The sequence below is a fragment of the Niallia sp. FSL M8-0099 genome (assembly GCF_038006945.1).
GTDB lineage: Bacteria > Bacillota > Bacilli > Bacillales > Cytobacillaceae > Niallia > Niallia circulans.
In genome coordinates this window covers 2,823,619-2,938,359 of the sequence record NZ_JBBOWF010000001.1, presented here as the reverse complement: position 1 = coordinate 2,938,359, position 114,741 = coordinate 2,823,619, and the positions used below count along the sequence as shown (strand labels likewise).

The following is a 114,741-nucleotide window of genomic DNA, read 5'->3' as shown; positions in this document are numbered from 1 at the left end:
GGTTGTTCTTTAGATCCTAATGATTATAAAAACGATGAACCTTATCCGTTTATTCTTGCGGCGCCAACTGGCCGAGCGGCTAAACGAATGGCGGAATCGACAGGTTTACCAGCAGTTACTATTCATCGATTGCTGGGCTGGAATGGCACTGGAACATTTGAACGGGATGAGGATCATCCTTTGGAGGGGAAAATCCTCATCGTCGATGAAACATCGATGGTTGATATTTGGCTAGCCCATCAATTATTTAAGGCTTTACCAGAACATATTCAAGTAATTATTGTCGGAGATGAAGACCAGCTGCCATCAGTAGGGCCGGGCCAAGTATTAAAAGATCTGCTTGATTCAGCATGTATTCCTACGGTTAAGTTGAAAGATATTTATCGACAAGCCGAAGGATCATCGATAATCGAGCTGGCACATGAAATGAAAAAAGGCCAGCTGCCGGCTAATCTTCTTGTGCCCCAAGGGGATCGGTCTTTTATAAAGTGCTCTTCCAGTCAAATTCCGCAGGCAATTGAAAAAATTGTTTTGAATGCGAAAAACAAAGGCTTTGCGCCAATGGATATTCAAGTATTGGCCCCGATGTATAGAGGACCAGCAGGAATTGACCGCTTAAATGCTATCTTACAAGAAATATTAAATCCTAATCCCGATGGCACCAGAAAAGAGCTGAAATTTGGAGATGTTACATACCGGATCGGTGATAAAGTCCTTCAACTCGTCAATCAGCCAGAAAGCAATGTTTTTAATGGTGATATGGGTGAGATTGTATCGATTTTTTATGCGAAGGAAAATACGGAAAAGCAAGACATGGTTATTGTTTCGTTTGATGGAATAGAAGCAACCTATACGAGACAGGATTTAAATCAAATTACGCTGGCATATTGCTGTTCTGTCCATAAATCGCAAGGCAGTGAGTTTCCAATCGTCATCATGCCCGTTGTTAAAAGTTATTATCGCATGTTAAGAAGAAATTTAATTTACACCGGAATAACAAGAAGTAAACAATTTTTGATTCTATGTGGTGAACTGGAAGCAATGGAATTAGGTGTCAGCCGAAATGATGAACTAAACCGGCAAACAACCTTAAAAGAAAAGATCAAAGAGGCATTTGCTGATGTATATCAACCAGACGAGACGATGGAAATGACAAAAGAGAAGTCATTTGATTTATTGTATGAAGGTAAAATCAATCAAATCGATCCAATGATCGGAATGGAAAATATCACCCCATATGATTTTATGGAAGCATCCGAATCCTAAATTACTTAGGTACAAACTTTTTAAGAAAATCTCTATTTTTAAAAGAGAAATCCCCATATTAGGGGATTTCAGCTTGTCGACAAAAAGATATTGGAGAAGTAAAAATGCATTTTCATGCGTTGCTTGGAGTGGAGGGGGTGAGACTCCTGTGGGATTAGCGAGACAGTCTGAGACCCTGCAGGCTGTAAGCCGAAGCGGCTCAGCGCGAGCCCCACGGAAAGCGAACCCCCGGAGCGGAAAGTAACGTCTAAATTCAAAGAGATTAATAAATATACTTTACTCAAACTTCTATTTCCAAAATACAGGAGTTTGTCTACAGTCTGAAATCCCCATATTAGGGGATTTTTTTGCCAATGTTTGTACTACATGTTTTTAAGTTCTAGGTGAAAAATAGTAATGCTATCTTCTTCGAAAAAATCCAGTTGGATTCTAACTTGCCAATAAAAACAGCCAACTCCTAAAAACACTGGTATATTTGGACGGGATATAGAGCATAATGGGAATACTTACCTGGAAATTTCATGTTAAGTGGAATATTTCATGAAACGAATAAAGATGAGGTGTTTCCTATGCTCAAATGTCCAAATTGTCAGAGCAAAGATATTGGGAAAATTGGAATCAATCAATATTACTGCTGGAATTGCTTTATTGAATTATCGCTTACGAAAGGGATTATTCATACACATCAAGTAGAAGAAGATGGAAGCTTAAGTTCTTTAGACGACTTATTTGACGAAGATGAGCGTCGATTAAGCTAAGTTTGTCTTTGTGTAATCTTGGCGCTCACTTCCATATAAAAGGGGTGCAAAGTAATGGGTAAAGCGATAAATACAGCAATAGCTATTGGAGCTGGTGTAGTGGCACTTAGCTATATGCAAAAAAATAATATGATAAGTCAAAAACAACTGAAAAAAGTGCAGAGAAAAGTAATGAAGATGTTTTAATGGTGAGTCAGAAGATAAGGCTGGAAAAGAATTCCTGCCCTATTTTAACCCAAGCACTGATACGAAGAACTCAAAAAAATTTCGTATCAGCGCTTGGGCTTTTTCATTTTATTATTATGTTTTGAAATTATAGTCAAGCAGGCTTTCCATTGTGCAGCAGCCACTATGTGACGGAAACAAACATAAGTCGATTACACAGATAGTTTATTTGAAATGGAGAACTAGATAAAAAATGCATAAAAATTCCTATAATCTCTCACAATACATTAAGGAGGGAGGAAAGGAAATGGATATAAGAATAAAATGGTATTATCGATTAGGATTTACCTTATTACTTTTTATTGTTTTATTTATTTTTATAAAACTATCGCCGATATGGTTACCCATTTTAAGTCTTATAACAAAGGTTATAACTCCTTTTATTATTGGTGCGTTTTTTACGTACTTACTTCATCCAATAGTAGAATTATTACATAAAAAAGGTTTACATAGAGGATTGTCTGTTGCATTTATTTATATTTTATTTTTTGGCGGGATTGGATATGCAATCTATAAAGGTATCCCAATTCTTATTGATCAACTGGAAGAGCTGACAGTTAGTGCTCCAAAACTTGCAGAACGATATAAAGATTTAATTGATTCGATTCAAAATAAAATGGAGTCTTGGCCGCTCAATCTACAGGATAAAGTTGACCGTGGAATTGACATATTTGAAAGGAAAATGGAATCCCTTTTGAATAAAGTAATTAATGGGGCCATGGGGATTGTCAATTATTCGATTATAATTATGCTTATTCCCTTTATCTCTTTTTATATGTTAAAGGATATAAATGCGGTAAGAAAAGGCTTTAATGGATTAATTCCTAATAAATGGCACAATAGTGCTCGCTTATTTTTAGAGGATGTAAATGAATCATTAGGCAGCTATATAAGAGGACAATTATTAGTTTGTACAATTATTGGAGTTATTTCTATGATTCTTTTTTTGATATTTCATATGAAATTTGCCCTTGTATTAGGAATGATCATAGGAATAACTAATGTCATTCCATACTTTGGACCGGTAATCGGAGCTGTTCCAGCATTAATTGTAGCAAGTACTGTTTCTGTGAAAATGATTATTATTGTCGTGATTATCATTATTATTCTGCAATTTCTCGAAGGAAATATATTATCGCCATATATAGTAGGGAAAAGCACTCATATGCATCCTCTGTTTATTATGTTTGCGCTATTGCTAGGAGAAGAGATAGGCGGGATGATTGGAATGATTGTAGCAGTTCCTTTATTATCAATTGTAAAAGTGGCCATCATTCATATGAAAACCCATTTTGGAAAAAAAGAACGAGAAATGAAACGTATATAAATAGACCAATATTGACAATACTGCCTAATAATCAGTATAATTCGAATGAAGCATATATCGATAAAATGGTGAGAGAAATAAGTAGATTATAGACCACTCTAAAGAGAGGAATTCCCTTTGGCTGAAAGGAGTTCTAGGTGAAGGATAATTGAAAGCTAATTCTTGAATGCAGCTAATCACTGCCGTTTTCCGCGTTAAGGAATATTGAGAGATGGATATTATTTTTTATTATTTTTATATATTTTTATCCATAATCAGGGTGGTACCGCGAGCAATACTTTCGTCCCTGTCCAGGGATGGGAGTTTTTTTTATGCCTTAAAACGGTAAACTTTAGTGGTTGTAGCAAATACATAAGAAAAAATAGGAGGATATGTGATGAAAAACTTAACTGGTGCAGAAATAAGAAGCAAATTTTTAGAATTTTTTCAGGGCAAAGGGCATGCGATTGAGCCAAGTGCCTCTTTAGTCCCTCATGATGATCCGTCATTATTATGGATTAATAGTGGTGTAGCTACTTTAAAAAAATATTTTGATGGTCGTGTTATTCCTGAAAACCCTAGAATAACAAATGCACAAAAATCAATTCGCACTAACGATATTGAAAATGTAGGCAAAACAGCGCGTCACCATACTTTCTTTGAAATGCTTGGTAACTTTTCGATTGGGGATTATTTTAAAGAAGAAGCAATCGAATGGGCTTGGGAGTTCTTGACAGATGAAAAATGGATTGGCTTTGATAAAGAGAAGCTTTCTGTAACCATCCATCCTGAGGATGAAGAAGCATATGTTTTATGGAGAGATAAAATTGGCATACCGGAGAATCGCATCATTCGCTTAGAAGGTAATTTCTGGGACATAGGTGAAGGTCCAAGTGGCCCTAATACAGAAATATTCTATGACCGTGGTCCAGAATATGGAAATGATATCAACGATCCAGAATTATATCCAGGTGGAGAAAATGATCGTTACTTAGAAGTATGGAACCTTGTTTTCTCTGAATTTAACCATAATCCAGACGGCACTTATACACCACTGCCAAAGAAGAATATTGATACAGGTATGGGCTTGGAGCGTATGGCGTCTGTTGTTCAAAATGTTCCAACAAACTTTGATACAGATTTATTTATGCCGATTATTCGTGCGACTGAACAATTGGCAGATGCCGAGTATGGAAAGGATTCTTTAAGCGATGAAGCATTTAAAGTAATCGCAGACCATATACGTACAGTTGCTTTTGCGATAGGAGACGGAGCTCTGCCATCAAATGAAGGTAGAGGCTATGTATTACGACGTTTATTGCGCAGAGCAGTTCGTTATGCAAAGAAAATTAATATTAACAGACCATTTATGTTTGAATTAGTTCCAGTAGTTGCAGAAATTATGGTTGATTATTATCCAACTGTAAAAGAAAAGACAGAATTCATTCAAAAAGTAATGAAAAGTGAAGAAGAACGATTCCATGAAACATTAAATGAAGGTCTTGCAATTCTTTCAGAAGTAATGGAGAAAGCAAAAGACAATGGAGTTATTGCTGGAGAAGATATTTTCCGTTTGTACGATACATATGGATTCCCAGTTGAACTTACAGAGGAATATGCAGAGGAGCAAGGTCTGGCAATTGATCATGAAGGTTTTGAAAAAGAAATGGAAAGTCAGCGGGATCGGGCCCGCAAAGCACGTCATGAAGTTGACAGCATGCAAGTTCAAAGTGGAGTGTTAGGCAATATTAAAGTAGAAAGTGAATTTATTGGTTATGACCAGTGGTCGACTGAAGCGCAAATCGTGGCTTTATTAAAAAATGGTCTAGAAGTAGAGAGTGCAGAAGCAGGCGATGAAATCCAGTTTATATTAGATAAAACGCCATTCTATGCTGAAAGCGGTGGTCAAATTGCTGACAAAGGAATGTTAAAATCCGATCATGTAACAATTAGGGTGGAAGACGTTCAGAAAGCGCCAAATGGTCAAAATTTACACAAAGGAATAATTGAAACAGGAGCTGTTAGGTTAAATGATCGATTAGCAGCTAAAGTGGATAGTAAAAATCGTTCCAAAATAGTAAAGAACCATACAGCAACTCATTTATTGCATCAGGCATTAAAAGACGTTCTAGGAACACATGTTAATCAGGCAGGATCTCTTGTACAACCAGATCGTTTACGTTTTGATTTTTCTCATTTTGGGCAAATTACTGCAGAGGAATTAGATGAGATTGAACGCATCGTTAACGAAAAAATATGGGAAAGTATAGCAGTCCAAATTGATTACAAAGATATCGAAGAAGCGAAAGCAATGGGTGCAATGGCTTTATTTGGTGAGAAATATGGAAAAGTAGTACGTGTTGTTCAAGTTGGTGAGTATAGCTTAGAATTATGCGGCGGCTGTCATGTTGATAATACTTCAGCAATTGGTTTATTTAAAATTGTTTCGGAAGCTGGAATTGGTGCAGGAACAAGACGTATTGAAGCAGTAACTGGACAAGCAGCATACCAACAACTGACAGATCAAATCCACTTATTAAAAGAAGCGGCGAATAAATTAAAAACAAGTCCCAAAGATGTTGCTACTCGCGTTGACAGTCTTCTTACAGAAGTAAAGCAATTACAACGGGAAAATGAATCACTTGCTGCAAAACTAAGCAATATTGAAGCAGGAAATCTGGTTGATCAAGTAAAATTAGTCAATGAAGTCCCAGTATTAGCAGCTTCTATCCCAAATGTAGATATGAATAATCTTCGTACAATGGCAGATGAATTAAAACAAAAAATAGATTCTGTCGTATTAGTACTTGGAAGTGTCAATGAAGGAAAAGTAAATATTATTGCAGGTGTAACCAAAGATTTAATGGATAAAGGTTTCCACGCAGGGAAGATAGTAAAAGAAGTAGCTTCCATTTGTGGAGGCGGCGGAGGGGGCCGTCCAGATATGGCTCAAGCAGGCGGTAAAGATCCTTCTAAATTAAATGAAGCATTAGAATTTGTACAAGAATATGTAAAATCCGTTTGATATTAAGGACAAGTAGTGTAAAATGTAGATAACTCTTAACAGAAATTGTTCGAAAAGGAAATGGGGTGTTCAAAATGAGCTCATTTGATAAAACAATGAGATTCAATTTTCCAGAAGAACCATATGAACATGATGTAAAAGAAGTACTTTATCAAGTATACGATGCACTGCAAGAAAAAGGCTATAACCCAATTAATCAAATTGTTGGTTATTTACTTTCTGGGGATCCCGCTTATATTCCCCGTCACATGGATGCACGCAATATCATCCGAAAATTAGAACGTGATGAAATTATTGAGGAACTTGTAAAGTTTTATTTAAAACAGCAACGAGAGGAATAGACGTATGCGATTAATGGGCTTAGATGTTGGCTCAAAAACAGTAGGAGTTGCTGTTAGTGATGCTTTAGGATGGACAGCACAAGGAATTGAAACAATTAAAATTGATGAAGAGAAAGAACAATTTGGGCTTGAACGTATTGCGTCCTTGATTGTTGAGTATGATATAGGTAAAATAGTGGTTGGACTTCCTAAAAATATGAATGGCAGCATAGGCTTTCGTGGTGAAGCTAGTCAAATGTACGGGCAGCTTTTAGAAGAACGATTTGAACTGCCGGTTGTTTTTTGGGATGAACGACTAACAACGATGGCTGCCGAAAGAATTCTATTGGAAGCAGATGTTAGTAGAAAAAAACGTAAAAAAGTAATCGATAAAATGGCTGCATCTATCATTTTGCAAGGATATTTAGACAGTCAAAAATAATGAGGTGGAAATATGGAACACGGCGAGACTAATACAATTACAGTTGTAGATGAACAAGGAAATGAACAATTATGTGAGATTCTATTTACATTTGAATCAGATGAATTTGGAAAATCATATGTATTATATTATCCTCTTGGAGATGAAAGCGATGATGAAGAAATCGATATCCACGCATCTTCCTTCATTCCAAATGAAGAAACAGGCGATGGTGAACTTTCTCCAATTGAAACAGAAGAAGAATGGGATTTAGTCGAAGAAATGTTAAATACATTCCTTGCTGAACAAGAAGAAGAGTAATAACAGATAGATGAAAAAAGAGTCCTTTTGGGCTCTTTTTTATTTTTTTGTGCACTTCTAGTCTCCGCTTTGAGTAGCATGTAAATTTCACTTAAAGCTACAACTTCCTTAGCAAAATATAGTATAATAGGTCGAGATATGTAAAAAATGTTTGAGTGGTGAGTGTCAAGGAGGGAAAAGATTGACGAATAATAAAGACGAGAACAATACAATAAATAGTAAGAAGGAGTTATTTATAGCTAATTTAAATCAGAGACAACAAGAAGCCAAATTAGTCAGAAGAGTCGTGGTCATTGTTGCCTTAGTATTAATTATGATTGTAGCAGTGGTAGGGACGTCTGGTTATTTTTACATAAAATCAGCATTAAAACCAGTTAATCCAGATAGTGATAAAGATATTGTAGTGGAAGTTCCGATCGGTTCTGGCGTGAGCACTATTTCTCAATTACTGGAAGATAAGGGGCTCGTAAAAAATGCAAAGGTGTTTAAATATTATGTGAAATTTAAAAATGAGTCGAACTTCATGGCTGGAGAATATCATATGAATCCATCTATGTCGATTCAAGAGATTATTGACAGCTTGAAAACCGGAAAAATTATGCAAGAACCTGTCTTTACCATGACAATACCTGAAGGAAGACAATTAAAAGAAATTTCCGCTATTATCGCGAAGAAAACAAATCAAAAGGAAGAAGAGATTTGGAAACAATTAAACGATGAAGCGTTTATCAAAGGGTTAATGGCCAAATATCCAGATTTACTAACAACAGAAATTTGGGCGAAAAATATCAAATATCCGCTAGAAGGCTATTTATTTCCTGCTACTTATTCTTATTATGAAGAAAAGCCAACATTGGAAGCGATTATTTCCGTTATGCTTGATAAAACAGAAAGTGTAGTAAAAGCATATGAAACGGAAATTGAACGAGATAAATTAACCGTCCATCAATTTTTAACAATGTCTTCGTTAATTGAAGAAGAAGCAACCAAAAATGTGGATAGAAAGAAAATTGCCAGTGTGTTCTATAATCGTATCGAACAAGGGATGCCATTGCAAACAGACCCGACGGTACTTTATGCATTAGGAGAGCATAAGGATAGAGTTTATTATAAAGATCTAGAGGTAGATTCGCCTTATAATACCTATCAAAATGTAGGCTTACCACCTGGACCAATTGCCAATGCAGGAACTGTTTCTATGGAAGCAGCACTGCATCCGGATGATACAGATTATCTCTATTTCTTAGCTTCGAAAGATGGAAAAGTGTACTTTTCTAAATCGCTTAATGAACATAATGAATTGAAAGCAAAATATATTACGAATGACTAACATTCTTCACCAAAAAACTACAGTCAAACAAAAAGATGTTTGGACTGTAGTCTTTTTTTAAAATTACGTTATATTGTTCGAAAAATTGTCATCTTTTATGTAGATTGCTGTTGATATCTGAAGATTTATTAGCATTCTACTATATTTTATGATAAAATGGTACAAGTGTTTTTGAGTATACCTTTAATGAAATACCCAAATTATATACACTTTTTTGATGTGTTAGGTTCTTAATAAGAAGCTAACTATTTTTAGGTAGAAGACAAAAGGATAGGGCTTTATGGATTAATTAGGAGGGACTCATCCTTGCAAAATAAACAAATCCTGGAGTATATTGAAAATTTAATTCCAGAAAGAAATAACCAGATAAGTGAAATGGAACAATATGCGAAACAAAATGAAGTTCCCATTATGGAGTTAATAGGGATTGAAACATTATTACAATTACTACGAATTCAGCAGCCTAAAAAAATATTAGAAGTAGGCACGGCGATAGGATATTCGGCAATAAGAATGGCGGAAGCATTACCATCGTCTCAAATAGTTACGTTGGAAAGAGATGAACAAAGGTATTTAGTAGCGAAGGAAAATGTCGAAAAGTTTAAGCTTGAAGCACAAATTGTCCTATTACAAGGTGATGCCCTTGAATTAGGTTCTATAGTTCAGCAATATGGGCCGTTTGATGCTATCTTTATCGATGCTGCAAAGGGACAGTATCAAAAGTTTTTCGATCTTTACAGTCCGTTTTTATCGAATGACGGAATCGTGTATACAGATAATATATTGTTTCATGGTTTAGTGGCAGCAGAAGAGATAGATAGTAGAAACCTTCGTCAATTAGTACGTAAAATAAGAAATTATAATCAATGGCTTATGGGAAATCAGGATTATCACACAGCAATCTTGCCTGTGGGAGACGGTATTGCAATTAGTAAAAAGAGGGGATAAGAATGAAAAAACCGGAATTACTAGTAACGCCAACCAGTATAAACGATATAGAGCCGCTTATTGATAATGGGGCAGATGCTTTTGTTATTGGTGAACAAAAATTTGGTTTGAGATTAGCCGGTGAATTTAATCGGGACGATGTAAAAAAGGCGATTGAAATCGCACACCAAAGAGGGAAAAAAGTATATGTGGCTGTAAATGCAATTTTTCATAATGATAAAATTGAAGATGTAACAGAATATCTTCGGTTTTTAGTGTATGTAAATGCGGATGCAATATATTATGGGGATCCAGCTGTTTTAATGCTTGCCAGAGAAGTTGCACCAAATATGAAACTGCATTGGAATACAGAAACAACAGGGACAAACTGGTACACGTGTAATTATTGGGGACGAAAAGGTGCAAAAAGAGCGGTCCTTGCAAGAGAAATTAGCATGGATGCCATCATTGAGACGAAAGAAAATGCAGAAGTGGAGATTGAAATCCAAGTTCATGGAATGACAACGATGTTTCAATCAAAACGTACTTTACTAGAACATTACTTTCAATATCAAGGGAAAGAAGTGGAATTGGAAGCAAGCAAATCAGATAAGAACTTCTTCTTGCATGATAAAGAAAGAGAAAACAAATACCCGATTTTTCAGGATGAAAATGGGACACATATTATGAGTCCAAATGACATTTGTATCATTGATGAGCTTTCAGACCTATTGGATGCTGGCATTGATTCATTTAAAATCGACGGTCTTTTGAAAGAACCAAGCTATATTCTTGCTGTTACTGGACTATATCATCAAGCAATGACTTTGTATTTAAATGATCCAGATCGATATGAAGAAGAAAAAGATCATTTACTTGCTGAGATAGAAAAAATTCAACCACCTAATAGACCATTGGATACAGGATTTTTCTTTAAAGAAACGGTTTACTAAACAAGTGGAGGAGAAGGGAAAATGACATTAGTTAAGGATCCTATTTCTGAAATAAGAGATGGAAAAAGAGTAATTGTAAAGAAACCGGAACTGCTAGCGCCTGCTGGTAATTTAGAGAAATTAAAAATTGCTGTTACATACGGTGCAGATGCTGTCTTTATTGGTGGACAAGAATATGGACTTCGTTCGAATGCTGGAAACTTCACTTTTGAAGAAATGAAAGAGGGAGTGGAGTTTGCTAAGAAATATCAAGCCAAAATATATGTTACTACCAATATATTTGCACATAATGAAAATATTGACGGTTTAGAAGATTACTTAATGGGCTTAAAGTCAGCAGGTGTACATGGAATTATTGTGGCAGACCCATTAATTATCGAGACATGCCGTAGAGTAGCACCTGAAATAGAAGTACATTTAAGTACACAGCAATCTCTTTCTAACTGGAAGGCAGTTCAGTATTGGAAGGAAGAAGGATTAGAACGGGTTGTGCTTGCTCGTGAAACAAGTGCAGAAGAGATAAAAGAAATGAAAGAAAAAGTAGATATTGAAATCGAAACGTTCATTCATGGCGCAATGTGTATCGCATATTCTGGTCGTTGTACATTGAGTAATCATATGACTGCTCGAGATTCTAACCGCGGCGGTTGTTGTCAGTCATGTCGCTGGGATTATGATTTGTACAAGCTAGATGGTGCGGAGGAAAAGCCTTTATTCTCTGAAGGTGATGCTCCTTTTGCGATGAGTCCAAAAGATTTAAAGCTTATCGAATCTATTCCACGTATGATTGAACTAGGCATAGACAGTTTAAAAATTGAAGGTAGAATGAAATCCATTCATTATATTGCTACAGTTGTTAGTGTATACCGAAAAGTGATTGATGCCTATTGTGCAGATCCAGATCATTTTGTCATTCAAGAGGAATGGCTGAGAGAACTAGATAAATGTGCAAATCGAGATACAGCACCTGCCTTCTTTGAAGGTCAGCCAGGGTATAAAGAGCAAATGTTTGGAAATCATAGCAAAAAGACCACTTTTGACTTTGCTGGTTTAGTGCTCGATTATAATGAAGAGACAAAAATAGTAACATTACAACAAAGAAACTTCTTCAAACAGGGGCAGGAAGTGGAGTTTTTTGGTCCAGAAATTGATAATTTTACAATGGTTGTTGATAAAATTTGGGATGCAGACGGGAAGGAAATCGATGCTGCAAGACATCCCTTACAAATTGTTAAATTTAAAGTGGACCACCCTGTTTATCCAAATAATATGATGCGAAAGGAGCTTTAATCAGCATGCAGCCGAAACCAGTAGTTATTGGTGTCGCAGGTGGCTCCGGATCTGGAAAAACAAGTGTGACCAAAGCTATATTTGACCATTTTAAAGGACATTCGATTTTAATGATCGAACAGGATTATTACTATAAAGATCAATCTCATTTACCATTTGAGGAAAGATTAAAAACAAATTATGACCATCCATTAGCATTTGATACAGAATTATTAATTGATCATATTCAAAAATTATTAGATTATGAAGCGGTGGAAAAGCCAGTATATAATTATGCTATGCATACTCGCTCTGATGAAACGATCTTAGTTGAACCTAAGGATGTAATCATTGTGGAAGGTATCCTCATACTGGAGGATGAAGGTCTTCGTGATTTAATGGATATGAAGTTATTTGTTGATACAGATGCGGATTTACGCATTATCAGAAGATTAATGAGGGATATCAAAGAAAGAGGTAGAACGATTGACTCTGTAATTGAACAATATGTTAATGTAGTTCGTCCCATGCATAATCAATTTATTGAACCAACCAAAAGATATGCAGATATTATAATTCCAGAGGGCGGTCATAATCACGTCGCCATTGATCTTATGGTTACTAAAATTCAAACAATTCTTGAACAAAAATCACTTTTATGAAACAATAGATAGTATTCATGCAAAATTTCTGACAGATAGGCTGTTCCATTATAGACAGCCTATTTTTCCAAATATGGATTATGTAAGAAACCAATGGGGTAAAATAAAGGGATGAGTAAAAAGAAGCTTTCTGTAATGATATTTGATTATTTATAACCTATTGTTAATTTAACAAAAATCACTAATTAGTGAAAAAATGTTAAATCATTACAGACAATCTAATAGAAAATGCTTTCTTTTTTCTTCAATCCGTATTAAACTCATTCTATTAGAAAAAAAAGCGCGTCCATTTCTAAGTTGTCGTGCTATTATCTTTAAATACATATTTATTAGGGGTTTTACAAATAGCTTCATGGCTATTCATTAATCCCATACTTGAAGGAGTGAAGATTTTGGCAATCGAAAAAGAATTTCCAATGACATTAGCAGGTAAAGAAAAATTAGAACAGGAACTAGAACAGTTAAAAACAGTTAAACGTAAAGAAGTTGTAGAACGTATTAAAATTGCACGTAGTTTCGGTGACTTATCCGAAAACTCAGAGTATGATTCTGCAAAGGAAGAACAAGCCTTTGTGGAGGGACGTATCACTACGATTGAAAATATGATTCGAAATGCGAAAATTATCTCGGAAGATGAGCTGGATCGCGACACGGTTTCCCTCGGTAGTTCTGTTACATTCGTCGAGCTTCCAGACGGTGAAGAAGAAACATATACAATCGTTGGTAGTGCGGAAGCAGACCCATTCGAAGGGAAGATTTCAAATGATTCTCCAATTGCTAAAAGCTTAATTGGCAAAAAAGTTGGCGATAAAGTAATTGTACAAACTCCAGGTGGAGAAATGAATGTACAAATCGTTACAATTAAATAAGTAATTTAATGGAATGGATAACCGAATAAAAAGTTATCACTGACTTGTTTATAAATGAGACACCTCGTCAACACTCTTGATGAGGTGTTTTATTTATGTGGAGAAAAAGAATAGTTGGCATCGGTATCCTTTTTTTATTTGCTTTATGTATATTGCTAGGAAGGCTAATACAAGTGCAGTTAATAGAGACAAATCATTTTACCAAGCATAATATTAATTTGGTGGAAGCAAGTGTAAAACAAAGATCACAAGAAATGCTTTTGGATAATGGTCGTGGAACCTTTCTTGATAAACATGGAAATTCACTTACACATCAGACAAAAGCAGTTTTAATATTATTTCCTTTTTTAAATAAAATGGATTGGGATAGCAAAAAAGTAGCGGATATTATTGGGACAAGTGAATACAATGTAAAGAATAGCATAATCGATGCAAAAGATCCGGTAGTCTTTGGAGGAAAGGAACCATTGGAATTAACAAGCAGGCAGATGTCTGCTATCAATCAACTGAAGATTCCAGGTGTTTTTGCAGCAGAGAAAAAGTTTCATATCAATAATACTATCGCTGAACAACTGCTAGGAATCACTGGTCAAAATGAAGAGCAATTAGGAAAGCGATATCCTGATAGAAAGCTGGGGGGTTCAACATTAATTGGATTAACAGGCTTAGAAAGAAGCTTTGATGAATTTCTTTTGCCTGATGGCGAATCGAAGCTTGTCTATCATGTGGATGCAAAAGGAGGACCACTCTTTGGCTTAAATGTTAAATATGTGGAACCAGCAAATCCCTTTTATCCTGTAAATGTACGCACCACCATAGACACGGATTTACAGCAGATGGCAGAAGACTTGGTAGATGAGCAAGGCATAAAGAAGGGTGGACTAGTTCTGTTAGATCTAGAGGATAATTCGGTTGCTGCAATGGTTTCTAGGCCGAAGATAAATGCAGCAGATCCTTATCAGACAGACGGAGTTAATAACTATATGCTAAAACAGCAGATTGTCGGCTCTGTCTTTAAAACAGTCATTGCAGCAGCTGCAATCGATCATAAATTGGATGATAACAATAAGCAATATGATTGTAGCAAGAAGATCAATGGCGAAGAAGATTTAACATATCAGCATGGGATGTTAAACTTTACAGAAAGCTTTGCGGTTAGTTGTAACAATACTTTTGGGACAATAGCGAAGGAGTTAAGTGATATCGATGAGAATTTAATCGAGGAATATGCAGCTAAATTATCGTTGACTAGTCTAGTGGGGTGGCGAGGCAGTGTTTTTCATTCTACTGATTTTAAACAGTTTAGTGGCGAAGAAATGGGAAGAGTTTTTTTGAATGAGGAAGCGAAAAGGGATAAGAACTATGTTGCATTAACGGGAATCGGACAGCATGAGGTACGGGTTACACCATTAGAAGTGGCAAATATGATGGCGACTATTGCTAGAGGAGGAGAAAAGGAAAGTGTCAGAGTTGTTTCAGATATTCAATACAAAAATGGCACAACCTTTTACTCCTTTGATAAGCAAGAGTTAGATGGAGAAAAAATATCTCCTTATACCGCCTCAAGACTCCAAAAATTACTAAGAGAAGTTGTTACAAACAATAAAGGAACTGGCAGATGGTTTCAAGAGCTACCCTATAAAGTTGCTGGAAAATCTGGAACCGCAGAAACTGGCGTATATAAAGAGGAGAAGCAGTTACATAATAAATGGTTTGCAGGTTATTTTCCTTATGAGAAGCCTAAATATGCCTTAGTAACAGTGAATTTAGATGTTTATTCAGATGAAGGCGGGGTCAATCAACTATTTGCAGAGGTGGTTAAAGGAATCGATAAAAAGCAGAAAAATGCAGCCCCCTAATACTCCGATAGGGTTCCTGCTTTTCTAAAAGTGTACTGCCATGTTAAAATATGTACAGTGAAAGAAGAAAAGTAAGAGTTAAATCAACTTATATAAAGAGGAAATGGAAAGGAAATAGGAGGAGAAACACCTTGAGTAATGAAATAAATAATGAAGGTAAAACAAGATACGCACAACGTTCCAAAAGAAAGAAAACGAATCTTATTTTAAATGGATTAATCGTTGCTGTGATTATACTAATTGTATTCGTATCGTATTCTATTTTTCATACAAATGATGAAAAAAATACAGCTAAAAATAAAGCAAACGAACCGAAATCAGGACAAGAAGTATCGGATGAGCATGAAACAGCTGCTTCGACGACTGAATCAGATAATAAAGAGGAGAACACTACTTCAGAAGAGGAAAAGGAATCTGATGGGGAGGAAATTGTCACAGAAGGCGGCAGTGACTCGAATGTTATTAAAACGATTGAGAATACTTCCTGGCAGCCTGTTGGAACATCCCAAACAGGAGAGCATGTAGCTACTTATTCAGAAGGGGTAGACTGGAACGAACAAATTAAAGCATTATCTTATGCAACCGGCTTAGATAGCGGGAATATGACTGTTTGGTTCCTTGGTAATAACAATCATGATCCTCAGAAGTCTATTGGAACAGTATCATCTAAAGATAAATCTGAAAAATATAGAGTATATATAGAATGGGTAGATGGAAGTGGCTGGAAACCAACGAAGGTAGAAGAAATAAAAGACTTAAATATTCGTTAAACTCGAACTGGAGAATAAAGCTCCAGTTCTTTTTTTGTTTAAAACTGCTTTTTCATTTTAAAATGGACAACGGCTGTGTAATAAGGCCGACCATTCTCTAGTAAAGTAACTTGATGGGCGACAGAGTGTACTGATAGCAATATAGCTTTATTGACTTCTACTTGTTCATTGATTTTTTTCTCGATTGAATTTAGACTCTCTCCTTCAAAAAACTCTACCTTATCTTCTATCATTTCTAATTGGATATTCATGCTTAAAACTTCCTTTCTTCCTAACCGTAAAAATATCATAACATAAGGAGACAATGGAATAATAATAATACATAAAAACAGTCTGATAAAAGATTGAAAATAGGGAATAAACTTACTATTTTTAACATCTTGATTACAAAAAGAAAGATATGATAAATTAAGAACAAGAAATATTTAAAACCATAGTATACTTATAGGAATTATATATTTAAGATAACAGGGGTGCAATGCTATGGGAAAAGAGTTTCTTGAGATTTTTGAACAATGGGCGGATTCTTACGATGACAGTCTCACTAACAATAAAGAATACGAAGCTGTTTTTCATAAGTACGATTATATATTAAAAATGGTGGCAGAACGCGCCACAGGGCATGTTGTTGAATTTGGGCCAGGTACAGGAAATCTAACTGTTAAACTGATTGAGAAGGGTTTAACGGTTACTGCCATAGAACCATCGCCTGCGATGAGGAAGTTGGCGCAGGAGAAAATTAATACAAAAGCAACAATAATAGATGGGGATTTTCTTCACTTTAAGCTAGATCATCAACCAGATACCTTTGTAAGTACGTATGCTTTTCATCACTTAACCGATCAAGAAAAAGAAGAAGCGGTTAAACAGTATAGTAATCTCCTCCCTTTAGGTGGTAAAATAGTGTTTGCAGATACCATGTATGTCACTAAAGATGCGTACAATGAGGCAATTAAGAATGCCAAGGAGAAAGAGCAGCATCATTTAGCAGAAGACTTGCAAAGAGAGTATTATACAACAATTCCCATTCTAACTGAAATTTTAGAGAAGAACGGTTTTTCCACATATTTTGAGAAGATGAACGACTTTGTATGGATGATGGAAGGGGAAAAAATAAGCGAAAGAGGTAAGTGAATTGAAAATCGCAATAATCGGTGCAATGGAAGAAGAAGTAACTTTATTACGTGCAAAAATAGCAAATAAAAAAGAACAGTCAATTGTTGGATTTCAGTTTATTGAAGGTGAATTATTTGGGAAAGAGGTTGTTTTACTTCGTTCGGGCATAGGAAAAGTGAATGCAGCAATGAGTACAACCATTCTATTGCAAACATTTAAACCAGACTATTTAATCAATACGGGTTCAGCAGGAGGATTAAATCCAACACTTGAAGTTGGAGACGTTGTTATTTCGAATGAAGTACGTCATCATGACGTAGATGCCACTATTTTTGGTTATGAATACGGCCAAGTTCCACAAATGCCAGCAAGCTTTAAGGCGAATGAAAGGTTAATTGCCGCAGCAGAACAAAGTGCAAAGGAAATTGGCAATCATTCTGTAGTGACAGGTTTAATTACAACTGGTGACTCTTTTATCAATCAACCAGAAAAGGCAGCCTTTATTAAATCAAAATTTGAGAATCTTCAAGCTGTTGAAATGGAAGCAGCTGCAATCGCCCAGGTTGCTTATCAACATAATATTCCATTTGTTATTATTCGCTCTTTATCTGATATTGCTGGGAAGGAATCCCATTTATCTTTTGACCAATATTTAGAAAAGGCGGCTGTTCATTCAGCAAATCTCGTATTAGGAATAGTTGAAAGAATATAAAGAAGGACAGAAGGGGAAACCCTTCCTTTCTTTCTTTTTAAATGCGAGTAAACAACTGTGAATAATAAGTTTAAAGAATTTTTTGGTTAGGAAGAAACTTGTTATATAGGGGAAAAATAAGTGGGAGGTGTGGAGTTTGAATGTTTATCGAAATGTACATGAGTTAATAGGTCATACACCAATGCTTGAATTGACTCATTTTTCATTACCTAAAAATGTTCATTTATATGCGAAATTAGAATTTTGTAATCCGGGTGGAAGCATAAAAGATAGACTGGGTTATGAATTAATTCAAGAAGCGATAAAGAGTGGAAAGCTTACTAAAGGTGGAACCATTATCGAGCCTACTGCAGGTAATACAGGTATTGGGCTAGCTCTTGCCGCATTAAATACAGGAATAAAGGTAATAGTTTGTGTGCCTGAAAAATTTAGTATCGAAAAGCAGGAAATTATGAAGGCATTAGGGGCGGAGATAATTCATACGCCTACTTCCTTAGGCATGCAAGGGGCAATTGAAAAAGCGAGAGAGTTGCAGCGGAACATACCTAATGCTTATGTACCAGGACAATTTGAAAATGAAGCAAATCCAAATACTTATTATAAAACACTGGGGCCAGAAATATGGGAGCAATTAAATCATCAGGTTGACATATTTGTTGCTGGTGCTGGCACAGGCGGTACTTTTATGGGAACAGCCCGCTATTTAAAAGAACAAAATCCAGCTGTCAAAGCGGTAGTAGTAGAACCAGAAGGCTCTATTTTAAATGGTGGGAAAAGTGGACCACATAAAACGGAAGGAATTGGGATGGAATTCATACCAGCCTATATGGATACCCGCTATTTTGACCAAATTTATACCGTTTCTGATTTAGATGCATTTGAGTATGTGAAGCTTGCAGCTCAAAAAGAAGGTTTGCTTGTAGGAAGTTCCTCTGGAGCCGCTTTATATGCCGCTGTACAGGAAGCGCAGAGAGCAGAAAGTGGCAGTAATATCGTTGTAGTTTTTCCAGACTCAAGTGATCGTTATATGAGCAAAAAAATATTTGATGGAGGGATTTAAATGAAAAGAAAAACAAAATTAATACATGGTGGAATTCCTGGAGACCCGCACACAGGAGCAGTCAACGTTCCGATTTATCAAGTAAGCACTTATAAACAAGACGGAATTGGCAATCATAAAGGCTTTGAATACTCTAGAACTGGAAACCCTACTCGCCATGCATTAGAAGAGCTTATCAAGGATTTAGAAGAAGGTACAAGGGGCTTTGCATTTAGTTCTGGTATGGCGGCAATTACTGCGGTTATGATGCTATTTAAGAAGGGGGATCATATCCTCTTAACAGACGATGTATATGGAGGAACCTTCCGTGTGATGACAAAGGTTCTAAATAAGTTTGGAATAGAGGCAACCTTTATTGATACAAGTGATATTAACAATATTCAAGAGGCTATAAAAGAAAATACAGTAGCTTTGTATATTGAAACACCAACGAATCCCTTATTAAAAATCACAGATATTGAAGCCGTTTCACGAGTCGCAAAAGAAAATGGATTATTAACGATTGTTGATAATACTTTTTCTACTCCTTATTGGCAAACGCCATTAACATTGGGAGCGGATATTGTCCTTCATAGTGCCACAAAGTATCTTGGTGGTCATAGTGATGTGGTATCCGGCCTTGTTGTTGTAAAGGACGAAAAATTAGGAGAAGAGCTTCATTTTGTGCAAAATTCAACAGGAGGTGTGTTAGGACCACATGATTCTTGGCTATTAATAAGAGGGATGAAAACACTAGGAATTCGAATGGAAGAGCATGAAAGTAATACAAGACAAATCGTTGCATTTCTAGAAAAACATCCAGCCATTACAAAAGTATATTATCCAGGACTGCCTGCACATCCAAATCATGAAATTAGCAAGAAACAAGCACTTGGTTTTGGAGGAATGGTAAGTTTTGATGTGGGAAGTGCCGAAAATGCTGATAAGCTGTTAGATAAAGTGAAGTATTTTACACTTGCAGAAAGTTTAGGGGCTGTAGAAAGCTTAATCTCAGTTCCAGCAAGAATGACACATGCCTCCATTCCTGCTGAAAGAAGAGCAGAGCTAGGGATAACAGATGGTCTTGTGAGAATTTCCGTTGGATTAGAAGATGTAGAAGATTTAATGGAAGATCTAAAACAGGCATTACAATAATGATTGACAAGAGATTTATGGATAGTAAACCTATTTGTAAATCTCTTTTTTATGGATGAATCGTGATGGAGAACAATAATATTTCCATAATATCACAATTTAGCTATTGATTTCATAAAGCTTATTCTACTATTCCTATGTTATGGTAATTATATAGTTTAGTAGAAAGTAGGGGAAGAAATGGAGAAAAAGATAAAAATTTTAACAGATAAGATATCTGATTATCAGCAATTTGGCACCGTTTTGCTAGCTGTTGGAGCATTTTTTTATATAGGAGTAATTATTCCTAAAATGGATAAGGTAACAGGTTATAATGAGGGCATGCTTATTACTTCGATTGTCTTCTTAAGTGTTTCGATTTTATTCTTTGCCAAAGCGAAGAAATTAAAAAAACTTTTGGATAAATGGAAAGAATCGTGATGGAGAGGAAAAGGATGTTAGACAATGAGATACCAGCTAAAGCAACACCCGAACTTATAGGAAGTGGCTGTGGAAACTTCGTTGATATGCTCCCCTATAGGTAGACAGATTAAAAAATAAAAATCTGGTTACTTATAGGGGAGTATTTTTATGCCTAGAAAATCTTATTCTGTAGAAGAGAAATATCAAATAGTGAAAGCTTTAGGGGAAGTAAATTCGTCACTCCAAGTTTCATCGATTTATAAGGTGCACTTTTCTACCGTTTTGGAATGGAAATATAAATTTGATACATTCGGTTTAGAAGGACTAAAAGAGACTTCTTCCTGGAAAAAGTATTCTAAAGAACTAAAGTTATCCGCTATTCAAGATTATGCCTCTGGAAATTACTCGATTCGTGAAATTACGAGAATGTATGAAATATCAGATCCATCTGTCCTTAGAAGGTGGATTAAGAAGTATAATAGTCATAGTGAAATAAAAGATACGTCACAAGGAAGGACGAGCTCTATGACTAAGGGAAGAAAAACGACTTGGGAAGAACGAATACAAATTGTGCTAGATTGTTTAGGGAACAAAAAAGACTATCAAGAAGCAGCTAATACTCATCAGGTTTCTTATCAACAAATCTATCAATGGGTTAAGAAGTATGAAGATGGCGGAGTAGATGCATTGAAAGATAGGCGTGGTTCTACGAAAGAGGAATCCGAGCTAACTCCAGAGGAGAAAATGACTCTTCAAATGAAGAAGTTAGAAAGAGAAAATGAGCGATTACGTGCAGAAAACTTATTTTTAAAAAAGTTAGAGGAGATCGAAAGGAGGCAAAAATAAGTCAAATCCAATCGGAGGATAAGTATATCGCTATTCAAGAGATCCATCAGGAAGAGAATATAAGCATTCGTTTACTGAGTGAAATAGCGGGAATTGCACGATCCGCCTATTATAAGTGGCTTCATCGCGTTCCTTCTTCTCAAGAGATATTGAATGAGAAAATCATGAAAGAGATGAAAATTCTCCATGAAAAAGTGGAGGGCATCTTCGGTTATCGCCAAATGACCCTTCACATGAATAGACAGTTTAAAGAAAGATTGAATCATAAAAGAATTTATCGACTAATGAAAGTGGTTGGCTTACGCTCGATCATTCGTATCAAGAAAAAACGTTATAAACGCTCCGTTCCCCAACAAGTGGCAGAGAATATCTTAAATCGGGAATTTACCGCAATAAAACCAAATGAAAAGTGGGTGACGGATGTGACAGAATTTAAGTATGGTTCATCAAAGAAGGCATATTTAAGTGCCATTCGGGATCTTTATGATGGATCCATTGTTAGCTATGTTTTAGGACATTCGAATAATAATGAACTTGTATTCCAAACGCTTGATCAAGCAACCGTACTTTTATTGGAGGAAGAACATCCAATTATCCATAGTGATCGAGGGTATCAGTATACTTCAAAAGGTTTTAAGCTTAAAGTAGACAAGGCAGAGATAACACACAGTATGTCACGAGTTGGAAAGTGTATTGATAATGGTCCAATGGAGTCTTTTTGGGGGACACTGAAATGCGAAAAGTATTATTTACACAAATATAAGACCTTTGAGGAACTTTCTCTTGCGATAGATGACTATATCCAATTTTATAATAACAATAGATATCAAAAACGATTAAACGGCCTTAGCCCTATGGAATATAGAGTTAAAGCCGCTTAGATCTTTTTTATTATTTCCACTGTCTACTTGACAGGGGGCAGTTCACGTATAATTGTTTGGGTTTTTTATTTGTTTAAAGATTGCTTTATGATGTTTGTTGTTATCACGATCTGCGCTTGAAAGGAAGAGGAGAAGAGGGAGAAGGTAACAGAGAAACGGGCTCTGTGCCCGGAAGGAAGAGAGACCGAGAAAAAAGGTAAAAGAGTGTTTGCTGGTAACGAAAAGAGACTTGAGATAGCTCTTTTTCATTTATACACATCTATATTTTGCTTTCATTTAATTATGAACCCGCGCTCCCCTATTGTAATAAAGTTTTCATTCTCAATACATCGGGCAGCATAAGTAGCTAATTTTGTTCCTTTTCCTTCAGAAAAGCTTTCTATCCCTTTTATTAGTCCAATGGTTCCAATCGAAATTAGATCCTCAGAATCTTCACCTGTATTTTCGAATTTTTTTACAATATGAGCAACTAAGCGTAAATTATGCTCTATTAACATATTTCTTGCATGCGAATCTCCTTCAGCCATCAATCGTAAATATTTTTTTTCATCACTCGCTGATAATGGTTGGGGAAATGCATTATTCTTTACATAGGACACAAGAAAAACTAATTCTTTGAGAAAAGCTCCAATTGACAATAAGATTCCAGACATTTTTCCACCTCCACATTCAAGGACATTTGCCTATACTTCATTACTATGTGAAAAGAGAGTAGGTTTTGCACGTCCAAACGACAATAAACTTTGGAAAATATATTTTATTTTGGTTTATAGTCTGCATATAGTGGGTAGCAGCAGGAAATACCTTTCTACGATAAAAAGACAGGCTGTAAAGGTGCGATTTGCTGCTAGTAATTCACAGGCTGAACATAGAAGATTTCCTTATTCGATACGAAGCTATGCATTATTTTCCATTTATTATTAAAATCTTATTAAATTCTCTTTATTACCTTGTATAATACATATATTAATAACTTTTTTTCTATTACTCGGGGGTGGACCAAATGGATACGAAATATTTAGATTTGCTTACAGAAAAATATGATTCGGAAGAAAAAGTAGTAACAGAAATCATTAATCTGGACGCAATATTAAATCTTCCTAAGGGAACGGAGCATTTTGTCAGCGATTTGCATGGTGAGTTTCACGCTTTTCAACATGTGTTAAGAAATGGTTCAGGAAATGTGAAAGAAAAAATTCGCGATTTATTTAAAGAAGAGCTTTCCGGTGCTGAAATCGATGAATTCGCCACTTTGGTTTATTATCCAGAAGAAAAATTGAAAAGAGTAGTGAATTCATTTGTACATACAAAAGAACTGGATCAATGGTATGCGGATACAATTGAACGAATGATTCGCTTAGTTTCCTATGCATCCTCCAAGTATACCAATTCAAAAGTTCGAAAAGCATTACCACAACAGTTTGTTTATATTATTGAAGAATTATTATATGAAAAAAATGAATTAAATAATAAAACAGATTATTATTCAAGCATTATTAACAGAATTATTACACTGGGACAAGCTAATAAACTAATTATCGGACTTTCCTATACTATTCAAAGACTGGTTGTCGATCATTTGCATGTTGTTGGTGATATATACGACCGGGGGCCATACCCTGATAAAATCATCGATACATTAATGGATTATCATTCCGTGGATATTCAATGGGGGAATCATGATGTTCTATGGATTGGTGCATATGCAGGATCTAAAGTCTGTCTTGCTAATATTATTCGGATATGTGCTAGATATGATAATTTAGATATTATCGAGGATGCCTATGGGATAAATTTACGTCCGCTCTTAAACTTAGCAAATAAGTATTATAAAGATAATAAAGCTTTTCGTCCAAAAATGAATGCCAAAGAAAATACAGACGAAAATATTTTACAAATCACAAAAATTCATCAAGCTATTTCTATTATTCAATTTAAACTTGAAATGCCTATTATTAAAAGACGACCTGATTTTCAAATGCACCACCGCCTGCTTCTAGAAAAAATCGATTATGAGAATAATACCATTGATTTAAATGGCAGAATTTATTCACTAGAAAATACCTGTTTTAATACAATCGATCCGAAAGATCCATCTCTCCTCTTAGAAGAAGAGGAGCAAGTGATCAATAAATTGCTTTTTTCGATTCAACATTCTGAGAAACTAGCAAAACATATTCATTTTCTTATAAATAAGGGGAGTTTATATTTAAGATATAATAGCAATTTATTAATCCATGGTTGTATTCCATTAAATGAAGATGGAACAATGAAATCGATGTGTATTGACGGGAAAGATTATCGAGGAAAAGAATTATTTGATCTTTTTGAATATTATTTGCGTTATAGCTTTAATCATCCTGAAATAACCGATGACTTTGCAACAGATTTAGTTTGGTATTTATGGACTGGGGAAAATTCCTCGTTATTTGGCAAAAAAGATATGACTACATTTGAACGATATTTTATTAAAGAAAAAGAAACACATAAAGAAAAAAAGAATCCTTACTACTCCTTACGGGAAAACGAAGAGGTATGCCGCCATATTTTGGAGGAATTTGATTTAAATCCTGATCAGGGGCATATTATAAATGGTCATACACCTGTTGCGGAAATTAATGGAGAAAACCCAATTAAAGCGAATGGAAAAATGATTGTGATAGATGGAGGATTTTCCAAAGCCTATCAATCCAAAACAGGAATTGCCGGTTACACCTTATTATATAATTCCTATGGCATGCAATTGGTTGCCCATAAGCGCTTTACTTCAAAAGAAGATGTGTTAGAAAATGGTACCGATGTCTTATCAGTAAAAAGAGTAGTAGACAGAGAATTAAAACGAAAAAAGGTACTTGAAACAAATGTAGGGCAAAAATTGCTAGAGCAAATGAATGATTTAAATCGATTATTAGAGTATCGCTATTTAAAAAAATAAGAAAAGAACAAGTAGTGTGGCTTTCTATTTCCCACTGCTTGTTCTTTTCGGTATTCTTCTTTCTGGTGAACTTCTGTTTTGTGAACTTGTTACATTACATTTCTTTTCCTACGTTAGTCTGTATCTTTATCCGCCCATAAGATTGATTGTCGACTCTGTAAAATAATTAAAAACATTTTTATCCACCTCTCCTTAATTTTTATTTTTTCTATTTTTCTTAGAAACGTATTATTGAATATTGTTTTCTTCTATTTTCTTCCATGATTTCTTCAATCATTTGCTGATGAGTAATTTCTTCGGCTGTCATCTTTTTGGGATGAACGGTAATGGTAAAAAACAGCATATTTATTATCATAGTTATTACCTCCTATTATTATTAGTAATGGAAATTCGAAAAATATCCAGAACGAATTTGCTTTGTTTTCGTTTCTTCGAATATTTGCTCGATTTCCTGTAAATGATTTTGTTCTTCTTCCGTCGGTCTTTTCCTATTTATAGTTATGGTAATAAAGAAAATATTTAAGGTCATGTCTTCACCTCCTAAACGTGAATGTTTTACAACCTATAGCCCATTTCATGTAGTTTTCTGCGATTTTCTTCTATTCTCTTTTCCATTTCAATTTCTTGTAAAAATTCTGCATTTGTATATTGCTTTTTCTTAAACGTAACTGTTAAAAAAATTAGATTTAATGTCATTTTTCTTTCACTCCTATTTTAAACTTTTTCCATAAATGGATTTTTTTTCTTGTGAGTGCACAAAAAAACCGCAAATAGACTGATCTGCGGCTTAAAAAGGGCATAATAAAACCGCAGGACACGACTACCCTGCGGTTGGATATTTTTAGTTAAATGAAAACTAAGATAAATAATCCCATTCCGAAGCGGTTGAATTCGTGTACGTTAAATATTCAATTAGTACTACATTGTTTAATTCTGGTAAAATTCTGATCATTTTATTCAACCTCCTTCGATTTTTTTGTTCTCACATTGGTAATTATATCCTCGAATGCCAATCTTGTAAACCTTTTTTTGAAAAAATGGATATTCCACTCGCATTTTTAGGGTTTTTTGTTATTTCTGCCTGCTGTTCAAATGGAAAAAATAATGTGTTTCATTGTGCAGTATGTTCACAAGGCTTCGAGCCAAAAACTTGTGGAAGTATCTGATTGTATGCGGAATTTTTGTAGAATGAGGATAAGGAGAACACGTTCTATTTTTGCTGTTAGCAATATTCAAATTTGTCTTTTTTTGGGTCTTATCTCCTGTTCTTAGAAAATGGAAAATTCATGGTATGGTATTTTTATTATAAAGAAAATTATATTCAATCATGATCTCTCCAGCTTTTCCCTTTCCAAACCAAGCTGATAAAGAAAAATTATAAAAGTCAAAAAGCCTTTGGTTCTTAGAGAATATTAATTCAAAATAGCGCTTAAATATTATCATAATTGTATTTGTAATTATTTTTGTCATCATTATTTTTTAGCTATGGAAAAAACAGTAAAAGATAATTCAAAAATATACCTCAAAAATTTTTAGTTAGAATAAGCCGATTCTCCCTAAAAGAAATCGGCTTATGATATTGGAATCTGGATTAGGATACGTTTTTTTGATTCAAGCTGCATCAAGGTATTGGCACTTAATAAGTGGATCCATTTATATCATTATCTTTTTTCTCGAAACAGAGATTCACAGTTCTACCATTAGACCGGGTTCTATGTTGTGTATGTGCTGGTACATTAAAAATTTCACCAGGTAGTAATTTAATAGTATTATTGTTTTCTAAGTCGATTATGAGTTCTCCCTCTAGAACCATAAATAATTCGTCAGTGTCATGTTCATGCCAATGAAATTCACCATCAATTACAGCAATTCTCAAAACATGATCATTGATTTCAGCTACTACAAAATTCTTATAATCTGTTATATCAGTAACTAAATTTAATAAATTAATCTTTTGCAATAAACTTTCCATGTGAATCATCTCTCTTCAAAATTAAATTTTTAGAACTTTAATAATCTCATCAGCTGAACAGCCTTTAAACAAAGTTTTATGGGTAATTTATATGTTAAAGGTGGAAGAATATTTTACTAGATATATTTCTTTTAAAACAACCTGCCTATGCAGATAAAAATAAAATGGAAAGTAAATAATCTTGTTATTCTTTTTGTTTACTTTTCCATATGCGAAAAAATAATATTCCCCAACCAATCATGATTAATAAATTAAAAATTTTGAGCCATAAGCTAGAGGTTGGTAATAACATTCCCCAAATAAAATAAACTAACATCATAATAAGTAATATAGCAACTAAAATTTGATTCTTTTTACTCATAATAGGCACATCACTTTATATAAATTAAAAAAACTACCAAAACATAAGTTTTAGAGATATATAGCAATTGTTTTATTATGCCTTTTTATAACGAGAAAATTTGTTATTGCAACTTGAATTGTAGTTTTAGAACTAATAGAAAATCGACAAATGATCAAAGATTTACAACGAAAAATAATTAATTGTATTCCAGTCATTGATTTTATTTTATCTTTTTATTCCAGCCAATTTTACCAATCTTGTTCATTAATGCTTTGATTTTTTTGCAGTAATTGTAAATTTTCCGAAAAGCGCAATGTTCTCCCGTTATTTTGTTATCTATTCAATCATAATAAAGAAAATGTATGCAAAAGAAAAGCCCTTCTCAAATGAATTGGGCTTTTCGCTTATTCTAATCCAAATGTGATTTGCTTTGAAGTTTGTCGCCTATAAACATTAAAGTGACAGTGGATCCTAACTTGTCACCATTATAAGAATAGACCACAGAGTAGAACTTTCTTCCTTTTTTACATAATTCTTACATTATTTTCCCTCGGTGCCACAATTTTTACTCCTTCTTTATAAGTCATTCTATCTTTAATTTAATCAAATTTTTCTTGGGTTAATACGCCTTCCTTATTAGAAGATTTTTTTCTTTTTTTGCATCTGAAGCATTTTCTGTAGAAGTAGATTTATCTACCGATTTAGAAGCAGCTTAGAATCAGCTTCGCCTCCAAAAACTAAGCTAAAACGATAATAAGAACGATTAAGACAAATCCCTAAACATCCAAACTTAAAAATTTTTTTCAAAACATTTCCCCTTCAAAGCTATTCAGCAAAATGTATGAAGAATAAGAAAAACGAATTTTCTTTTAAGCACAAACGTGAAATTGTGAAAAGGGTAATTGAAGAATTAGTTATTGTAGACTGTGAGACTATAAATATACATCTTTTAACGTTGTACCTTATTGTAATGAAGAATGAAACTTCTAAAACTTATGTTGAAAAAAAGGAGATAAAGCTACAAAATGCTAAAGCACTTAATACTACTCTTGCTAAGTTAAAAGAGTTTAATCCTTCTAAGAAAAACAAGGATTTCGTTTATCCTAGAAATAAACAGCATATATAATGATTTGAATGGATATAAAATAGTGATGACCTCACACAGTCTTTTCTTTGGAATGGAGCATTTTTTCTTTATTAATTCAAAAATTAAAGAAATATTTCATACATAGAGTTAATATGAGGATAGAAAAATATTAAAAAGGAGAGAATTGGAAATGAGCAGATATAAAGATAGGATAATTTTTTATTTTATAATGATAGTTTTTTTTGTATTGTATGTGAAGTTAGTAGGTTATGTGTTCAATAGATGGATTCCATTAAGTCCGACAGCTGATTTATTTACAATTATAATTATTGGGCTTATTGTTATACCGGTATCCGCAATCTCTGCTCATCATTTAATAAAATTAATCCAAAAGTAATGAAGGCTTTCCTTTTAACTGGCATTATTGTTGTAGATGCAGTGGATTTTGAGACAGAATTAGTAATATTGTATATGAAAAGGAGATAACCTTAATTGTAAGTAGTTCAGTTTTTGTGGTGATACATTCAAAATAGTATATCAATTTAAAGACCCAATCGCATAGTGATCTGGTCTTTTCCTTTTGTAGTTTTTATCAATGTTCTTGTAAAAAGTATATAAAATCGCAATGAAAACCGCATACTAAATAACATAGTGACAATAGCTATTGCCACTATGAAAATTGAGGTGTTAAAAATGGGTGTTAATTACTATACTAATTGGACTACCTTTTAAATGGCGTGAAAAATATCGTGCAATTCATCAAACCTAAGAATAATATTGCTGATAAAGTGGATTGGCTAATATCTGAACAGGTCAGAGAAATAGTAAAGAATTATGCGGAATACTACGAATATAGTGAGAGTGAAGTAGTTGATATGTTTTTTAAAACCTTCTCAAAAATGAAGAGTTTCTTAAATGGGTTGATGGCATTCGGAACAATAATAGAATGATAAGGTAAATTGGATTAGATGATGCAATGGGAGGACAAAAACTTGGCTAAATTGCAACGATTTAGAAACAACATATTATTATATCGAAATGCAAATTGTTCATTTGATAATTTATATATATAAGATAAGCAGTTTGAAATTTCAAGCTGCTTATAATCTATTTGCATTTTCTATTTTAGGTTTATGAATAGAGGAGCGCTCTTCTTTTAAAATAGAGTACATTTTTATATCTTGATGTTTTCCTTTCACAAAAATACCTTTTCTAATTACTCCTTCAAAAGTCATTCCTACTTTTTCCATTACTCGTGCTGAACCGATGTTTTCTACATCACACCTCGCTTGGATACGAACCAAATCCATATTGTTAAAGCCAAATTTAATAACTTCATTTGCAGCTTCTGGTGCGATGCCCTTTCCCCAATAATCTTGAGAAATGACATATCCGATTTCAGCAATTTTATGTTTTAGTTGCCACGAAACAAAATCAATAGTTCCGATAAACTTTCCGTTTTCTTTATACTCTATCCCCCAAGGAGCAATTTTCTTATTCTCGTACTGGCTTAGTATAAATTCAATATATTCCCTCGTATCAGACAATGTCTTATGCGTTTTCCAAGTAACATATTTGGATACATCTTCATTTGTACCATAGTAATACATATCCTCAACATCTTCTAAAGTTACTTTTCTTAGTATAAGACGTTCTGTTTCTAATATAGGTAAATTACCGAATATTTTTTCAATCTCCATAAAACCACCTCTATCATTTTTTGATATTCACATTATATATGAAATTTTCGCAAGATAAAGAAAAAAGTATAATTCTTTTCTTAATCGAATGCTACTTTTTAATTGACAGTGTTAATTCAACTGTTATTTAATGTGCAATTTCTCATTTATTTATAGAGATATTTCTATTGCGTTTTTGATGTGGTTTAACATTTTCTCCACATTATCTGAACAACTTACCTTAATTGAGGAGGTCTATTTTAATACAAAAAAATAAGGCGTAGTGCCTTATTCTTCTTCTTCATAAGGTTTATGTTTGATTTCAATGGTACGTTGGTCATCGAAACCGACTACTGGATGTAAATTATAAGATGTGTGTTCAAAATCTACATGAGAATTAGAAACTGTAAAGATAGTAATTGTTTCATTATCTGAGTCAACAATTGAATATTTATATTCATTGGCTAAATCTTTGAATAAGGAATACTCTTCGTGGATTGTTACAACCCAATTATAACCTATTGTAAATTGTTTTGTTTTCATAAATACCTCCAAATATGGTCATTTATACCTTTTATTGTAAGTGATTTGGTGAAGTTTGGCAATTAGAAGATTTACTATTTGGTATCTTTTTTATTATGTTTTTTATTATTTTAAAGTAAACTGAAATCATTGGTTGGTCATGGTGATTAGTCTTATTACCAGAAATTAATGCTGTGTCTCATGCATTAGAATTTAAGCCTAAGTTAAAAGAAATGATGTTAGGGGGACGACAAGGTATGTTAACTATTTTTAATGAAAAAAAACAAGAATAATGATAAATTCGAAAAAAGTTGCAATGTATTATAAAAAAACTAGTTGGATGTTGTAATTACTGGCAGCTAATGTATCAGATTTGGTAATAAACAGACAATCATTAATTTAAATTTTCCTAATAATAAAATTAAAATTAAAAAAGCCCTTGCTTTTGACGTAACGTCAAGTGTTAAAGTTCAATATGAAAGGGAGTGATAACAAATGTCAATGGAGAAAAATTACTCTATTGGAGAATTTGCAAAGCTAACTGGAGTCACTGAACGAACACTGCGTCACTATGATCAGATGGAGCTATTGAAACCTTCTGGATACACAGAACATGGACATCGAATCTATAACAACAATTCCATCGCTCAGCTTCAAAAAATATTAATACTAAAGTTTTTGGATTTGTCACTTGGAGAAATTTCAGAATATCTTAAGCAACCGGAGCAAAATTTAGCAATGACACTGGTCAATCAGGCACAGATGCTGGAAGAAAAGCGAAAACAGATTGAAACGGTTTTACAAGCCATTACCCGCGTTCAAAGTATCGTTTCCGGACCCGAACCCATCAATCACGATTCGTTGCTTGTACTCATTCATGCTTTGAAAAATGAGGAGGCTCGAAATCGTTGGATTAGTGAACATTCGTCCGATTCGGTGCATAATAAGCTACACTCGCATACGGTGCAACTTGAATTAGAAAAGGAAATGGCCACATGGACTGGTAAAATGAAACGATTTATTCAAGAAGGAAAGGCACCTAATGATACTAACGTTCTTGCACACATCGAAGAGATGATATCTGTTATGAAACCTAAAGTAGAACCACTATTAGATGATGTAGCGAGAAAACAGCTCGAAAATAATGAAGGTTCTTTTGAGGAGCCAAATCCTTACTTATTTCCTAGTGCTTTTAACAAAGAAGAAGAGATGTTTATAGGAAAGGCTATGGATGAATTGATTCGCAGTAAGGTATATCTTAATCGGCAAGATAATAGTAATTGATTACGTTCATCAAATTTTCTCCAGCAAGGAGATAAAGGCAATTTATTGTTTAGTCTTTAATTTTAACCCTGTACTTCGATAAAAGCTCGAAGTACAGGGGAAGATATTTTTATTTTGCTCGTGTTTTTAATCGAATTCCTCTTCCTTTCCCTCTAAGGGCAAGGATTTTGGGCGGTCGCATGTACTTTTCATCAGATAATGCTGACCATTATCTGATGAATCATGGAATCCATACATTGCTTCTAAAACGTGATAGGCTAAATCACTATTTGCGCGATATTTTCCACCTTCAATAATTGCTCTGGCCATGTCAGCAACGCCTAGACCTCTATTATTTTGGGTATATCCATAAGTAAGAGGAACTTCTTTAAATTCTTTTTCGTCACGTTTTCTTATTTTCACAGGACCGCTGAAAGTGTTAGGGTCAGGAACAAGTAATGTACCTTCACTTCCATAGACTTCAATAGGAGGTAATGATGTACCGCCGAAGGCATCGAAGCTTGTTGTAATGCTTCCAATTACACCTGAAGCGAAATCAATCACTCCTGAAATATGCGTAGGTATTGATACTTTTAATTTTGTGCCTGCTTTTGGTGTGCTAAGTATCGTTCTTTCTGGATAACTAATGCGAGTGGAACCAGAAATTCGTTTAATCGGTCCTAATAGAGCCACTAATGCTGTTAAGTAATACGGTCCCATATCAAACATAGGACCGCCGCCAGTATCATAATAAAAGGCAGGGTCTGGATGCCAATGCTCATGACCACGGCCAATCATAAAGGCAGATGCACCAATTGGTACTCCTATTTCTCCTTGCTCAATCAGATTAACAGCAGTTTGAATACCAGCACCTAAGAAGGTATCTGGCGCGCTACCAACGAGAAGATTATGCTTTTTAGCAGCTTCTAAAATTAGTTGTCCTTCCTCGCGTGTCACAGCAAGTGGCTTTTCTGTATAGACATGTTTACCGGCCTCTAATGCCTGGATGCTTACGGAGGCATGCGCTTTAGGAATTGTTAAGTTTATCACTAGTTCTATCTCTGGATCCGACAGTAGTTCTGCAACGGAATAGGCCAATGGTATACCGAATTTTTCGGCTTGAGAACGGGCACGCTCTGTATCTAAATCTGCACAAGCCACAAGCTCGAGATAAGGAAGCTTCGGGCAGTTTTCCATATAAATGGAACTGATATTTCCACAACCAATGATGCCAATTTTAAGTTTTCTCATAAGAAATCCTCCGCTTCATTATGTTTCTTATAATATTTGCTGTATCCTTCCTTATTGACTGTCCCCCATACCTGTATAGTTACGTACGTTTTCATAACTAGAAGCCGTGTCTACATTTTCAATACGTTTTTTTCCTTCAGAGGCCCATAGAAATCCGCGGCGCATAATGAGTGAAACTTCTGGCATAGCAACGATATTAGCTTGATGCCCTAATGAATTATAAAACACATTTCCCAAGCCCCAGCGTTTGGTCCAAACTACAGGCATATCTACTGCTTTATTGGCAGAGTGTGGTCCATGAATAACCGGGAAGCGGGTGGTAGCGAGCACTTCAACGGCAGGATCGTAATGAAGATAATATTGCTCACTAGTAACTTTAAAATCCGAGAGCCCCTCTAATAGTGGACTAGAAGTATGTTTTATATTGACCATGTACTCTACGCCATCATTTCCAGGATGGGCAACCCAATTACCGCCAGTCATAAATTGCCAGTCAACATTATTACGAAAGGAATCACACATTCCACCATGGCATCCAGCTAGACCAACACCAGAAGCTACTGCTTCAGAAATATTTAAGATATACTTTTTTTCAATTTCTCCCATTGTCCAGTGGGGAACAATTAGATCTAACCCTTTTAATTTTTCTTTGTCTGCGTAGGAGTCTAATGAATTAGATACTTCTACTTGGAAGTTCTCTTCTTCGAGGATTCTTTTAAAAATTTCTGCTATCTGTTCAGGCTGATGACCATCCCAGCCACCCCAAACGATTAATGCATTTTTTTTCATAGTATAAGCAACTCCCTTAACTTTTTTTAAACGTCAGAAATTCGTATCCATTGACGATTTTGAATGGATAAATCAACGGCTTCTAAGACTTCCTGGCACTTTACACCATCACGGAAGTTCGGAACAGGCTGTCGATCTTGCCGGAAGGATTCCATAAGTTCAACCATCTCGTGAATAAATGTATGCTCATAGCCAATCGTATGCCCTGGCGGCCACCAATTTTCAGCAAAGGCGTGCGAAGGGTCAGTTGCTAATACACGGCGAAATCCTTGCACATCCTCCTTATCATCTGTGAAATACACTTGTAGCTCATTCATCCGTTCAAAATCGAAGATAACGCTTCCTTTACTTCCGTTGATTTCAAAAGAATTTGTACAGCGATGCCCTGTAGCAAAACGGGTAGCTTCAAAGCTTCCTAAAGCACCGTTCGCAAAACGAGCCAAAAATAGTGTCGCGTCATCTACAGTCACTTCAGCTTTTTTATCACTATCACTACCTTTTGCTGATAAGCCCATCATCTGTGAAGGAATTGGCCGTTCTTTTATAAAGGTCTCATTCATACCGATAACTTCTGTAATATCTCCGATTAAATAGTGAGACAGATCTATGAGATGCGCTCCAAGATCCCCATGAGAACCGGAACCAGCAATTTCCTTTTGAAGTCTCCATGCTAGAGGGAAATTGGGATCTACAAGCCAATCCTGTAAAAACCAAGCACGGAAATGATAGATCTCTCCAAGACGTCCTTCTTCTATAAGTTTCTTAGCGAGCATAACAGCAGGGGCAAAGCGATAGTTAAATCCAACCATATGTTTGATACCAGCAGATTCCACTAAATCAAGCATTTCACGTGAGTCTTCCAATGTAAGCGCTAACGGTTTTTCGCAAAAAACATGCTTGCCGGCCTTAGCAGCGGCAATGGTAATTTCTTTATGTACATTACTAGGTGCGTTTATATCGATTAAATCAATGTCATCTCGTTCTAGGAGGATCTTCCAGTCGGTTGTATATTCCTCCCAGCCAAATTGTTTGGCTGCAACTGTCACACCATTTTGATCCCGCCCACAAATAACCTTCATTTCAGGATGAACAGTATTTGGGAAAAAGAGTGGAAGATCCCGATAAGCATGACTGTGTGCTTTACCCATAAATTTATAGCCGACCATTCCAATTCGAAGTTTTTCCATAGCGTGTCTCCTTTTCATATAATAAAATAACGATGTTAACAATAAATCTATCATCAATAGGTTTGACACAACAAGTAAAAACTTATATAATCCTAGACAAAATTTAGTATTCACTAAAGGATGGTTTTTTCGTATGTTAATATATGAAGCACACCATTTTAATTTAATAGCAAACTATCAAACGGTTGATTTAAACTTTCCAAGTCATCTGCACCGTTGCTTTGAAGTATTATTCCTCCTTGAGGGAGAAATGGAAGTTATTATTAGTCAAAAAAATTATCATGTGAGGGCTGGACAATTTTTATTAATATTGCCTTATGAAATTCATTCATTTGTTACAAAATCTCATTCTCGTGCTAATATTTGTGTCTTTTCGCCTGAATATGTCCCCACTTTTTATAAGATGATAGAAAATAGTTCCCTGAAAAATCCGATTTTTAACCTATCATTGGCAGCCAATACCCTGTTCACTAAGGCGCTTTTTAACGATAATGCAAATCTTCTTGAACAAAAAGCATCTCTTTATCTGTTATTATCTGAGCTAATGGAACAAACAAGCTTAATTCAAGGAGAAAAGCAAGATCAAGATTTATTACATAAATTATTAACTTACATCCAGAATCATTTTACCGAAGCCATTTCTTTAAAAAATATCGCTAGTAACTTGGGGTACAATTATAATTACTTATCGAAATATTTCAACAACAATGTTAATATGTCTTTTGTTGATTTTTTAAACGGAACAAGAGTGAATCATGCATCCTATCTTTTAATTTATTCAGAGAAAAATATCTCGGAGATAGCTTTTTTATGTGGTTATGAAAGTATACGTTCATTCAATCGAAACTTTCTAAAGATAAAACAATGTACACCAAAGGAGTATCGAGAAAGGCACCCTCGGCCGTTTAGTGATTTGGATCCTTTTCTTACTATCTGATTTCTAAATCAAGGTTTTGGAAAATGAGACTTTTAGTTTGTATGCACCCAATTTTTGTATCCACCGCAAGGAGTTTTGGAACTGCTTAAGTATAAATGAACTTGGAAAAGAATAAGACTGTCCATTTTTGCGGACAGTCTTATTTTTAAACAGTTGATGAAGAGGAAGAATAGTCTTTCCATTCGGCTATATAGAAGGGAATAAAGGACAATAAAAAAGAAGCTCGCGGCATCCACTAAGTTTATTTCCTTTGCATAGAACTTATGGCAGCTCAGTTCTTCTATTATTTAATCTATTACTTTAAAATATTTGAACCAATTACAACGATAATTATAACAGAGAGAATAAGTATGGCTGTCCTTTTGTTGTCTTTCATTTAAACACCTCTTATAAAATAACAAGTATTATAAATTTCATATAGATAACCATTTTCGCTATTCTTCCCCAGAAGACTTATATATATCCAAATTGCGTTAATCCATCTTGAATCAACGAACCTGGTTACTTTACATGTAATGCTGCAAATAATTTTACTGATAAGATAGGAGATTAATTTTTTAAATTATCCAGTATAACATTTATTACTTCTGCTGCTTGTAATGTACCATCAATAACAAAGTCTGCATCAGGTTTAATTGTTTCAAGCATATTTAGATAACCACGCCTACCTCTAGAAGTGTAATTTTTCATCTCCGATAAAATATCCTCAGTTGGGCTATTGCAAAAATCTCTAGTTACTCTCCGTGCCAATGCAATGTCTAATGGAGTATCAATAAATATGGAGAAATCAATGAATTTACTTACTTGACTATGTTTATAAGAAAATGGAAAGTCTAAGATTATATAATCAAGCGATTCCGTTAATAAAAACTTGAGGCTGGGACAAAACCCTCCTCTAAGACGAAAAAAACGGTGAAATTTTACGACAAGTAAAATTTCACCGTTTTGCTTATTTACAATAAAAAATAAGGACAACTTCTGATAAAATTAAGTTACCACACAAAATCTAATCAGAAAGAAGTGTCCTTATGTTTAAAGATTATACCATGAATCAAATCGTTTTACCTTTAGATTTAGAAGTAAAGTTACAAAATAATGATATTGCCTTCCATGTCCATCATTTAGTGGAAAGTATCCCTCAAGAAGCGTTTGAACCATTTCTTCGAAATGAAGGTTGTCCTGCCTATCATCCACGCATGATGCTTAAAATTATTCTATGTGCCTACACTCAATCTGTCTTTTCGGGGCGTAAAATGGAGGCCCTATTAAAAGACAGTATCCGTATGATGTGGTTAGCTCAAGGGTATGAACCAAGCTATCGTACAATTAACCGATTTCGTGTTCAACCAGAAGTAAAAGATTTAATCCGTCAATGTTTTATCCAATTTCGCTGCCAATTGATTGAAGAAAAACTGATCGATCAAGAAGCGATATTTATCGATGGTACAAAGATTGAAGCGAATGCGAATAAATTTACGTTTGTCTGGAAGAAAGCGATTGAGAAATTTCATCAGAGTTTAATCGATAAGTCAAACCAGTTGTACAATGAGTTGCTTGAGAACGAAATCATACCCCAAATTGAACGGGAAAGTGATGAACAGCTATCATTTGGAGAGCTCACTCAAATGGTTCAAAAAGTAGAAGAAGTAGTGACCGAATATGATAAACAAATGGAAGCGTCTTCAGATGTTACTGAACGAAAATACCCGAAACAAGTGCGTAAACAGTTGATTGATTTTGTCTTGAGAAAACGGAAGTACCAACAGGATCTTAAAATCTTTGGACCACGTAATAGCTATTCTAAAACAGATCTAGATGCGACATTTATGCGAATGAAAGATGATTATATGAAAAACGGGCAATTGAAAGCTGGTTACAATGTACAAATCGCAACGGAAGGTCAATATGCGCTTGCTTATAGTTTATTTCCAAACCCAACAGATACACGTACGTTAATTCCATTTTTAGATGAGATAGAGCAACATTATTTCGAGTTACCGAAACATATTGTTGCAGATGCAGGTTATGGTAGTGAACAAAACTTTAGTGATATTCTCTCAAACAGAAACCGAGAAGCACTGATAACATATAACATGTTTTTGAAGGAACAAAAGAAAAAGTACAAACAAAATACATTTAATCCTGATAACTGGGAATATGATCAAGAAACCGATACATATATATGCCCTAATCAGAAACGTTTAGAATTTCAATATCATTCTGTCCGAACGGACGCTACAGGTTTCCAAAGGAGTTTCAAAATCTACGAGTGCGAAGACTGTTCAGGATGCCCATTCCGCTCATCATGTACCAAGGCAAAAGAAGGAAACAATCGAAAACTAATGGTGAACAAAAAATGGGAACAGCAAAAAGAATATGTGAGAGCGAAGCTTTCAGAAGAGAAAACGAGTGCCATCTATCGAAAACGCAAAACCGATGTGGAACCAGTTTTTGGATTCTTGAAGGCTAATTTGCGTTTCACTCGATTTTCTGTACGAGGAAAATCGAAGGTGGAAAACGAAATGGGCCTCGCGTTAATGGCAGTGAATTTAAGAAAATTCACTGCCATTAACTAAGATAATAGAAGAATTAACACGAAAAAATAGAGAAAGGTGAATTTGAGTGGACTCAAATTCACCTTTCTTTTTATTAGAGGCTAGTTATGTCCCACCCTCTTCTTTTTACTTCTTTTAAATAAAATCTTGAGCAGGGTGAACTTTTACAAAATCATGAATTGAAGTATCGTTCTTAAGGTTAAATATTTTATTATTTATTATTTCAATGAAACTATTTCCTGGTTTGGCTAATTGTTCAAAATCTTCTAGTTTAAACTCAATTATTTTAGTATTTTTATCTGAAAGAAAAAATTTCTTGGTTAGACCTATTCCATCATTCCAACCCATTCCCGTTAATCCATGATAGCTGAATAAAATACCTATATCATTATCAGTATAAGTCATTAAGGAATAAAACTTACCCACATAAGTTACTCCAACTTTTGAATGGTGATTTTTACATTCAGATATGAAACTATCGGGTAATTCGAGTAGACCATTTTGTTTAAAAAAATATCCTTTTGAATTTAATCTAGCTAGAATATCAACCTCATTAGAGCTTGTGTGTACATTTAAGTAGGTTTCAAAAACAGTAGATTTATCAATTACATATTTAACAATATTCTCTAAAGATTTACCCTTAACAGTAGTAGAAGCATCCGAACCATTTGTTTTTTTTAATTCATCTAAAAGTTCAATATATTTTTCTCTTTCATCCTTACTAAAAGCCAAGAATCCTAAAGCTGTTTGCTGCTCACTATCTAAAAGCGCTAAAAATAGTTCTTTAAGGTTAGGTCCCATTGGAGACATCATTCCGCAATCACTCTGTAAATAAGAATTACCCCTTCAAGAGTTTTAAAATCATAATTACACTCTTCACAAAAAGTTTCATCAGGTATATCATTTAAACTAGTATAAATTTCACCTGTCGATTGTTTGCAATTCGGGCAAAACACTTCATAAACCTTTTCAATGTAATTTAATTTTTCAATTTCATTAAGAATGTTGTATGTTTCCTTGGTGCTGATTCCTAGTTTTCTAATTATTAATCCTGGATAAATATATCTGTTTCGCTTAGGTTCAAAACGTTTTAGAATTTCTATTAACTTCTCAGATTTTTTTTCATTAAGCTTCTTGTCTAAGATATTCGTTTTGATTGTCGATAAGGTATTTGGTAACATTATTCATTCTCTCCATTTCGGCGTTATTACCATAGTATTGGAGCAAAGTAAACTCTGAATTGAAGGAAAACTTCACTTTGACAGCCTTTGATTTTTTTTCGTGAGTCCAAGCTAGAGAGATCCATGGCAGAGAAGCACTTTCTTCTGTTTCCAAAATGAAATTTTCTAAGAGCTCATTTATTTCCATTGTTTTATCATTGGATTTAAATAAATCCACATTATCCTTTATTAAATTTTTTAATTCTCCTAATAAAGGTAAAACAAATTCATCACTGATTCCTGTATCTAAGATTGCTTTTGATCCCTTTGCCAAATTCATTGCCTGAGCTGCTACCTTAACAACATTTTGATCATTTTCATTTAGCTTAGGGATAAGAAATTCAATTACAGGTGGTAAATTTACTGCTTCAATTTCTAATTTTAAGTACTGTACTATCCAGTCTCTAACGTAACTCATTTGCTTAGTATAAAAATATTCGTCATTGTTTTTGAAAAGTCCTTTAACTTTATCTAATCTTATTTCAACAGTATTTAAATTTTTGTGAATCAATGCTAATATGGGATATTTAATCAACCTAGTACCATTTTCAGTTAATGGAATAAAACCTTTAAGTTCTATATTAAACTTAAGACAGTCAATATCTTCGGAAATTTTTCTATAAGTTGGTTTTATTGTTAGTCCAGAATTTGTGATATCACAACAAACATCACACTGTTTTTCATCATATCTAATTACTAATTGATTATCAATCATTTTATCCAAAATTTCATCATTATAATTCTCATAAGTAAATAAAGTTGCATACTTATAAGGGTTAAAATACTCCATATCTTCTAAAGCTGCAATAGTTGCATCTGGTTGCTTTTCTAATGCATCTAGTAACTGATGAAGTAAAGTGTCGCTGTCTGAAACTTTGGCTGCAGTATCGGTTAAAGTGAACAAGTTATCCGTTGAAGATATTATGCTTTTACCTTCTAAGATTTTTTTAAACTTATCTTGTAAATATTTAGGGTATGTCATTTCAATTGTTGTTTTTAATAAATTATTGTATGATACCAAACTGAACTCTCCCTTATTATAGTATTTAAGATTACAAGCAACTCAGGTCATTTCTTATCACTAAAATTTAGCAACATTGTCTAAAGCTCTTAGTTCCTGTATATTAATCTTCTAACGATTGATAAAAGTGATAGATGGGGTATTGCATCATTTCATCCTTGGATTTTTTATCTAAGGATGAAAATATTTTTTCTGCTTTAAGCTTATTTCCTAGTAAGGTTTCACATGCAAATATTATATTTCGTTCCTTATTTATTTCTGCGCTCTCTTGTATTTCTAGAATCGTATGTTTTTCTTCTTTTGTCAGGGTCTGACCTTTCTTAAGTTTTACTAGGAAAATATTTATCTTTGCAATATCACTTTCTGGGAATTTATTAAGATATCGTTTGTTTAGTTCAAAAGAAAGTTCTAAGAATCTTTCATCATGAGATATATCGTAATATTCCAGAAAATCTAACGAAGTATTGATGGTAAGTCCGGCTTGTATATCATGATACTTTTCAGAAAAAGATTTTTTAACTATTTCGAAATCAAAATTGGTATCCTTGATTGAATCACTAATTGGAGTTGAAGAATAAATACTAACATGATAGTAATAATCATCCCAGGTCTCGTTATCGGATAAGTTTTTAGTAGGTTTTTCTTGATAATCACTTTTAGGTACTAGTCCACCTATAGTTGTTAATATCTCTTCACTATAGAAATTAATCAATTTGTTATTAACGTTCCAGAATTTAAGTCTAATATAATTTGATAAATTGATATTAATAATATTCGAATCTTCTAATTTTCCATTTTGTATTTTCAACGATTCATAGTTTTCATTTTTAAATATATTAATTATTGAATTAAAGAGTAATGGTAAGTTTTCCTCTTTGTTAAAGATATAGTCTTCATTGATACCAATTTGCTTACATACTTCTATCAGTTCTATATATGAGTCAATTTCCTCATCAATGTTATTAAATTGATCTTTATTATCTAATTTGATATCTATGGTTATTATTTTAAAAGGGAGGTTATCATGTTCTAAATAATATCTTAATAGTTTTAAACACTTTAAATAAGAGCCTAATGTTTTTAATCTTTCTAAATGTAACTTACCAGTTTTCTTTTGTAGGTCTAACTCAAAAGTTAGTGTTTCTTCGATTTTTATAATATAATTTTTGTTTGTAGCGGTAATATAATAATTAAAATAAATGTCAGTAGAGTCAATATTTACTGCCTCTTGATGAAACACGTTAATTTGATCTATAGTAGCTGCTTTGACCGGTATTTGGATATTTTCGTTTGTCAAACCATAAATAAAAGCAGTTTCATCAAATAAATTGAAAGAATCTCCCTTTATATCAACAAAATCTATTTTATAATGTGTGTACTCTCTATCACTTGACATTTCAATATAGTGTTTTGGCTGCTTTTCAACAACATCTAAAAATGATTTACAGAGTTCTTCAAGCGAGCCCGTTTTTAATAACTTAAAATGTAACGCAATTGAATTATTAGAATTTAAATTTAATTGAGATATCAAACTCTTTAATTCTAAAGGAGCTAATAACTTATAATATGCTTGTCTAGCATAGGTTAATGGATTGATTGTAACGACAAAGTATAAAACTCCTTTACCGTCCTTGTAATATACTTCTAAATCTTTCTTGTTCACTTGGTGGCTAATTTTATCCTTAAGAATTACTGTTTTTTGAATAGTTGTACCTTTAACTTGTACTGGAACTCTGTTAATAAAATTGGACTTTTCAATATTTTGATTTTGATAAACCTCAATATCACCATCAAAAGAAATACTTTTATCATTCCATTGAATATTGCTAATTAGATGAAATGGGGGTTGTAAAATCAATTTATTGATTTCTAAACAAGCCAGATGTTCAATAATAGTTGTACTAACAGCATTTGTTTTTCTTGTAACCTGTTTTTTCTTTACTCTCTTGCTCATCAAATTTCTCCTTATAATCAAAAAATACATTTTTTTATGGAATAACTTATCTCAACATCTCTAAACTCCACAATCGTTCCTTAATCTGAACCCTCATAAATATTATTGTTAGTCTACGTTCTCTATTTCAAATTTTTTAATAATGTGATAGATTCCAAATAATACATACATTAACTATCAATTTTTTTGAATAACATAAATCTATCTGTTGACCTGTCGTACATATAGATGTCCTTATTTGAAGTGTCTTGGCTTTTAAATATCATACGATCATTATCTAGAGCATAATTTACTAATAAATTTTCAGATTTAAACTCTTCTTCATTTATGAGTATAATTTCATATCTATTTTGCATCGTTTTAAGATTAGAGAAAGGCGAATAAAAAAATATAAATAATAGAGGAAGAAAAATAATTATTATTTTAACCTCAAATGGTGACGTATAGTTTAATAATAAAAATAATAAAATTGTTTCAAAGATTATAGCCAATGAAATATTTAAATATAAAAATGTTCTAATGAATAGTCGATTCTTATATTTCTCCATGAATTTTCTGAATTGATTATCATGATTAAGAAATGAAGCAGAAAAATTGTATGTTAATAATGGAATAGAAGTTAGAAATAAAGCAGAGAAACTAATACCAAGAACCTTAGGTATTTTAATATTAAAAATCATTGTTTTATCGTTTGTAAATTCAGACAGGGATAAAGTGAATAAAAAAGAAACAAATAGGAATGAGATACTAAAGATTAGATATACAATTATGTTTTTTATTATTTTAAAACTGTCACTTTCTTTCTTTGAGAGAAACAAGGTATCAAATTCACTCAAAGAGAGGTAATTAAAAATTTGTTTTATCAAAGTAATAATAATAAGAACTACAAGAATTGAACTTGCTACGAAATATAGCGAATTGTTTTTTGAATTCTGAAACAACTCTATAATGGTTTGTATTTCACTACTCATGCTTTTTTTCCTTTCGTGTGGTATTATTTAATTTGCAAAAGGCACCAAGCCAAATGGTATTAGTCTCATAAAAGTTTAAAACATCTCTAAACTCCACAATCGCTCCTTAATCTGAACAAACCCATCTACCTTATGTTTATAAATCAACTCTAACCGATAGTGTGCAAATTCCTCTGTCACAAGGAAGTGATCTGCAATGTCAGAAATAAGGATTGGCTCGTTGATGGCGGTTTTGTATAGTTCTTTTAAGAATTTATTCGGCATTAGCAGATAGGCCGCCATCCTTTTAGCCTGGTGTTCTTGTTTGTTGCGAATATACTCATCAGTTAATAGCTGTGAAGAATAGTGGGAATAGCAATGACAAAATTCTTCTGCAAGAAGAAGTCTTTTTTCAATAGGGTCAAGCTCTGGCTGAATGAAGATAGTGCCGCGTCTACCCACAGAGTCAGGAATAGCGTAGGATTTTAGATGTTTGATAGACTCATAATCAAAATTAGGGTCAAAGAAGTTAATGTCTAATGGTTTGATTTTGACTCTATACCGCCAGCAAATATCGTACATATCAATTTCATCTGGTTGTAGGTAGTTAAAATGTGAAAGGACTATATTTGCTTTTTTCTCCCATCTATCTGTGTTTGTCTTGATTTGTTGCATTGTCTAACTCCTAAAGTAGATGTTTTCATAGTTAAAATTAATTTTGGAAGGAAGTTGAAGGATTATTTTGAAAAGACGAGTATATAGACCTGTTTCCTATAAATCCAAAATTAGTGCTTAATTACCATATAGATGTTAAAAATATACACGATTACAAGTAATCGTGTTATTCATTATCTAGTTCTCCAAATCCATATCCCTTTTTCTCATCATCATCTTCTTTTAGAAACATATCTCTAGCTTTCTGTAATCTGATGAGTTCTTTTATTTTCTTTTCTGGATCTTTAGCAAGGTCATGGAAAAGGATAGGGTGCTTCTTCAGTTCTTCGAAAATTTTATATTCTTCTTCACTAAGGTTAATCTGCTGACCTGAGATGGTTATATTGTTATGTCCTGAAATAAGATAGTCTGTAGATACATCAAAAAATTTAGCAATTTTTACTAGTGTATCGTAATCTGGTTGTCTTTTATTAATTTCATAATGTGCATAAGTTCCTCGGGTAACACCGATTTTTTCTGCTAATTCTTCTTGTGTTAATTTGCGACTAGCACGTAGAACTTTTAATCTATCACCTAACATATTTTTATCTCCATTTCAGTTCTTATAAAAATGATTATACTGTAGCAAATAGCTACAAAAAATAATTGTTGCGAAAAAGTACAAAAAACACTTAGATGTAGCAAATAGCTACTTAATTATAAAAATATAAAGTGGCGAAACGCTATAAAACGTAAAGGAGTTGAGAGGATGGAAGCTAGAAAATGGCTTCTTGAAAAAAGAAATAATGCGAATCTTACTTAAGAAGAAGTTGCAATATAAAAGCAAATATCAAGAGACTTTACTATTCTCAAATCTAATTAGGTGTTAGATGACCGAGTGTAAAAGTAGCAAAGGAAATAGCAACAATTATTGAATTTGATTGGGTTCTTTTTTTTGATACCGATTGCAGTGTAAAGAAACATGAATCTAACTCGGGATAGAAAGTGAAACATTTCCTGTTCTAATTGGAGATACTCTCAATCTTTAAGCCAAATTGCAATAAAGGAAGTGGAAAATTACTCTAGTTTGTTAAACGTTAGTAAAGAAAGATGGTACCAAAGTGAAAGTAACTTCATAGTTTCTTGGATGAATCAAGTTCAAAACAGAGTGGATACTAAGACACTTAAAGAAAAGTATCCAGAAGTTTATGAGAACGTGTTGAAACCTTCTTCCTTTCGTAAATTTGCAGTGAAGGAGGCTAAATAATGGCTACTAACCAAGCGCTAAAGAACCAGTTAGCGAATAAACAAAGTGGAACACCACAGCAAGTATCAGTACAAAATTTAGGGTTAAAATCGTTACTAAATACACCGACCATGCAAAAGAAATTTGAACAAGTTCTTTCAAAAAAAGCACCACAGTTTATGGCTTCCATTCTCAACTTATATAACGGAGATCCAGGGCTTCAAGCTGCAGAACCAATGTCTATTATCTCAAGTGCAATGGTTGCTGCATCATTAGACTTACCAGTGGACAAGAACCTCGGTTATGCATGGATTGTTCCTTTCTACGACTCAAAAAAAGGAGTGAAAGCAGCACAGTTTCAATTAGGATACAAAGGCTATATCCAATTGGCCCTTAGAACAGGTCAATATAAGAATATTAACGTTAGTCCTATATATGAAGGTGAGTTAAAGAGTTGGAACAGAATTACGGAGGAACTGAAGCTAGACCTAGACGGAAAGGCTAGTGAAAAGGTAATTGGTTATTGCGGTTTTTTTAAACTAACAAACGGTTTTGAAAAGACAGTCTATTGGACAAGAGATGAAGTAGAAGCTCATCGTATTAAGCACAATAAGATGAAGGATAAGAAGGCTATGAATAACGTATGGAAGTCTGATTATGATGCAATGGCCATGAAAACGGTAGTGAGAAATATGCTAAGTAAATGGGGAATTCTTTCTGTTGAAATGCAGAAGGCTGTTTCAGAAGACGAAAATGAAGAACGTGAATTAAAGGATATTACCGATGAAGTAGATGAACCAACAATAAATGATAATGAAAACATTATTGATTATGAAGTAGATAATGAATCAAAAGAAGAAAAGCCTAGTTTTGATCAAGGAAGTATTGATTTTAAATGATAGGTAATAAAGTTCCTTATCGTGTGCTCTTGCCAGAAAGACTGTTTAAAGAAGCGCAGGATAGGGACCATTTAAAGATATTTGTCCTACTGTATATGCGACATTATCCAGAATATGTTGTGAAATCTGTTAGAGATGGTTTTGCGATATGTTATAGGAGATAGGAGGGGGTAAACAACATGAACTACATAAAGGAGCTTAATGCATTCTATGATTGGCTGGAAATAAATAAACTGTCGCCATCAGCAATTAATTTATAGTATGCGTTGATGCACATAAATAATAAGGCTGGATGGGCAGAAACATTTACGGTGGCAGAATCGGTGTTATGCGTTAAGACAGGTTTAACTGATCGTACCCTTCGAAAAGTAAGAAATGAACTGAAGCAAAAAAACAGAATTGAATTTACTTCCAGAAAGGGAGGGAAGGCTCCTATTTATAGAGTTGTTTCCTTCTTCTCTACGGAAAATAATTCCGCGGATAGTTCCGCATTAAATAAAAGAAAAGAAACTAAACCAAACGAAACAAATACATCTGCTGCTACTAAGCGTTCCAATTATTTTGGTGAATACATGATCTGTTTTAGTGGACAACCTTCACCTATTCAGATTCAAGAGATAAATAGTTTCATAGACCAAGATGGTCTTCAAGAAGAAGTTGTGTGCTTAGCATTCAGGAAAGCATCTGAGATTGGGGCCAAGTACCCTTATGCCAGGTCTATCTTAAACAGCTGGTCTAAAAGGGAATAAGAACGGTTGCAGCTGTTCAAAAAGAACAACACGATTTTGAAGCTATGCGCCAGAAGAAACAAACCAATCAGCGCGCTCCCATTCGCAAAGAAATAGTACCAGATTGGATTGGCAAAAATAACGCACCTGAAGAAAAAACATTAGAGGTTGCTGAGTTTTTAAAACGGAAACGAGAATTAGAAGAGCGAATAAAAGCGTTATAGAGGACCTGAAAGGAGTAATCAAATGGCTAAAAGTAAGTACAGTAATAAAAAGACTGTGGTTGATGGAATAACCTTTGACAGCCAAGCAGAAGCGACGTATTACATACAGCTTAAATGGTTATTACAAGCAAAACAAATCAAGTCTTTTAAATGCCAACCTAGATTCCTTCTTCAGGAAGCATATATCAAACCAGATGGAACGAAAGTACGGAAGATTGAATGTGTAGCAGATTTTGAGATTCATAACTTGGATGGATCCGTGGAAGTAATCGACATCAAAGGAGCAGAAACAAAAGAGTTTTTGCTTAAGAAAAAGATTTATGAATACAAGTTCGATATTCCACTAAAGGTGCTGGCTTATGAGGAATCATTGGGCTTTATTGAGCTAGATAAACTAAAAAAACTAAGAAAGGGTGCTGTTAGTGGCAAGAAGAGTCGTAGTAACAAAAGCAGCCAGTCTCGATCGCGAAATATTACAAGTCCTAACAGTATACGAGGAAGGATTAGGCAAACAAGAAGTACGTAAGGAAAATCCGTATAGCAAGAAACATGGGGTGCTATATCCAAGAGGTAAAAGTTATGAATACAAGTGAAATGATCCAAGGAATATGCGTGGATACCGCCAATACAACAGTACTAGTAGAGGGCCAAACATACTTTTTATTTCCTAATGGTCCTAACTACTTTTATGTATCAATATTCCCAGATAGTAAAGCGCATAAGGGCTGTTATCAATCAAGGTGTTTTCAAATCATAAAAAAGCTTAAAGAAGAGTGGCCAGGAGAACCGAAAGGACCACGCTTGGTATAAATGTCAACACAAATATGTACATTTTCGCTCGTTTAAGGATGTACAAAATCACTCGTTTTCTTGCACTAAATGATCCTTTAAACGATAGGAATTTCCCACCATTGTCACAACCTTCGCATGGTGTAAGATGCGATCTAAGATGGCATTTGCCAGCTTAGGCTCCTGAAATACTTCATCCCATGCCTTAAAGTTTACGTTCGTTGTTAAGATCGTACTGCGCTTTTCATATCGCATGTCAATCAGTTGGAAAAATAATTTCGCATCTTCTTGATCAATTGGCAAATAACCAATCTCATCAATGATTAATAGTTTATATTTTGTATAATGTTTTAGACGAGTTTCTAAGCGGTTCTCCAATCGTGCTCGTCTTAAATTCTGAATTAAATCATGGCATTTAATGAAATAGGTACTTGTTCTTTTCTTTGCTGCCGCAATCCCTATGGCGGTGGCCAAGTGTGTTTTGCCAACACCACTTGGTCCTAAGAAAACAATATTCTCGTTCTCTTCAATAAAGCGAAAGGTTAGAAAATCTTGAATCTGTTGCTGATTGACTGAGGTTTGGAAAGTGAAATCAAAATCTTTTATTTCTTTCATATGTGGAAATGCAGCCACCTTTACCATCGACTGCGTCATATTTTGTTCTCGCACATCAATTTCATAGTTGGTTAACTTGATTAACGTATCAATAAATGACAGCTGGTTCTGGACTCCGAAATCAATTACTTCATTTAAATGTAGAGTCATTTGCTTCAGCTTTAGATACTCTAGGTTTCTTAATAATTGTTGATAATTAGTGGATAGATTCATTATTTATACACTTCTCCAATCGTTGCTAGATTTTTCTTTGCCAAATCATCGATTTCCGGATAGTTATAGTAAGGGGCTGAAACAGCCAAACCTGCTTTATAATGTGCTTCCTGATAATTTAGCTTCGCTTTGCTGATTGGATGCTGTGCAATAAGTTTCATGTTATAATAAATCCATAAGTTGTTATCATACACTTGTAAACCTACTTTCTTTCCTTGATATTCTGGTGGTACGGAATACTGGTTTGATTTGTAGGAGATCATGTTGGATGCATTGACTTTTACTTGTGTGTGCTTAATGCGATAGGAATCTCTTACTTTATCAGTTGGTAGCTGGAGTAAGTGGTTCCTTTCTTTTTTATATTCAATCATTGGTATTCTTCCTGTCCCTTGGTGAATCTGGTGATTCACTCTGTTGGCTAACTCTTGTATAAATTGATGCAGTTCCTCTAAAGAGAATTGTCCTTGATAGGCATGAATTTCGTCTAACAATTTCATTGTCGTTTCGACTTTTCCCTTTGTCCTTGGTCTGCCAGCGATACAGGCTTTCACTTTAAAGCCAAAGTCTTTTGCGAATTGCTCAAACTTTGCATTCACTTTACCCGGATAATGTTCCGTTCTTGCTTCATCCATCACTGTTTTCATATTATCCGTAAGGAGTTCCTCAGGAACACCGCCAAACGTTTCAAAAGCTTCTGTTAGAAAGGAAAACAGCGTACTTTGTGACTTGGAAATACTCAAGTGGAATACTCGCAATCTTGAAGTAGATAGAATAAGCGCAGCTACATTGATCTCGACCTGCTCGCCATCTTTTGTTTCATATTGAATATTTTCCTTCCAATCTAATTGAGCTTGTTTACCTGGCGGAGTTTCATAGCGAACCGTCCCCTTCGGAGAAGCAATACGTTTGTCCTCCACAAAGTAAGCATTAAATTCAGGTATTCGAGCGATATAGGCTCGAAAGGTCGAAGCACCACAGTCTAAACCGTGATTATCCTTTAAGTACTGCCAAAGCACCCGCCGATAATAAAACACCTGTTTAGAATCCTCAGATAAAAGAGCAGCGATCACTTCATAATATTCATCAATTTTTGAGGACTTTTTTCTTGTCCTCTTGGGGACAAAACCATTTAGATATTTCTCAACTGTTCGTCGATCTACTCCAAGTTCTTCAGCCAATTTACTCTTATTAATTTTCATTTTCATATGCTCCATTATTTGTTTGAATTTTGGTAAGTCTGAAAGACTATTAATCTCAAAATTAACATCGACATTTAATGATATATACATGACTAGTCACCTCAAGACTAGTATGTAAAATGAAAGCAAATTTGTACATATTTATCCAAGCATTATTGTACATATTTAAAATAGCATTTCTACGCTTGGTAAGTGATTATGACAAAGAGAAGGTCTATAAAGCACAGCTGGTATGGAGGAAGCCAGGATATAGAGGAACGGAGCTAAAAGAGTATTTTATTCGTTTGAAAGTGGAGTATCCAGAACAGAAATTAAAGATTAATTTGGTGGATAGCTGCTACTTCTATGATCAATACGAAGACGGACAATTCGAAGGTTTAAGAGGATGTTTTCCACTCCATTGGTTTGGAGAGATGGAGGAAGTACTAGACACTTATAACCAAGAGTTTAGTGAGAAGGAGAAAATAGTTGTCACAGAACCAGTTATAAATGGATATGAACAGTTATCCCTATTTGATTAAAAGAAGAGGGATTAATAGAATAAGAGACTTTAAAAGTCTCTCAAAGATAGAACAGGTGTTTGGGTGATACCTATTATACATCTTTGAGAGGAGAAAAGAAAATGAGTTTAAAAGAAAACACTATTTATCAAATGGATTGCTTAGAAGGAATGAAGTCTATTCCTGATAATTCAATCGATCTTATTCTATGTGATCTTCCTTACGGAACGACACAATGTAATTGGGATAGCATTATTCCGTTTGAACCACTTTGGGAACAATACAAAAGGGTTATTAAAGAAAATGGTGCTATTGTTCTTACGGCGAGTCAACCGTTTACTACGGCATTAATTGCATCAAATATGAAGTGGTTTCGATACGAATGGATTTGGAAGAAAGGTAATCATATAACAGGATTTCCAAATGCAAACCGAATGCCATTGAAAAATCATGAAAATGTATGTGTATTTTATAAAAAATTACCAACGTATCATCCGCAGGGCTTAATACCAATACAGGCTAAGAAAGTGAAAAAAAGTCCTAAAATGAAAGTTCTAGGCGAACGAAATGCAACATTAACAAAATCACATTATGTAAGATACAAAAACTTTCCTAAGAGCGTTTTGGATTTTCCAAGAGATAGTAAAACCTTTCATCCCACTTAAAAACCTTTGTCGCTTTTTGAGTACATCGTCAAAACATACACAGATGAAGGGGAAATAGTTTTGGATAATTGTATGGGCGGATTTACAACGGCGGTAGCTTGTGACAATACAAATAGAAGATGGATAGGGTTTGAATTACAGAAAGAATATTGCGAGGTTGGGTTAGAACGCATAAATGAAAATAGAAAAAATCTGGGTTTACCTATGGTAAAGATAGAAACACATATTTAATGATGGAGGCATATCAAGTGATTTTACCACTTGATATGCTTTGGAAAATACAGAGGATAAAGAAATAATATGAAATTCTAATATGATAAGCAGTTTATTTATTGCCCAGGATGCAAAACATTTGTTGCACCAAGTAAATTTCCGTCAGGATCTTGAAAACTAAAACCCCCATAGCCGTGGTTGGGATCAATATTTAATGTACCGACAAGTACGTCTTGCTCTTTAAGCCAACTATGAAACTCAGCTAATGAGGAAGTGAAAAAATCAATGATGCTATGTACATTTTCTGTATGTGTATTTTTGAAAGATAGGTTGTTTAACTTCTCTGTTTCTACTAAGTAGATTGTAGGTACCCCTTTAGATTCAAATGTAAGCATAGCAGTAACACTATCTTGATAATGAATTTTTACGTCAAAGATAGCTAAATACCAATCTAGTGATTTTTTTAGATTTGAAACTGGAATTTCCAAGGTTGCAATATGTGGTGTGAATTTACCCATTATAAGTCCTCCTAAAATTAATCGTTATTTAATTATTAGCTAAGAAGATAAAATTTCCTTTATTTTATTCAAATAATATAAGAATTATTAAGTTTACTAGGTTCAGTACGGATCACCAGCACTAGTAGCAATGAGAGGAATAAAAGAATCTAGTTATACAAAATGTGAATTTGAAGAAGTTTAGTAATTTATGTGGGTTAGAAAGGAATAAAAATGGTGATACCAAGAATTTTACATTATCCAGGTTCGAAATGGAGTATGGCCAGCTGGATAATTAGCCATATGCCTGAACATAAGACATACTTGGAACCTTTCTTTGGATCCGGAGCAGTGTTTTTTAATAAACCAAAATCAAGTATTGAAACAATAAATGATATGGATAGCAGTGTGGTTAATCTTTTTAAAGTCATAAGAGATAATCCGGAAAAGTTAGCCAAACTTATTGAATGGACACCTTTTTCAAGAGAAGAATATTATTCCTCCTATGAATTTGAGACAGGAAATGAACTCGAAGATGCAAGAAGATTCCTAGTTAGGTGCTGGCAAGCGATAGGAGCTAAAACAAGTGATAGAACAGGATGGAGAAGTCTTATCTCTTCAAATGGTCCAGATGTAGCAAAAGAATGGAGTAAACTTCCCGAAAAAATAATAATAGTTGCTAAACGTTTAAAGGAAGCACAAATTGAGCATCAACCAGCTGTAAAGTTGCTTGAAAGGTATCAGAGAAAAGAAGTTCTCATTTATGCAGATCCTCCTTATATTTTGGAAACTCGAACTAAAAGACACTATAAACACGAAATGACAATAGAAGATCATATTGAGTTGTTAGATATATTAGACCAACATCCTGGTCCAGTTATTCTTTCGGGATATGCACATCAGGTTTATGATGAACGCTTAATTCATTGGCGAAGAGTAACTATGGAAGTATCTGCCGAAGCAGGAGCAAAAAGGCAAGAAGTTTTATGGATAAATCCGATTGCAGCAGTACAAGGAAGTTTTCAAGAATCGTTATTTTAGGAGTGATCCTTTATGAGCATAACAAGCCTGTTAGATATGACAGTATGCTTGATGTGCAATGGACATGGGATGATTGGGAATAAGGTTTGTCAGAATTGTAAGGGTACTGGCGAACCACCTTTAAAATTTAAGCGTAAGAGACCTAAGAAAGAGGGTGTCATATTGATAGGAAAAAAGATTAAAGCAATAAAAATAATGAACGTTAGAGATATAGAAGACGAATCAATTCCACCGACAATTATAAAACCAAATGACATTGGCGTTATTAAAGGAGTAGACGATTATCCTAACGGAAAAGCATATGAAGTGAAAATTAATGGAGAAGATATTTTTATTTACGGGATTTCCAATAGATATTGGGAGATCATTGACTAATCTTTTTAATTCGAAACTTATCCGCAGAAAGGAACAGGACTATATAAAAAGCCCACTTTTTATAAAGAAGGCTTTTAGAACAATTAATTAGTTGTTTTTTCTTTATGACTAAATTTGTTTTTAAAGTAAAGGTAGTCAACTTTGTGTTTTGTAGCCATTAATTGAGAGGCCAATATCGCAGTATAAAAAGTTGTTAAAAGAATAGCTAATACACCAAGTCCTAAGGCAGAATTATTTTTTGACATAACGGTACACCTCCTTCTAAGTTTATCTTTTCTAAATTAGAAGAATTTATACGAAGGATAGTTAGTAATATTGGAAGCAGAAAGGAAGGGTGAAGGAAATTGATGATTCTTTTTAAAAAATATGTTTGGAATCCAATAAAAAACACCAGAAACTTACTTATTTAGCACTTGCGCTATTGTTAATAGTGCCGCCATTAATTAGATTTTTAAGCAAATAAGATAACAACTGTGCAATAAGAAAAAGAGCAATGGTAGATAAATCTGACCATTGCATTAAGGTTTAACAATTGCAGATCATTAATACGTTTCCATCTAAATCTTCAAAGTTAAAATAGGCAAAATCACCAATGCGCTCTATTTCTCTGACAACTGTTATTCCTTTGTTTTTGACAAATTTATATGCTAGATCAATATCTTCGACAAAAAAATTAAATAAGACATGGCTTGAAGGTTTTAATGTGAAACTTGGATCGAAAGTGTGATCGTCTAAAGTGAGTCCAGTCTCAGCGGTAACAGGAATATTGAAAACAGGAGATGAAACATCCTCCTTATTAAATGGGAGTCCAAGTAGCTCGCTGTACCACTCTGCAGATTTTTCTAAGTTACTTACATGGATAAAAACATTATTTACCTTACAGGCAATTGGAGAACGGGTTGATTCATTCATATCATTCTTTACTTTTATTTTTCTACAGTATTTAAATTCAATAAATTGTAAGGGAATCCTTTATCAATGATAAAAAAATGTTGCAGAACGAAATAACTCTTTAGATAACAAATGTGCGACAGGAAGGAAGATGAAAAATGAAGATGATGAAATTATCACAATTAGCAGATGATGTAGAAATAAGTGTTGAGGAATCACATTTAACCTATACGGTAGCAGAATTAAAAAGTGAAATATTAGACCTTCGGGAACCACATCATGAAACATCTAAACCAGCTAATAGTTTGTCAATAAATATATTTTAAATTTATAATTACTAAATGCTATACTAAAAATGCACAACTCAAATAACCCTCCTGATTCAATTTGGAAGGTTTTAGTTGTATAGGAAAATGTTGTTACTAAATAGTTTCTTGGAATGGTGTTTTCGTTTTTAACATCGCATAAATCCAGTGTAAAAGCTTATTAGCACATGCAATAATGGCTACTTTATAAGGCTTACCTTCTTCACGTTTTAAATCGTAGAAGGCACGTAATCGCATATTTCGTGCAATGGTTTCTTCAGTTGTTTTCTTTTTACGACTATCTCGAATGGAACACCGAACTGCTGTAAAAAGCATGTGGCGAAGCCTTGCAGAGCCTCGTTTAGTAATATGATTCTTCGTGCCTTTAAAGCGACCTGATTCAAATACACTAGGATCAAGTCCTGCAAAGGCAACTAACTTTTTGGGATGACTAAACCGATCAATTTCCCCGATTTCAGAAATAATCGTTGCAGCGATTTTTTCGCCTACACCGGGAATTGTTTGGAGTAGTTCATATTCTTCGAGCTGTACTGCTAACTGATCAATCTCACGCTCCAACGTAGAAAGCTGTTGGTGGTACACTTGAAGTAAATCAATATACATATTCAGACTGACAAGAAGGCTTTGATAACGCGTTGACTGAAATGGGTTGCGTTCTGCAGCTGCGATTAATCCCTCTGCTTTTTCAAGCGCCCAATTAAACGATCTTGCTTTACAATGCCTATCAATAAATTGTGCAATTTCCTCCACACAAGTTTTTAAGACAGTCTCCGAGGTAGGGAAAGTTTGTAAAGTTCTTAATGAAACCTCGGCATACAGATCGCCAAAAACGCCTTTATACTCTGGAAATACTTGATCTAATACAGATTGAAATTGAAGCTTTGTTTGAACCATAATTCCCGTCATATTTTCATGTTGTCTTGTCAGATGCCGAAGGTTTAATAACTGAACACCACGCTTTTTCTGCGGCTCTAAATCCTCTTTGTAATACAGTTCGCCTAAGTGATAAGCATCAATGGCATCTGTTTTAGTTTTTCTTAAACTAGAACTTTTTGCTCGGTAAGATACCAATGGATTTACGATAATGACAATGTACTCTCTTGCTTCTAAAAACTGTACAACTGGGGCATGATAGTGACCCGTTGATTCCAAGACAACTGGTGGTTTCATCCCTGTTTGATGCTCTAAATCTAGTAAATAAGAGTATAACTCTTTTAAACCATCCACCGTATGTTCAACTTTCACACTATTTTTATAGGGCATTTTTTTATCCAAGAACATTTGAACCTGACTTTCACCTTTAGCGACATCCAGACCAACAACTGGATTCATAAATTATCTCCTCCTAGTGTAGTGGATTGACCGGTAACCTCTATCTAGCTTGTCATTCATATCTTCGCTTGTTATACGGGATCATCATGTCCCAACCAGCCTAATCATGTGTTAACAAGTAGAGGGGAACAGTTTAGTTGTCGGGATCAAGTCCCACGGGTGCGTCCGTTCTTCCCCGGCTACTATCAATCTATAAATTGAATAAAAAATAGTCAACCAGAATTCTCTGGCTGACCTTATAATACGAACGGGTGTGTAATCAAAAGACAAAAATGGTCACCAAATGCAAACTACATGGTCGAAAGCTATATAGAATCAGAAGCTCAAGAAATGTATGAAGATTGGGATGAACGTGCCATGGATTGTATGACAGACGAAGTTATAGAAGAAATACAAGCTATTCTTGAAAAAGCATTTAATAGTGACCATGCTACAGCTTATTGGACTTATGAGAATCCAGTTGAAATTGATATTTTCCCAGTTAAGTAAATGCTCCATGCGAAACCAAAGTGAGGAAGTGGGTATATGCACAATTTTATATGTAAATTGTTTCATAAGAAGTATTTTATTTATTCGTATAGAAATAAACATTGGCTTTCTTGTTTATATACTTGTCAAAAATGCGGGAAAACGCATGATATGAGGTAATACACCATACGAAACTAAAGGAGGAAAATGGCTTGGATAAAACCGAAGCAAAATTTATGGCTTATGATTGGGACGAAGGGAAATATAAATTGTTGCCTTCTAATGACATTGTGGAAGCTATCCATATTGCTTGGAATTATGAATTTGATGTATATGAATGAGGTAGCGAGTGAAGAATTAATCTTTTCAGGTAGAGAAGACAATGAAGGGAATTCAGAAATGTTAAAACCTTATGGACTACGATTGATTAATGATGGTTCACTTAGGAGATTACAAAACATTGAAACTGGAGAGATATACACTGCTGAATGGGAAAGGTAACGAACCATAGATAACAACTGTGAAGTAAGATGATGTAATGTTTTTATGGGCGAATAATAATGTACATTTTCATATTTACAGGAAGTTTATACTTATTAATCCACTATTTATGTAAAGAGAGTTAGACATAAAAGGCGAAATAAGGAGCAGTTATAAAACAACCACTCCCAAACTTTGAAGAACAATTTTAATATTAACCTTCAACTGTTTTTTCAGGAAACAATTTTCCAAACAATGTAACTGCCGAGATAGTTAAACAAACAATAATTATCCCGGTAATTAGATTTGTAGTGTTTAAGCCGTAATGAGCAAATGCTGCTGAAAAAATGTAACTAATCACAAAACTGAGAAAAACTACAAAAATTAAACTTGTTTTTTTACCCACTAATTCAATCACCTCTCTTTTAATAAGAATGTACGTTAGTGAGAGATTAAATGTTTCAAATTTTTTATTGCATAGTACGAAACTTATCCGCAGAAAGGAAGAGTGAAGGAAATTGATGATTCTTTTTGAAAAATATGTTTGGAATCCAATAAAAAAACACTGGAAACTTACTTATTTAGTACTAGCGTTATTGCTATTAGTGCCTCCATTGATTAGATTTTTAAGCAAATAAGATAACGAAAGGGCAGTAAATAAAAAAATTCGTGTTTCAGGAAAGTAAAAGATTAAATAGGATTTTACCCAACAAACAAGAATAACAGATTAATAAATTTAGGGAAGTGATCCTCATGAGACTTAAAGAATTAGAGATTAATACTAGTACAATGCGCCTAGAAGTTGATATAATGGAACAAAAAGGAAGCTTTGCCATTGTTGTGTGTGATGGACGAGCTAAACTTACTAGGCTACCTGAACATGGAGAGACAAAATTGTAACTCATCAGGGGAAAGTTAAGAGGGTGAAGTTTGATGAAGGGGAAGATTTTTAAATTTTTTATTCATTTTTTATGTTGGGGTGTTTTTTTCTTAATTTGGAGCAAGTCTCAAATTAAAGTAATTGAGTTACTTTTTACGAATATGTCTATAATTATATTTGTTATTATTTATATAATACCCTGGTCTGAAAAATATTTTCAAAAGGAAATAAAGAGAGAAAAATCGGAAAAATATACAACATTGTATAATTGGACAGAAAACTTAGATGGTGGAGAGAATTATATTCGCCATTTATTTAAGGAAGAAGGTTCAAAAAGTATACCGATTAATATGAATAAAATTGAGGAAGCAATATTAAGTGAAACAAGTACAAGTAATAGAATAAAAGATTTAAGGTCAATGAGAGCCTATTTTAAAGCATATAAAGATAGGCATCTGAGAAAGTTTATTATAAAACAGTAGGAGCAACCATGTTAAGTTTTATTATTTTTGTTATACAAGCGTTAATACAAGGAAGGATAAAAAATGATTATTTATTAACTCTTTTAAATATTAACTATATATGGGGAGGAATAATGTCTTTTCTATGTATAGCATTTTATTATTTTTCTCTATCACATCGGGGTGAAAATAGAATAAATCTAATTTTAAATGTTTTAGATGAAAATATTGATGAAGAAAAAGATTTGAGGAAAAGTAATAAGGGATAAGTTTGAGGAGGGGGGAATTCTTAATTGGATTTTAAAAATTTAATAATACTGAATGGTAATAGGATTGAAAAAACACTAAATCGAGTCTTTAAATTGATACTAATCATTCTTGCATATGGATTTTTAATTGTTCAAGTTGTGGAGAAATTTGATATTAACCAGTCGGTTATACTGAAAATTAGTTTAGGGATTTTATTGTTCCCGGTGCTATTTTTAATGGGCAATATATTTATGACTTGGCTACATGAATTATCACATAAAGGTTTTGCAAAGATATTTAATTATAAAACACATATTAAAATAGACATAGACTGGAGAAATTTAGATGCATCTGGGGTATGTCATTTTGATAAAAAAGATTTAATTAAAAGAAATCAATTTATCGTAATATTGATAGCACCTTTTATTATTTTCTGTTTGATGATTAGTACTATTTTATTAATTGATAATTTGTTCGTAAATATTTATTTTATTTTTATCCTTGCGAATAAGTTGAGTGGATGTTCAGGAGATTTCTTAATGATATATCAAACTTTTAAAAAGTCTTCCCAGAATGATCGATTTCAGTATGATGATACTGGTACATTTAAAATTATTAGAAAGTGAATAAGTTCTACCAGGCAGCTGGAGGACACTGAACAAGCGGTTAATACCGTTTCGTTTGGTGTCCTTTTTTATTTTTCTCCAAAGGAGTAACCCGTATGAAACAAATAAAGGTAATAGCATTGGCGTTAATTTTATCGGCTTTTGCTATATCAGGAATAGCAATTATTTCGGTGTTCTTAAATAATTCATATGAAGAAACTTTATTACGATATATTCTTTTTAATCTTTGCTATATCAAGGCAAAGGAATGGGTGGAGGGAAAGGGATGAATCAAACATTTAGGGATCAGTTAGTTAAATGGAAGGATATTCATCAAGAGAAGCAAACACCTAGGAAAAAATTAGTTGAGAAAAAGAAAGAAATCTTTTCACAAAGAGAATTAGAAGAGCTAATGGGATTGAGAAAGCCTACATATAGAAGACACAATGGCGCATTAAGACAAAGGGGGTAATCATGTATGGAAATTAATATTGCGGAATTAGTTAGGGATTATCGAATGATGAAAAGAGAAATTGAAAGGCTTCAAAGAATTATTTATGGGAAATCTGTACCTATGCGCTCCTGGGGAGTTGCTCAATATGGGATTGAAGCAACATTACCTCACGGAAGTTCTGGCAAAAGCCAAGCGGAATTGAGGGACATGGATATTCGAGAACAGAAACAAATAATGAGATTGCAAGAATATCAACGAAAAGTGTTCGCCATAGAAAGTGCTGGGGATTTTCTAGATAAGGAAATACTGAAAATTGTTTATGATTGTATGCTAAGCGGAATGACTAGGCAACAAATAGCGGTACATTTAGAGATATCTAGAGATTCTGTAGATAAATTAAGAGCTGAAATTAAGGCGCAAATCGGCACAAATACGACTTTTTCCAAACTTTTACATGGTGAAAAATCGGTAGTGTAAAATGGAAGGCAGGACGGGGAGGCGGTTAATAAGCTGCTTCCCCTACATTACCTTCGGTAAAGTAAAATAGAACTACCATTTTTCCATAATTACCCGATATAATATTTGGAGGTGTTTTATGGAAAAAATTGATTTTAGTCCTGTCGGGGATACCGTTAATGGAATGGCTATCCAATTTGGAATAGTCATGATTACTGGAGCAATAGCATTTATAGTAGTTTTTATTCTATTAAGGTTAATAAGAATTCCAAAACAGATAGCTAATTTTCTTGCAACTGCTGCATTTCTAGCTGCTTTATATTATTCTTTTACGACAAATTATTTACCATGGGTTCAAAGTTTGGTTGGATAATGAGCAGGAAAATATCTCCTTTTGTTGAAATATACGATATGGAGGTGCTTTATGGCGAATGAAGTTGGCAAAAGTATATATGAAAAAGCGAATGAGCATTTAAGCAAGTATTTGAAGCTTAAAGACAGTGTCTTAGACAGTGAATATGTACAATTAGCAGGTGATGTATCAAAGTTAGTTGGTTTTGTTAGAAGTGCAAATGAGCTTATAATTAATAAAAAGTTTAATTCTTTCTTAAATGGGTTTACCGAAAGAGATATGCCTACAGAAAAACAAATAGAGAAATTAATTGAGTATATTGATGATGAAGCAAAAGCTGAATTTATATCTGATACATTTTCAAAAGTGGTGTTATCTAACTCATCAAAAGCATGTTTATTAATGGGTACTTTATTAAAATCTATGATAGGTGAAGGCGGAAACATTCAGCATCATAAATTAGTATGCATTACGGCTTTAACAAACTTCTTTGATATAGATATAATTAATTACACACATATCTTTAGTTTTTATGACTGGCTAGTCTCAACTCAAATGAGATATAAACCCAAAAAGAAATATGAAAAATTTTTAATGTATACTTTAAAAAAATACACTCAACAAAATAATATCGATTATTCTAGCCTATTGTTAACTATTGAAAAAGCAGTATCATCTCAATTAATAACAAGAAGCTATGATGCTGATATAGGTGTGACATATGATAGAGATAATGATACAACCGATGTTGACACAGCAGATATTGATGAATATTACTCAATTAATAAAGCTGGAATAATAATGTATCAATATATAAAAAGAATTTTATAAAGAGATGAACAATCCAAAGCACCAATTATTAGGTGCTTTTTTCATTTTCAAAACACAAATGCATAAACAGGAGGTGGGTAGGTGAATGTAATATGGCTAGAGCAAGAGATCCAAACAGAGATAAAGCATATAACTTATGGAAAGAACACAATGGAGAAATAACAAACAGAGAGATAGCCAACCAACTCGATATAGATGAAAAGAAAGGTGGCTGTATGGAAGTCTCGTGATAAATGGGGACAAGATAACAAAGAACAACGTTGTACAACAAAAAAAGAGTAAAACAAAGAATGTTGTACAACAAAAGAATAACAAACAGCAAAAGCAGCAGAGCAAACAGAATAGTGAAGAACAGGAACCTTTGATTGAATTGGACGAACTAACGGACAAACAAAGGCTTTTTTGCATTTATCATCTTAAATACTTTAATGCCACAAAGGCATATCAGAAGGCTTATGGTTGTGCTTATTCGACTGCAATGGTTGAAGGGCACCGTCATCTAAGAAATCCTAAGATTGCAAAAGAAATAGATAGAATAAAAGAAGAACAGATGAATGACTTGAAATTAGGTGCTAATGATGTACTTCAAAAATACATTGATATAGCTTTCGCAGATGTAACAGACTTTGCAAAATTCGGTAAGAAAGAAGTCCAAGCAATGGGAGCCTTTGGTCCTTTGGAAGATGAAGATGGCAATCCAATCATGGTAGAAGTGAACTATGTTGATTTTATTGATTCATCGGAAATTGACGGAACCATTATAACCGAAGTGAACAAAGGTAAAGACGGAGTATCTGTTAAACTTGCAGACAAAATGAAAGCTTTAGAGATGTTATCTAAGTACTTTGATTTGTTATCCGAGAATGACAAGAAACGTTTACAGGAAGAAAAGCTTAAAGCTGAGATTGAAAAGGTTAGACTGGAAACAAAGATTGATAATTTCGATTCATCTAAAACAGTAATCGTTACGAATGTGGATGAAATGAGGAAGGTATTAGAGGATGAATCTAATTAAAATAACGGATCTCATCAATAAGAACTTCTACTCCTTATGGTTAGCCAAACAATCTCATATAATTGCTAAAGGCGGACGTTCTTCTATGAAATCGTCTGTAATTAGCTTAAAGCTTGTTACAGATTTTTTAAATGATCCATTGGGCAATGTTGTATGTTTAAGAAAAGTCGGTAAGTACTTATCAACTTCTATTTACGAACAAATAAAATGGGCCATTTATATGCTTAAAGTAGAAGAGGAATTTTACTTTGGTAAGAGTCCACTAATGATAAAGCATAAGGCAACAAATACAACCTTTTACTTCTATGGCTGTGATGATCCAATGAAATTAAAGTCAGCAAAGATTGCTAAAGGTTATGTAATGGCATTGTGGTTTGAAGAAGCTGCAGAATTTGCTGGTGTTGAAGATATAGATATTGTAGAAGATACATTCATCCGTCAAGAGATTGAAGAAAAAGAGGTTAAGGTATATTTCTCTTATAACCCACCTAGAAATCCGTATAGCTGGATTATGAATGGTTAGATGGAAAGTCTTCTGATGATGATTATTTTATCCATCATTCAACATATCTCGATGATGCAAAAGGTTTCCTATCTGCCCAGATGATTAGGAAAATCGAGAAGTACAAAGAAAATGATTATGATTACTGGCGCTGGATGTACAACGGAGAAGTAATAGGTTTAGGCGAAATGGTATACAATATGAACCATTTCAATAATATGTGAAAATTCTTAAGGTGTAGTTACAAATATCACATAATAAGTAATAAAAATGCAAACAGACTAAATTTATTCATATATACTCTAGGATTTTTCCAGAACATGAGAAATTATTTACTAATTAAGGAGGAATGAGGAATGATTTTTTTAAGGATATAGAACATTAGTAGAAAATATATTTATTTTGAAGTTAAATCCAAGTATCAAAAATGAAAACCTTATTTATCCAAAACAAATAATCCGCATAAAGTAATGGGGATGGAGTTTCTATAATGTACCCTATGAAAAAAATATCAGCATGAATGCTATTTAGACAGCATTCATGCTGATACTTTTAATAAAATCCATTGATGACTTATGCTCTATTTTTAATTTTAAGAGCTACTAAGTATCCAGTCAAAAGGAGAATCAACACACGTATAATTCTGCCAGCGTATTGTCCCACAGAACCATCTTCTTGATTTGATACAAATTCACTTGTGTAATAAAATAAAATAGTCGCAATAATGAAGTATAATAAATATCCTAAATATCTCATTTTGTGATATCAATCCATCCATTCTTTTTATACCAATCTTTACTATCAATAATATTTGCTATTATACTTCCTGGATTATAATAGTTTAGAGCAAAATCAATAGCTACACCAATTATTGTTGCTATTGACACACCTCGTATTGTTTTAATTTTAAGTTTTTTAGCTTGTGCTGTAGCGACTCTCGATAGAGTTTCTTTAGCTTTTTTAGCTCCTTTCTTTTTAATGTAATTCTTTACGCCAAATACTGTTCCTCCAACTACTCCGAAGATTACTACGTTAAATGCTGCCGCTGCAAGATTGACTCCAACGGCAATCTTTCCTTTTTTCTTAGCAGCATAAGCTTTATCAGCAGCGAAGAAATTTTCTATTTTGGAAAATAAAGTATCATCATCTGTGTTCAATTGTTCTTCATATTTCTCCTCTAGCTCCTGTTGAGTGGCTTCTAAATCATTAAAAGTTTCAGAACTTCCATCGAAAAGATTTATAAGTGCTTCTTCTAATAATTCTACTTCATCAGTTCCAGAAATAGTAGCTGTTTCCTTAACAATTTTCAAGAATTTATCTTTCTCTGCATAATCCATTTTAGAGATATCTAAATCCTCAACTGCAGCTTCAAAATCAAAATTACCATCAAGTATTTCTTCAGTAAATTCTTCTGCATCCTCACCTGTATATACGCCTAAATCTTTAAGCTCTGAATCACTTAAATTATCTAATTCTTTATAGGTTAAATCTTCTAAATTTCCTTTATCATTAAAGAATTCTTCTTCAAAGTTTTGCGTTGGCGGACTATCAGCTAAAGATGAAATTGGTTCTGTAACTGTAGAAAAGAAAAAAACAGTTGCAACAAATAATAGTAATTTCGAAAGTTTTTTCACACTATATCCTCACTTTTTTGTATTTATGGATATATTATACAGCGTTTACAAGATAAGTCAATAGATTGATAGCTTGAGTTTTCAATACTGATAGATTTATCCATATATTTAGTATTTTTTGTGAACGAAAAGGAATCCACCTAGAAAATAAAGAAGCCTCTTATAGAAAGGAGGAAAGAAAATATGAGTGTTATAAGACTATCTAAAAGCCATTTTATATATAATAATCAAATCCGTTGCACAATTTGCAATAGGAATATTTTGTTGAACGAAAAAATATATGTAGATGCAGTACATACCCTAACACACCAACAATGCGGTTGTTATAGAAAAACAATCGACTATGGAACTTTAAAAGAAATAATAGCTCAGCACCCAAAATGGTTTCCACTAGATCACTAATCTGTATACCGATGTAAAAAATAATGATTAAGTAACTTTTCTGTGTTATTTCTTAGATTGTAGTTAAAGTATCGATGTACTTCATGATATCCGTTGATATAAAAATTATATTCCGTAAAAGCTTCATCACTTTCACCCTTGACCAATTTCCATTTATTTTTAGACATCTTATTATTATTTTCTCGCATATCTTTTTGTACCTGTTTCATTGTGTGTTCGATTAAGTTTAGATAGGCTTGATTGAGTTTAAACGGTGTAGTCTCAGCTACTTTATAATCTCGCAAGTACAGTATGAAGCATCGGTAAGTATATAGCATTCTCAAAAATGTCTCTTTCTTCATCATTAAGTCTACTCATAACATCTGCTCCATTTATGCTTTTTCTACGTCCACAAGTTTTCTAAAAGAGATGTAATGTATATAATCTTTCTCGTCTTGAATACGCAGCTGGTTATTAAGGTAGTCAATATAAACAGTACGGCCAATCAAAGTATCTATATAACCGTTGTTAAAAAGGCTAAATTTAAGCAGTTGATTATATTCCATGCCTTCATGTATTAGTATGTCTATATCATTTAATTTATCCTCATCTAAAACAGGCTGTTCAATCTTATTTTGGCTCTCAATAACTTCTTTTACTCCTGCTACATGTTCAGGCAGCATCATCGCTACCCACTTTTTAGTACCCCGGTCTTTTAACATATCCCCAACTCCTTTTCGATAGGATAATTATATAAGAACAATTGTTCGGTTTCGGTGTGTTTTCGAACGAACGTTCGTATATAATATATCCAAAAGGGAGGTAGTTTATGATGATAAAGCAACTAGAAAGAGCATTTGTGGAAGGTAAACCAATTGAGATTATCTATATTAAGAAAGATAATTCAGTGTCTCAAAGATCAATTTTAGTAAATAGAGTAACCGAAACATATATAAAGGCATATTGCTTAGCGAAGAAACAGCCACGTATCTTTAAAGTTGATTCCATCTTAGCTGCTTCCTTCAAAAAAGAGAAGGGGGAATTATTGCATGCATAAGCCTTTTTGAAAAACCATTTGACTAAGTCATTGGAACTTTATAAACGATGCACAAAAAAATCCCCGCTCTTTGTAAGTGGGGATTACTATTATTATTGAAATGCAAAGTCTGCTCCGTGCTGTGCCTGTTCATTAGTAAATCCATCAAATACTAGTTGGTCAACAAGTCCAGACTGTGAAAAACTTGTGTAATCCAGATAGCTTTGTGCTGTCAGCTCTGCTTGTTCGTTCCAATCTACTTCCGTGTCCATTATTTCCATAGCATAGTTAATTGAGTCTTGTGAATAGCCTTCAAATGATAATTGATCAGCAAGTCCTTTATGACTGAAAGAAGTGTAGTCGATATATCCTCTAGCAGCACTTAAAGCATTAGCACCTTCAACTCCAGCGGCCGCAGCTTTCTTCTCTGCTGCTTCTTCTTCAGCTTTCTTCTCAGCTTCAGCTTTTGCCTTTTCTGCTTCTTCTTCAGCTTTCTCCTCAGCTTCAGCTTTTGCCTTTTCTGCTTCTTCTTTAGCTTTCTTTTCTTCTTCCTCTTTGGCTTTTTTCTCTTCTTCAGCTTTTTTCTTTTCGGCTTCCTCAGTTGCAGCCTTTTTTTCGGCTGCTTTCTTCTCAGCTTCTTCTTTTCCAGCTTTTTCACTACTATCATTTGTTGAAGCTACTTCTTCACTTGTCTTTTCGTCTGTAGTTGGAGCGGTTTGATCAGAATCTTCGCCCATATTTGCTAAGGAACCGATAATGATGACCGCTAATAACCAAACCCACCACTTTTTATAAAATGGTTTTTTTACTTTCTCCTTCTTAGCCAAGTTGACTTCCCCCTAATTTCCTGTATTTATCTATCTAGCAACAGTATTTTACATTTACAGAGAAAATAATACTATAGATTCGACAAAACTAGACAAAAGGAAAATGATAGAAAAGACCCGACTCGTTTGAGAAGGGCTTCTTTTTATAAATCCAATAGTTGTTTCTTCTTGTCTTCAAACTCTTCTGCTGAAATAATTCCATCATCAAGTAATTCTTTAAATTTACGAATTTCACTTGCTGTATCAATTTCTTGTTTGTTTTCTGAATTCTGACCACTTTTCATACTTAAGAATAAAGGGATTTATAGACCGGGATAATAAGGAGATTAATGTATCCTATATAGCTGCCTCCTTCATTACTAAACACTATAAGCTGCACGCATAAGAAAAGCCTACTCAATAGAGGGGGCTTTTCTTTTAATTAACAAACACCCGTTGAATTTAAGTGTAACACTTCACATTCCTTGAAGATTTAAAATGTAATATAACTGATTAAAATAATGAAGAAAAATAGTGTTTCAAGATTAATAATAAATGGATTCGCTTTTATCTTTGATAAAACCTTAACTCGTTTTAATAAACTTGTATCTAGCATTATAAATAAATAATAAAAAAGAAGTAAACTAAATAAAAACATAAGACTTGTCATTATCACTTGTTCATCTTTCCAGAAAGTGATGCATAGAAATACTGACCAAATACATTTAAAAATATTAGCTACTAGTTCAAATGGATTAGATAATGTTGCCATCATATAATTACCTTGACTTTCTGTAATAGATTTATCATCATTATGTTTTACCATATATGTAATGTGTCCTGTTTGAAGAGACATTGAAATAATTAGCATAAATAAATATGCTAATCCAAATATAGAGCCTACTTGTAGGGACTCCGAATTAAATAATTGATTTAATGCCAATGGTAAAGGTAACCACATTGCATACATTAAAGCCATCAATATGTGCATAAAAGCAAACTCGTTACTTTTAGCCATCTTTTGAAATGTAAAAACAATAATTAAGAAAATTATAATTCCTATCCAGCCCATAATTATTGTAGAAATTAACATAAGTTCCCCCTAAACTCCCTTAATTGATTTATACTTTATTTACGTTAACCTGCCCCTTTTTTACGATTCACCCCATTTTCACGATTATTAATCCATTTCGACAAAATAACTAAGAAATCCTGTTTTTTGTTCCATTAACCTGCCACTTTTCTACCATAAACGTTTCACTTATTACAGGAATGCTGCCCCGTTTGTTATATAAGACAAACTCAACACATTTTATAGAGAATTACATCAATTATTTAATAAGCGAAGTTATATATACGGGAGTACTAGATAGGTAAAGTAAGCAAAGCTTACGATGTAGTACATTCCTTAAATAGGAGTTTTTTTGGAATAATAAGAACTAAGCTATATTCACCGGACGCAAAAAATAATACTTGTTTGAATCAGAGGAATATTTTTAAGAATCTAAAGAATATATTATTTATTGCTCCTTTTGTTAATATTCAATGCTATCATTTCTAACTTACTAATCCATTTATAATAACCCAATATCATAAGTAGGAGAATAGGTACAATAATAAATTCAAACCACAATTTCCACCAGCCTAAATGAAAATAGCCCAAAGGTTCAGGGAGTAAAGTCAGTGCTTCATACATTGTAATCCCTGCTGTCCAGTAAGCAATATATAATGCCTTTTTAATAATACTGTGGTTAAATGGAAAGTAGCTTATAAATAGTATATTGATTGGAGGAATTAAAATCGTGTGTGCAAAAACTCCAAACCAATCTACACCTTTATCAAAATACCAATACCCTCCGTACTTAAATTCAATAATCACATCAAAACTGATCTGAAAGGCAATAGTAAAAGTCCATAGACTTACTTTTCTGTTCATTGTAGGTATTTTATTTTTCTTATATGCAATGAAATTAAATAAGATTATTGAAATAGTAAGCAAGACCATAAATTGTTTTCTTCCTTTTTTATAGTAGATTTTCTGAATGAATCTAACAATACATAATTGTTTTAATTAAATAACTAATTAAACTAGAATTAAATAGCTCAATTTCCTAGGTTTCCTATTCAATAAAACTGCACCGGTATTACCAGAAGAACTCAAATAAATAGTTAAAGGAATACTGCCGTATAGTTTTAAAATAAGCATACGGTCTTTAAATTTTTTATTTTAAAACGTTCTTCCTTTTAAGAAAAACATAATATTTATATACGAGATAATAGGGAAACAGATAGGAAAAAAAGGTAAACATAAAATTCCAATCATTTCCGTAAATAATCTTTCCAGTTAAGACATATATCACTTCAAGTAAAGTTGTAAATAATGATATTAAAAAGATATAAAGAAAAGGACTCTTCCTTCTTTTAATAAAAAATATTAAGTAACTTGCTAATATTGGATAAATACCTAAATTAAATGGTAGAAAGGAAAATGTATTATTAGAGGAATTTACCTTCCAAAAGTTCAAATAAAAACCTAACTCATTTACAGTAAATGCTATTACTGAAAAAAATGGGCCAATGAGTGGGATTATCAATCTATCCTTTTTGTAAAGATGAAAGCACCCAACAATCCAAGGCAATATAAAGACCATCATGACATTAAAAATCATATTATTTTTCCTTTTTATTTTTATCTTTTCCTCAGAACTGAATTTTATTTATTTCAAGAGCATTATTATTGGTAAATATTTTCACTTAAGACATTTCCCTATCTTCCCCGGTTGTATAATAAAACAATCTCAACAGAATATACGGAAAAAGGCTCCAATAGTTATTTAAGTGTAGTTTAAATATAACTCGGAGTACTAGATGTCAAAGTAAGCAAAGCTGAAGATTATTTATAGGAATTTTTTTTGACTAATAAGTACAAACTCTCATCTCATATAAATGAATGAGGTGATGACAACATGAAGGTCAACATTATCGAGGGCCCTAATACGAATAAAGTTATTCAAGATTGCTATCATTATATTGTAAAGAAATATAGAGAGGAGCAAAATAATCTTGATAGGGATTTACGCAAGGGTCTCGACAGAGGAACAATTAAAGGGATTCAGCATAAACGGCCAGATTGAAGAGTGCGTTCAATTAGCTGGAAATGAAGAATACCTTAAATATGTTGATGAAGGAATAACTGGCGAAATAATGAATAGACCTGCTTTGACTAGATTACAAGACGATATTGAAAATGGACTTATTCATAAAGTGATATGTTATGATCCTGACAGATTATCTAGAAAGTTATTAGTACAGCTAATGATTACGGAGACACTGCAGAAGAATAACGTAGAGTTGCAGTTTGTCAGAAGCGATTACAAAAACGACGCTGAAGGACAATTGTATTTCCAAGTTAGGGGTGCCTTTTCTGAATTTGATAAAGCTAAGATTAAACATAATACTATGACAGGAAGATATCGAAAAGCCAAGTCTGGCAAGGTTGTTAAAAACAATCATTTATATGGCTATCATTATAATAAAGAGAAAGAAACATACGAAATAAATGAAGAAGAAGCAAAAGTGGTCAGAATGATCTTTGACTATTACACCAATCCAAACAGTAAATTTCAAGGGATAAACGGTATTGCTCTTCACCTAACAGATATAAGTATTCCAACAAAACGTGGTGCAAAGGTCTGGCATCGGCAAGTAGTTCGTCAAATATTGATGAATGAAGCATACACAGGTAATTATTATCAAAACAAATATGATACGGTTGGTAATTATGTAAAAAAACAAGCAGGGGAAAAAGTGGAATATGGAAAAATCAGGCCGGAAGAAGAATGGTTAAAAACGGAGATACCTGCAATTATTTCACTAGAACAATTTGAATATGCCCAGTCCCTATTAGAGCAGGGGAGAAGACGCCAAACAAAAGTAAGCTTTCATCAGTATTTATTATCTGGTTTAGTAAGATGTGATCGTTGCGGAGGAACAATGACAGGTAAAAAAACGAAATCGCATGGTAAAGATTTTTTTATTTACACATGTCGCAAAAACTATGCTGGTTCAAAATCAAAGGGATGCGGTAAACAGATAAGCGAAAACAAATTAAATAAGTATGTGTGGGACACTATAGTGGATTTACTCAGCGATCCAAAGAAAATTGCTGAATTTAGAGAACAAGATGAAAAGACCTATTTAAAAGAAGAAATGGAATACGTCTTAGCAGAAATAGAAAAAGCTAAGAAGGGCCGCAAGCGTTTATTCCAACTTGTCAGCCTAAGTGAAGATGATGATATGGATCTGGAAGAAATCAAAGAACAAGTAAGAAATCTTCAAATAAAAGAAAAGAAGTTACAAGATAAGTATAACGAAATGTTAAATGAAAATGAAGTAGCTGCAGGTAAAGAACCAAGTGTGGTTGCCTTGGAATCTGCGATCAATATGTTTATGAAGAATAAGAAAAACGAATTTTCTTTTGAGCATAAACAAGAAATATTGAGAAGGGTAATTAAAGAAGTAATGGTTGTAGATAGTGAGACTATAAATATACAAATCTTTTAATGTAGTACCCTATTGTAATCAAGAACGAAATCCTTATGCACCTGAGAGCTTTGAAAAAAACCAAAAAGGATGTTTCCCTGCATGATCCAATTGGTCAGGATAAAGAGGGGAATGAAATTAGTCTTATTGATGTTCTAAAATCAGAATCGGAAGATGTTGTAAATACGATTCAGTTGAATATGGAGCTTGAGAAAGTAAAGGAATATATTGATGTTTTAGATGAAAGAGAAAAAGAAGTAATCATCGGCAGGTTTGGTCTAGATTTAAAGAAGGAAAAGACGCAACGAGAAATTGCAAAAGAATTAGGGATTTCAAGAAGCTATGTTTCAAGAATAGAGAAAAGAGCATTAATGAAAATGTTCCATGAATTTTATCGAGCAGAAAAGGAAAAAAAGCGGAAAAATGAATAAAAACTTTACATAAGGATGTTCTATAGATTTGCATTCTTATGAGGAAATCGTTTTATATAGACACATCGATAACGTATTTAAAGGATAGAAGAGCAGCTTAGTCGCTTAGTTTTTTAAGGTTGACTAAGCGGCTTTTTCTATCTTTTATATTTTGCGTAATGAAGGGATTCTGTATTGTCGGTTGCTACCGTTTTTACAACTTCGCCTTGCCGATTTTTATAAATTTCATATTCACGGTAAACTTCCACTATAAACCCATCTTCTTCTTTTGTTTCTTCTAATTTATATTCAAGATCCGGAGCTCCAAATATTTCATCTCCATTACTGCTAACTTCTTGCTCTTCCTTTATAGCTCCGTAAAAGAGAACATTATTTTTGTTAATTTTTGCGGTTGGTGTTTCTATGTAAGCAATAAAACCCAATAGAATGATAATGGATATTAAAGAGATTTTTTTCATTTTGTCTCTCCTCCTTCCATACATTGTATGCATGTCCTTTAGAAGTATGCGAATAAGAAAAGGGGGAATGACTGCATAATTGGAAAATTTAATCATTTTTGGAGTGGGTAAATCATATCGTTAGAAAGGTACAGGCCATACTTTTTTAATAATGAGAAGGGAACATTAACAACCTTAGAATGCAAAAAATGTCTCACAAAAATTTTCACTTCTTGTAAATGTTTTATAACATTTGTAATATACATGAAATATAAAGATGCTGCAAAGCAGAAAAGATTAAAGTTTATCGAAGGGGTTGAAGACCTGTGTTTATGAGACATATACTATTCATTACATTATTGATATCCTTTATTAACAATTTCTGGCCCATTCCTAATATAGATGATTTGCAGGGTGTTACATATCAAGAGGGTGCCGAAATTTCCATTTCTGAGCTAAAAGATACGGTAAGAAGTATGCAAAAAAAAGCTGATATCATCTCCTATTTAACGATGAAGCATGAAGTAGTAAGTGGGGAATTATATAACAATGAAGTTTGGAGATTTGACTTGGGTTTAAAAACACCATATCAATTTACTGCTGAAAATGACAGCATCGACATAGAAGGTCTGCAAAAAGGAATGGTTAAATTTATCGTGTTTTTTAGTTTTGGAGAAGATGAGAATTCCATTATCAGTAAGTCCATATATTATTGTGATGAAAATGATTCCATTCATGAGGTGAAATTTATCGAGAATACAGAAAGAGAGAGTATTATCTTTTCATAAAAGAAGTAAATCAAGAGAGAAAAATTATCTATCTTTTCAGCTCTGCCTATTATGCAAGCAGTTTCCCGGAGATAATAGGGGTAGATCTAACATTCGATATATAGGCTTTTAAACAAGCGAATTTTCACCACCTATCTATACTATTAGAAAGGTGGTGAAAAGCATGGTTAAAATTTTTATCGATCCTGGTCATGGTGGTTCAGATTCTGGTGCAGTAGGAAATGGGCTGCAAGAAAAAAATATTACCTTAAGTATTGCCCGACAGGTTAGAAGTTTTCTTCTGAATGAATATGAAGATGTGGAAATTCGGATGAGTCGCAATAATGATTCAACTGTAAGTTTACCCGCAAGAGTGAAAGCTGCCAATAACTGGAATGCTGATTTTTATCTTTCTATTCATGTAAATGCTGGTGGGGGTAATGGCTTCGAAAGTTATATTTATCCGGGAGTTGGCGCACCTACGACCACTTATCAGAATGATATTCATAAGGTAGTTATAGATGAGACAGGATTTAATGATAGAGGAAAGAAAAAAGCAAATTTTCACGTATTAAGAGAAACAATCATGCCTGCTTTGTTAACAGAAAATGGGTTCATTGATACAGTAGCAGATGCGAATCAGCTAAAAGATAGTAATTTTATTACGAAGATTGCAAGAGGGCATGTCCAAGGATTAGAAACGGCCTTTTCTCTGCAGAAGAAGAAAAGTCAATCACCAATCTATCGTGTACAAATTGGAGCTTTTAAGGAAAAGGAAAACGCAGAAAAAAAAGCAATGGAAGCAGCTGAAAAGGGATTTGATACAGCTATTTTATTTCGAAACAATCTGTTTAAAGTACAAATCGGTGCATTTAGTAATAGAACGAATGCGGAGCGTTTAGCAGAAAAAGCGAAGAAAGCTGGATTTCATACGTTTATATCTCCTTAGAAAGAGAAATAACATTTTTAAATAATTAACGGAAATATAGGAAAAAGTTAGAAACGGGACAATTGCCTAAAACATTCACAACAAATTAAGAATATTTTATAGAAAGAGAGGAGGAGAATAAATGGCTGGTTATGGATACCCAAACCAAGTACCAGCAGCTGTTCCGCTTGGTGGAATCGGACCTGCACCATTTGGCTATGGTGCCCCTTATCCTGCTTATGGCGGTGTATATGGTGGTTTCTGGTACGCATTTTTAATCATTCTTTTTATTGTTATCATTCTATTTTGGGGTTTTTGGGCATTTGGTAGTTTTTATCGCTAAGGGAAATAAAAAAAAATTTAGATGTTGGAATAGTAAATATAGTGATTGCTGATGAAATAATGGACAATACAAGCAAGCTGCTTCATATCGACTCTAGCATCATGTATCTTTTTAAGATAACGATGCTTTTTCTTTTGTTATCAGAAATATTTTACTATTTTTACAGAAAGAATGGAAATATTTCGATAGTCAAACTATAATGACATAGTAGTAGCAGTGAAAGGAGTGGAGAAAAGTGAAGATAGAAGAATATCAAGCTACATGGGATTTAGAGGGTTTATTTCCTGGAGGAAGTAATTCTCAAGAGTTTAGAGAGCATTTAGCTATGTCATTGGATGAAATCGAAAAATTATCAGCATATGTACATAAGTATGAGCCATTACAGGAGACGGACAAAGATTCTTTGCAGCAAATTGTGAATCAGTTTGAAGTTGTCGTAAAAAAAGTAAGACAAGCAGGTGCTTTTGTCAGCTGTTTAGAGGCGCAGAATATGGAGGATAAAGGAGCAAGTACATTAAGAGGTAGAGTAACTGAATTAAGTGCTGTGTTTCAAAATGTGTTAACGGTTCTTGATGGGAAATTATCCTTATATAGTGATATGGAATGGGATTCCTTATTTAAAGGAAATAATCTAGAAGAACTTTATTTTGTGCTGTCAGAAAGAAGAGCGGCAGCTAAAGAAAAATTATCTGAAGAAGAAGAAACATTGATAAATAAATTAAGTGTTGATGGCTATTATGGCTGGGGCCAAATGTATGATACCGTCGTTGGGAAAATTCAGATTCCTTTTGATGAAGAAAATCTCTCCGTTGGACAAGCTGCCAATAAATTTTCAAATCCTGAACGCGCAGTTAGAAAAAAGGTGTTTAGAGAATGGGAAAAAGCATGGGACGCAAATGGGGAAATTCTTGCCAAAACATTAAACCATTTAGCTGGTTTCCGATTAAATGTTTATGGGATGAGAGGCTGGACTAATTTCTTAAAAGAACCGTTAGCGATTAATCGGATGCAAGAAGAAACATTGCAGGCGATGTGGAATGCAATTTCAAAGAAAAAACAGCCATTTGTACAATTTTTAAATAGAAAAGCTAAATTGTTAGGATTAGAAAAATTAAGCTGGTATGATCTGGATGCTCCTCTTGGTAAAATAGAAACAAAAATGTCTTACCAAGAAGGTGCCGAATTTATTATTAAACATTTCGAGCAATTTGGTACGGAAATGTCAGGATTCGCAAAGAAAGCGTTCGAAGAGAGATGGATTGAAGCAGAAGATAGAAAAGGGAAAAGGCCAGGGGGCTTTCACACCTATTTCCCTGAAAGTGCTCAGTCACGCATTTTTATGACGTATTCTGGTACGCCGTCAAATGTTTCAACTTTAGCCCATGAATTGGGCCACGGTTTTCATACATACGCTATGCGGGATATGCACACATTAAATAGAAATTATGCAATGAATGTGGCAGAAACAGCGTCTACATTTGCGGAAATGATAGTATCAGATGCAGCATTAAAGGCTGCATCATCAGAGGATGAAAAGCTGGTCTTATTAGAAGATAAAATTCAGCGATCTATAGCATTGTTAATGAATATTCATGCTCGTTTTCTTTTTGAAACAAGATTTTATGAAGAACGTCAAAATGGATTAATTTCAAAAGAGCAATTAAATATGTTAATGCTTAACGCACAAAAAGAAGCATATGGGGACGCTTTAGATGAATATCATCCTTCTTTCTGGGGCTCAAAATTGCATTTTTATATTACAGGTGTACCTTTTTATAATTTCCCTTATACATTTGGTTTTCTATTTTCACTTGGAATCTATGCAAAAGCATTGGACGAAGGAAAAGGCTATGAAGAGAAATACATTGCCCTATTAAGAGATACAGCAAGCATGACAGTAGAAGAATTGGCATTTAAACACCTTCAAATTGATTTAACAAAAGAGGATTTCTGGAATAGTGCCATAGATCTTTGTATTAAGGATGTAGAAGAATTTTTAGCGTTAACGAATGAATGAAAGAGCTTTTTATCTGATTTTTCAAAGGATACAGTAAGGAATAGAATTACAGGCATTCGTTTAAAAGGATAAATGTAGATAAAAGACCTCCTACATACCAAAAGCTGCTGGTGTGAAGGAGGTCTTAATTTTTTGATGAATAGCTTTAGTAAATGCTTATATTTTTCTCCATTTGAAACTTCCAATCATCAGAATGGAAAGAATAAGCATAAGAAATAAATAAATATGGCTCGGTATAAAAGTGAAAAATAGACAGCTAAAGGTTAAAATACAGCCAGCAGCAGTTATCGGCAGGCCTGTAAAAAAACCATGACTTTCCGTAATGTTAAATCGAGCTAATCGAAAAGCGCCACACACAATATAAAGGACTGTAAAGAAAGATCCTGGTGCTCCCAACTCAAATAAAATACCTTGGTACGCTAATAATGCCGGTGCTACCCCAAATGAAATGATATCACTCATAGAATCAAGCTGTTTGCCAAGCTCTGATTCGATATTGAATTTTCTGGCAGTCATTCCATCCAGTCTATCTGCTAATGCAGCGATAAAAATAAGCAGTAGACTTAATTGGAGATGTCCCTTTAAACTATAGATAATTGCAAAAGCACCTAATGAAATATTTGTTAAAGTTAACACATTAGCGAGTTGAGTTTTAATTTTCTTGATGGTTTGTTCTAAAACTCCATGTAAAAACATTAGATTCACTCCTAGTATGAAATGATTTGCATTTCATACAACTATTTTTTATATAATCATATATAATTCTAATTAGTATATGATTATTCGTAAAGAAAAATTTTTATTTATTGGAGGATTGCTTCATTGAAAGAAACAATTTATCGATTTTGTATTGAACTGACAAATGGAAGATGGAGTTCCTATTTGATTAAGAAATTTGCTTATTCTAGATGGAGCCGATATATAATTCCTTCCTTTGCAAAAGTTTATAAAATAAATATAGAGGAAATGGACAAACAACTAAAGGAATACGGATCCTTGCATGAATTTTTTATTAGAAAATTAAAAGCTAACTGCCGAAATATTCATGCTGATCATGGAGAAATAATTAGTCCTGTTGATGCTGTGATTGAGGATATTGGAGAAGTAAGAGAAGATTGCTCTATTTTAGTTAAAGGAAAAACCTATTCTATTCATGAAATGCTTGGTGATGAAAAGACAGTGGATAAGTATATTGGTGGAACTTATTTAATATTTTATTTAAGCCCAAGTCATTATCATCGTATTCATTGTCCTGCCACAGGTACCGTAACAAATCGTTGGACACTTGGAAATAAATCGTATCCTGTTAATAAATATGGTTTAAAGTGGGGCAAATCTACCCTCTCCAAAAATTATCGTTCTATAACGGAATTAAAGACAGAGGAAGGAAACGGGATCTGTATTGTGAAGGTTGGTGCCATGTTTATTAACTCTATCGTCCTAAATCATAAGAAAGACCGCGTAGTTCAAGGAGAGGAAATTGCCTATTTTTCATTTGGCTCAACTGTTGTGTTGCTATTTGAAAAAAATACATTTAAACAGAAAGGCTTTCATTCCATTCCATATCCGGTTAAAATAGGAGAGGTTATTGGAGAGCTTCGCAAAGCGTAATGATACAAATTTAATAGTTTAAAAGAAAAACAGCCTTTTTAAGGCTGTTTTCAAATGGAATGTATAATTATTACTATTGGTTTAAGAGGAGACTTTTATCTTGTTGCTTAAAGAACGTCGGTGAATCTCTGTTTCGATGAGACGAATAAATTCAGGGCTTAAATTTAATTCCCTTGCTTTATGATAGGACTCAATCAATAATTCATCTGACAGTTTTCGCATGCCAGAAACACCTCCATTCGAATATAATGAGAAGATTTTCATAGAAAACATATATAAATGTTGTTATTTTCAGTGTTGAAATAAGGTTTTAAAAAAATTTGCTGATTAAAAAGTGCATACAAGATGGATCAATCGACAATGTTTATCAGAAAACGAGCTTGTCTATGTAAAAAATTTGCTATGTAGAAAACACTTTTAATCTTCTTTTTTAGTAAATTAATCTTGGAAGTTTTTTGGATATTATATTGTATCCTTACTTTAACAAAAATAAACATAGAGAACAACTGTTCGTTTATCCACAGCGCTCAGTGGATAACCTGTGATTATTTTGTTGAGAACTATGTGGACTATATGTAAATCAATGGGTATTATGTGTATAATGTTATCCACATATGTTGAAAAATGCGTATTTTGTCGAAAATTATTTTGCTATTATTAAAAAAAGCAAGAATATGGTATCTTCTTTAAGAAGAAAAACGGTATAATATTATTTTCTTCTATCGAAAAAATGGTTACCATAACAATAGGAAGACATACTGGTTAAACTATAGAAATGAAAGAGTTAAGAGGTGTTTTTTAGTGTTAAATCAATTTTTGCCAAATCAGTTTGTTAAAAATATATTTGAAATTTCCCCAGATGATTTAAAGAAAAAAGGAATAAAAGGCATCATAACAGACTTAGATAATACGTTAGTAGAATGGGATCGCCCGCTTGCGACTCCACAAATAATTGAATGGTTTGCAGAAATGAAGAGAAATGACATTAAAGTCACAATTGTTTCCAATAATAAAGAAGCAAGAGTAAAGTCATTTTCTGACCCGTTGCATATTCCTTTTATTTTTGCTGCTAGAAAGCCGCTTGGCCGTGCTTTTAAAAAAGCTATCATGCAAATGAATATAAAAAAAGAAGAAGCAGTTGTAATTGGGGACCAATTATTAACAGATGTTCTAGGTGGGAATCGTAGTGGGTTTCATACCATTTTAGTCGTGCCTGTTGCGCAAACAGATGGGTTTATGACCAGAATTAATCGTAGAATCGAAAGAAGAATTTTAAATTGGTTTCGTAGAAACGGAAAATTAACTTGGGAGGATTAATACGTGACAGAAAGAATACATTGTATCGGCTGTGGAGTAGTTATTCAGACAGAGAACAAGAATGAATTAGGCTATGCACCTTCTTCTTCATTAGAAAAAGATGAGGTTATTTGTCAAAGATGTTTCCGTTTAAAGCATTATAACGAAGTACAAGATGTTTCTTTAACAGATGATGATTTTTTAAAGATTCTAAATGAAATAGGGAAAAGTGACAGCTTAATTGTAAAAATAGTAGATATTTTTGATTTCAATGGAAGCTGGCTACCTGGCCTTCATCGTTTTACTGGGAACAATAAAGTTATACTAATAGGAAATAAAGTAGATCTTTTACCAAAATCAGTGAAACATCAGAAGGTTATCAATTGGATGAAAAAAGAAGCGAAGGATTTAGGATTAAGACCAGAGGATGTATACCTTGTCAGTGCAGAAAAAGGAAAGAATATTAAAGAAGTACTGGATGCTATTGAATATCATCGCAACGGAAAAGATGTTTATGTAGTGGGCTGCACAAACGTAGGAAAATCTACTTTTATTAACCGAATTCTAAAAGAGGTATCTGGAGAAGAAAATGTAATTACTACATCACATTTTCCTGGTACAACGCTAGACATTATTGAAATTCCATTGTCGGATGGTAAATATCTAGTGGATACCCCTGGAATTATTAATCACCATCAAATGGCTCATTTTGTAGATAAAAAGGATTTAAAAATTATTACGCCAAAAAAAGAAATAAAATCAAGAATTTTTCAATTAAACGATCAACAAACGTTATTCTTTGGCGGCCTGGCTCGATTTGATTTTGTAAAAGGCGAGCGCAGTAGCTTTGTATGCTATTTCTCTAATGAAATAACAATCCATCGGACGAAGTTGGAAAAAGCAGACGAGCTGTATAAAAAACATGCGGGTGAATTATTGACACCTCCTAAAAGAGAGCATTTGGATGCTTTTCCTGAGTTGGTAAGGCATGATTTTTCTATAAAAGAACCAAAAACAGATATTGTGTTTTCCGGATTAGGCTGGATAACGATGAATGAACCGAATATTCAAGTTTCTGTTTATGTGCCTAAAGGGGTTCATGCCTTGTTGCGTAAATCATTAATATAATCTGTTTTGCAATAAAGCAAGGGGAAAAGGAGAGCGGCTATTTATGAAGAACTATGCAGTAATTGGTGATCCAATTCAACATTCGATGTCACCTGTTATGCATAATGACCTTTTTCATTTCTATGGTTTCGATGCTGAAATGAAAAAAATGCATATTAAAACAGAGATGCTCGAAATGGGACTAAAAAGTTTGAGGGATAGTAATATAGATGGCTTTAATGTGACCGTCCCCCATAAACAAGCAATCATTTCCTTTTTGGACGAACTAGACCCATTGAGTGAAGCAATTGGCGCTGTTAATACGGTGGTTTGTAAAAATGGAAAGTGGGTTGGGTATAATACGGATGGAGATGGGTATTTAAGAAGTCTATTAGACCAGCTTACCGACTTGAAGCAGAAAAAAACATTGATTATTGGTAGTGGTGGTGCCGCAAGAGCGATCTATTTTTCATTAGCTAATTATGGAGTACACCAAATAGATATTTGTAATCGTACGCTTTCAAATGCAGAAAGGCTGAAAGAAGCCTGTCCTTTTCCAGTCGTAACTAATATACTGGAAGTTGCTTCAGTGGAAAAAAATCTTGAGGAATATGAACTTATCATCCAAACAACTTCCATTGGAATGTCACCAAAGATAGATGCTTCGCCTATTCAAGTAAGCAATTTGAAGAAGGGTACATTCGTTAGTGATATTATCTATAATCCATTAGAAACAAAAATATTAAAAGATGCAAAAGCCAAGGGCGCTATAACGCAAAATGGGATTGATATGTTTGTATATCAAGGAGCTTTAGCATTTGAGAAATGGCAAGGAATTTTCCCAGATACAGCTAGAATGAGACAAAATGTTTTAACACAATTAGGAGGATCATCATGTTAAGAGGTAAACAAAAAAGGTTTTTACGAGCAAAGGCACACCATTTAAGCCCTATATTCCAAGTAGGAAAAGGTGGCGTTAATGACAATATGATTAAACAAATAAGTGAAGCTTTAGAGGTAAGAGAGCTATTAAAGATAAGTATTTTGCAAAACTGTGATGAAGATAAAGATACGATAGCAAGTGAGTTAGTAAACGGAACAAAAAGTGAGCTAGTTCAAATTATAGGAAATACAATTGTATTATATAAAGAATCAAAAGAAAATAAAACGATAAATTTACCATCATAAGTCGGTAGAAGAGGCGATTTTTTTGAAAAAAGTTGGAATATTGGGAGGGACGTTTGATCCTCCTCATATAGGGCATCTAATAATAGCAAATGAAGTACTGCACGCAAAAAAATTAGATGAAATATGGTTTATGCCAAATCAAGAACCTCCACATAAAATAAAAACAGGGACAGTAACAAATACTCAACGAGTAGAAATGTTACAATTATCGATAGAATCTACTTCCTCTTTTCGCATCGAAACGATGGAATTAGACAGAGAGGGAAAATCGTATACGTATGATACAATGAAGCTTTTAAATGAGGCTTACCCAAACAATGATTTTTATTTTATAATTGGAGCCGATATGGTAGAATATTTGCCAAAATGGTATAAAATTCAAGAACTTATGGAAATCGTACAATTCATAAGTGTAAACCGCCCAAAATATCAACTAGAAACGGAATACCCAGTGCAGTATGTAAAGGTTCCTGATATAAATATTTCTTCGAGCTTAATTCGTGAAAGAGTTAAGGAAGGGGAAACCATTTCCTTTTTAGTCAGAGATGAAGTAAAGAGATATATTGAGGAGAATCGTCTATATGAATCGTGAAGAAGCATTACAAATAGTAAAAGAACAAATAACGGAAAAGCGTTATATTCATACAATCGGTGTAATGGAAACAGCAATTAAGTTAGCGAATAAGTATGGTGGAGATGCTAAAAAGGCAGAAATAGCAGCGATTTTTCACGATTACGCAAAATTCCGCCCAAAGGAGGAAATGAAAAAGATTATCATACAGCAAAATATGGATCCTAATCTTTTGTTATTTCATTTTGAACTTTGGCATGCTCCAGTCGGTGCTTTTTTAGTTGAGAAAGAAGTCGGAATAAAAGATAGAGAAATATTAGATGCTATTAGATACCATACATCAGGAAGACCTGAAATGAGTATGCTAGAAAAAATAGTCTATTTAGCCGATTATATTGAACCTGGCCGAGCTTTTCCAGGAGTAGATGAAGTAAGAGAATTGGCCGAAGTGAGTTTGGAGAGAGCTTTTTTGCAAGCGGTGAAAAACACGATTATGTTTCTTATTCGGAATAATCGAGCTGTATTTCCTTTAAGCTTTGAAACATATAACAGTTATTGTATAAAAATGGAGGTTGATTGAATGGATGAACGTACTTTATTATGGACTGCTGTAAAGGCAGCTGATGACAAAAGAGCAGAGAATATTGTTGCCCTAAATATGAAAGGTATATCTCTTGTTGCTGATTATTTCGTAATCTGTCATGGTAATTCTGACAAGCAAGTACAGGCTATTGCGAATGAAATTAAAGAAAAGTCTGGTGAACTTGGAGTTACGGTTAAACGTTTTGAAGGTTATAATGAGGCAAAATGGATTTTAGTTGATTTAGGAGATATTATTGTCCATGTCTTTCACCGGGATGAAAGAACTTATTACAATTTAGAACGTCTTTGGGGAGATGCACCAGTGGAAAATGTGGAAAGTGTGATCAGTCAATGAGTTATGAGCAGTTTGCCTATCTTTATGATCGCTTAATGAATGATGTACCTTATGAAAAGTGGATACAGCTTATCAAAAAGGCAGCAGATGATTATAAAGTTAATGGAGCAAACCTTTTAGACCTAGCCTGTGGAACAGGAGAGTTATCGATTAGGCTGGCCCAGACTGGTTATAATGTAACTGGGGTTGATTTATCGGAGGATATGCTGAGTGTTGCTCAAGCGAAGACGATGGAAGCAGGAGAATCAGTATTTTATATAGAACAAGATATGTCTCAGCTAGAGGGCTTACCTGTTTTCGATCTTATTTGTATTTGCTGTGATTCCATCAATTATTTAAGAACGGAAGAAGAAGTCATAAACACTTTTAAAAGTGTTTATGCCCATTTAGATGAAAAAGGCTTATTTATATTTGATGTACATTCCTTATATAAAATGAATCAATTATTTATCAATCAAACCTATACAGTCAATGATGAGGATTTAAGCCTTATATGGCAATGCTATGAAGGAGAATATCCTAATAGCGTCCAACATGATTTAAGTTTCTTTGAATTGGATGAAGCCTCAGGTTTGTATCGTCGTTATGATGAACTCCATTTTCAACGAACTTATTCTGTTGACCAGTATTCGAAATGGCTCGAACAAACAGGGTTTACTTTATTGAAAGTTACAGCAGATTTTTCTCAAGATACACTAGATGAAAAGGCAGAGAGAATTTTCTTTTATTGTAAGAAAAAATGAGATGTTTCCTCATTGTGAAGCAAGTTAGTATTTTGCAAGTAAATGCTTGGAAACATCCTTCCTACATATTGTCTTTTTATGGCGATAACGTGAAAAAGGGAAATGGTCCTTGGGTGGATCATTTCCCTTTTTCCTATTCTGATAGCAGCCTTTTGCAATTTCTTTTGAAAAAATTGAAATGGGAGAAGGAATTCGAATGGATAGAGTCGAAAGTAAGGAGGAGCATTATATATTTTTATGTCCTGTGACAAGATTTTTAAGGGATTGTTTATCATCCTCATATTTTGCCTGTGTTGCTTGAAATAATTGATTAAAAGTATCTCCTAATTGACGTTCCAAAACATTTATTCCTTCGCCTGTAATCCCGCCCTTTACACATACCTTTTCCTGTAATGTAGGTAAAGTGTAATAGCCCTTCTTTAATAATTCTCCTAAGCCAATAAGCATTTCACTAGCTAATTTTGTTGCCGTTTCTGTATCAATTTCTGTTTCATCCACTGCGCCTTCTATAAATCTTTGGGTAAGATAGCTGAAAAAAGCTGGTCCGCAACTTACTATATCAGAGGCAGCCCTCGTAATGTCATCTTCAATTTCTAATGGTGTCGAAAATTTTTCATACAAACTTTCTAAGTGTTTTTTCCACTCTTCCGTACAATTGCTTCCAAAGGAAAACAAAGAAACGCCTGCCAATGCTCTATTTGTAATGCTTGGGATAATGCGAGCAACAGAGCACCTAAATAAAGAATCAAGCTGGTCAGGGCTTATTGGACTAGTAATCGAAATAACGCATTTTTCTTCTGTTAAAACGGGAGAAATAGTATGGGCTACCTCATACATATCATGTGGCTTTACACATAAAAAGATAAGCTCTGCTTTTTTTGCTATTTCCATGTCACTATCGCATATATTTATGGTAGGATACTCTTCCTTAATTTCTAAAGCTTTGTTTCTTGTTCGATTGAAAATAAATAAGTCTTCGGGGGAAACAGCTTTTCCGTCAATCATTGATTCTATTAGTATTTTCCCCATATTTCCTGTACCAATCATTCCAATTTTCAATCTTCCATCCCCCCTTATATTGAGCGTTTTCTCATATAACGATATGTCGCAGCATTTCAAAATATACCTGAAAGGATGATTAGTTATCATGGACTGGCTTCGTAAAAATAAGAAAATGATTTTCTTTTGTATAGGTGGTATCGTACTTTTATTGCTATATCGTTTTTACCCTATTTTTATCTCGAGTAATGAAGAAGAACAAATTCCCCAAGAAAACTTGTTTGCTGAAAGAAACATAGAGGAGAAGCCAGAAGAAGCATCGGAGGAAGACCCTCCTGTTACGGTAATGCTGGTAGATGTAAAAGGTGCGGTTAAGAATCCAGGTGTGTATGAAGCGAATGACGGAGAACGAGTGAATGATATGATTGAAAAGGCAGGCGGAATTTTGAAAGATGGTGAAAAAAACGCAGTGAATTTTGCAATGAAAGTGACAGATGAAATGATTATCTATGTTCCTTATATAGGAGAAGAAGGGGAAGCAGCTAATGGGAATGCAGTTGGTAACGAGACTGCCGTCCCTTCGAATGAAGGAACAATAAATATTAATAAAGCAAGTGAAACAGAATTGCTTGAGTTACCAGGAGTGGGTCCATCTAAAGCAGCTGCCATTGTGGAGTATCGTGAACAGAATGGAGGGTTTTCTACAAAAGAGGATTTAAAAAACATAAGTGGAATTGGAGAGAAAACATATGAAAAATTAGAATCCTTGATTTCGATAAAATAAATCTCTTGTAAATTAGGGATACACATTTAAAGCAATATATTGAGCAGTCTTTTCGTAATTGACTGGTGACATAGTTCTCGATAAACTTAATGAGGAATGAAAAGTATTAGTGTTTTTCTCAATTCGGTTTATTTATGGGAGTGAAAGTGAAAGTGGAAAGAATTTCATGGAATGAGTATTTTATGGCACAAAGCGAATTACTGGCTTTAAGAAGTACATGTACAAGATTGGCAGTAGGGGCAACGATAGTTCGAGATAAACGGATAATTGCCGGGGGGTACAATGGCAGTATAGCTGGTGGTGTTCATTGTATAGATGAAGGCTGCTATGTAATTGACAACCATTGTGTGAGAACAATCCATGCGGAAATGAATGCTATCTTACAATGTGCTAAATTTGGCGTTCCAACTGCTGGGGCGGATATATATGTTACTCATTTTCCTTGTCTTCAATGCTGTAAGGCAATTGTACAAGCAGGTATTAAAACAGTTTATTACGAATTGGATTATAAAAATCATCCATATGCGCTAGAGTTGTTTGAACAGGCTAATATTGAAACAGTACAGGTGGAAAGAAAAGAGCTTGAGAACAAAGAGGAGAAAAAGGCATTGGTAGAAGCGCTTGTAAAACAATTAAAAGAAAATAATGCAGATTCTGTAGAGATAGAGGCTTTGGAAAAAAGAGCGGCAGAATTATTCTCCATCATACCAACCACAAAGACGTCTATTTAATAAAACCTCTCTACTGCCGGTCTACAGCTGTCTCGTGAGGAGCGATTTATGATTCAAACAAAGTTATTGTACTTCGCAGTATCAGCTTTATTCGGCTTATTATGTGCCTATACACAACAGTTAATGGTCTATATCCTCTATTTTCTATTTATAGGATGGCTACTTCTAATGAAGAAAGGAAGTTGGAAATTAGCTGCTTTTCTGCTGTGTATATTTTTTTTGTTCGTTGTTCGAGGAAGTTATGATTATCATGGGAATAGCTCGAAAATAAAGGAGGATACTTCCTCTTTTTTCGTTACTTTTATAGAACCAGCTGAGATAGATGGAGATAGGTGGCGGGTAGTAGGTAGGGAAAAACGAACAGAGGAAAAACTGCTGCTTTCCTATAAAATAGAAACGAAAGCAGAAAAAGCTTTTTTAAAAACGAAGAGGGTGATAGGAAAGACGTGCGCTATTAGGGGATCTTTATCACTTCCCTCTTCTCAGCGAAATGAAAATGGCTTTAATTATCAGCAATACCTGGAAAATACTTCGATTTATTGGCTAGTATCAGTGGAAAATTTGGATTTAAGCAGCTGTGTGACAGAAAGAAATATTATTCTATCATTAAAGCAGCTAAGAGAAAAAGGGACCATTTGGATTGAAAATCATTTTTCAGAAACAACTATTCCAATTGCAGAAGCTTTAATTTTTGGTGATCGTAGTATGATGGAGGAAGATTTGCAAAATGCGTTTCAACGTATAGGCATTATTCATCTATTAGCTATTTCTGGTTCCCATGTCGTCGTTTTAATAGGTATCGTTTATTTTTTACTAATACGAGTTGGTTTAACGAGAGAAAGGGCTAGTACTATTCTTCTGCTGCTTTTACCAATATATGCAGTTTTAACCGGGCTCAGCCCATCCGTAATTAGAGCTGTATTTACTGCTTTTATCCTCTTAGCCATTAATAAATTTTATACTTCCTCTCCTTTGCCGATGATCGATATAATTAGTATAGTATTTACCGTATATTTATTGATTCAACCAAGAATGTTATTTAACGTTGGATTTTTATTATCTTTTATCGTCTGTTTTTTTCTCATTGTATCATCCTCGCTTATTAAAGAATATCATTCCTCAACCATTAAAATGTATTTCTTCCTGACATTTATTTCTGAATATGCTGTTATCCCTGTTATTCTATACTACTTTTTTGAAATTCCGACCTTATCCTTACTGGCAAATCTTATTTTTATCCCTTTTTATACGGTTATTATTTTGCCGTACTTACTTGTTCTCTATGTCCTATCCTTTATATTTCCACCATTTATTTCTTTTTTTTCTTTCCCATTAGATTTTATCATCCTGTTATCTGATAAGCTGGTGTTGAAATTATCGAGTTTTCCATTTAGTACCATTATATTGGGAAGGCCATCCTTATTTTTTTTATGCGCTTATAGTCTCAGCCTGCCCATATTCTTTTATTTATACGAGAATTTGGCGAAGACCTTAAGAAGGTGGTTATATTGTCTTCCACTTTTGCTTATGAGTGTTCAATTTATAAACAATGTCTATCCGTCAAAAGGAGAAATCACTTTTATTGATGTTGGGCAAGGGGACAGCATTCTTATTCAGCTGCCATTTAATAAAGGAACTTATTTAATAGACACCGGTGGTACTGTCAATTTCCCGAAAGAAGATTGGCAAAAAAGGAAAGACCCATATGAAGTGGGAGCCAAGACAGTTGTCCCCTTTTTAAAAAGTAAAGGGATTCGTACAATTGATAAATTAATTTTAACCCATGGTGATTTAGACCATATAGGCGGAAGTACTGCTATTATCGAACAATTACATGTAAAAGAAATAATGTATCCCAATGTGAAAGGAGATTGGTCTATAGAAGAAGAACACTTATTAAAATTAGTGGAAAAGAAACAAATCCCCATTCGTTTTAAACAAGCAGGACAGAAGTGGAGTACAGGGAAGGAGTCTTTTATGGTTTTGGCACCAATAGAGAAGGAGAATTTAACAAAAAATAATAGCTCGATTGTCCTTTTTGCTAAGATCGCTGGCATTACATGGCTATTTACCGGAGATTTAGAAAAAGAAGGAGAACTAGCACTTATGAACAAATATCCGGATTTAAGAGAAATAGATGTTTTAAAGGTGGGACATCATGGTAGTAAAACTTCTTCAACAAGTGAATTTATGGAGCGGCTTAAACCGAAAATTGCTGTTATATCAGTTGGGATAAATAATAGGTATCATCATCCCAGTCTGGATGTGCTCACTATTTTAGAGGATTATCAGGTAAAAGTATTCAGAACAGATGAAAATGGGGGGATTTCTTTTTATTTTTCGGAAAAAGATGGCACATTTGAATTGCGAATTCCATAGAATATAGCAATAGTGAATGGCTATAATAATGGAAAAATGTCATCTAAATACCTATCCGATTGGAATAAAAAATACTTACCTATATAGACATGAATCGTACTGATTTTCCTTTGTTGTCAAGAGTTGACACAAATAGAATCTAGCCATTGGAGTACACTATTAATATAATTGCACCGTTACACATTAAGTATCCTAGGCCTTAATGTGTAACGTTCATTATAGATTGAAGGAAGGTCCTTAAGATAATCATTTCATTGTGCTAGTAAATCTTCCTAGAGCTTATACCAAAGCTTTAGGAAAGAATTTCGTTAACAAGAGAGATGATGTCGAAAGGATCTTCTTTCTGTATGTAAATTTTCGAAAAGAAGGACAACTGTTAGGAATTTCGTATATAATAATTGATTAGGGATTGTTTTGTATGGAAAATAAGGAGCAATGGTTTTTTTAGGGAATGGGGAGAAGAAATGATCGAAGAATTATGGAAAAAAATAAAGAATAGAGATTTTTCTTTTGTCTATCTATTATATGGGCTTGAGTCTTTTCTAATAAATGAAACAAAATATTTATTATTGCAATCATTATTAAACGAAGAAGATGAGGATTTTAATTTATCTACATATGATTTGGAGGAAACACCAATAGAAGTCGCGATAGAGGATGCGGAAACAATCCCCTTTTTTGGCGAAAGAAAGGTTGTTGTATTAAATAATCCTTTTTTCTTAACTGCTGAAAAATCTAAGTCCAAAGTGGAACATAATGTAAAAAAACTAGAGGAATATTTAAAAGAACCATCTCCGTTTACAATTATGATTTTTGTAGGAAGTTACGAAAAATTAGATGAGAGAAAGAAGATAACCAAACAACTAAAAACAGCTGCATCTATTTTAGAAGCGAAAAAATTAAATGAACAAGAACTAAAGAAATGGTTAAAACAACGTGCCGCATATAATCATGTAGAGATAAATGAAGATGGACTTGACACTATTTTAAGTCTCGCTGGAACTAATTTGTCTCTTTTGACAACTGAAATTGATAAGATGGCTTTATACGTCCAAGATTCAAAGTTAATTACGAAAGAGATTGTGGAAGAATTAGTTGCCAAATCGCTTGAGCAAAATATTTTTTCCCTTGTCGATAAAGTGATCTCTAAAAAAATAGATGAAGCCTTGCGGATATATTATGATTTATTAAAACAAAATGAAGAACCATTAAAGATTCTTTCTATCATTACGAATCAATTTCGTTTAATTTATCAAGTAAAAGGACTTGCGCAAAAAGGATATGGACAACAGCAAATTGCTAGTGTTTTAAAAGTTCATCCATTCCGAGTTAAATTGGCAGCAGGACAAGCTAATCGATTTACAGAAGAGGAATTAACAAAGTGTATCCGTCTATTTGCAGAAGGTGACTATCAATTAAAAACGGGAGCAATGCCTAAAAACATGGTCATAGAAATGATTCTCTTTCAAATAGGACGTGGAGTATAAAGGCGATCTAATCTAAATGAGGTCGGACTGCCTCTGCGTTCCTATAGGTGTCTTGAATGTGGTGACGATAAACTTTTTAACCTGAACAATTGTATGGAATTGTTCAGGTTTTTCTCTGTATAATTCTGCCCAAGCTTTATAAATAAAAAAAGACTATCAGGAAGATAGTCTTTTTTACTCATTATGCGTTTAAAGCATTTTTTCTTTTAGCTAAACGAGATTTTTTACGAGCAGCAGCATTTTTATGAATAAGACCTTTAGCAGCAGCTTTGTCTAACTTACTAGCAGCTTCTACAAAACTTTCATTTGCAGCAGTTGTATCATTAAGAGCAATAGCAGCTTCAGTCTTTTTAACAGCAGTACGCATTGCAGATTTAACTGTAGTGTTTTGAGCGTTACGAGCTTCACTAGTTTTCACACGTTTAATAGCAGATTTAATATTTGGCATTTACGTTCACCTCCTAAAACGAAGCATCAAGTTCATTATTTAAACTCGATATATACATTCCTAAAAAACTTAAAGAACAAGTGATATTTTATCAAACGAGGACTAATAATGCAATACCTCCAGTCAAATTGCACAATATGAATTTTTTTTGAGAGAAAGGCAATGCTAGTAATAATAAAATGATTCTTTGGATTGGAAGGGGATAACAATGGAGGAAAAACTTGATTTAAGCATGTATTCAGTACGAACAGATTTGGCAATTGAAGCAAAAGATTTAGCTTTACATAATCAAGGACTTGTTCAAAATGAACAAGATCAGTCACATCTAGATGGGGTAATCATCAAGGAGAAAGAAGAGAATGGTATTAAGATGTCCTATGTGGAGGTCACCGAAAAGGGAGAAGAACTAATCGGGAAAAAACAAGGAAAATATTTAACGATAGAAGTGTTAGGTATTAGACAGCAAGATACGAAATTGCAAGAAAAAGTAGAGCAAGTATTTGCAAAAGAGTTTTCTCAATTTTTAAAGCAGAGCGATATAAAAGAGGATGCATCTTGTTTATTAGTTGGTCTAGGGAACTGGAATGTTACACCTGACGCATTGGGGCCACAGGTTTGTGAGAATATACTTGTAACAAGACATTTATATGAATTACAGCCAGAAAGTGTAGAAGAGGGCTATCGACCGGTATCAAGCTTAGCCCCAGGTGTAATGGGATTAACAGGAATTGAAACAAGTGACATTATAAAAGGGGTTGTCGAGAAAACAAATCCTGATTTTGTAATTGTTATTGATGCTCTTGCATCCCGTTCCATTGATCGTGTGAATTCGACGATTCAAGTTTCCGATACAGGTATCCATCCTGGTTCTGGTGTAGGAAATAAACGGAAGGAACTAAGTAAAGAAACGTTAGGAAGACCAGTGATTGCTATCGGTGTTCCAACTGTCGTAGATGCAGTGTCTATTACAAGTGACACAATTGATTATATATTAAAGCATTTTGGTAAGGAGTTAAAAGAAGGAAATAAACCATCGAGAGCATTGGCTCCAGCTGGGTTGACCTTTGGTGAAAAAAGAAAATTAACGGATGAAGATTTACCAGAAGAGCAGCATCGTAAGACATTTCTAGGTATTGTTGGAACATTGCCTGAGGAAGAAAAGAGAAAGTTAATCTATGAAGTGTTATCACCAATTGGTCATAACTTAATGGTCACACCTAAAGAGGTCGATGTTTTTATAGAAGATATGGCGAATTTGCTTGCAAATGGTTTAAATGCCGCACTTCATTCAGCGATAAATCAAGAGAATGTAGGGTATAATACCCACTAAATTTACTAAAAGGGTTCTACCATTCCTAGTTACTTCATATATTTTCAATAGAGTTACTAGGGATGGTAGATTTGGAAAATACAAACTTGGTACTGATACTAAAGGAGATTGATCAAGTTGAAACTATATACATTAAGTGCTGTCGGAATTGTTTTGTTGATGTTTATTTGTGTATTATTTGGTATGCAGCAAGCAAATAGTGGGATTCACAAAATGAAAGGATATGAAGATGAGGGATTCCAAAGTGCTGTAGCTATAAATAAAGAGGATGGAAATTTAGAAGCGTCTGTCCTTGGACAAAATATCACTAGTCACGATCTGGATGAAAAGAAACAGCAATTAGAGGAAATGAAAGCATTTAATTTATTGTCTAGCATCGGAAAAGGAGTAGCAGATACGATATCTTCTGTAGCAGAAAAAGGAGTCAATCTTGTTGCAGATATAATGGAAGAAAAAGAAAAATAAAAGACTGTTTAGTAAATCATTTTACTTTTCGTTGAATCTTATTCTTCACACTGCTATAATCAAAAATAGTGTACATGCGCGATTATTGTAGGAGTGAACTAAATGAACAGAGAAGAGATGTTAAATAGACAATCAAAAATTAGAAATTTTTCTATTATTGCACATATAGATCATGGGAAATCAACTCTCGCTGATAGAATATTAGAAAAAACAAATGCACTTACAGCACGTGAGATGAAAGATCAGCTTTTAGATTCAATGGATTTAGAAAGAGAACGCGGAATTACGATTAAACTAAATTCCGTCCAATTAAAATATCAAGCAAAAGATGGCGAAATTTATACACTACATCTCATTGACACACCGGGACATGTGGATTTTACATATGAAGTATCTCGAAGCTTGGCTGCTTGTGAAGGAGCTGTATTAGTAGTGGATGCCGCTCAAGGAATTGAAGCACAAACATTAGCTAATGTTTATTTAGCGATTGATAATGATTTGGAAATTGTTCCGGTTATTAATAAAATTGACCTGCCAAGTGCTGATCCTGAAAGGGTTAGAAATGAAATTGAAGATGTTATAGGATTAGATGCTTCTGAAGCTGTGCTGGCTTCTGCGAAGGCTGGTATTGGGATAGAAGATATACTAGAACAAGTCGTAGAAAAGGTTCCTGCACCACAAGGGGATCCAGAAGCACCATTAAAGGCACTTATTTTTGATAGTTTATATGATGCTTATCGTGGTGTTGTCACTTATATACGTGTAGTGGATGGAACAGTTAAACCTGGTGATAAAATCAAAATGATGGCAACAGGAAAAGAATTTGAGGTTATTGAAGTAGGTGTATTTACACCAAAAGCAGTTAATACTGATCATTTATCTGTTGGAGACGTAGGTTTTTTAACTGCAGCAATTAAAAATGTTGGCGATACGCGAGTAGGTGATACCATCACTAATGCGAAGAACGGTGCAACAGAAGCGCTGCCTGGCTATCGTAAGCTAAATCCAATGGTTTATTGTGGTTTATATCCAATAGATAGTGCGAAATTTAATGATTTGCGTGAAGCATTGGAAAAATTAGAGCTTAATGATTCTGCATTACAATTTGAACCAGAGACATCTCAAGCATTAGGATTTGGTTTTCGTTGTGGTTTCCTTGGTTTGCTTCATATGGAAATTATTCAAGAGCGTATCGAGCGCGAATTTAAAATTGACCTAATTACTACTGCTCCAAGTGTTATTTATGATGTTATTTTAACAGATGGAACAGAAATAAAAGTAGATAATCCATCAGCAATGCCAGATCCTCAAAAAATCGACAGAATTGAAGAACCATATGTAAAAGCAACGATGATGGCACCAAACGAATATGTTGGAGCAATTATGGAATTATGCCAGCAGAAGAGAGGTGTCTTCATCGATATGCAATATATGGATGAGACTCGCGTTAAAATTACGTATGAAATTCCTTTGTCGGAAATTGTTTATGATTTCTTTGACCAATTAAAATCAAATACAAGGGGATATGCGTCATTTGATTATGAACTTATTGGCTATAAAACATCGACGTTGGTGAAAATGGATATTCTGTTAAATTCAGAACAAGTAGATGCACTTAGCTTCATCGTTCATAAGGATTTTGCTTATGAAAGAGGAAAAGTTATTGTAGAGAAATTAAAAGAGCTTATTCCGCGTCAGCAATTTGAAGTGCCGATCCAAGCTGCGATAGGGCAAAAGATTGTTGCTCGTTCTACCATTAAGGCGATGCGCAAGAATGTATTGGCTAAATGTTATGGTGGGGATATTTCTCGTAAACGTAAATTGCTAGAGAAGCAAAAAGAAGGGAAAAAACGAATGAAACAAGTTGGTTCGGTTGAAGTACCGCAAGAAGCGTTTATGGCTGTATTACGTATGGATGACAATAATACGAAAAAGTAAAATGACAATAAAAGCATTGCATGGACATTATGCAAGAAACTTGCTAATCGCAACATGGACTGCTATAAGTAAAGGGGTAGGTGCCAGGTAGGTATCGACCTCTTTTCTTATTTTACTTGAAACAAGTAGGAAAAAACTTGTTAGTTTAAGATAGTTTAATTAATTTAAAGGTTGTGAAAAATTGATAAAAGCAGCATATATCCATATTCCATTTTGTGAACATATTTGTCACTATTGTGATTTTAATAAAGTATTTTTAAAAGGACAGCCAGTTGATGAATACTTAGACTCTCTAGAGAAAGAAATGAAGCTAACCATTGAAAAATATGGACAACAAGAACTGTCAACGATTTTTGTCGGAGGAGGTACACCAACAAGTTTATCTGCATCCCAATTAGAAAGACTTTGTGGAATGGTGAATAAAGAACTTAAGCTTCACCCACAGCAAGAATATACGTTTGAAGCCAATCCTGGTGATTTAACAGAAGATAAATTAAAAGCTTTGTATGAAGGAGGCGTGAACCGCCTTAGCTTTGGAGTACAATCTTTTAATAATGAGCTGCTAAAGAGAATTGGCAGAACGCATAAAGCGGAAGATGTGTTTTCATCCATTGAAGCAGCTAAAAAAATTGGTTTTAATAATATCAGTGTTGACTTAATTTATAGTTTACCAGGTCAAACGTTAGAAGATTTTCAAGAAACATTAAAAACAGCATTTACATTAGATATTCAGCATTATTCAGGGTATTCTCTAATTATAGAGCCTAAAACGGTCTTTTATAACTTAATGAGAAAAGGGAAACTACCTACACCCGGAGAAGATGTGGAAGCAGGTATGTACAGCGTCTTAATGGAAGAAATGGCAAGACATGGTTTTCAGCAATATGAAATTAGTAATTTTGCGAAGCCTGGATTCGAAAGTCGGCATAATCTCACATACTGGAATAATGAAGAGTACTTTGGGTTTGGCGCTGGATCCCATGGTTATGTATATGGGAATCGCTATTCTAATTATGGACCTTTAAAGAAATACATGCAGCCTTTAGAACAAGGTGAGTTTCCGATCATGCATGAACATAAGGTAACCGCTATAGAACAAATGGAAGAGGAATTATTCCTTGGCTTAAGGGAAAATAAAGGAGTAAGTTTATCTTCATTTGAACAAAAATATAATAAAAATGTATTAGAGCTATTTGACAAGGAAATAAACGAACTAATAAGCAGAGAGCTTATTGAAATGGAAAGTGATTATTTAAAATTAACACATAAAGGCAGATTTTTAGGGAATGAAGTGTTTCAATCCTTTATTGGAGTTCTTGAATAATCATAATCTTGGTTTGTCAGGAAGTAGTATGCGAGAAGGGAAAAATTTCTTATAGAAATAAGGTTCAAATTATTGACACAGCCCCTTTGTTTTTGCTACTTTATATATAGATTTAGCACTCGTTAATAAAGAGTGCTAACAGAGGTGATTAATGTGTTAACTGATCGTCAATTATTAATATTACAGGTGATTATTGATGATTTTATTTCAACAGCACAACCAGTAGGCTCAAGGAGCTTATCAAAGAAAGAAAACATTACATTTAGCTCCGCCACCATTCGCAATGAGATGGCAGATTTAGAGGAATCTGGTTTTATCGAAAAAACCCACTCTTCTTCTGGGCGCGTTCCTTCAGAGAAGGGTTATCGTTTTTATGTTGATCATCTTTTATCACCACAGAAATTAAAGCGTTCAGAAATATTGAGAATTAACTCACTGTTTGCAGAAAAAATATACGAATTAGAAAATATTGTGCAAAAATCTGCTAAAATATTGTCTGATTTAACAAATTATACTACTATTGTCCTTGGGCCTGCCGTTAAAGAAAATAAATTGAAGAAAATTCAAATTGTTCCTTTAAACAACCATACGGCCATTGCTATTATTGTGACAGACTCAGGACATGTGGAAAACAGAATGTTTCACTTGCCAGATTCTATTCACGCAGGGGAAATAGAAAAACTAGTAAATATCTTAAATGACCGGTTAACGGGTGTGCCGATTGATAAGCTTCATAATAAAATCTATAAGGAAGTTGCTACCTTATTGAAACAGCATATTAGCAATTATGAGTATTTTATCAACTCTCTTTCCGAAACCGTGAAAATCGATACCCATGAAAAGTTATTTTTTGGTGGCAAGACAAATATTTTGAGACAGCCTGAATTTCATGATATTACGAAAATAAGAAATTTGTTGAATATGATTGAAAAAGAGGATGGAATACCTGAGCTCATTCGTAATAACTCATCCGATATTAGTATTAAAATCGGAAGAGAAAATAATAATACAGCAATGGAAAATTGCAGCATTATCTCTGCTTCTTATCGGATTGGGAATGAGCAAATTGGATCGATTGCCATTCTTGGCCCAACAAGAATGGAATATTCACGAGTTGTGAGTTTATTAAATATATTATCGAATGACCTGACAAAAGTACTCACTAATTTGTATCAAAAGTAACTTCTGTGGAATATTTAAAAGTGTGTAATGAAGGACTAAAGTTAGTAAATTTAAGATTGGTGAATTTCTATTTGCCAATCTGCACCGTTTTATGTAATTAATCCTTTAAGGGAGGTGAACAAGTTGGCAGAAGAAAAAGCAACGAACAATGCAGAGATGGAACAACAAGCAGCACAAGAAGACGTTAAAGTCGAAGAAACAGTTGAAGAAGTTTTCGAAGAGGTAGAAGCGTCTCCTTCCAATGAGGAAAATGTAGCTGAAGAATTAAAGGCTGCTAATGAAAAAATTGCAGAGCTAGAAGCTAAATTAGAAGAAGAATCTAATCGCTATCTTCGCCTGCAGGCTGATTTTGATAATTCACGCCGCAGATCAAGGCTCGATATGGAAGCGGCTCAAACATACAGAGCGCAAAGTCTTGTCATGGACTTATTACCAAGCATCGATAATTTGGAAAGAGCATTAAAAATTGAGGCAGTAGATGAACAAACACAAAGTTTATACACAGGTGTTGAAATGGTTTATCGCGGAATCCTTGAAGCTCTCAAAAAAGAAGGTGTAGAGGCTATCGAAGCAGTTGGAAAAGAATTTGATCCACATCTTCATCAAGCAGTAATGCAAGAAGAAGTAGAAGGAACGGATTCAAACATTGTGGTGGATGAGTTCCAAAAAGGGTATAAGCTTAAAGACAGAGTCATTAGACCTGCAATGGTGAAAGTAAGCCAATAAGCGTTACATATTAAAAAATAGGAGGGAAATTTCCATGAGTAAAATTATTGGAATTGATTTAGGTACAACAAACTCTTGTGTTGCTGTACTTGAAGGTGGAGAACCAAAAGTTATCCCAAATCCAGAAGGTAATAGAACATCTCCATCTGTAGTAGCATTCAAAAATGGAGAACGCCAAGTAGGGGAAGTTGCAAAACGTCAATCTATTACAAACCCAAACACTATTATGTCTATTAAACGTCATATGGGTACGGATTATAAAGTAGAAGTAGAAGGCAAAAACTACTCTCCACAAGAAGTTTCTGCGATTATTCTTCAATACCTAAAAGGTTATGCAGAAGAATACTTAGGAGAAAAAGTAACGAAAGCAGTTATAACAGTGCCTGCATACTTTAATGATGCAGAACGCCAAGCTACGAAAGATGCTGGTAAAATTGCTGGTTTAGAAGTTGAACGTATAATTAACGAACCAACAGCTGCAGCATTAGCATATGGTTTAGATAAAACAGACGAAGATCAAACTATCTTAGTATATGACCTAGGTGGAGGTACTTTTGACGTATCTATCCTTGAACTAGGAGACGGCGTATTTGAAGTAAAATCTACTGCTGGTGATAACCGTCTTGGTGGAGATGATTTTGACCAAGTAATTATCGATTATTTAGTAGACCAATTTAAAAAAGAAAATGGCATCGATTTAAGCAAAGATAAAATGGCTCTACAACGTTTAAAGGATGCTGCAGAGAAGGCTAAAAAAGATCTTTCTGGTGTAGCTTCTACACAAATTTCTTTACCATTTATCACAGCTGGAGAAGCTGGACCACTTCACTTAGAAGTAACTTTATCTCGTGCTAAATTCGAAGAAATTTCTGCTTCATTAGTAGAACGTACAATGGGACCAACTCGTCAAGCACTTAAAGATGCTGGTCTAAATGCATCTGAAATTGACAAAGTTATCCTTGTAGGTGGATCAACTCGTATCCCTGCTGTTCAAGAAGCAATTAAAAAAGAAATCGGTAAAGAGCCGCATAGAGGAGTAAATCCTGATGAAGTTGTTGCAATGGGTGCAGCTATCCAAGGTGGCGTTATTACTGGTGATGTAAAAGACGTTGTGCTTTTAGACGTAACACCACTATCATTAGGAATTGAAACAATGGGTGGAGTATTTACAAAGTTAATCGAACGTAATACAACCATCCCTACTTCTAAATCACAAGTATTCTCAACTGCTGCTGATAACCAAACAGCTGTAGATATTCATGTGCTTCAAGGGGAACGCCCAATGGCTGCGGATAACAAAACATTAGGCCGCTTCCAATTAGCTGATATTCCACCAGCACCACGTGGAATTCCGCAAATCGAAGTTTCATTTGATATCGATAAAAATGGTATCGTAAATGTTCGTGCGAAGGATCTTGGTACAAATAAAGAACAAACAATTACAATTAAATCTTCTACAGGCTTATCAGATGAAGAAATCGATAAAATGGTAAGAGAAGCAGAAGAAAATGCTGAAGCTGATAAAAAGCGTAAAGAAGAAGTGGAACTAAAAAATGAAGCAGATCAATTAGTTTTCACTACTGAAAAAACATTAAAAGACTTAGAAGGTAAAGTGGACGAAAGTGAAGTTGCAAAAGCAAATGAAGCAAAAGATGCTTTAAAAGCGGCTATCGAGAAAAACGAATTAGAAGAAATTCGTGCGAAAAAAGACGCTCTTCAAGAAATCGTTCAAGCTCTTTCTATGAAATTATATGAAGAAGCAGCACAAGCAGCACAAGCGGCTCAAGGTGCAGACGGCGGTGCATCCGATAAAGATGACAACGTAGTAGATGCAGAGTTTGAAGAAGTAAAAGACGATAAATAAAAGAAATAAAACCAATAAAACCAATTACGTTTAGCGAAAAGTCAAAGTCAGGTTATCTTGACTTTGACTTTTCTTTTCAATCAGAAGTTTTTTAGCGATAATTAGGAAAGATAGCAATAAACTATTGTACTTTAGAAAAGCAAAATGATACAATAGCATCTATGTGAAAAGAATCGGGGAGTGGTAATCAATTATGGATAAACGGGATTACTATGAAGTCCTTGGAGTCAGTAAAGGGGCTTCTAAGGATGAAATAAAAAAAGCGTATCGTAAGCTTTCAAAAAAGTATCATCCAGATATCAATAAAGAAGCTGATGCGAATGAAAAGTTTAAAGAAGTGAAAGAGGCCTATGAAGTACTGAGTGACGATCAAAAAAGAGCGCACTATGATCAGTTTGGCCATACAGATCCTAATCAAGGCTTCGGCGGCGGCGGAGACTTCGGTGGTTTCGGTGGTTTTGAAGATATTTTCAGCACTTTCTTTGGTGGTGGAGGATCAAGAAGAAGAGATCCGAATGCTCCGCGTCAAGGGGCTGATTTACAATATACGATGACACTATCATTTGAAGAAGCAGCATTTGGGAAAGAAACGGAAATTGAAATACCAAGAGAAGAAAATTGTGAAACATGTAATGGCACGGGAGCAAAACCAGGGACTAAGCCAGTTACATGTAAGCATTGTAGTGGTACTGGACAATTGAATGTGGAGCAAAATACACCATTTGGTCGTATTGTGAATAGAAGAACATGTAATTACTGTAATGGAACTGGTAAAGAGATTAAGCATAAATGTTCAACTTGTGGCGGAACTGGAAAAGTAAAAAAACGTCGTAAAATTAGTGTTAAAATTCCAGCAGGTATCGATGATGGTCAACAATTAAGAGTCTCTGGGCAAGGAGAACCTGGTATAAACGGCGGGCCAGCAGGTGATTTATATGTTGTGTTCCACATAAGAAGACATGACTTCTTCGAGCGTGATGGAGAAGATGTATACTGTGAAATGCCGATTACTTTTGTTCAGGCTGCACTAGGTGATGAAGTGGAAGTACCTACTATTCATGGCAAAGTGAAATTGAAAGTACCTGCGGGAACACAGACTGGAACAAAATTCCGCCTTAAAGGCAAAGGGATTCCAAATGTACGTGGATATGGCCAAGGTGACCAGCATGTAATCATTCGTTTAATTACACCTACAAAATTATCTGATAAACAAAAACAACTATTACATGAATTTGCTGAAGTATCTGGAGATACTCCTCGTGGAGAAGAAGAGGACAGTTTTTTCTCTAAGGTAAAAAAAGCATTTAAAGGTGAATAATCAAAAAGGAGTTGGTAGAAATGAAATGGTCAGAAATCACAATTCATACGACAAATGAAGCGATTGAACCTATTTCAAATATTTTGCATGAAGCAGGTGCTAGTGGGGTAGTTATTGAAGATCCCTTTGAATTAATTAAAGAAAGAGAAGACCAATTCGGCGAAATCTACCAACTAAATCCTGATGATTATCCAGAAGAAGGCGTTCTAGTTAAAGCGTATTTACCAATCAATAGTTTTCTTGGTGAAACAGTAGAGGCAATTAAAGAAAATATCAATAATTTAGTACTGTTTAATATTGATATTGGATTAAATAAAGTTTCCATTATGGAAGTAAATGAAGAAGAATGGGCAACAGCTTGGAAGAAATACTATCATCCTGTTAAAATATCTGAGAAATTTACGATTGTACCTACCTGGGAGGATTATACACCAGTCCATACGGATGAATTAATCATCGAATTGGATCCAGGGATGGCTTTTGGTACAGGAACACATCCGACAACTGTATTATGTATACAGGCTTTGGAAAGAATAGTAAAAAAAGACGATGTGGTTATCGATGTTGGTACAGGATCTGGTGTGCTAAGTATTGCAGCAGCCATGCTGGGAGCTAAATCTGTGCTTGCTTTAGATCTGGATGAAGTGGCTGTCCGTTCTGCTAAATTAAATATTAAATTAAACAAAGTTCATGAGAAAACATCTGTCCGTCAAAATAATCTTTTAAGTGGTATAGAGGAACAGGCAGAGGTCATTGTTGCAAATATTTTGGCAGAGGTAATTGTTCGTTTTACAGATGATGTTTATCGTTTACTTCAAAAAGATGGTTTCTTTATTGCTTCTGGCATCATTCTTCAGAAAAAAGAAGAAGTAAAGGATGCTATTATCGCATCAGGCCTAGAAATAATAGAAACAGTACAAATGGAAGATTGGGTAAGCATTACCGCTCAGAAAAAGAGTTAATAGAAGAAAAACTTTCACAGCAACAAGCTATAAGAGTAAGCGTATATTCAAAAGGAAAAAGGGAAGTTTCGTCTTACGATTCTTCCTTCTCTATTGCTTAAAAGAAAGTAGGAATTCGATTGCAGCGTTATTTTGCTAAAAACGAAGAGGATACATTTTTTATTCAAGAGGACGATTATCATCATATTGTACGTGTGATGCGAATGGATATTGACGATGAAATATATTGTGTCAACAGTCTTCAGCAGGCAGCACGGTGCAGAATAGAAAAAATTTCCGAAAACGAAGTCATTGCAAAAGTGGTACAATGGTTAGAAGGAGAAATAGAATTACCTATTTCGGTTTCTATTGTGAGCGGACTGCCAAAAGGGGATAAGCTGGAATGGATTATCCAAAAAGGAACAGAATTAGGCGCTTTTAAGTTTATCCCTTTCATCGCAGCTCGCTCTGTCGTTAAATGGGATGAGAAAAAGAGTGGAAAAAAACTAGTTCGCTGGAATAAAATTGCAAAAGAAGCAGCAGAACAATCCCACCGAACCATGATACCAGAAGTAAGTTCTCCAATTAGTATAAAAGAGTTGATAAAACTTTCAGAAGGTTATAATGTAAAATTAATAGCCTATGAAGAAGAGGCAAGAGAAGGCGAATCGTCTGTGTTAACGAAAAGCTTGGAATCGATGACAAAAGGACAATCTATCCTTGCGGTATTCGGCCCAGAAGGTGGCCTGACTGAATCAGAAGTAGCATTATTAAAAGAGCATGGTTTTGTGACATGCGGACTTGGTCCAAGAATATTAAGAACAGAGACTGCACCATTATACCTATTGTCTGCTGTATCTTATCATTTTGAATTGATGGAGTGATAAAAATGCCAACAGTTGCTTTTCACACTTTAGGATGTAAAGTAAACCATTATGAAACCGAAGCGATCTGGCAGTTGTTTAAACAACAAGGCTATGAACGTGTAGAATATGAAAATATATCTGATGTATATGTTATTAATACATGTACCGTTACAAATACAGGAGATAAAAAGAGCCGCCAAGTAATTCGTCGTGCAGTTCGTAAAAATCCAGATGCAGTTATTTGTGTTACAGGGTGTTATGCCCAAACTTCTCCAGCAGAAATTATGGCTATTCCTGGAGTTGATATTGTAGTTGGTACACAGGATCGCGTGAAAATGCTAGAGTATATTACGCAGTATAAAGAAGAAAGACAACCAATAAATGCTGTTGGAAACATTATGAAAAATCGTGTGTACGAAGAAATGGATGTCCCTGCTTTTACGGATAGAACAAGAGCTTCCTTAAAAATCCAAGAAGGATGCAATAATTTTTGTACATTCTGTATTATTCCATGGGCACGGGGATTGATGCGCTCAAGAGATCCGCAAGAGGTTATTAAGCAAGCACAGCAATTAGTGAATGCTGGTTATAAAGAAATTGTATTAACAGGAATTCACACAGGTGGATATGGCTCAGATATGAAGGATTATAACTTAGCTAATTTACTGCGTGATTTAGAATCCCAGGTAAAGGGTCTAAAGCGCCTTCGTATTTCTTCTATCGAAGCAAGCCAAATAACAGATGAAGTGATTGAAGTCTTAGATAAATCAAAAATAATTGTAAATCATCTTCACATCCCGATTCAATCTGGATCGGATACTGTTTTAAAAAGAATGAGAAGAAAATATACAATGGAATTCTTTGCCGAAAGAATTACAAGATTAAAAGAAGCCTTGCCAGGATTGGCCATTACCTCTGATGTAATCGTTGGTTTCCCAGGAGAGACAGAAGAAGAGTTTATGGAAACTTATGATTTTATTAAAGAACATAAATTCTCTGAATTGCATGTGTTCCCATATTCAAAACGGACAGGAACACCTGCTGCGCGAATGGATAACCAAATTGAGGAAGATGTAAAGAACGAACGAGTACATCGTTTAATTTCGCTTTCTGATCAATTAGCAAAGGAATATGCGTCTAACTATGAAGGCGAGGTAGTAGAAGTTATTCCAGAGGAAGTCTACAAAGAAGATGGCAATGGAAAGCTTTATGTTGGATATACAGACAATTATTTAAAAGTAGTTTTCCCAGCAACAGAAGAAATGGTTGGGAAAATTGTAAAAGTCAAAATAACGAAAGCAGGCTACCCTGTAAATGAAGGACAATTTGTCCGTGTTTTAGAGGAAGTAGAAGATCAAGCTGCGATTGTTTCTTAAGTTTAGCCAGCTACAATTGTTTCCTTTTTGTTTTATAAAATTAATTTTAATAACTTTAATATGGAAGCTCTTTGTTCGTTCAAAGAGCTTGGCATATATTTTTAATTAGTACATATATCAAAGGAGAATCTTAATGAACATTGCTAAAATGATTGATCACACTTTATTAAAAGCTGATGCGACGAAAGAACAAATTGTGACTCTTTGTGAAGAAGCTAAGCAATACACATTTGCTTCTGTCTGCGTAAATCCAACATGGGTCAAAGCTGCAAGTGAATTGCTTAATGGAACAGAGGTAAAGGTATGTACAGTGATCGGCTTCCCTTTAGGAGCATCTACTTCAGCAACAAAAGCATTTGAAACAGAAGATGCCATTAAAAATGGGGCAACAGAAGTAGATATGGTTATTAATATTGGTGCTTTAAAGGATAAAACTTATGATTTAGTTAAAGAAGATATTAAAGCGGTAGTGGATGCGGCAAAAGGTAAAGCATTATCGAAAGTAATTATTGAAACTAGTCTCCTAACAAATGAGGAAAAAGAAATTGCTTGTAAATTAGCAGTAGAAGCAGGAGCTGACTATGTAAAAACATCAACAGGTTTCTCAACAGGCGGAGCAACTGTTGAGGACATTACATTAATGAGAAAAACGGTTGGACCAGATATAGGTGTGAAAGCTTCTGGAGGTGTACGCAGCAGTGAAGACACGGAGAAAATGATTGCTGCTGGAGCTACTAGAATCGGAGCAAGTTCTGGAGTTGCAATCGTGAATGGTTTGACAAGCAATAGTGATTATTAATATATCCTTTAAAAAAAACCTTAGAAACAAATAGGTGTTTTCTAAGGTTTTTTTGTCAATCTATCGCTGCGTTTATTAATAACTTTCCATATAAATTTTTCGATAATTACTCGGGGTAGTGTTCATGATTTTTTCGAAGTTTCGATTAAAGCTGCGAATGTTTCGATAGCCAACCATATCGGCAATTTCGGTAATTTTACTATCCGTTGTTTTTAATAATTGAGAGGCTAACGTTACACGATGCCCATTTACAAAATCAACAAATGGTATATGCAGTATTTTTGTGAAAAATCTTGATAGGTAGGAATAATCGTATCCAAATTTTTGTGATAAATCTTTTAAGGAAAGTTCCTCGGTAAAATGATTTTGGATATAGTTGAGTAAATCATGTAATAAATAATCATCTCTCCGCGTTTCCTCTTTGAAAGAAGTTTGATTTAGCAATTCCGCACAAATTAAGTACAGAACCCCTTTTTTGGCAAACAGCGAACTATTATTGTTGAAGAATATCTCCTTTATCATCTCTCTTGTGGCAGCCTGTAACTGGAATATTGGATGAATTAAGTCTTTGTTTTTACTAAGCTGATAAAATTGATTAACCAATTCTGGAGAAAAGACATAAATCCAGGAGTGATTTTTCTGATTACTTTGTAAACTATGTATTTGATTCGAAAGAATGAGAGCGTTTTCTCCTTCGTGGAGAGTATAAGATTTATCTTGTATGGTAAGCTCCAGTGTGCCTTCATCAACCATCACCAGTTCCAAGCTGCGATGAAAATGAGGAAGGTTGGTAGGATTGAATGCTGATATACGATCAAAATCTCCATTTTGTCCAAAATAATTTGATTGATAGTATAACATTCAATGTACTCCTTTCAAGTCAAATTTTGTCCATAATTATACAATTTAAGTACTAGTTACGTCAAACCTTCGTGACTAAAATTAATCTGTGATAAGAAAAGGCTTTCTCTTTTCTTATCATAGTATGTTGCATAACAGTATAAAATGGTAACCGTTCACATTTATTGCGTTCATTCATGGCTAAAAAGGAGGATTAAGATTAAGTCATTTGCAGCCTGGTTGTAATAATTGGAGAATAGTGCCAAGGATGGGAGAGAAAGTGAAAATGAATATAAACCTTGTATACACGCCCTTACATGTTTTAAGAGATATTATTGATTTTACTTAGTGAAAAAATTTTACCAAGCCAGTTAAAGGTAAATATCCATCATTAAGGAGGAATAAAAATCTCCTCCTCTGAAAGTTTATTTAAAAGTATATTTAGCTATCTTTTGAAATATTATTTTGGAAGTAAACAAATTAAAAAAGAAAGAGTGTAGATTCCTATTGAATAATTACCAATGGATTTGGAGTTACGTAAAGAAGAATAAGAAAAAAGTAATTGTTGCATCCTTGATTTTATTAGCAAATTCTTTCTTTGTAGTGATTATTCCTATTTTAAGCGGAAGATTGATTGATGAAGTCATTGAGAATAATCAAGTCCAACTCTTAGTACCCATTTTACTAGCGATGATAGGAGCGACACTGATCAGAACCGTTACTCGATACATCTACCAAATGTTATACGAACATGTTGGTCAAGACGCACAGTTTGATATAAGACAAGATATGTATAAAAAGCTTCAAGAGCTTGATTTTGACTTTTTTAATCATAATAGAGTAGGAGATATTATGGCGAGAATGACAGGTGATATGGACGCTATACGCCATTTCGTTTCATGGGTCTGCTATAATATCGCTGAATGTGTTATCTGGTTTGTCGTTGCCATTATCGTAATGATGAACATTGATTGGAAATTAACGTTAGCATTACTCGCTGTTACACCGTTTATCTTTATTTTTACACAAAAAATGTCCAAAGCAGCTCATCCAGTATTTCTAGAAATCCGTGAAAGTTTTTCCAGACTGAATTCCATGGTGGAAGAAAATATTAGCGGCAACCGAGTAGTTAAGGCATTTTCCCGGGAAGAGTATGAAATCGAAAAGTTTAATCATTTTAATGATGATTATCGAAAACGTAACCTTGATTCTGCTAATGTTTCTAAAAAGTATTTACCATGGCTGGACGGATTTGCCGGAGTATTAGCTGTTATTACTTTATTATTAGGTGGCTTATTTGTGATTCAGGGGAACATGTCCATAGGTGACTTGGTTGCATTTAACGGGTTTATGTGGCTCTTAAATATGCCAATGCGCATGAGTGGATGGTTGATAAATGATGTACAGCGATTTAATGCATCTTGTGTAAAAATTGGAAATTTATTAATAACGGAACCACAAATTATGGTAGAAGACAAAAAGAAAGGCAAGAAAATTGCTGGATATGTAACGTTTAAAGATGTCTCTTTTGCGTTTTCCGATGACCCTGAAACCCCTATCTTAAAAAATGTATCCTTTACCGTCCGACCGGGGCAAACTGTTGGGATTTTAGGGGAAACTGGATCTGGTAAATCAACGCTTGTTAATTTAATTGCAAGATTCTATGATCCAACAGAAGGAGAAGTATTAATTGATCAAATAAATGCAAAAGAATGGCCAGTGAGGAAGCTTCGCGATCAAATTTCGATGGTTATGCAAGACATTTTTTTATTTTCAAATACTATTGAGGAAAATATCTCCTTTGGAAAACCATATTTAAACATGGAGCAAATTCAACGCGTGGCAGCAATTGCCGACGCCCATAACTTTATCGTTAAAATGCCGGAGGGATACGATACAATCGTAGGAGAGCGCGGAGTGGGATTATCTGGTGGTCAAAAGCAAAGGATCTCCTTAGCAAGAGCATTAGCGAAGGATCCATCTATCTTGATATTGGATGATACAACATCAGCTGTAGATATGGAAACAGAAAGTAAAATCCAAAAGGAATTAAATCAGTTGACACAAGATAAAACAACCTTCATAATTGCACACCGTATTTCATCTGTAAGGGATGCAGACTTTATTTTAGTTCTTGATAAAGGGGAAGTGAAAGAACAAGGGACGCATACAGAACTTGTTGCGAAAAAAGGGATGTATTACGATGTGTATAGAAGACAATTAGGATTAGTAGAGCAGGAAGAAGGAGGAGCAGCCATTGGCCCGTAATAAATTTAATGTCGACGAAGAATTAGAGACCGAATTTAACTGGAGTCACTATAAACGAATCGGTGCTTATATTAAACCTTATAAGAAGGCATTGTTTATTACATTGCTAATCATCTTAACAGCCAACGTGGCAGGAATGCTCGGTCCGTTTTTTACAAAAATAGCAATTGATGAAATTATCCCAGATAAAAATATTCCATTATTAATCGGGATTAGTATTTTATTTGTTCTTTCTCTATTTGTAATTGGTATATGTATGCGGTATCGCATTCAATGGATTACTCAGATTGGTCAAAATATTCTAAAGGATATGCGTTTAGATATTTTTCAGCACTTACAGAAGCTGCCCTTTTCCTATTTTGATAATCGCCCTCATGGGAAAATCTTAATCAGAGTCGTTAATTATATAAATACATTAAGTGATCTATTAAGTAATGGGCTGATAAACCTGATCTCTGATATCATCAGTGTAATTATAACGTTAATGTTTATGTTTGCCATCGACGCAAAACTAACATTATATAGTTTAGCACTTCTGCCGATTTTAGGAGTATTAGTATGGGTAATCAAAAATATGCAGAGAAAAGCGTATCAAGTGTTAAGCAATAAACAATCTAATATGAATGCCTATATTCATGAAAGTATTGCCGGCATAAAAATTACGCAATCCTTTGCAAGGGAAGAAGAGAATTTTGAAATTTTTGATGAAGTAAGCAATGAAACCCGAACATCTTGGCTTAAGGCAGTTTCAATCCAGTTTCTTCTATGGCCAGGTGTTCAAAATATCTCTGTTTTAACAACAAGTTTAATTTACTTCGTAGGAATACGGCAAATTGGGGTAGATGTTAGTACAGGTACACTTGTAGCGTTTATTGGCTATGTCAATAATTTCTGGAACCCAGTTATTAATATGGGGAACTTCTATAATGCGCTTATCACTGCTTCTGCTTATTTGGAACGTATTTTTGAAACTCTGGATGTTGAACCAGATATTAAGGATCAGCCAAAAGCAATCCCAATGCCAACGATTAAAGGGAATGTCACCTTTGAACGAGTTACCTTCCGTTATGAAGAAGGGAAAAACATACTTAGTGATGTCAGTTTTCATATTAATGCAGGTCAGAGTATCGCCTTAGTCGGCCCCACAGGTGCAGGTAAATCTACTATTATAAATTTGTTAAGTAGGTTTTATGATGTAAATGAAGGCAGTGTCAAAATTGATGGGATTGATGTAAGAGATGTAACATTAAAATCTTTACGGTCGCAAATGGGTGTGATGCTTCAAGATACCTTTGTATTTTCTGGAACCATTCTAGATAATATTCGCTATGGGAAGCTAGATGCAACGGAAGAAGAAGTGATTACCGCAGCTAAAATTGTTAGAGCACATGACTTTATAAAAGACTTAAAGGATGGATATCATACTGTTGTAGAAGAAAGAGGTAGTACTTTATCAGCGGGACAAAGGCAGTTAATATCTTTCGCAAGAGCCCTCTTGGCTAATCCTAAAATATTGATATTAGACGAGGCAACCAGCAGCATTGATACAAAGACGGAAGAACTTCTCCAAGAAGGAATTACTGAATTGTTAAAAGGAAGGACATCCTTCATCATTGCCCATCGTCTATCAACAATTAAAAATAGTAGTCAAATATTTTATGTGGATGGTGGGAGAGTTGCAGAAAAAGGCACACATGATGAGTTAATGGCACAAAAAGGATTGTATTATCATTTATATCAATCACAATATGATTTATTGAAGGTTATGTAAAAAAGGGCTGCAGACATATATCCATGTTTGCAGCCTTTTATAGCATTTCACCCCAATCCATCAGCTGTGTAATCGCATAATCAATTTGCCAAAGCGCTCCGCAAAGGGTAGAACTAGGAGCGAAGATAGAACATTAAATAACAGGCTTGCATGAGCTAATTGAACATCCATTTCTGCTGTCATATTTTTGACAATAGCAGCTAAATCATTGATAAACGGATAAAACAAAATGACCCCTCCAATATTTAACCAAATATGGGCATAAGCACAAAGTTTTGCACTTTTTTCTGTTCCTATTGATGCTAAAAAAGAAGTTATACAGGAACCAATATTAGATCCCAACATAATGGCTATAGCAATTTCAATCGGAAGCAATCCTGCTGATAAAAAGCCCATTATAATACCAATTGTCGCTGTACTTGATTGGATTAGGGCAGTTATAATAATGCCGACTACAAGGGCGATGAAAGGACGGTCTGCTAATGAAAGGAAAAACGAATTTAGAGCAGGATGATGTTCCATCATCCCAGCAAAATATTTAAAACCTCGCATTGTTGTAAAGACAATCGACATACCGAATAAAATGAAGCCGATACTTCTTAATTGATATTTGTTAATGATGATCAAGAGCACACCTAGGATGGCAAGCGGAAGTAGATAATTATTCATGTTAAACGTAATAAATTCAGTTGTGAAGGTGGTTCCGATATTTGTTCCTAAAATAATCCCGATAGATTGAGGAAAGGTTAAGACTCTTGCTGAAATTAGTCCAATCGTTAAAACCATAACGGCAGCGCTGCTTTGAAGAAGTGCTGTAATAATGATGGAAACAATTAACCCCTTCCATGGCTTATCTGTTAATTTTTCGAGCGAGTTTTTTAATGATTGAGAAGATAAATTAAATAAACCTGTCCGTAAGAGAGTCATCCCATAAATAAATAAAAGGATAAGGATAATAAAAAGTATAAGATAAATCATTCTAGGCTTCCTCCTTATTAGAACTATATGAAATAAAGAAGGTGGACATGTCATTTTTAGCTAATTAATGATGACAAAACTAGCTTCTTATACTAGATTTGACAGGGTGTTTAAAAACATGACTAGAGGGAAAAATACAAAAAGAGAAGGGATCGGAGGGAGAAAAAGGCTAATTCCTTGTATAAAACACCTTTTTTTTACGTTTTTTTAAAACAATTTGTCTAACAAGGTCAAATACAGTTGACCTTGTAACTTTGATATATTATAATGTCAAGGTACATGGAAACCATGTTGATGTTAGTGTGTTGTGTTCGGAGGGAGGGAAAGAGAATGTCTAAAACCGTCGTTCGTAAAAACGAATCGCTTGAAGATGCTCTTCGTCGCTTCAAACGTTCAGTATCAAAAACTGGTACTTTGCAGGAAGCTAGAAAGCGCGAATTCTACGAGAAACCAAGTGTGAAACGTAAGAAAAAATCAGAAGCAGCAAGAAAACGTAAGTTCTAAGAGAGGGTGTAGCAAAATTGAGTCTTCTCGAACGCTTAAATAATGATATGAAGCAAGCGATGAAAAACAAAGAAAAAGATAAACTAGTTGTAATTCGAATGATTAAGGCTGCCATTCAGAATGAAAGTATTAAGCTTGGTAGAGATCTTTCTGAAGAAGACGAGTTATCTGTCCTTTCTCGCGAAGTAAAACAACGCAAAGACTCCCTCCATGAGTTTGAGAAAGCAGGTCGTGAAGATCTTGTTGACAAAATACGTGCGGAGTTAAAACATGTTGAAATATATATGCCAGAACAACTTTCAGAAGAGGAGCTAGCAGAGATTGTGAAACAAGCAATCGCTGATACTGGAGCTTCTTCAAAGAAAGAAATGGGAAAAGTGATGGCTGCTTTAATGCCTAAAGTAAAAGGAAAAGCAGACGGTTCACTAGTAAATAAACTTGTACAACAACACCTTTCATAAATAAGTTTATGTTTTAAAGGCTGCAGATTATATCTGCAGCCTTTTTACATAGTTAAAAGATTTTCTGTTTTATCCATTTCTAATATAACATATAATAAAATTAGATGATTTTTATTAAATATAGTTAGATCTGTTAATTTCCTTTGCAGGACCATATTTTGTCCTTTGTTTTTCTCGATTTAAACGATAGAAATTATTAATTAAATAAAAATTAAAAAAAATGAAACTTTTTATTTAGTTAAACGTATACATAGCCATAACATTTTTCTATTACCATTTGGAAAGGAGGGAAAATTTGAGAAGACAAAAGAAAATATTGTTGATCCCTCTTCTTTTTATTTTTTTTCTATCCTTCATTCCTAGTATCATTTACGCTAATAATGAAGAAAAAGTATATGTAGTGCCAATAAAGGATACGGTTGAAAAAGGTTTAAGTCAGTTTGTAGATCGGGCAATTACCGAAGCAGAAGAAAATCAGGCTAGTGCGATAGTCTTTGATATGCATACACCTGGTGGAGATATATCTGCTGCTATTGAAATAGGAAAGAGAATTGCAGAAACTGACATAAAAACGGTTACTTTTATTAACCAAGATGCCATTTCTGCTGGTTCCTATATTGCATTAAATACCGATGAAATCTATATGGTGGAGGGAGGCAGAATAGGATCCTCTGGGGTGATAGACGGACAAGGGAATGCAGCAGATGAAAAGGCTCAGTCTTACTGGATTTCTGCCATGAAAGGGGCAGCAGAAAAAACAGGAAGAGATCCACTTTATGCAATGGCGATGGCAGATAAATCTATTTCCATTCCAGGTATGAAGGAAGCTGGCAAGTTTTTAACTTTAACTTCATCTGAAGCAGAAGAAATAAACTATTCCAATGGTACGGTAAATAGTTTAGAGGATGTGCTAGATCATTTAGGGATACAGAACGCAAAGATAGAAAAGGTTGATGAAAGCTTTGCAGTGAAAATTGCAAGGTTTGTAACAAATCCTATTATCATTCCTATATTATTATCAATTGGAAGTTTGGGATTAATCATCGAATTATATTCACCTGGGTTTGGACTGCCGGGAATAGCGGGAATTTCTGCTTTATTGCTCTTTTTCTATGGGCATCTAGTTGCAGGACTTGCGGGATACGAAAGTCTCATTCTCTTTGTGATTGGAATCCTTTTGATTATACTGGAGTTCTTTGTCGTCGGTGGAATAGCTGGAGCAATTGGGATTGTTTCTGTCATTGCTAGCATGTTTCTTGCAAGTGGAGATATTGCGGTCATCGGGATAAGTCTAGCAATCGCAATAGGGGTTTCCATTATAGCATCTATCTTATTAGTAAAGGTGTTTGGTAGAAAAATGAAATTCTTTAAAAAAATAATTTTAACAGACTCAACCAATACAGAAAGTGGGTATGTTTCTAATCAGAACCGCAATGATTTGAAGGAGAAAACAGGCGTTACCTTAACTGCCTTACGTCCTGCCGGAGTCATACTTATTGAGGATGAAAGAATCGATGTGGTGAGTGATGGAAGTTTTATTGATAAGGGCAAGAAAGTAAAAGTAGTAAAAGCAGAAGGTTCAAGAATTGTTGTAAGGGAAATACTAACGATAGATATACAAAAGGAGGATGAGTAATGCTAGTAGGCGGATTTGAAATATTTTGGATTATTGTTGTAGTATTGGCCATTATTTTATTAGGGGTGCTATTAACATTTGTGCCAGTAATGCTCTGGATTTCTGCTTTAGCAGCAGGAGTGAGAATTAGCATTTTCACATTAGTAGGGATGCGTTTAAGAAGGGTTATACCAAGTCGTGTTGTAAATCCGTTGATTAAAGCCCATAAAGCGGGATTAAATGTAACAATCAATCAATTAGAAAGTCATTATCTTGCTGGTGGTAATGTTGATAGGGTAGTAAATGCGCTGATTGCTGCCCATCGTGCCAATATTGAGCTATCATTTGAAAGATGTGCTGCAATTGATTTAGCAGGACGTGATGTATTAGAAGCAGTGCAAATGAGTGTAAATCCTAAAGTAATTGAGACACCTTTTATTGCTGGTGTAGCGATGGATGGTATTGAAGTAAAGGCAAAAGCAAGAATTACAGTGCGTGCCAATATTGAGAGACTAGTAGGGGGAGCTGGAGAAGAAACAGTCGTAGCCAGAGTTGGGGAAGGGATTGTTTCGACAATTGGTTCTTCTGATAATCATAAAAAAGTATTAGAAAATCCAGATATGATTTCTCAAACAGTTTTAGCTAAAGGGTTAGATGCTGGTACAGCTTTTGAAATTCTATCGATTGATATTGCGGATGTAGATATCGGTAAAAACATTGGCGCTGAATTACAAACAGAACAAGCAGAAGCAGATAAGAAAATCGCTCAAGCAAAAGCGGAAGAGCGTAGAGCGATGGCTGTTGCCCAAGAACAAGAGATGAAAGCAAAAGTTCAAGAAATGCGTGCGAAGGTTGTCGAAGCAGAAGCGGAAGTTCCTATGGCTATGTCTGATGCGTTGCGTTCAGGCAATATTGGAGTAATGGACTATATGAATTTACAAAATATCACGGCTGATACAGAAATGAGAGGCTCGATCGGTAAATTAACAGATGACCAGAAAAATAAAGATGATAATGAGTAAACTTTAAGAAAGGGAGGGAAAAGATTTGGAAATTGTTCCAATTATAATTGCGGTTGTAGTTTTTCTCTTCTCTTCTGTTTTTGATAATAGTAAAAAAAAGCCGGCGCCCAAACCAAAGAGACCACAGGTGCCAAAACAAGTAAATGCAGAAGTGGAGAGAGAAAGACAAGTTATGACTGTCCCTGTAAAGTCTAAAAAAGTGGTGCAGGTTGAAAAACCACTTTCTGAGCTGGAAAGGCTGCAAAGGGAAAATGCAAGTTTACAAAAGAAGATTAATATGATGGAAAAACAAC

The 114,741-nt window shown here is 34.2% G+C and carries 126 protein-coding genes, 7 pseudogenes and 1 other annotated feature (2 of these 134 cut by a window edge); of the genes and pseudogenes, 93 read left to right on the top strand and 40 right to left on the bottom strand.

The genetic code is table 11. From position 1 onward, the window contains the following. The 16 genes from recD2 to NSQ92_RS14640 all read left to right on the top strand — a co-directional run. Window positions 1-1,266, top strand: partial view of an SF1B family DNA helicase RecD2 gene (gene recD2, locus NSQ92_RS14715; RefSeq protein WP_341132786.1) — the 3' portion only. 1,161 nt of this gene lie to the left of the window's left edge; the window shows 1,266 of its 2,427 coding nt (coding positions 1,162-2,427); the start codon falls outside the window, past its left edge; it ends in the stop codon at window positions 1,264-1,266. A 569-nt stretch (window positions 1,267-1,835) separates the two neighbouring features. After that, on the top strand, window positions 1,836-2,024 hold the full coding sequence (locus NSQ92_RS14710) for a hypothetical protein (RefSeq protein ID WP_144547312.1): 189 nt from the start codon (window positions 1,836-1,838) through the stop codon (window positions 2,022-2,024). Between the two features lie 54 nt (window positions 2,025-2,078). After that, window positions 2,079-2,210, top strand: a complete 132-nt coding sequence (locus NSQ92_RS14705) for a YrzQ family protein (protein ID WP_082810098.1) — start codon at window positions 2,079-2,081, stop codon at window positions 2,208-2,210. A gap of 286 nt (window positions 2,211-2,496) precedes the next feature. Further along, entirely contained in the window at window positions 2,497-3,576 is a 1,080-nt protein-coding gene (locus NSQ92_RS14700) for an AI-2E family transporter (protein WP_341152898.1), read from the top strand. Window positions 3,577-3,635: 59 nt separating this feature from the next. After that, window positions 3,636-3,867, top strand: a binding site (T-box leader). 85 nt (window positions 3,868-3,952) lie between these two features. Then, window positions 3,953-6,580 carry an alanine--tRNA ligase gene (gene alaS / locus NSQ92_RS14695; protein WP_047944337.1) on the top strand — a complete coding sequence of 876 codons (2,628 nt, stop codon included), beginning with the start codon at window positions 3,953-3,955 and terminating at the stop codon, window positions 6,578-6,580. Window positions 6,581-6,654: 74 nt separating this feature from the next. Beyond that, window positions 6,655-6,921, top strand: coding sequence for an IreB family regulatory phosphoprotein (locus NSQ92_RS14690; RefSeq protein ID WP_047944338.1), 267 nt, complete (start codon window positions 6,655-6,657; stop codon window positions 6,919-6,921). 4 nt (window positions 6,922-6,925) lie between these two features. Further along, complete coding sequence (gene ruvX / locus NSQ92_RS14685) at window positions 6,926-7,342, top strand: Holliday junction resolvase RuvX (RefSeq protein ID WP_047944339.1); 417 nt, start codon at window positions 6,926-6,928, stop codon at window positions 7,340-7,342. A 12-nt stretch (window positions 7,343-7,354) separates the two neighbouring features. Further along, entirely contained in the window at window positions 7,355-7,642 is a 288-nt protein-coding gene (locus NSQ92_RS14680; RefSeq protein WP_047944340.1) for a DUF1292 domain-containing protein, read from the top strand. 181 nt (window positions 7,643-7,823) lie between these two features. Continuing rightward, window positions 7,824-8,972 carry an endolytic transglycosylase MltG gene (mltG, locus tag NSQ92_RS14675; RefSeq protein WP_082138417.1) on the top strand — a complete coding sequence of 383 codons (1,149 nt, stop codon included), beginning with the start codon at window positions 7,824-7,826 and terminating at the stop codon, window positions 8,970-8,972. Between the two features lie 306 nt (window positions 8,973-9,278). Continuing rightward, window positions 9,279-9,920, top strand: a complete 642-nt coding sequence (locus NSQ92_RS14670; protein WP_047944028.1) for an O-methyltransferase — start codon at window positions 9,279-9,281, stop codon at window positions 9,918-9,920. A 2-nt stretch (window positions 9,921-9,922) separates the two neighbouring features. Next, window positions 9,923-10,852 carry a peptidase U32 family protein gene (locus NSQ92_RS14665; protein WP_341152897.1) on the top strand — a complete coding sequence of 310 codons (930 nt, stop codon included), beginning with the start codon at window positions 9,923-9,925 and terminating at the stop codon, window positions 10,850-10,852. 21 nt (window positions 10,853-10,873) lie between these two features. Continuing rightward, complete coding sequence (locus NSQ92_RS14660; protein WP_047944030.1) at window positions 10,874-12,142, top strand: peptidase U32 family protein; 1,269 nt, start codon at window positions 10,874-10,876, stop codon at window positions 12,140-12,142. 5 nt (window positions 12,143-12,147) lie between these two features. Further along, window positions 12,148-12,783, top strand: coding sequence for a uridine kinase (gene udk, locus NSQ92_RS14655; protein WP_047944031.1), 636 nt, complete (start codon window positions 12,148-12,150; stop codon window positions 12,781-12,783). A 392-nt stretch (window positions 12,784-13,175) separates the two neighbouring features. Continuing rightward, entirely contained in the window at window positions 13,176-13,652 is a 477-nt protein-coding gene (gene greA, locus NSQ92_RS14650) for a transcription elongation factor GreA (RefSeq protein ID WP_047944032.1), read from the top strand. Window positions 13,653-13,747: 95 nt separating this feature from the next. Then, on the top strand, window positions 13,748-15,511 hold the full coding sequence (locus NSQ92_RS14645) for a peptidoglycan D,D-transpeptidase FtsI family protein (RefSeq protein ID WP_047944033.1): 1,764 nt from the start codon (window positions 13,748-13,750) through the stop codon (window positions 15,509-15,511). Between the two features lie 131 nt (window positions 15,512-15,642). Next, on the top strand, window positions 15,643-16,281 hold the full coding sequence (locus NSQ92_RS14640; RefSeq protein ID WP_053215773.1) for a DUF1510 family protein: 639 nt from the start codon (window positions 15,643-15,645) through the stop codon (window positions 16,279-16,281). Window positions 16,282-16,319: 38 nt separating this feature from the next. Here the strand turns inward: NSQ92_RS14640 and NSQ92_RS14635 are convergent, their stop codons facing one another. Beyond that, window positions 16,320-16,532: a YrzA family protein gene (locus NSQ92_RS14635; protein ID WP_047944034.1), complete on the bottom strand. Its 213-nt coding sequence runs from the start codon at window positions 16,530-16,532 to the stop codon at window positions 16,320-16,322. A 232-nt stretch (window positions 16,533-16,764) separates the two neighbouring features. Here NSQ92_RS14635 and NSQ92_RS14630 point away from each other — a divergent pair, with 232 nt between their 5' ends. The 6 genes from NSQ92_RS14630 (at window position 16,765) to NSQ92_RS14605 (ending at window position 22,432) form a co-directional block, all read left to right on the top strand. Then, window positions 16,765-17,415: a class I SAM-dependent DNA methyltransferase gene (locus tag NSQ92_RS14630; protein WP_047944035.1), complete on the top strand. Its 651-nt coding sequence runs from the start codon at window positions 16,765-16,767 to the stop codon at window positions 17,413-17,415. A 1-nt stretch (window position 17,416) separates the two neighbouring features. Beyond that, complete coding sequence (gene mtnN / locus NSQ92_RS14625) at window positions 17,417-18,109, top strand: 5'-methylthioadenosine/S-adenosylhomocysteine nucleosidase (protein ID WP_341152896.1); 693 nt, start codon at window positions 17,417-17,419, stop codon at window positions 18,107-18,109. 136 nt (window positions 18,110-18,245) lie between these two features. After that, complete coding sequence (gene cysK, locus NSQ92_RS14620; RefSeq protein WP_095322339.1) at window positions 18,246-19,169, top strand: cysteine synthase A; 924 nt, start codon at window positions 18,246-18,248, stop codon at window positions 19,167-19,169. Beyond that, window positions 19,170-20,303 carry a bifunctional cystathionine gamma-lyase/homocysteine desulfhydrase gene (locus tag NSQ92_RS14615; RefSeq protein WP_047944038.1) on the top strand — a complete coding sequence of 378 codons (1,134 nt, stop codon included), beginning with the start codon at window positions 19,170-19,172 and terminating at the stop codon, window positions 20,301-20,303. Window positions 20,304-20,483: 180 nt separating this feature from the next. After that, the gene (locus NSQ92_RS14610) at window positions 20,484-20,723 is read left to right on the top strand and encodes a YrhC family protein (RefSeq protein WP_082138418.1); all 240 of its coding nucleotides are present in this window, start codon (window positions 20,484-20,486) and stop codon (window positions 20,721-20,723) included. Window positions 20,724-20,873: 150 nt separating this feature from the next. Then, window positions 20,874-22,432 (top strand): IS3 family transposase gene (locus NSQ92_RS14605; protein ID WP_251689717.1). Its coding sequence is split into 2 segments (ribosomal slippage): window positions 20,874-21,513 and window positions 21,513-22,432, totalling 1,560 coding nucleotides; the frame shifts between segments, so codons are not numbered across the junction. 314 nt (window positions 22,433-22,746) lie between these two features. Here NSQ92_RS14605 and NSQ92_RS14600 read toward each other — a convergent pair. Continuing rightward, a pseudogene (locus NSQ92_RS14600) lies at window positions 22,747-23,085 on the bottom strand (sigma factor); the annotation flags it as partial. 350 nt (window positions 23,086-23,435) lie between these two features. Between NSQ92_RS14600 and NSQ92_RS14595 the strand changes: the two are divergent. Next, window positions 23,436-25,367, top strand: coding sequence for a fructose-1,6-bisphosphatase (locus NSQ92_RS14595; protein ID WP_095258115.1), 1,932 nt, complete (start codon window positions 23,436-23,438; stop codon window positions 25,365-25,367). Window positions 25,368-25,584: 217 nt separating this feature from the next. On the opposite strand, the gene NSQ92_RS14590 is transcribed toward NSQ92_RS14595, so the two are convergent. The 4 genes from NSQ92_RS14590 to NSQ92_RS14575 form a co-directional block, all read right to left on the bottom strand. Next, window positions 25,585-25,722, bottom strand: a complete 138-nt coding sequence (locus tag NSQ92_RS14590; protein ID WP_082138421.1) for a YrzI family small protein — start codon at window positions 25,720-25,722, stop codon at window positions 25,585-25,587. A gap of 21 nt (window positions 25,723-25,743) precedes the next feature. After that, complete coding sequence (locus tag NSQ92_RS14585) at window positions 25,744-25,896, bottom strand: YrzI family small protein (protein WP_095258116.1); 153 nt, start codon at window positions 25,894-25,896, stop codon at window positions 25,744-25,746. A 26-nt stretch (window positions 25,897-25,922) separates the two neighbouring features. Further along, window positions 25,923-26,063, bottom strand: coding sequence for a YrzI family small protein (locus tag NSQ92_RS14580; protein WP_095258117.1), 141 nt, complete (start codon window positions 26,061-26,063; stop codon window positions 25,923-25,925). 940 nt (window positions 26,064-27,003) lie between these two features. Next, window positions 27,004-27,327, bottom strand: coding sequence for a cupin domain-containing protein (locus NSQ92_RS14575; RefSeq protein WP_144547266.1), 324 nt, complete (start codon window positions 27,325-27,327; stop codon window positions 27,004-27,006). Window positions 27,328-28,523: 1,196 nt separating this feature from the next. On the opposite strand from NSQ92_RS14575, the gene NSQ92_RS14570 reads away from it, so the two are divergent. The 3 genes from NSQ92_RS14570 (at window position 28,524) to NSQ92_RS14560 (ending at window position 29,719) form a co-directional block, all read left to right on the top strand. Further along, the gene (locus NSQ92_RS14570; protein ID WP_144547259.1) at window positions 28,524-28,808 is read left to right on the top strand and encodes a hypothetical protein; all 285 of its coding nucleotides are present in this window, start codon (window positions 28,524-28,526) and stop codon (window positions 28,806-28,808) included. A gap of 151 nt (window positions 28,809-28,959) precedes the next feature. Beyond that, entirely contained in the window at window positions 28,960-29,166 is a 207-nt protein-coding gene (locus NSQ92_RS14565) for a hypothetical protein (RefSeq protein WP_047944047.1), read from the top strand. Between the two features lie 352 nt (window positions 29,167-29,518). Further along, complete coding sequence (locus NSQ92_RS14560) at window positions 29,519-29,719, top strand: hypothetical protein (protein WP_321198384.1); 201 nt, start codon at window positions 29,519-29,521, stop codon at window positions 29,717-29,719. A 150-nt stretch (window positions 29,720-29,869) separates the two neighbouring features. Here the strand turns inward: NSQ92_RS14560 and NSQ92_RS14555 are convergent, their stop codons facing one another. Both NSQ92_RS14555 and NSQ92_RS14550 read right to left on the bottom strand, forming a co-directional pair. Next, entirely contained in the window at window positions 29,870-30,469 is a 600-nt protein-coding gene (locus NSQ92_RS14555; protein WP_047944046.1) for a GNAT family N-acetyltransferase, read from the bottom strand. 267 nt (window positions 30,470-30,736) lie between these two features. Then, window positions 30,737-30,991 carry a hypothetical protein gene (locus NSQ92_RS14550; protein WP_144547261.1) on the bottom strand — a complete coding sequence of 85 codons (255 nt, stop codon included), beginning with the start codon at window positions 30,989-30,991 and terminating at the stop codon, window positions 30,737-30,739. Window positions 30,992-31,465: 474 nt separating this feature from the next. On the opposite strand from NSQ92_RS14550, the gene NSQ92_RS14545 reads away from it, so the two are divergent. Continuing rightward, window positions 31,466-32,254: a MerR family transcriptional regulator gene (locus tag NSQ92_RS14545; RefSeq protein WP_047944044.1), complete on the top strand. Its 789-nt coding sequence runs from the start codon at window positions 31,466-31,468 to the stop codon at window positions 32,252-32,254. A 126-nt stretch (window positions 32,255-32,380) separates the two neighbouring features. On the opposite strand, the gene NSQ92_RS14540 is transcribed toward NSQ92_RS14545, so the two are convergent. From NSQ92_RS14540 to NSQ92_RS14530, 3 genes are read right to left on the bottom strand one after another with little or no spacing between them, the layout of a single operon-like run. Further along, a complete protein-coding gene (locus tag NSQ92_RS14540; protein WP_047944043.1) occupies window positions 32,381-33,484 on the bottom strand; it encodes a Gfo/Idh/MocA family protein in 1,104 nt (367 codons plus the stop codon). A gap of 51 nt (window positions 33,485-33,535) precedes the next feature. After that, window positions 33,536-34,273 (bottom strand): ThuA domain-containing protein, encoded by a 738-nt coding sequence (locus NSQ92_RS14535; protein WP_047944042.1) that lies wholly within the window; start codon window positions 34,271-34,273, stop codon window positions 33,536-33,538. Between the two features lie 26 nt (window positions 34,274-34,299). Then, window positions 34,300-35,460 carry a Gfo/Idh/MocA family protein gene (locus NSQ92_RS14530; protein ID WP_095322342.1) on the bottom strand — a complete coding sequence of 387 codons (1,161 nt, stop codon included), beginning with the start codon at window positions 35,458-35,460 and terminating at the stop codon, window positions 34,300-34,302. Between the two features lie 133 nt (window positions 35,461-35,593). On the opposite strand from NSQ92_RS14530, the gene NSQ92_RS14525 reads away from it, so the two are divergent. Continuing rightward, window positions 35,594-36,397 carry a helix-turn-helix transcriptional regulator gene (locus tag NSQ92_RS14525; protein ID WP_144547263.1) on the top strand — a complete coding sequence of 268 codons (804 nt, stop codon included), beginning with the start codon at window positions 35,594-35,596 and terminating at the stop codon, window positions 36,395-36,397. A 549-nt stretch (window positions 36,398-36,946) separates the two neighbouring features. On the opposite strand, the gene NSQ92_RS14520 is transcribed toward NSQ92_RS14525, so the two are convergent. Next, window positions 36,947-37,372 carry a hypothetical protein gene (locus NSQ92_RS14520; RefSeq protein ID WP_222125425.1) on the bottom strand — a complete coding sequence of 142 codons (426 nt, stop codon included), beginning with the start codon at window positions 37,370-37,372 and terminating at the stop codon, window positions 36,947-36,949. Window positions 37,373-37,425: 53 nt separating this feature from the next. On the opposite strand from NSQ92_RS14520, the pseudogene NSQ92_RS14515 reads away from it, so the two are divergent. Further along, a pseudogene (locus NSQ92_RS14515) lies at window positions 37,426-38,964 on the top strand (IS1182 family transposase); the annotation flags it as partial. A 123-nt stretch (window positions 38,965-39,087) separates the two neighbouring features. Here the strand turns inward: NSQ92_RS14515 and NSQ92_RS14510 are convergent. From NSQ92_RS14510 to NSQ92_RS14480, 7 genes are all read right to left on the bottom strand, one after another. Then, window positions 39,088-39,765: an acetylglutamate semialdehyde dehydrogenase gene (locus NSQ92_RS14510; protein WP_095259032.1), complete on the bottom strand. Its 678-nt coding sequence runs from the start codon at window positions 39,763-39,765 to the stop codon at window positions 39,088-39,090. Next, on the bottom strand, window positions 39,762-40,133 hold the full coding sequence (locus tag NSQ92_RS14505) for a hypothetical protein (RefSeq protein WP_095259031.1): 372 nt from the start codon (window positions 40,131-40,133) through the stop codon (window positions 39,762-39,764). Before NSQ92_RS14505 ends, NSQ92_RS14510 begins: the two co-directional genes overlap by 4 nt. Beyond that, a complete protein-coding gene (locus NSQ92_RS14500; RefSeq protein ID WP_144547389.1) occupies window positions 40,078-41,193 on the bottom strand; it encodes a hypothetical protein in 1,116 nt (371 codons plus the stop codon). Before NSQ92_RS14500 ends, NSQ92_RS14505 begins: the two co-directional genes overlap by 56 nt. Before the next feature lie 103 nt (window positions 41,194-41,296). After that, window positions 41,297-43,147: a DUF4365 domain-containing protein gene (locus NSQ92_RS14495; RefSeq protein ID WP_095259029.1), complete on the bottom strand. Its 1,851-nt coding sequence runs from the start codon at window positions 43,145-43,147 to the stop codon at window positions 41,297-41,299. A gap of 170 nt (window positions 43,148-43,317) precedes the next feature. Further along, window positions 43,318-44,118, bottom strand: coding sequence for a hypothetical protein (locus NSQ92_RS14490; protein ID WP_095259028.1), 801 nt, complete (start codon window positions 44,116-44,118; stop codon window positions 43,318-43,320). 75 nt (window positions 44,119-44,193) lie between these two features. After that, window positions 44,194-44,772 (bottom strand): ImmA/IrrE family metallo-endopeptidase, encoded by a 579-nt coding sequence (locus NSQ92_RS14485; RefSeq protein ID WP_095259027.1) that lies wholly within the window; start codon window positions 44,770-44,772, stop codon window positions 44,194-44,196. A gap of 166 nt (window positions 44,773-44,938) precedes the next feature. After that, window positions 44,939-45,352 carry a helix-turn-helix domain-containing protein gene (locus NSQ92_RS14480; RefSeq protein ID WP_095259026.1) on the bottom strand — a complete coding sequence of 138 codons (414 nt, stop codon included), beginning with the start codon at window positions 45,350-45,352 and terminating at the stop codon, window positions 44,939-44,941. 665 nt (window positions 45,353-46,017) lie between these two features. On the opposite strand from NSQ92_RS14480, the gene NSQ92_RS14475 reads away from it, so the two are divergent. From NSQ92_RS14475 to NSQ92_RS14455, 5 genes are all read left to right on the top strand, one after another. After that, window positions 46,018-46,896 carry a recombinase RecT gene (locus NSQ92_RS14475; RefSeq protein ID WP_095259024.1) on the top strand — a complete coding sequence of 293 codons (879 nt, stop codon included), beginning with the start codon at window positions 46,018-46,020 and terminating at the stop codon, window positions 46,894-46,896. Between the two features lie 269 nt (window positions 46,897-47,165). Beyond that, window positions 47,166-47,645, top strand: a complete 480-nt coding sequence (locus NSQ92_RS14470; RefSeq protein WP_186325711.1) for a DnaD domain protein — start codon at window positions 47,166-47,168, stop codon at window positions 47,643-47,645. 44 nt (window positions 47,646-47,689) lie between these two features. Next, complete coding sequence (locus NSQ92_RS14465) at window positions 47,690-47,848, top strand: hypothetical protein (RefSeq protein ID WP_186325710.1); 159 nt, start codon at window positions 47,690-47,692, stop codon at window positions 47,846-47,848. A 22-nt stretch (window positions 47,849-47,870) separates the two neighbouring features. Next, on the top strand, window positions 47,871-48,374 hold the full coding sequence (locus NSQ92_RS14460) for a DUF1064 domain-containing protein (protein ID WP_095259023.1): 504 nt from the start codon (window positions 47,871-47,873) through the stop codon (window positions 48,372-48,374). Between the two features lie 53 nt (window positions 48,375-48,427). Next, window positions 48,428-48,658: a hypothetical protein gene (locus NSQ92_RS14455; protein ID WP_341152894.1), complete on the top strand. Its 231-nt coding sequence runs from the start codon at window positions 48,428-48,430 to the stop codon at window positions 48,656-48,658. A 48-nt stretch (window positions 48,659-48,706) separates the two neighbouring features. Here the strand turns inward: NSQ92_RS14455 and istB are convergent, their stop codons facing one another. Both istB and istA read right to left on the bottom strand, forming a co-directional pair. Beyond that, window positions 48,707-49,465, bottom strand: coding sequence for an IS21-like element helper ATPase IstB (gene istB / locus NSQ92_RS14450; protein ID WP_061801337.1), 759 nt, complete (start codon window positions 49,463-49,465; stop codon window positions 48,707-48,709). After that, window positions 49,465-50,754, bottom strand: coding sequence for an IS21 family transposase (gene istA, locus NSQ92_RS14445; protein ID WP_061801336.1), 1,290 nt, complete (start codon window positions 50,752-50,754; stop codon window positions 49,465-49,467). The genes istB and istA overlap by 1 nt, the downstream gene beginning before the upstream one ends. A 29-nt stretch (window positions 50,755-50,783) precedes the next feature. On the opposite strand from istA, the gene NSQ92_RS14440 reads away from it, so the two are divergent. After that, window positions 50,784-51,185: a hypothetical protein gene (locus NSQ92_RS14440; protein WP_341152893.1), complete on the top strand. Its 402-nt coding sequence runs from the start codon at window positions 50,784-50,786 to the stop codon at window positions 51,183-51,185. Between the two features lie 101 nt (window positions 51,186-51,286). After that, window positions 51,287-52,060: pseudogene (locus tag NSQ92_RS14435) on the top strand (DNA-methyltransferase). Window positions 52,061-52,158: 98 nt separating this feature from the next. Here the strand turns inward: NSQ92_RS14435 and NSQ92_RS14430 are convergent. After that, window positions 52,159-52,560 carry a VOC family protein gene (locus tag NSQ92_RS14430; RefSeq protein ID WP_095259021.1) on the bottom strand — a complete coding sequence of 134 codons (402 nt, stop codon included), beginning with the start codon at window positions 52,558-52,560 and terminating at the stop codon, window positions 52,159-52,161. A 213-nt stretch (window positions 52,561-52,773) separates the two neighbouring features. Between NSQ92_RS14430 and NSQ92_RS14425 the strand changes: the two genes are divergently transcribed. Together NSQ92_RS14425 and NSQ92_RS14420 are read left to right on the top strand one after the other, a co-directional pair. After that, a complete protein-coding gene (locus NSQ92_RS14425) occupies window positions 52,774-53,580 on the top strand; it encodes a DNA adenine methylase (RefSeq protein WP_095259020.1) in 807 nt (268 codons plus the stop codon). A 12-nt stretch (window positions 53,581-53,592) separates the two neighbouring features. After that, window positions 53,593-53,955, top strand: coding sequence for a hypothetical protein (locus NSQ92_RS14420; RefSeq protein WP_047944072.1), 363 nt, complete (start codon window positions 53,593-53,595; stop codon window positions 53,953-53,955). An 83-nt stretch (window positions 53,956-54,038) separates the two neighbouring features. Here the strand turns inward: NSQ92_RS14420 and NSQ92_RS14415 are convergent, their stop codons facing one another. Beyond that, window positions 54,039-54,200 (bottom strand): hypothetical protein, encoded by a 162-nt coding sequence (locus NSQ92_RS14415; RefSeq protein ID WP_172867330.1) that lies wholly within the window; start codon window positions 54,198-54,200, stop codon window positions 54,039-54,041. A gap of 280 nt (window positions 54,201-54,480) precedes the next feature. Continuing rightward, a complete protein-coding gene (locus NSQ92_RS14410; protein WP_095259019.1) occupies window positions 54,481-54,867 on the bottom strand; it encodes a VOC family protein in 387 nt (128 codons plus the stop codon). 137 nt (window positions 54,868-55,004) lie between these two features. On the opposite strand from NSQ92_RS14410, the gene NSQ92_RS14405 reads away from it, so the two are divergent. Beyond that, window positions 55,005-55,172, top strand: a complete 168-nt coding sequence (locus NSQ92_RS14405) for a hypothetical protein (RefSeq protein ID WP_341152892.1) — start codon at window positions 55,005-55,007, stop codon at window positions 55,170-55,172. 96 nt (window positions 55,173-55,268) lie between these two features. Here NSQ92_RS14405 and NSQ92_RS14400 read toward each other — a convergent pair whose 3' ends face one another. After that, entirely contained in the window at window positions 55,269-56,504 is a 1,236-nt protein-coding gene (locus tag NSQ92_RS14400; RefSeq protein WP_095322885.1) for an IS110 family transposase, read from the bottom strand. Between the two features lie 294 nt (window positions 56,505-56,798). Here NSQ92_RS14400 and NSQ92_RS14395 point away from each other — a divergent pair, with 294 nt between their 5' ends. From NSQ92_RS14395 to NSQ92_RS14385, 3 genes are all read left to right on the top strand, one after another. Beyond that, entirely contained in the window at window positions 56,799-56,993 is a 195-nt protein-coding gene (locus NSQ92_RS14395; RefSeq protein WP_341152891.1) for a hypothetical protein, read from the top strand. A gap of 191 nt (window positions 56,994-57,184) precedes the next feature. Beyond that, entirely contained in the window at window positions 57,185-57,313 is a 129-nt protein-coding gene (locus NSQ92_RS14390) for a hypothetical protein (protein WP_268876249.1), read from the top strand. After that, complete coding sequence (locus NSQ92_RS14385; RefSeq protein ID WP_235850129.1) at window positions 57,297-57,473, top strand: hypothetical protein; 177 nt, start codon at window positions 57,297-57,299, stop codon at window positions 57,471-57,473. The genes NSQ92_RS14390 and NSQ92_RS14385 overlap by 17 nt, the downstream gene beginning before the upstream one ends. Window positions 57,474-57,666: 193 nt before the next feature. Here the strand turns inward: NSQ92_RS14385 and NSQ92_RS14380 are convergent, their stop codons facing one another. After that, the gene (locus NSQ92_RS14380; RefSeq protein WP_144545079.1) at window positions 57,667-57,858 is read right to left on the bottom strand and encodes a hypothetical protein; all 192 of its coding nucleotides are present in this window, start codon (window positions 57,856-57,858) and stop codon (window positions 57,667-57,669) included. Window positions 57,859-58,205: 347 nt separating this feature from the next. On the opposite strand from NSQ92_RS14380, the pseudogene NSQ92_RS14375 reads away from it, so the two are divergent. From NSQ92_RS14375 to NSQ92_RS14320, 12 genes and pseudogenes are all read left to right on the top strand, one after another. Beyond that, window positions 58,206-58,405: pseudogene (locus NSQ92_RS14375) on the top strand (XtrA/YqaO family protein). After that, window positions 58,386-58,814, top strand: coding sequence for a hypothetical protein (locus NSQ92_RS14370; protein WP_144546700.1), 429 nt, complete (start codon window positions 58,386-58,388; stop codon window positions 58,812-58,814). The pseudogene NSQ92_RS14375 and the gene NSQ92_RS14370 overlap by 20 nt, the downstream one beginning before the upstream one ends. An 8-nt stretch (window positions 58,815-58,822) precedes the next feature. Next, window positions 58,823-59,062, top strand: coding sequence for a hypothetical protein (locus NSQ92_RS14365; protein ID WP_144546698.1), 240 nt, complete (start codon window positions 58,823-58,825; stop codon window positions 59,060-59,062). Between the two features lie 93 nt (window positions 59,063-59,155). Next, window positions 59,156-59,668 carry a DUF3267 domain-containing protein gene (locus NSQ92_RS14360; protein ID WP_142300803.1) on the top strand — a complete coding sequence of 171 codons (513 nt, stop codon included), beginning with the start codon at window positions 59,156-59,158 and terminating at the stop codon, window positions 59,666-59,668. A gap of 95 nt (window positions 59,669-59,763) precedes the next feature. Continuing rightward, window positions 59,764-59,937: a hypothetical protein gene (locus NSQ92_RS14355; RefSeq protein ID WP_186325709.1), complete on the top strand. Its 174-nt coding sequence runs from the start codon at window positions 59,764-59,766 to the stop codon at window positions 59,935-59,937. Continuing rightward, entirely contained in the window at window positions 59,934-60,119 is a 186-nt protein-coding gene (locus NSQ92_RS14350) for a hypothetical protein (RefSeq protein WP_095259014.1), read from the top strand. The genes NSQ92_RS14355 and NSQ92_RS14350 overlap by 4 nt, the downstream gene beginning before the upstream one ends. A 6-nt stretch (window positions 60,120-60,125) precedes the next feature. Then, a complete protein-coding gene (locus tag NSQ92_RS14345) occupies window positions 60,126-60,578 on the top strand; it encodes a hypothetical protein (protein ID WP_095259013.1) in 453 nt (150 codons plus the stop codon). A gap of 118 nt (window positions 60,579-60,696) precedes the next feature. Then, on the top strand, window positions 60,697-60,930 hold the full coding sequence (locus tag NSQ92_RS14340; RefSeq protein WP_144546696.1) for a hypothetical protein: 234 nt from the start codon (window positions 60,697-60,699) through the stop codon (window positions 60,928-60,930). 51 nt (window positions 60,931-60,981) lie between these two features. Beyond that, on the top strand, window positions 60,982-61,740 hold the full coding sequence (locus NSQ92_RS14335; RefSeq protein ID WP_095259011.1) for a hypothetical protein: 759 nt from the start codon (window positions 60,982-60,984) through the stop codon (window positions 61,738-61,740). A 92-nt stretch (window positions 61,741-61,832) separates the two neighbouring features. Then, on the top strand, window positions 61,833-61,970 hold the full coding sequence (locus NSQ92_RS26840; RefSeq protein ID WP_179290061.1) for a phage terminase small subunit-related protein: 138 nt from the start codon (window positions 61,833-61,835) through the stop codon (window positions 61,968-61,970). Beyond that, window positions 61,967-62,755: a terminase small subunit gene (locus NSQ92_RS14325; RefSeq protein WP_321198358.1), complete on the top strand. Its 789-nt coding sequence runs from the start codon at window positions 61,967-61,969 to the stop codon at window positions 62,753-62,755. The genes NSQ92_RS26840 and NSQ92_RS14325 overlap by 4 nt, the downstream gene beginning before the upstream one ends. Further along, window positions 62,742-63,478, top strand: a pseudogene (locus NSQ92_RS14320) (PBSX family phage terminase large subunit); the annotation flags it as partial. The gene NSQ92_RS14325 and the pseudogene NSQ92_RS14320, both read left to right, overlap by 14 nt. A gap of 531 nt (window positions 63,479-64,009) precedes the next feature. Here NSQ92_RS14320 and NSQ92_RS14315 read toward each other — a convergent pair. Beyond that, window positions 64,010-64,891 carry a hypothetical protein gene (locus NSQ92_RS14315; RefSeq protein WP_095259009.1) on the bottom strand — a complete coding sequence of 294 codons (882 nt, stop codon included), beginning with the start codon at window positions 64,889-64,891 and terminating at the stop codon, window positions 64,010-64,012. Window positions 64,892-65,664: 773 nt separating this feature from the next. Then, window positions 65,665-65,994, bottom strand: a complete 330-nt coding sequence (locus NSQ92_RS14310) for a YolD-like family protein (protein ID WP_095259006.1) — start codon at window positions 65,992-65,994, stop codon at window positions 65,665-65,667. 107 nt (window positions 65,995-66,101) lie between these two features. Here NSQ92_RS14310 and NSQ92_RS14305 point away from each other — a divergent pair, with 107 nt between their 5' ends. Beyond that, window positions 66,102-66,329 (top strand): WYL domain-containing protein, encoded by a 228-nt coding sequence (locus NSQ92_RS14305; protein WP_412973485.1) that lies wholly within the window; start codon window positions 66,102-66,104, stop codon window positions 66,327-66,329. Window positions 66,330-66,421: 92 nt separating this feature from the next. Here the strand turns inward: NSQ92_RS14305 and NSQ92_RS14300 are convergent, their stop codons facing one another. From NSQ92_RS14300 to NSQ92_RS14280, 5 genes are all read right to left on the bottom strand, one after another. After that, window positions 66,422-67,135, bottom strand: a complete 714-nt coding sequence (locus NSQ92_RS14300; protein WP_321198357.1) for an Ltp family lipoprotein — start codon at window positions 67,133-67,135, stop codon at window positions 66,422-66,424. A gap of 143 nt (window positions 67,136-67,278) precedes the next feature. Then, window positions 67,279-67,419 (bottom strand): SHOCT domain-containing protein, encoded by a 141-nt coding sequence (locus tag NSQ92_RS14295; RefSeq protein WP_095259004.1) that lies wholly within the window; start codon window positions 67,417-67,419, stop codon window positions 67,279-67,281. 188 nt (window positions 67,420-67,607) lie between these two features. After that, the gene (locus NSQ92_RS14290; protein ID WP_235850127.1) at window positions 67,608-68,105 is read right to left on the bottom strand and encodes a hypothetical protein; all 498 of its coding nucleotides are present in this window, start codon (window positions 68,103-68,105) and stop codon (window positions 67,608-67,610) included. A 525-nt stretch (window positions 68,106-68,630) separates the two neighbouring features. Further along, entirely contained in the window at window positions 68,631-69,119 is a 489-nt protein-coding gene (locus tag NSQ92_RS14285; protein ID WP_144546692.1) for a hypothetical protein, read from the bottom strand. A 217-nt stretch (window positions 69,120-69,336) separates the two neighbouring features. Further along, a complete protein-coding gene (locus tag NSQ92_RS14280; protein ID WP_061801333.1) occupies window positions 69,337-69,783 on the bottom strand; it encodes a CBO0543 family protein in 447 nt (148 codons plus the stop codon). Between the two features lie 394 nt (window positions 69,784-70,177). Between NSQ92_RS14280 and NSQ92_RS14275 the strand changes: the two genes are divergently transcribed. Then, entirely contained in the window at window positions 70,178-71,677 is a 1,500-nt protein-coding gene (locus NSQ92_RS14275; RefSeq protein WP_341152890.1) for a recombinase family protein, read from the top strand. A 17-nt stretch (window positions 71,678-71,694) separates the two neighbouring features. Continuing rightward, window positions 71,695-72,087, top strand: a pseudogene (locus NSQ92_RS14270) (sigma-70 family RNA polymerase sigma factor); the annotation flags it as partial. Between the two features lie 137 nt (window positions 72,088-72,224). Here NSQ92_RS14270 and NSQ92_RS14265 read toward each other — a convergent pair. Beyond that, entirely contained in the window at window positions 72,225-72,545 is a 321-nt protein-coding gene (locus NSQ92_RS14265; protein WP_047941334.1) for a hypothetical protein, read from the bottom strand. A gap of 311 nt (window positions 72,546-72,856) precedes the next feature. Between NSQ92_RS14265 and NSQ92_RS14260 the strand changes: the two genes are divergently transcribed. The 4 genes from NSQ92_RS14260 (at window position 72,857) to NSQ92_RS14245 (ending at window position 76,579) form a co-directional block, all read left to right on the top strand. Continuing rightward, window positions 72,857-73,312, top strand: coding sequence for a hypothetical protein (locus tag NSQ92_RS14260; RefSeq protein WP_341152889.1), 456 nt, complete (start codon window positions 72,857-72,859; stop codon window positions 73,310-73,312). Between the two features lie 163 nt (window positions 73,313-73,475). Further along, a complete protein-coding gene (locus NSQ92_RS14255; protein WP_172867096.1) occupies window positions 73,476-74,240 on the top strand; it encodes an N-acetylmuramoyl-L-alanine amidase in 765 nt (254 codons plus the stop codon). A gap of 121 nt (window positions 74,241-74,361) precedes the next feature. Further along, window positions 74,362-74,562, top strand: coding sequence for a sporulation protein YjcZ (locus NSQ92_RS14250; protein WP_251687556.1), 201 nt, complete (start codon window positions 74,362-74,364; stop codon window positions 74,560-74,562). A 235-nt stretch (window positions 74,563-74,797) separates the two neighbouring features. Further along, window positions 74,798-76,579 carry a M3 family oligoendopeptidase gene (locus NSQ92_RS14245; protein WP_341152888.1) on the top strand — a complete coding sequence of 594 codons (1,782 nt, stop codon included), beginning with the start codon at window positions 74,798-74,800 and terminating at the stop codon, window positions 76,577-76,579. A 156-nt stretch (window positions 76,580-76,735) separates the two neighbouring features. Here the strand turns inward: NSQ92_RS14245 and pssA are convergent, their stop codons facing one another. Further along, complete coding sequence (pssA, locus tag NSQ92_RS14240) at window positions 76,736-77,275, bottom strand: CDP-diacylglycerol--serine O-phosphatidyltransferase (protein WP_341152887.1); 540 nt, start codon at window positions 77,273-77,275, stop codon at window positions 76,736-76,738. A gap of 126 nt (window positions 77,276-77,401) precedes the next feature. Here pssA and NSQ92_RS14235 point away from each other — a divergent pair, with 126 nt between their 5' ends. Continuing rightward, window positions 77,402-78,190 carry a phosphatidylserine decarboxylase gene (locus NSQ92_RS14235; protein ID WP_047941328.1) on the top strand — a complete coding sequence of 263 codons (789 nt, stop codon included), beginning with the start codon at window positions 77,402-77,404 and terminating at the stop codon, window positions 78,188-78,190. An 81-nt stretch (window positions 78,191-78,271) separates the two neighbouring features. Here NSQ92_RS14235 and NSQ92_RS14230 read toward each other — a convergent pair whose 3' ends face one another. Then, the gene (locus NSQ92_RS14230) at window positions 78,272-78,412 is read right to left on the bottom strand and encodes a sporulation histidine kinase inhibitor Sda (RefSeq protein ID WP_016202937.1); all 141 of its coding nucleotides are present in this window, start codon (window positions 78,410-78,412) and stop codon (window positions 78,272-78,274) included. 555 nt (window positions 78,413-78,967) lie between these two features. On the opposite strand from NSQ92_RS14230, the pseudogene NSQ92_RS14225 reads away from it, so the two are divergent. The 8 genes and pseudogenes from NSQ92_RS14225 to NSQ92_RS14190 form a co-directional block, all read left to right on the top strand. Next, a pseudogene (locus NSQ92_RS14225) lies at window positions 78,968-79,507 on the top strand (YqeG family HAD IIIA-type phosphatase); the annotation flags it as partial. A 3-nt stretch (window positions 79,508-79,510) separates the two neighbouring features. Next, window positions 79,511-80,614 (top strand): ribosome biogenesis GTPase YqeH, encoded by a 1,104-nt coding sequence (gene yqeH, locus NSQ92_RS14220; protein ID WP_047941326.1) that lies wholly within the window; start codon window positions 79,511-79,513, stop codon window positions 80,612-80,614. A 43-nt stretch (window positions 80,615-80,657) separates the two neighbouring features. Beyond that, a complete protein-coding gene (aroE, locus tag NSQ92_RS14215) occupies window positions 80,658-81,494 on the top strand; it encodes a shikimate dehydrogenase (protein WP_341152886.1) in 837 nt (278 codons plus the stop codon). Continuing rightward, window positions 81,488-81,781 (top strand): ribosome assembly RNA-binding protein YhbY, encoded by a 294-nt coding sequence (gene yhbY / locus NSQ92_RS14210; protein WP_341152885.1) that lies wholly within the window; start codon window positions 81,488-81,490, stop codon window positions 81,779-81,781. Before aroE ends, yhbY begins: the two co-directional genes overlap by 7 nt. Before the next feature lie 22 nt (window positions 81,782-81,803). Continuing rightward, a complete protein-coding gene (locus tag NSQ92_RS14205) occupies window positions 81,804-82,373 on the top strand; it encodes a nicotinate-nucleotide adenylyltransferase (protein WP_047941324.1) in 570 nt (189 codons plus the stop codon). Then, window positions 82,363-82,932: a bis(5'-nucleosyl)-tetraphosphatase (symmetrical) YqeK gene (gene yqeK / locus NSQ92_RS14200; RefSeq protein ID WP_047941323.1), complete on the top strand. Its 570-nt coding sequence runs from the start codon at window positions 82,363-82,365 to the stop codon at window positions 82,930-82,932. Before NSQ92_RS14205 ends, yqeK begins: the two co-directional genes overlap by 11 nt. After that, window positions 82,933-83,289, top strand: coding sequence for a ribosome silencing factor (gene rsfS, locus NSQ92_RS14195; protein WP_047941322.1), 357 nt, complete (start codon window positions 82,933-82,935; stop codon window positions 83,287-83,289). Then, entirely contained in the window at window positions 83,286-84,032 is a 747-nt protein-coding gene (locus tag NSQ92_RS14190) for a class I SAM-dependent DNA methyltransferase (protein ID WP_341152884.1), read from the top strand. The genes rsfS and NSQ92_RS14190 overlap by 4 nt, the downstream gene beginning before the upstream one ends. Window positions 84,033-84,257: 225 nt before the next feature. Here the strand turns inward: NSQ92_RS14190 and comER are convergent, their stop codons facing one another. Beyond that, complete coding sequence (gene comER, locus NSQ92_RS14185; RefSeq protein WP_047941319.1) at window positions 84,258-85,091, bottom strand: late competence protein ComER; 834 nt, start codon at window positions 85,089-85,091, stop codon at window positions 84,258-84,260. 88 nt (window positions 85,092-85,179) lie between these two features. On the opposite strand from comER, the gene NSQ92_RS14180 reads away from it, so the two are divergent. The 4 genes from NSQ92_RS14180 (at window position 85,180) to holA (ending at window position 90,412) form a co-directional block, all read left to right on the top strand. Continuing rightward, a complete protein-coding gene (locus NSQ92_RS14180; RefSeq protein ID WP_341152883.1) occupies window positions 85,180-85,815 on the top strand; it encodes a helix-hairpin-helix domain-containing protein in 636 nt (211 codons plus the stop codon). Window positions 85,816-85,967: 152 nt separating this feature from the next. Beyond that, entirely contained in the window at window positions 85,968-86,546 is a 579-nt protein-coding gene (locus tag NSQ92_RS14175) for a ComE operon protein 2 (RefSeq protein WP_047941317.1), read from the top strand. Window positions 86,547-86,594: 48 nt separating this feature from the next. Continuing rightward, window positions 86,595-88,925 (top strand): DNA internalization-related competence protein ComEC/Rec2, encoded by a 2,331-nt coding sequence (locus tag NSQ92_RS14170; RefSeq protein WP_341152882.1) that lies wholly within the window; start codon window positions 86,595-86,597, stop codon window positions 88,923-88,925. A 464-nt stretch (window positions 88,926-89,389) separates the two neighbouring features. Continuing rightward, window positions 89,390-90,412, top strand: a complete 1,023-nt coding sequence (gene holA / locus NSQ92_RS14165) for a DNA polymerase III subunit delta (RefSeq protein ID WP_341152881.1) — start codon at window positions 89,390-89,392, stop codon at window positions 90,410-90,412. Between the two features lie 181 nt (window positions 90,413-90,593). Here the strand turns inward: holA and rpsT are convergent, their stop codons facing one another. Then, the gene (rpsT, locus tag NSQ92_RS14160) at window positions 90,594-90,860 is read right to left on the bottom strand and encodes a 30S ribosomal protein S20 (protein WP_016202952.1); all 267 of its coding nucleotides are present in this window, start codon (window positions 90,858-90,860) and stop codon (window positions 90,594-90,596) included. Window positions 90,861-91,068: 208 nt separating this feature from the next. Between rpsT and gpr the strand changes: the two genes are divergently transcribed. The 12 genes from gpr to deoC all read left to right on the top strand — a co-directional run bounded on the left by gpr (window position 91,069) and on the right by deoC (window position 104,989). Beyond that, window positions 91,069-92,190, top strand: coding sequence for a GPR endopeptidase (gpr, locus tag NSQ92_RS14155; RefSeq protein WP_047941315.1), 1,122 nt, complete (start codon window positions 91,069-91,071; stop codon window positions 92,188-92,190). Between the two features lie 117 nt (window positions 92,191-92,307). After that, complete coding sequence (locus NSQ92_RS14150; protein ID WP_047941314.1) at window positions 92,308-92,655, top strand: DUF3679 domain-containing protein; 348 nt, start codon at window positions 92,308-92,310, stop codon at window positions 92,653-92,655. A 102-nt stretch (window positions 92,656-92,757) separates the two neighbouring features. Beyond that, window positions 92,758-94,593, top strand: coding sequence for a translation elongation factor 4 (gene lepA / locus NSQ92_RS14145; protein ID WP_047941313.1), 1,836 nt, complete (start codon window positions 92,758-92,760; stop codon window positions 94,591-94,593). A gap of 181 nt (window positions 94,594-94,774) precedes the next feature. Further along, window positions 94,775-95,917: a radical SAM family heme chaperone HemW gene (gene hemW / locus NSQ92_RS14140; RefSeq protein ID WP_341152880.1), complete on the top strand. Its 1,143-nt coding sequence runs from the start codon at window positions 94,775-94,777 to the stop codon at window positions 95,915-95,917. Window positions 95,918-96,070: 153 nt separating this feature from the next. After that, on the top strand, window positions 96,071-97,099 hold the full coding sequence (gene hrcA, locus NSQ92_RS14135) for a heat-inducible transcriptional repressor HrcA (protein WP_047941311.1): 1,029 nt from the start codon (window positions 96,071-96,073) through the stop codon (window positions 97,097-97,099). Between the two features lie 123 nt (window positions 97,100-97,222). Then, entirely contained in the window at window positions 97,223-97,825 is a 603-nt protein-coding gene (gene grpE, locus NSQ92_RS14130; protein ID WP_172865805.1) for a nucleotide exchange factor GrpE, read from the top strand. Between the two features lie 34 nt (window positions 97,826-97,859). Further along, window positions 97,860-99,689 carry a molecular chaperone DnaK gene (dnaK, locus tag NSQ92_RS14125; RefSeq protein ID WP_341152879.1) on the top strand — a complete coding sequence of 610 codons (1,830 nt, stop codon included), beginning with the start codon at window positions 97,860-97,862 and terminating at the stop codon, window positions 99,687-99,689. A gap of 193 nt (window positions 99,690-99,882) precedes the next feature. Beyond that, window positions 99,883-101,007, top strand: coding sequence for a molecular chaperone DnaJ (gene dnaJ / locus NSQ92_RS14120; protein ID WP_341152878.1), 1,125 nt, complete (start codon window positions 99,883-99,885; stop codon window positions 101,005-101,007). A 20-nt stretch (window positions 101,008-101,027) separates the two neighbouring features. Then, on the top strand, window positions 101,028-101,969 hold the full coding sequence (gene prmA / locus NSQ92_RS14115; RefSeq protein WP_047941308.1) for a 50S ribosomal protein L11 methyltransferase: 942 nt from the start codon (window positions 101,028-101,030) through the stop codon (window positions 101,967-101,969). A gap of 119 nt (window positions 101,970-102,088) precedes the next feature. Continuing rightward, complete coding sequence (locus tag NSQ92_RS14110) at window positions 102,089-102,832, top strand: 16S rRNA (uracil(1498)-N(3))-methyltransferase (protein WP_095322354.1); 744 nt, start codon at window positions 102,089-102,091, stop codon at window positions 102,830-102,832. A gap of 5 nt (window positions 102,833-102,837) precedes the next feature. Continuing rightward, window positions 102,838-104,190 (top strand): tRNA (N(6)-L-threonylcarbamoyladenosine(37)-C(2))-methylthiotransferase MtaB, encoded by a 1,353-nt coding sequence (mtaB, locus tag NSQ92_RS14105; protein ID WP_095258985.1) that lies wholly within the window; start codon window positions 102,838-102,840, stop codon window positions 104,188-104,190. A gap of 133 nt (window positions 104,191-104,323) precedes the next feature. Then, window positions 104,324-104,989 carry a deoxyribose-phosphate aldolase gene (gene deoC, locus NSQ92_RS14100; protein WP_412759320.1) on the top strand — a complete coding sequence of 222 codons (666 nt, stop codon included), beginning with the start codon at window positions 104,324-104,326 and terminating at the stop codon, window positions 104,987-104,989. A gap of 75 nt (window positions 104,990-105,064) precedes the next feature. Here the strand turns inward: deoC and NSQ92_RS14095 are convergent, their stop codons facing one another. Continuing rightward, a complete protein-coding gene (locus tag NSQ92_RS14095; protein WP_047941304.1) occupies window positions 105,065-105,850 on the bottom strand; it encodes an AraC family transcriptional regulator in 786 nt (261 codons plus the stop codon). A gap of 486 nt (window positions 105,851-106,336) precedes the next feature. On the opposite strand from NSQ92_RS14095, the gene NSQ92_RS14090 reads away from it, so the two are divergent. Together NSQ92_RS14090 and NSQ92_RS14085 are read left to right on the top strand one after the other, a co-directional pair. Beyond that, the gene (locus NSQ92_RS14090; protein WP_341152877.1) at window positions 106,337-108,097 is read left to right on the top strand and encodes an ABC transporter ATP-binding protein; all 1,761 of its coding nucleotides are present in this window, start codon (window positions 106,337-106,339) and stop codon (window positions 108,095-108,097) included. Continuing rightward, window positions 108,087-109,868 (top strand): ABC transporter ATP-binding protein, encoded by a 1,782-nt coding sequence (locus NSQ92_RS14085; protein ID WP_047941302.1) that lies wholly within the window; start codon window positions 108,087-108,089, stop codon window positions 109,866-109,868. Before NSQ92_RS14090 ends, NSQ92_RS14085 begins: the two co-directional genes overlap by 11 nt. 60 nt (window positions 109,869-109,928) lie before the next feature. Here NSQ92_RS14085 and NSQ92_RS14080 read toward each other — a convergent pair whose 3' ends face one another. Further along, window positions 109,929-110,846: a Na/Pi symporter gene (locus NSQ92_RS14080; protein WP_047941301.1), complete on the bottom strand. Its 918-nt coding sequence runs from the start codon at window positions 110,844-110,846 to the stop codon at window positions 109,929-109,931. A 330-nt stretch (window positions 110,847-111,176) separates the two neighbouring features. Here NSQ92_RS14080 and rpsU point away from each other — a divergent pair, with 330 nt between their 5' ends. The 5 genes from rpsU to NSQ92_RS14055 all read left to right on the top strand — a co-directional run. Beyond that, window positions 111,177-111,350, top strand: coding sequence for a 30S ribosomal protein S21 (gene rpsU / locus NSQ92_RS14075; protein WP_003152957.1), 174 nt, complete (start codon window positions 111,177-111,179; stop codon window positions 111,348-111,350). Between the two features lie 17 nt (window positions 111,351-111,367). Continuing rightward, the gene (locus tag NSQ92_RS14070; RefSeq protein ID WP_047941300.1) at window positions 111,368-111,811 is read left to right on the top strand and encodes a GatB/YqeY domain-containing protein; all 444 of its coding nucleotides are present in this window, start codon (window positions 111,368-111,370) and stop codon (window positions 111,809-111,811) included. A 295-nt stretch (window positions 111,812-112,106) separates the two neighbouring features. Further along, the gene (locus NSQ92_RS14065; protein WP_144546675.1) at window positions 112,107-113,447 is read left to right on the top strand and encodes an NfeD family protein; all 1,341 of its coding nucleotides are present in this window, start codon (window positions 112,107-112,109) and stop codon (window positions 113,445-113,447) included. Next, window positions 113,447-114,448, top strand: a complete 1,002-nt coding sequence (floA, locus tag NSQ92_RS14060; RefSeq protein WP_047941299.1) for a flotillin-like protein FloA — start codon at window positions 113,447-113,449, stop codon at window positions 114,446-114,448. The genes NSQ92_RS14065 and floA overlap by 1 nt, the downstream gene beginning before the upstream one ends. Before the next feature lie 25 nt (window positions 114,449-114,473). Further along, on the top strand, window positions 114,474-114,741 hold the 5' portion of the coding sequence (locus NSQ92_RS14055) for a hypothetical protein (RefSeq protein ID WP_061798605.1). It continues 179 nt past the right edge of the window; the window shows 268 of its 447 coding nt (coding positions 1-268); the start codon lies at window positions 114,474-114,476; its stop codon lies beyond the right edge, outside the window.

What these genes read in the sequence shown, in the direction of transcription:
- NSQ92_RS14710 (WP_144547312.1), top strand. Translation starts at nt 1,836, where the DNA reads ATGCTCAAATGTCCAAATTGTCAGAGCAAAGATATTGGGAAAATTGGA.
- NSQ92_RS14705 (WP_082810098.1), top strand. Translation starts at nt 2,079, where the DNA reads ATGGGTAAAGCGATAAATACAGCAATAGCTATTGGAGCTGGTGTAGTG.
- NSQ92_RS14700 (WP_341152898.1), top strand. Translation starts at nt 2,497, where the DNA reads ATGGATATAAGAATAAAATGGTATTATCGATTAGGATTTACCTTATTA.
- alaS (WP_047944337.1), top strand. Translation starts at nt 3,953, where the DNA reads ATGAAAAACTTAACTGGTGCAGAAATAAGAAGCAAATTTTTAGAATTT.
- NSQ92_RS14690 (WP_047944338.1), top strand. Translation starts at nt 6,655, where the DNA reads ATGAGCTCATTTGATAAAACAATGAGATTCAATTTTCCAGAAGAACCA.
- ruvX (WP_047944339.1), top strand. Translation starts at nt 6,926, where the DNA reads ATGCGATTAATGGGCTTAGATGTTGGCTCAAAAACAGTAGGAGTTGCT.
- NSQ92_RS14680 (WP_047944340.1), top strand. Translation starts at nt 7,355, where the DNA reads ATGGAACACGGCGAGACTAATACAATTACAGTTGTAGATGAACAAGGA.
- NSQ92_RS14665 (WP_341152897.1), top strand. Translation starts at nt 9,923, where the DNA reads ATGAAAAAACCGGAATTACTAGTAACGCCAACCAGTATAAACGATATA.
- NSQ92_RS14660 (WP_047944030.1), top strand. Translation starts at nt 10,874, where the DNA reads ATGACATTAGTTAAGGATCCTATTTCTGAAATAAGAGATGGAAAAAGA.
- udk (WP_047944031.1), top strand. Translation starts at nt 12,148, where the DNA reads ATGCAGCCGAAACCAGTAGTTATTGGTGTCGCAGGTGGCTCCGGATCT.
- NSQ92_RS14645 (WP_047944033.1), top strand. Translation starts at nt 13,748, where the DNA reads ATGTGGAGAAAAAGAATAGTTGGCATCGGTATCCTTTTTTTATTTGCT.
- NSQ92_RS14635 (WP_047944034.1), bottom strand. Translation starts at nt 16,532, where the DNA reads ATGAATATCCAATTAGAAATGATAGAAGATAAGGTAGAGTTTTTTGAA.
- NSQ92_RS14630 (WP_047944035.1), top strand. Translation starts at nt 16,765, where the DNA reads ATGGGAAAAGAGTTTCTTGAGATTTTTGAACAATGGGCGGATTCTTAC.
- NSQ92_RS14615 (WP_047944038.1), top strand. Translation starts at nt 19,170, where the DNA reads ATGAAAAGAAAAACAAAATTAATACATGGTGGAATTCCTGGAGACCCG.
- NSQ92_RS14610 (WP_082138418.1), top strand. Translation starts at nt 20,484, where the DNA reads ATGGAGAAAAAGATAAAAATTTTAACAGATAAGATATCTGATTATCAG.
- NSQ92_RS14595 (WP_095258115.1), top strand. Translation starts at nt 23,436, where the DNA reads ATGGATACGAAATATTTAGATTTGCTTACAGAAAAATATGATTCGGAA.
- NSQ92_RS14590 (WP_082138421.1), bottom strand. Translation starts at nt 25,722, where the DNA reads ATGATAATAAATATGCTGTTTTTTACCATTACCGTTCATCCCAAAAAG.
- NSQ92_RS14585 (WP_095258116.1), bottom strand. Translation starts at nt 25,896, where the DNA reads ATGACCTTAAATATTTTCTTTATTACCATAACTATAAATAGGAAAAGA.
- NSQ92_RS14580 (WP_095258117.1), bottom strand. Translation starts at nt 26,063, where the DNA reads ATGACATTAAATCTAATTTTTTTAACAGTTACGTTTAAGAAAAAGCAA.
- NSQ92_RS14570 (WP_144547259.1), top strand. Translation starts at nt 28,524, where the DNA reads ATGAAGAATAAGAAAAACGAATTTTCTTTTAAGCACAAACGTGAAATT.
- NSQ92_RS14565 (WP_047944047.1), top strand. Translation starts at nt 28,960, where the DNA reads ATGAGCAGATATAAAGATAGGATAATTTTTTATTTTATAATGATAGTT.
- NSQ92_RS14555 (WP_047944046.1), bottom strand. Translation starts at nt 30,469, where the DNA reads ATGGAGATTGAAAAAATATTCGGTAATTTACCTATATTAGAAACAGAA.
- NSQ92_RS14550 (WP_144547261.1), bottom strand. Translation starts at nt 30,991, where the DNA reads ATGAAAACAAAACAATTTACAATAGGTTATAATTGGGTTGTAACAATC.
- NSQ92_RS14545 (WP_047944044.1), top strand. Translation starts at nt 31,466, where the DNA reads ATGTCAATGGAGAAAAATTACTCTATTGGAGAATTTGCAAAGCTAACT.
- NSQ92_RS14540 (WP_047944043.1), bottom strand. Translation starts at nt 33,484, where the DNA reads ATGAGAAAACTTAAAATTGGCATCATTGGTTGTGGAAATATCAGTTCC.
- NSQ92_RS14535 (WP_047944042.1), bottom strand. Translation starts at nt 34,273, where the DNA reads ATGAAAAAAAATGCATTAATCGTTTGGGGTGGCTGGGATGGTCATCAG.
- NSQ92_RS14530 (WP_095322342.1), bottom strand. Translation starts at nt 35,460, where the DNA reads ATGGAAAAACTTCGAATTGGAATGGTCGGCTATAAATTTATGGGTAAA.
- NSQ92_RS14525 (WP_144547263.1), top strand. Translation starts at nt 35,594, where the DNA reads ATGTTAATATATGAAGCACACCATTTTAATTTAATAGCAAACTATCAA.
- NSQ92_RS14510 (WP_095259032.1), bottom strand. Translation starts at nt 39,765, where the DNA reads ATGATGTCTCCAATGGGACCTAACCTTAAAGAACTATTTTTAGCGCTT.
- NSQ92_RS14505 (WP_095259031.1), bottom strand. Translation starts at nt 40,133, where the DNA reads ATGTTACCAAATACCTTATCGACAATCAAAACGAATATCTTAGACAAG.
- NSQ92_RS14495 (WP_095259029.1), bottom strand. Translation starts at nt 43,147, where the DNA reads ATGAGCAAGAGAGTAAAGAAAAAACAGGTTACAAGAAAAACAAATGCT.
- NSQ92_RS14490 (WP_095259028.1), bottom strand. Translation starts at nt 44,118, where the DNA reads ATGAGTAGTGAAATACAAACCATTATAGAGTTGTTTCAGAATTCAAAA.
- NSQ92_RS14485 (WP_095259027.1), bottom strand. Translation starts at nt 44,772, where the DNA reads ATGCAACAAATCAAGACAAACACAGATAGATGGGAGAAAAAAGCAAAT.
- NSQ92_RS14480 (WP_095259026.1), bottom strand. Translation starts at nt 45,352, where the DNA reads ATGTTAGGTGATAGATTAAAAGTTCTACGTGCTAGTCGCAAATTAACA.
- NSQ92_RS14475 (WP_095259024.1), top strand. Translation starts at nt 46,018, where the DNA reads ATGGCTACTAACCAAGCGCTAAAGAACCAGTTAGCGAATAAACAAAGT.
- NSQ92_RS14470 (WP_186325711.1), top strand. Translation starts at nt 47,166, where the DNA reads ATGCACATAAATAATAAGGCTGGATGGGCAGAAACATTTACGGTGGCA.
- NSQ92_RS14465 (WP_186325710.1), top strand. Translation starts at nt 47,690, where the DNA reads ATGCGCCAGAAGAAACAAACCAATCAGCGCGCTCCCATTCGCAAAGAA.
- NSQ92_RS14460 (WP_095259023.1), top strand. Translation starts at nt 47,871, where the DNA reads ATGGCTAAAAGTAAGTACAGTAATAAAAAGACTGTGGTTGATGGAATA.
- NSQ92_RS14455 (WP_341152894.1), top strand. Translation starts at nt 48,428, where the DNA reads ATGAATACAAGTGAAATGATCCAAGGAATATGCGTGGATACCGCCAAT.
- istB (WP_061801337.1), bottom strand. Translation starts at nt 49,465, where the DNA reads ATGAATCTATCCACTAATTATCAACAATTATTAAGAAACCTAGAGTAT.
- istA (WP_061801336.1), bottom strand. Translation starts at nt 50,754, where the DNA reads ATGTATATATCATTAAATGTCGATGTTAATTTTGAGATTAATAGTCTT.
- NSQ92_RS14440 (WP_341152893.1), top strand. Translation starts at nt 50,784, where the DNA reads ATGAAAGCAAATTTGTACATATTTATCCAAGCATTATTGTACATATTT.
- NSQ92_RS14430 (WP_095259021.1), bottom strand. Translation starts at nt 52,560, where the DNA reads ATGGGTAAATTCACACCACATATTGCAACCTTGGAAATTCCAGTTTCA.
- NSQ92_RS14425 (WP_095259020.1), top strand. Translation starts at nt 52,774, where the DNA reads ATGGTGATACCAAGAATTTTACATTATCCAGGTTCGAAATGGAGTATG.
- NSQ92_RS14420 (WP_047944072.1), top strand. Translation starts at nt 53,593, where the DNA reads ATGAGCATAACAAGCCTGTTAGATATGACAGTATGCTTGATGTGCAAT.
- NSQ92_RS14415 (WP_172867330.1), bottom strand. Translation starts at nt 54,200, where the DNA reads ATGTCAAAAAATAATTCTGCCTTAGGACTTGGTGTATTAGCTATTCTT.
- NSQ92_RS14410 (WP_095259019.1), bottom strand. Translation starts at nt 54,867, where the DNA reads ATGAATGAATCAACCCGTTCTCCAATTGCCTGTAAGGTAAATAATGTT.
- NSQ92_RS14405 (WP_341152892.1), top strand. Translation starts at nt 55,005, where the DNA reads ATGAAGATGATGAAATTATCACAATTAGCAGATGATGTAGAAATAAGT.
- NSQ92_RS14400 (WP_095322885.1), bottom strand. Translation starts at nt 56,504, where the DNA reads ATGAATCCAGTTGTTGGTCTGGATGTCGCTAAAGGTGAAAGTCAGGTT.
- NSQ92_RS14395 (WP_341152891.1), top strand. Translation starts at nt 56,799, where the DNA reads ATGGTCGAAAGCTATATAGAATCAGAAGCTCAAGAAATGTATGAAGAT.
- NSQ92_RS14370 (WP_144546700.1), top strand. Translation starts at nt 58,386, where the DNA reads ATGAAGGGGAAGATTTTTAAATTTTTTATTCATTTTTTATGTTGGGGT.
- NSQ92_RS14365 (WP_144546698.1), top strand. Translation starts at nt 58,823, where the DNA reads ATGTTAAGTTTTATTATTTTTGTTATACAAGCGTTAATACAAGGAAGG.
- NSQ92_RS14355 (WP_186325709.1), top strand. Translation starts at nt 59,764, where the DNA reads ATGAAACAAATAAAGGTAATAGCATTGGCGTTAATTTTATCGGCTTTT.
- NSQ92_RS14350 (WP_095259014.1), top strand. Translation starts at nt 59,934, where the DNA reads ATGAATCAAACATTTAGGGATCAGTTAGTTAAATGGAAGGATATTCAT.
- NSQ92_RS14345 (WP_095259013.1), top strand. Translation starts at nt 60,126, where the DNA reads ATGGAAATTAATATTGCGGAATTAGTTAGGGATTATCGAATGATGAAA.
- NSQ92_RS14340 (WP_144546696.1), top strand. Translation starts at nt 60,697, where the DNA reads ATGGAAAAAATTGATTTTAGTCCTGTCGGGGATACCGTTAATGGAATG.
- NSQ92_RS14335 (WP_095259011.1), top strand. Translation starts at nt 60,982, where the DNA reads ATGGCGAATGAAGTTGGCAAAAGTATATATGAAAAAGCGAATGAGCAT.
- NSQ92_RS26840 (WP_179290061.1), top strand. Translation starts at nt 61,833, where the DNA reads ATGGCTAGAGCAAGAGATCCAAACAGAGATAAAGCATATAACTTATGG.
- NSQ92_RS14310 (WP_095259006.1), bottom strand. Translation starts at nt 65,994, where the DNA reads ATGTTAAAAGACCGGGGTACTAAAAAGTGGGTAGCGATGATGCTGCCT.
- NSQ92_RS14305 (WP_412973485.1), top strand. Translation starts at nt 66,102, where the DNA reads ATGATGATAAAGCAACTAGAAAGAGCATTTGTGGAAGGTAAACCAATT.
- NSQ92_RS14295 (WP_095259004.1), bottom strand. Translation starts at nt 67,419, where the DNA reads ATGAAAAGTGGTCAGAATTCAGAAAACAAACAAGAAATTGATACAGCA.
- NSQ92_RS14290 (WP_235850127.1), bottom strand. Translation starts at nt 68,105, where the DNA reads ATGCACATATTGATGGCTTTAATGTATGCAATGTGGTTACCTTTACCA.
- NSQ92_RS14285 (WP_144546692.1), bottom strand. Translation starts at nt 69,119, where the DNA reads ATGGTCTTGCTTACTATTTCAATAATCTTATTTAATTTCATTGCATAT.
- NSQ92_RS14280 (WP_061801333.1), bottom strand. Translation starts at nt 69,783, where the DNA reads ATGATTTTTAATGTCATGATGGTCTTTATATTGCCTTGGATTGTTGGG.
- NSQ92_RS14265 (WP_047941334.1), bottom strand. Translation starts at nt 72,545, where the DNA reads ATGAAAAAAATCTCTTTAATATCCATTATCATTCTATTGGGTTTTATT.
- NSQ92_RS14260 (WP_341152889.1), top strand. Translation starts at nt 72,857, where the DNA reads ATGAGACATATACTATTCATTACATTATTGATATCCTTTATTAACAAT.
- NSQ92_RS14255 (WP_172867096.1), top strand. Translation starts at nt 73,476, where the DNA reads ATGGTTAAAATTTTTATCGATCCTGGTCATGGTGGTTCAGATTCTGGT.
- NSQ92_RS14250 (WP_251687556.1), top strand. Translation starts at nt 74,362, where the DNA reads ATGGCTGGTTATGGATACCCAAACCAAGTACCAGCAGCTGTTCCGCTT.
- pssA (WP_341152887.1), bottom strand. Translation starts at nt 77,275, where the DNA reads ATGTTTTTACATGGAGTTTTAGAACAAACCATCAAGAAAATTAAAACT.
- NSQ92_RS14230 (WP_016202937.1), bottom strand. Translation starts at nt 78,412, where the DNA reads ATGCGAAAACTGTCAGATGAATTATTGATTGAGTCCTATCATAAAGCA.
- aroE (WP_341152886.1), top strand. Translation starts at nt 80,658, where the DNA reads ATGAAGAACTATGCAGTAATTGGTGATCCAATTCAACATTCGATGTCA.
- yhbY (WP_341152885.1), top strand. Translation starts at nt 81,488, where the DNA reads ATGTTAAGAGGTAAACAAAAAAGGTTTTTACGAGCAAAGGCACACCAT.
- yqeK (WP_047941323.1), top strand. Translation starts at nt 82,363, where the DNA reads ATGAATCGTGAAGAAGCATTACAAATAGTAAAAGAACAAATAACGGAA.
- rsfS (WP_047941322.1), top strand. Translation starts at nt 82,933, where the DNA reads ATGGATGAACGTACTTTATTATGGACTGCTGTAAAGGCAGCTGATGAC.
- NSQ92_RS14190 (WP_341152884.1), top strand. Translation starts at nt 83,286, where the DNA reads ATGAGTTATGAGCAGTTTGCCTATCTTTATGATCGCTTAATGAATGAT.
- NSQ92_RS14180 (WP_341152883.1), top strand. Translation starts at nt 85,180, where the DNA reads ATGGACTGGCTTCGTAAAAATAAGAAAATGATTTTCTTTTGTATAGGT.
- NSQ92_RS14170 (WP_341152882.1), top strand. Translation starts at nt 86,595, where the DNA reads ATGATTCAAACAAAGTTATTGTACTTCGCAGTATCAGCTTTATTCGGC.
- holA (WP_341152881.1), top strand. Translation starts at nt 89,390, where the DNA reads ATGATCGAAGAATTATGGAAAAAAATAAAGAATAGAGATTTTTCTTTT.
- rpsT (WP_016202952.1), bottom strand. Translation starts at nt 90,860, where the DNA reads ATGCCAAATATTAAATCTGCTATTAAACGTGTGAAAACTAGTGAAGCT.
- gpr (WP_047941315.1), top strand. Translation starts at nt 91,069, where the DNA reads ATGGAGGAAAAACTTGATTTAAGCATGTATTCAGTACGAACAGATTTG.
- lepA (WP_047941313.1), top strand. Translation starts at nt 92,758, where the DNA reads ATGAACAGAGAAGAGATGTTAAATAGACAATCAAAAATTAGAAATTTT.
- dnaK (WP_341152879.1), top strand. Translation starts at nt 97,860, where the DNA reads ATGAGTAAAATTATTGGAATTGATTTAGGTACAACAAACTCTTGTGTT.
- dnaJ (WP_341152878.1), top strand. Translation starts at nt 99,883, where the DNA reads ATGGATAAACGGGATTACTATGAAGTCCTTGGAGTCAGTAAAGGGGCT.
- prmA (WP_047941308.1), top strand. Translation starts at nt 101,028, where the DNA reads ATGAAATGGTCAGAAATCACAATTCATACGACAAATGAAGCGATTGAA.
- mtaB (WP_095258985.1), top strand. Translation starts at nt 102,838, where the DNA reads ATGCCAACAGTTGCTTTTCACACTTTAGGATGTAAAGTAAACCATTAT.
- deoC (WP_412759320.1), top strand. Translation starts at nt 104,324, where the DNA reads ATGAACATTGCTAAAATGATTGATCACACTTTATTAAAAGCTGATGCG.
- NSQ92_RS14095 (WP_047941304.1), bottom strand. Translation starts at nt 105,850, where the DNA reads ATGTTATACTATCAATCAAATTATTTTGGACAAAATGGAGATTTTGAT.
- NSQ92_RS14080 (WP_047941301.1), bottom strand. Translation starts at nt 110,846, where the DNA reads ATGATTTATCTTATACTTTTTATTATCCTTATCCTTTTATTTATTTAT.
- rpsU (WP_003152957.1), top strand. Translation starts at nt 111,177, where the DNA reads ATGTCTAAAACCGTCGTTCGTAAAAACGAATCGCTTGAAGATGCTCTT.
- floA (WP_047941299.1), top strand. Translation starts at nt 113,447, where the DNA reads ATGCTAGTAGGCGGATTTGAAATATTTTGGATTATTGTTGTAGTATTG.